The 111514-nt window shown below is 64.4% G+C and carries 104 protein-coding genes, 1 tRNA gene, 4 pseudogenes and 1 riboswitch (1 of these 110 running past the window's edge); of the genes and pseudogenes, 52 read left to right on the top strand and 57 right to left on the bottom strand.

What is annotated here, in order from left to right:
- From EC86_RS0108510 to EC86_RS0108500, 3 genes are all read right to left on the bottom strand, one after another.
- Window positions 1-831 carry the 5' portion of a hypothetical protein gene (locus tag EC86_RS0108510; protein WP_156955261.1) on the bottom strand. Its footprint begins 195 nt before the window's first position, so 831 of the gene's 1026 nt are visible here — the first part of the coding sequence; the start codon lies at window positions 829-831; its stop codon lies beyond the left edge, outside the window.
- A 194-nt stretch (window positions 832-1025) separates the two neighbouring features.
- On the bottom strand, window positions 1026-3143 hold the full coding sequence (locus EC86_RS0108505) for an oxidoreductase (protein ID WP_084181235.1): 2118 nt from the start codon (window positions 3141-3143) through the stop codon (window positions 1026-1028).
- 153 nt (window positions 3144-3296) lie between these two features.
- On the bottom strand, window positions 3297-4349 hold the full coding sequence (locus EC86_RS0108500; protein ID WP_029525237.1) for a quinone-dependent dihydroorotate dehydrogenase: 1053 nt from the start codon (window positions 4347-4349) through the stop codon (window positions 3297-3299).
- A gap of 123 nt (window positions 4350-4472) precedes the next feature.
- Here EC86_RS0108500 and rpiA point away from each other — a divergent pair, with 123 nt between their 5' ends.
- The 9 genes from rpiA to mdcH all read left to right on the top strand — a co-directional run bounded on the left by rpiA (window position 4473) and on the right by mdcH (window position 12091).
- Window positions 4473-5144, top strand: coding sequence for a ribose-5-phosphate isomerase RpiA (gene rpiA, locus EC86_RS0108495; RefSeq protein ID WP_029525236.1), 672 nt, complete (start codon window positions 4473-4475; stop codon window positions 5142-5144).
- Window positions 5145-5242: 98 nt separating this feature from the next.
- Entirely contained in the window at window positions 5243-5773 is a 531-nt protein-coding gene (locus EC86_RS0108490) for a DUF2062 domain-containing protein (protein WP_029525235.1), read from the top strand.
- 143 nt (window positions 5774-5916) lie between these two features.
- Complete coding sequence (gene mdcA / locus EC86_RS0108485) at window positions 5917-7575, top strand: malonate decarboxylase subunit alpha (protein ID WP_029525234.1); 1659 nt, start codon at window positions 5917-5919, stop codon at window positions 7573-7575.
- A complete protein-coding gene (locus EC86_RS0108480) occupies window positions 7575-8453 on the top strand; it encodes a triphosphoribosyl-dephospho-CoA synthase (RefSeq protein WP_029525233.1) in 879 nt (292 codons plus the stop codon). Before mdcA ends, EC86_RS0108480 begins: the two co-directional genes overlap by 1 nt.
- Before the next feature lie 8 nt (window positions 8454-8461).
- Window positions 8462-8785, top strand: coding sequence for a malonate decarboxylase subunit delta (locus tag EC86_RS0108475; RefSeq protein ID WP_029525232.1), 324 nt, complete (start codon window positions 8462-8464; stop codon window positions 8783-8785).
- Complete coding sequence (locus EC86_RS0108470; RefSeq protein WP_029525231.1) at window positions 8782-9660, top strand: biotin-independent malonate decarboxylase subunit beta; 879 nt, start codon at window positions 8782-8784, stop codon at window positions 9658-9660. Before EC86_RS0108475 ends, EC86_RS0108470 begins: the two co-directional genes overlap by 4 nt.
- Complete coding sequence (mdcE, locus tag EC86_RS0108465) at window positions 9653-10459, top strand: biotin-independent malonate decarboxylase subunit gamma (protein ID WP_029525230.1); 807 nt, start codon at window positions 9653-9655, stop codon at window positions 10457-10459. The genes EC86_RS0108470 and mdcE overlap by 8 nt, the downstream gene beginning before the upstream one ends.
- A 4-nt stretch (window positions 10460-10463) precedes the next feature.
- A complete protein-coding gene (locus EC86_RS0108460; protein WP_051675790.1) occupies window positions 10464-11159 on the top strand; it encodes a malonate decarboxylase holo-ACP synthase in 696 nt (231 codons plus the stop codon).
- Window positions 11156-12091 carry a malonate decarboxylase subunit epsilon gene (gene mdcH, locus EC86_RS0108455; RefSeq protein WP_029525228.1) on the top strand — a complete coding sequence of 312 codons (936 nt, stop codon included), beginning with the start codon at window positions 11156-11158 and terminating at the stop codon, window positions 12089-12091. Before EC86_RS0108460 ends, mdcH begins: the two co-directional genes overlap by 4 nt.
- 261 nt (window positions 12092-12352) lie before the next feature.
- Here the strand turns inward: mdcH and madM are convergent, their stop codons facing one another.
- From madM to EC86_RS0108425, 6 genes are all read right to left on the bottom strand, one after another.
- Window positions 12353-13126 carry a malonate transporter subunit MadM gene (madM, locus tag EC86_RS0108450; protein WP_029525227.1) on the bottom strand — a complete coding sequence of 258 codons (774 nt, stop codon included), beginning with the start codon at window positions 13124-13126 and terminating at the stop codon, window positions 12353-12355.
- Entirely contained in the window at window positions 13123-13536 is a 414-nt protein-coding gene (gene madL / locus EC86_RS0108445) for a malonate transporter subunit MadL (protein ID WP_029525226.1), read from the bottom strand. Before madL ends, madM begins: the two co-directional genes overlap by 4 nt.
- Window positions 13537-13717: 181 nt before the next feature.
- Window positions 13718-14632, bottom strand: coding sequence for a LysR family transcriptional regulator (locus EC86_RS0108440; RefSeq protein WP_029525225.1), 915 nt, complete (start codon window positions 14630-14632; stop codon window positions 13718-13720).
- A 121-nt stretch (window positions 14633-14753) separates the two neighbouring features.
- The gene (locus EC86_RS0108435; RefSeq protein WP_029525224.1) at window positions 14754-15437 is read right to left on the bottom strand and encodes a glutaredoxin family protein; all 684 of its coding nucleotides are present in this window, start codon (window positions 15435-15437) and stop codon (window positions 14754-14756) included.
- A 40-nt stretch (window positions 15438-15477) separates the two neighbouring features.
- On the bottom strand, window positions 15478-17529 hold the full coding sequence (locus EC86_RS0108430) for a M3 family metallopeptidase (protein WP_029525223.1): 2052 nt from the start codon (window positions 17527-17529) through the stop codon (window positions 15478-15480).
- Between the two features lie 107 nt (window positions 17530-17636).
- Complete coding sequence (locus tag EC86_RS0108425) at window positions 17637-18113, bottom strand: YhbY family RNA-binding protein (protein ID WP_029525222.1); 477 nt, start codon at window positions 18111-18113, stop codon at window positions 17637-17639.
- Window positions 18114-18153: 40 nt separating this feature from the next.
- On the opposite strand from EC86_RS0108425, the gene EC86_RS0108420 reads away from it, so the two are divergent.
- The 4 genes from EC86_RS0108420 to glmM all read left to right on the top strand — a co-directional run bounded on the left by EC86_RS0108420 (window position 18154) and on the right by glmM (window position 23403).
- A complete protein-coding gene (locus EC86_RS0108420; RefSeq protein WP_029525221.1) occupies window positions 18154-18888 on the top strand; it encodes an RlmE family RNA methyltransferase in 735 nt (244 codons plus the stop codon).
- A 135-nt stretch (window positions 18889-19023) separates the two neighbouring features.
- Window positions 19024-20949 carry an ATP-dependent zinc metalloprotease FtsH gene (gene ftsH / locus EC86_RS0108415; protein WP_029525220.1) on the top strand — a complete coding sequence of 642 codons (1926 nt, stop codon included), beginning with the start codon at window positions 19024-19026 and terminating at the stop codon, window positions 20947-20949.
- Between the two features lie 130 nt (window positions 20950-21079).
- On the top strand, window positions 21080-21925 hold the full coding sequence (gene folP, locus EC86_RS0108410) for a dihydropteroate synthase (protein WP_029525219.1): 846 nt from the start codon (window positions 21080-21082) through the stop codon (window positions 21923-21925).
- Between the two features lie 146 nt (window positions 21926-22071).
- Window positions 22072-23403, top strand: a complete 1332-nt coding sequence (glmM, locus tag EC86_RS0108405) for a phosphoglucosamine mutase (RefSeq protein ID WP_029525218.1) — start codon at window positions 22072-22074, stop codon at window positions 23401-23403.
- 97 nt (window positions 23404-23500) lie between these two features.
- Here glmM and EC86_RS0108400 read toward each other — a convergent pair whose 3' ends face one another.
- Genes EC86_RS0108400 through EC86_RS0108385 form a run of 4 tightly spaced genes read right to left on the bottom strand, consistent with a single transcriptional unit; the run spans window position 23501 to window position 27599 of the window.
- Window positions 23501-24418, bottom strand: a complete 918-nt coding sequence (locus EC86_RS0108400) for a dihydrodipicolinate synthase family protein (RefSeq protein ID WP_029525217.1) — start codon at window positions 24416-24418, stop codon at window positions 23501-23503.
- Window positions 24419-24420: 2 nt separating this feature from the next.
- Window positions 24421-25593: an L-rhamnonate dehydratase gene (locus EC86_RS0108395; protein WP_029525216.1), complete on the bottom strand. Its 1173-nt coding sequence runs from the start codon at window positions 25591-25593 to the stop codon at window positions 24421-24423.
- A gap of 15 nt (window positions 25594-25608) precedes the next feature.
- Window positions 25609-26628: a 4-hydroxythreonine-4-phosphate dehydrogenase PdxA gene (locus EC86_RS0108390; protein WP_029525215.1), complete on the bottom strand. Its 1020-nt coding sequence runs from the start codon at window positions 26626-26628 to the stop codon at window positions 25609-25611.
- 5 nt (window positions 26629-26633) lie between these two features.
- Complete coding sequence (locus tag EC86_RS0108385; protein ID WP_029525214.1) at window positions 26634-27599, bottom strand: Bug family tripartite tricarboxylate transporter substrate binding protein; 966 nt, start codon at window positions 27597-27599, stop codon at window positions 26634-26636.
- Window positions 27600-27780: 181 nt separating this feature from the next.
- On the opposite strand from EC86_RS0108385, the gene EC86_RS0108380 reads away from it, so the two are divergent.
- On the top strand, window positions 27781-28677 hold the full coding sequence (locus EC86_RS0108380; RefSeq protein ID WP_332258691.1) for a LysR family transcriptional regulator: 897 nt from the start codon (window positions 27781-27783) through the stop codon (window positions 28675-28677).
- Window positions 28678-28775: 98 nt separating this feature from the next.
- Here the strand turns inward: EC86_RS0108380 and EC86_RS27665 are convergent, their stop codons facing one another.
- Together EC86_RS27665 and EC86_RS0108370 are read right to left on the bottom strand one after the other, a co-directional pair.
- The gene (locus EC86_RS27665) at window positions 28776-28919 is read right to left on the bottom strand and encodes a DUF3149 domain-containing protein (protein WP_198026764.1); all 144 of its coding nucleotides are present in this window, start codon (window positions 28917-28919) and stop codon (window positions 28776-28778) included.
- A 105-nt stretch (window positions 28920-29024) separates the two neighbouring features.
- Window positions 29025-30722 (bottom strand): magnesium transporter CorA family protein, encoded by a 1698-nt coding sequence (locus tag EC86_RS0108370; protein ID WP_029525212.1) that lies wholly within the window; start codon window positions 30720-30722, stop codon window positions 29025-29027.
- Window positions 30723-30861: 139 nt separating this feature from the next.
- Here EC86_RS0108370 and EC86_RS26010 point away from each other — a divergent pair, with 139 nt between their 5' ends.
- Window positions 30862-31416 carry a septal ring lytic transglycosylase RlpA family protein gene (locus EC86_RS26010; protein ID WP_051675789.1) on the top strand — a complete coding sequence of 185 codons (555 nt, stop codon included), beginning with the start codon at window positions 30862-30864 and terminating at the stop codon, window positions 31414-31416.
- A 171-nt stretch (window positions 31417-31587) separates the two neighbouring features.
- Here the strand turns inward: EC86_RS26010 and EC86_RS0108360 are convergent, their stop codons facing one another.
- The 4 genes from EC86_RS0108360 to EC86_RS0108345 form a co-directional block, all read right to left on the bottom strand.
- Entirely contained in the window at window positions 31588-33006 is a 1419-nt protein-coding gene (locus EC86_RS0108360; RefSeq protein ID WP_029525210.1) for an efflux transporter outer membrane subunit, read from the bottom strand.
- A 144-nt stretch (window positions 33007-33150) separates the two neighbouring features.
- On the bottom strand, window positions 33151-36414 hold the full coding sequence (locus EC86_RS0108355; RefSeq protein WP_029525209.1) for an efflux RND transporter permease subunit: 3264 nt from the start codon (window positions 36412-36414) through the stop codon (window positions 33151-33153).
- Window positions 36415-37188: 774 nt separating this feature from the next.
- The gene (locus tag EC86_RS0108350; protein ID WP_029525208.1) at window positions 37189-40356 is read right to left on the bottom strand and encodes an efflux RND transporter permease subunit; all 3168 of its coding nucleotides are present in this window, start codon (window positions 40354-40356) and stop codon (window positions 37189-37191) included.
- Between the two features lie 89 nt (window positions 40357-40445).
- Complete coding sequence (locus EC86_RS0108345) at window positions 40446-41834, bottom strand: efflux RND transporter periplasmic adaptor subunit (protein WP_029525207.1); 1389 nt, start codon at window positions 41832-41834, stop codon at window positions 40446-40448.
- Window positions 41835-42121: 287 nt separating this feature from the next.
- Between EC86_RS0108345 and EC86_RS0108340 the strand changes: the two genes are divergently transcribed.
- From EC86_RS0108340 to EC86_RS26005, 4 genes and pseudogenes are all read left to right on the top strand, one after another.
- Window positions 42122-42709: a GNAT family N-acetyltransferase gene (locus EC86_RS0108340; protein WP_232229842.1), complete on the top strand. Its 588-nt coding sequence runs from the start codon at window positions 42122-42124 to the stop codon at window positions 42707-42709.
- 106 nt (window positions 42710-42815) lie between these two features.
- Window positions 42816-43308 (top strand): annotated as a pseudogene (locus EC86_RS27660) (SulP family inorganic anion transporter); the annotation flags it as partial.
- Window positions 43309-43352: 44 nt separating this feature from the next.
- Entirely contained in the window at window positions 43353-44207 is an 855-nt protein-coding gene (locus tag EC86_RS0108330; RefSeq protein ID WP_029525204.1) for a universal stress protein, read from the top strand.
- Between the two features lie 3 nt (window positions 44208-44210).
- A pseudogene (locus EC86_RS26005) lies at window positions 44211-44529 on the top strand (YnfA family protein).
- Window positions 44530-44632: 103 nt separating this feature from the next.
- Here EC86_RS26005 and arsB read toward each other — a convergent pair.
- Both arsB and EC86_RS0108315 read right to left on the bottom strand, forming a co-directional pair.
- Window positions 44633-45658, bottom strand: coding sequence for an ACR3 family arsenite efflux transporter (gene arsB, locus EC86_RS0108320; protein WP_029525203.1), 1026 nt, complete (start codon window positions 45656-45658; stop codon window positions 44633-44635).
- Window positions 45659-45744: 86 nt separating this feature from the next.
- Window positions 45745-46095, bottom strand: coding sequence for an ArsR/SmtB family transcription factor (locus EC86_RS0108315; protein WP_029525202.1), 351 nt, complete (start codon window positions 46093-46095; stop codon window positions 45745-45747).
- Between the two features lie 85 nt (window positions 46096-46180).
- Between EC86_RS0108315 and arsC the strand changes: the two genes are divergently transcribed.
- The 3 genes from arsC to EC86_RS0108300 all read left to right on the top strand — a co-directional run bounded on the left by arsC (window position 46181) and on the right by EC86_RS0108300 (window position 47742).
- Window positions 46181-46612: an arsenate reductase (glutaredoxin) gene (gene arsC / locus EC86_RS0108310; protein ID WP_029525201.1), complete on the top strand. Its 432-nt coding sequence runs from the start codon at window positions 46181-46183 to the stop codon at window positions 46610-46612.
- Window positions 46599-47330 carry an arsenical resistance protein ArsH gene (gene arsH / locus EC86_RS0108305; protein ID WP_029525200.1) on the top strand — a complete coding sequence of 244 codons (732 nt, stop codon included), beginning with the start codon at window positions 46599-46601 and terminating at the stop codon, window positions 47328-47330. Before arsC ends, arsH begins: the two co-directional genes overlap by 14 nt.
- Before the next feature lie 190 nt (window positions 47331-47520).
- A complete protein-coding gene (locus EC86_RS0108300; RefSeq protein ID WP_051675788.1) occupies window positions 47521-47742 on the top strand; it encodes a hypothetical protein in 222 nt (73 codons plus the stop codon).
- 15 nt (window positions 47743-47757) lie between these two features.
- On the opposite strand, the gene EC86_RS0108295 is transcribed toward EC86_RS0108300, so the two are convergent.
- Window positions 47758-48732 (bottom strand): NADPH:quinone oxidoreductase family protein, encoded by a 975-nt coding sequence (locus EC86_RS0108295; RefSeq protein WP_029525198.1) that lies wholly within the window; start codon window positions 48730-48732, stop codon window positions 47758-47760.
- Window positions 48733-48886: 154 nt separating this feature from the next.
- Between EC86_RS0108295 and surE the strand changes: the two genes are divergently transcribed.
- From surE to rlmD, 4 genes are all read left to right on the top strand, one after another.
- The gene (gene surE, locus EC86_RS0108290; protein ID WP_029525197.1) at window positions 48887-49672 is read left to right on the top strand and encodes a 5'/3'-nucleotidase SurE; all 786 of its coding nucleotides are present in this window, start codon (window positions 48887-48889) and stop codon (window positions 49670-49672) included.
- A gap of 13 nt (window positions 49673-49685) precedes the next feature.
- Window positions 49686-50540 carry a protein-L-isoaspartate(D-aspartate) O-methyltransferase gene (locus EC86_RS0108285; RefSeq protein ID WP_029525196.1) on the top strand — a complete coding sequence of 285 codons (855 nt, stop codon included), beginning with the start codon at window positions 49686-49688 and terminating at the stop codon, window positions 50538-50540.
- 59 nt (window positions 50541-50599) lie between these two features.
- Window positions 50600-51481: a peptidoglycan DD-metalloendopeptidase family protein gene (locus EC86_RS0108280; protein ID WP_084181526.1), complete on the top strand. Its 882-nt coding sequence runs from the start codon at window positions 50600-50602 to the stop codon at window positions 51479-51481.
- A gap of 103 nt (window positions 51482-51584) precedes the next feature.
- Window positions 51585-53048 carry a 23S rRNA (uracil(1939)-C(5))-methyltransferase RlmD gene (gene rlmD / locus EC86_RS0108275; RefSeq protein WP_029525194.1) on the top strand — a complete coding sequence of 488 codons (1464 nt, stop codon included), beginning with the start codon at window positions 51585-51587 and terminating at the stop codon, window positions 53046-53048.
- A 60-nt stretch (window positions 53049-53108) separates the two neighbouring features.
- Here the strand turns inward: rlmD and EC86_RS0108270 are convergent, their stop codons facing one another.
- Window positions 53109-53801 carry a Bax inhibitor-1/YccA family protein gene (locus EC86_RS0108270; protein ID WP_029525193.1) on the bottom strand — a complete coding sequence of 231 codons (693 nt, stop codon included), beginning with the start codon at window positions 53799-53801 and terminating at the stop codon, window positions 53109-53111.
- Between the two features lie 205 nt (window positions 53802-54006).
- Between EC86_RS0108270 and EC86_RS0108265 the strand changes: the two genes are divergently transcribed.
- Window positions 54007-54414, top strand: a complete 408-nt coding sequence (locus EC86_RS0108265; protein WP_029525192.1) for a GlcG/HbpS family heme-binding protein — start codon at window positions 54007-54009, stop codon at window positions 54412-54414.
- A 214-nt stretch (window positions 54415-54628) separates the two neighbouring features.
- Here EC86_RS0108265 and hemP read toward each other — a convergent pair whose 3' ends face one another.
- The 6 genes from hemP to EC86_RS28685 form a co-directional block, all read right to left on the bottom strand.
- The gene (gene hemP / locus EC86_RS0108260) at window positions 54629-54844 is read right to left on the bottom strand and encodes a hemin uptake protein HemP (protein ID WP_029525191.1); all 216 of its coding nucleotides are present in this window, start codon (window positions 54842-54844) and stop codon (window positions 54629-54631) included.
- A gap of 7 nt (window positions 54845-54851) precedes the next feature.
- On the bottom strand, window positions 54852-55262 hold the full coding sequence (locus EC86_RS0108255) for an ExbD/TolR family protein (protein WP_029525190.1): 411 nt from the start codon (window positions 55260-55262) through the stop codon (window positions 54852-54854).
- Between the two features lie 2 nt (window positions 55263-55264).
- Window positions 55265-55993 (bottom strand): MotA/TolQ/ExbB proton channel family protein, encoded by a 729-nt coding sequence (locus tag EC86_RS0108250; RefSeq protein ID WP_029525189.1) that lies wholly within the window; start codon window positions 55991-55993, stop codon window positions 55265-55267.
- Window positions 55994-56023: 30 nt separating this feature from the next.
- Entirely contained in the window at window positions 56024-56764 is a 741-nt protein-coding gene (locus EC86_RS0108245) for an energy transducer TonB (RefSeq protein ID WP_051675787.1), read from the bottom strand.
- 137 nt (window positions 56765-56901) lie between these two features.
- Entirely contained in the window at window positions 56902-57135 is a 234-nt protein-coding gene (locus EC86_RS0108240; protein WP_029525187.1) for a (2Fe-2S)-binding protein, read from the bottom strand.
- Between the two features lie 87 nt (window positions 57136-57222).
- Window positions 57223-57402: a hypothetical protein gene (locus EC86_RS28685; protein ID WP_156955260.1), complete on the bottom strand. Its 180-nt coding sequence runs from the start codon at window positions 57400-57402 to the stop codon at window positions 57223-57225.
- Window positions 57403-57428: 26 nt separating this feature from the next.
- On the opposite strand from EC86_RS28685, the gene EC86_RS0108235 reads away from it, so the two are divergent.
- Together EC86_RS0108235 and EC86_RS0108230 are read left to right on the top strand one after the other, a co-directional pair.
- Window positions 57429-57962, top strand: coding sequence for a helix-turn-helix domain-containing protein (locus EC86_RS0108235; RefSeq protein ID WP_029524030.1), 534 nt, complete (start codon window positions 57429-57431; stop codon window positions 57960-57962).
- Window positions 57889-58500 carry an IS630 family transposase gene (locus EC86_RS0108230; RefSeq protein ID WP_198026741.1) on the top strand — a complete coding sequence of 204 codons (612 nt, stop codon included), beginning with the start codon at window positions 57889-57891 and terminating at the stop codon, window positions 58498-58500. The genes EC86_RS0108235 and EC86_RS0108230 overlap by 74 nt, the downstream gene beginning before the upstream one ends.
- A 151-nt stretch (window positions 58501-58651) precedes the next feature.
- Here the strand turns inward: EC86_RS0108230 and EC86_RS0108225 are convergent, their stop codons facing one another.
- The 4 genes from EC86_RS0108225 to bfr form a co-directional block, all read right to left on the bottom strand.
- Entirely contained in the window at window positions 58652-59842 is a 1191-nt protein-coding gene (locus EC86_RS0108225) for an alpha-hydroxy acid oxidase (RefSeq protein ID WP_084181229.1), read from the bottom strand.
- Window positions 59839-60522: a Fe2+-dependent dioxygenase gene (locus EC86_RS0108220; RefSeq protein ID WP_029525185.1), complete on the bottom strand. Its 684-nt coding sequence runs from the start codon at window positions 60520-60522 to the stop codon at window positions 59839-59841. Before EC86_RS0108220 ends, EC86_RS0108225 begins: the two co-directional genes overlap by 4 nt.
- Window positions 60523-60561: 39 nt before the next feature.
- Window positions 60562-62697 (bottom strand): TonB-dependent receptor, encoded by a 2136-nt coding sequence (locus tag EC86_RS0108215; protein WP_036772944.1) that lies wholly within the window; start codon window positions 62695-62697, stop codon window positions 60562-60564.
- A 381-nt stretch (window positions 62698-63078) separates the two neighbouring features.
- Window positions 63079-63555 (bottom strand): bacterioferritin, encoded by a 477-nt coding sequence (gene bfr / locus EC86_RS0108210; RefSeq protein WP_029525183.1) that lies wholly within the window; start codon window positions 63553-63555, stop codon window positions 63079-63081.
- A gap of 132 nt (window positions 63556-63687) precedes the next feature.
- Here bfr and EC86_RS0108205 point away from each other — a divergent pair, with 132 nt between their 5' ends.
- Window positions 63688-63978 carry an HNH endonuclease gene (locus EC86_RS0108205; protein WP_051675786.1) on the top strand — a complete coding sequence of 97 codons (291 nt, stop codon included), beginning with the start codon at window positions 63688-63690 and terminating at the stop codon, window positions 63976-63978.
- 77 nt (window positions 63979-64055) lie between these two features.
- Window positions 64056-65399, top strand: coding sequence for a DUF3422 family protein (locus tag EC86_RS0108200; protein WP_029525181.1), 1344 nt, complete (start codon window positions 64056-64058; stop codon window positions 65397-65399).
- 15 nt (window positions 65400-65414) lie between these two features.
- On the opposite strand, the gene serB is transcribed toward EC86_RS0108200, so the two are convergent.
- The 5 genes from serB to mfd all read right to left on the bottom strand — a co-directional run bounded on the left by serB (window position 65415) and on the right by mfd (window position 70883).
- Window positions 65415-66125 carry a phosphoserine phosphatase SerB gene (gene serB, locus EC86_RS0108195; protein ID WP_029525180.1) on the bottom strand — a complete coding sequence of 237 codons (711 nt, stop codon included), beginning with the start codon at window positions 66123-66125 and terminating at the stop codon, window positions 65415-65417.
- Between the two features lie 174 nt (window positions 66126-66299).
- Window positions 66300-66602, bottom strand: coding sequence for a hypothetical protein (locus tag EC86_RS0108190; RefSeq protein ID WP_029525179.1), 303 nt, complete (start codon window positions 66600-66602; stop codon window positions 66300-66302).
- Window positions 66599-67048 carry a type II toxin-antitoxin system VapC family toxin gene (locus EC86_RS0108185; RefSeq protein ID WP_198026763.1) on the bottom strand — a complete coding sequence of 150 codons (450 nt, stop codon included), beginning with the start codon at window positions 67046-67048 and terminating at the stop codon, window positions 66599-66601. Before EC86_RS0108185 ends, EC86_RS0108190 begins: the two co-directional genes overlap by 4 nt.
- Complete coding sequence (locus tag EC86_RS0108180; protein ID WP_051675785.1) at window positions 67045-67344, bottom strand: antitoxin; 300 nt, start codon at window positions 67342-67344, stop codon at window positions 67045-67047. Before EC86_RS0108180 ends, EC86_RS0108185 begins: the two co-directional genes overlap by 4 nt.
- A gap of 53 nt (window positions 67345-67397) precedes the next feature.
- On the bottom strand, window positions 67398-70883 hold the full coding sequence (gene mfd, locus EC86_RS0108175) for a transcription-repair coupling factor (RefSeq protein ID WP_029525176.1): 3486 nt from the start codon (window positions 70881-70883) through the stop codon (window positions 67398-67400).
- Between the two features lie 33 nt (window positions 70884-70916).
- Between mfd and ispD the strand changes: the two genes are divergently transcribed.
- Entirely contained in the window at window positions 70917-71636 is a 720-nt protein-coding gene (gene ispD, locus EC86_RS0108170) for a 2-C-methyl-D-erythritol 4-phosphate cytidylyltransferase (RefSeq protein WP_036772939.1), read from the top strand.
- A 47-nt stretch (window positions 71637-71683) separates the two neighbouring features.
- Window positions 71684-72184 carry a 2-C-methyl-D-erythritol 2,4-cyclodiphosphate synthase gene (gene ispF, locus EC86_RS0108165; protein ID WP_029525174.1) on the top strand — a complete coding sequence of 167 codons (501 nt, stop codon included), beginning with the start codon at window positions 71684-71686 and terminating at the stop codon, window positions 72182-72184.
- Between the two features lie 57 nt (window positions 72185-72241).
- On the opposite strand, the gene EC86_RS0108160 is transcribed toward ispF, so the two are convergent.
- Together EC86_RS0108160 and ompR are read right to left on the bottom strand one after the other, a co-directional pair.
- On the bottom strand, window positions 72242-73618 hold the full coding sequence (locus EC86_RS0108160) for an ATP-binding protein (RefSeq protein WP_029525173.1): 1377 nt from the start codon (window positions 73616-73618) through the stop codon (window positions 72242-72244).
- 149 nt (window positions 73619-73767) lie between these two features.
- Window positions 73768-74505: an osmolarity response regulator transcription factor OmpR gene (gene ompR, locus EC86_RS0108155; RefSeq protein WP_029525172.1), complete on the bottom strand. Its 738-nt coding sequence runs from the start codon at window positions 74503-74505 to the stop codon at window positions 73768-73770.
- 377 nt (window positions 74506-74882) lie between these two features.
- Between ompR and EC86_RS0108150 the strand changes: the two genes are divergently transcribed.
- From EC86_RS0108150 to EC86_RS0108140, 3 genes are all read left to right on the top strand, one after another.
- Window positions 74883-75611 carry an SIMPL domain-containing protein gene (locus EC86_RS0108150; RefSeq protein WP_029525171.1) on the top strand — a complete coding sequence of 243 codons (729 nt, stop codon included), beginning with the start codon at window positions 74883-74885 and terminating at the stop codon, window positions 75609-75611.
- Window positions 75612-75700: 89 nt separating this feature from the next.
- Window positions 75701-76660, top strand: coding sequence for a diacylglycerol/lipid kinase family protein (locus EC86_RS0108145; RefSeq protein WP_029525170.1), 960 nt, complete (start codon window positions 75701-75703; stop codon window positions 76658-76660).
- Between the two features lie 34 nt (window positions 76661-76694).
- Window positions 76695-77519, top strand: a complete 825-nt coding sequence (locus tag EC86_RS0108140; protein WP_029525169.1) for a metallophosphoesterase family protein — start codon at window positions 76695-76697, stop codon at window positions 77517-77519.
- A gap of 10 nt (window positions 77520-77529) precedes the next feature.
- Here the strand turns inward: EC86_RS0108140 and EC86_RS0108135 are convergent, their stop codons facing one another.
- Both EC86_RS0108135 and EC86_RS0108130 read right to left on the bottom strand, forming a co-directional pair.
- Window positions 77530-77973 (bottom strand): multidrug/biocide efflux PACE transporter, encoded by a 444-nt coding sequence (locus EC86_RS0108135; RefSeq protein WP_029525168.1) that lies wholly within the window; start codon window positions 77971-77973, stop codon window positions 77530-77532.
- Window positions 77974-78145: 172 nt separating this feature from the next.
- Entirely contained in the window at window positions 78146-78736 is a 591-nt protein-coding gene (locus tag EC86_RS0108130; RefSeq protein ID WP_029525167.1) for an outer membrane beta-barrel protein, read from the bottom strand.
- Window positions 78737-78989: 253 nt separating this feature from the next.
- Here EC86_RS0108130 and EC86_RS0108125 point away from each other — a divergent pair, with 253 nt between their 5' ends.
- The 3 genes from EC86_RS0108125 to EC86_RS0108115 all read left to right on the top strand — a co-directional run bounded on the left by EC86_RS0108125 (window position 78990) and on the right by EC86_RS0108115 (window position 82056).
- On the top strand, window positions 78990-79835 hold the full coding sequence (locus EC86_RS0108125) for an N-formylglutamate amidohydrolase (RefSeq protein WP_029525166.1): 846 nt from the start codon (window positions 78990-78992) through the stop codon (window positions 79833-79835).
- Between the two features lie 73 nt (window positions 79836-79908).
- A complete protein-coding gene (locus EC86_RS0108120) occupies window positions 79909-80952 on the top strand; it encodes a histone deacetylase family protein (protein WP_029525165.1) in 1044 nt (347 codons plus the stop codon).
- Window positions 80953-82056 carry an NAD(P)/FAD-dependent oxidoreductase gene (locus EC86_RS0108115; protein ID WP_029525164.1) on the top strand — a complete coding sequence of 368 codons (1104 nt, stop codon included), beginning with the start codon at window positions 80953-80955 and terminating at the stop codon, window positions 82054-82056.
- 109 nt (window positions 82057-82165) lie between these two features.
- Here EC86_RS0108115 and EC86_RS0108110 read toward each other — a convergent pair whose 3' ends face one another.
- Complete coding sequence (locus tag EC86_RS0108110) at window positions 82166-82948, bottom strand: 3-hydroxybutyrate dehydrogenase (protein WP_029525163.1); 783 nt, start codon at window positions 82946-82948, stop codon at window positions 82166-82168.
- Window positions 82949-83072: 124 nt separating this feature from the next.
- Between EC86_RS0108110 and EC86_RS0108105 the strand changes: the two genes are divergently transcribed.
- The 3 genes from EC86_RS0108105 (at window position 83073) to EC86_RS0108095 (ending at window position 86450) form a co-directional block, all read left to right on the top strand.
- On the top strand, window positions 83073-83996 hold the full coding sequence (locus EC86_RS0108105) for an alpha/beta fold hydrolase (RefSeq protein ID WP_029525162.1): 924 nt from the start codon (window positions 83073-83075) through the stop codon (window positions 83994-83996).
- Window positions 83997-84024: 28 nt separating this feature from the next.
- Window positions 84025-86295, top strand: a complete 2271-nt coding sequence (locus EC86_RS0108100) for a RelA/SpoT family protein (RefSeq protein WP_029525161.1) — start codon at window positions 84025-84027, stop codon at window positions 86293-86295.
- Between the two features lie 78 nt (window positions 86296-86373).
- Window positions 86374-86450 (top strand) — tRNA-Val (locus EC86_RS0108095).
- A 169-nt stretch (window positions 86451-86619) separates the two neighbouring features.
- Here the strand turns inward: EC86_RS0108095 and EC86_RS0108090 are convergent.
- The 5 genes and pseudogenes from EC86_RS0108090 to EC86_RS0108070 form a co-directional block, all read right to left on the bottom strand.
- Window positions 86620-87231 (bottom strand): IS630 family transposase, encoded by a 612-nt coding sequence (locus EC86_RS0108090; RefSeq protein WP_198026741.1) that lies wholly within the window; start codon window positions 87229-87231, stop codon window positions 86620-86622.
- Entirely contained in the window at window positions 87158-87691 is a 534-nt protein-coding gene (locus tag EC86_RS0108085) for a helix-turn-helix domain-containing protein (RefSeq protein ID WP_029524030.1), read from the bottom strand. Before EC86_RS0108085 ends, EC86_RS0108090 begins: the two co-directional genes overlap by 74 nt.
- Before the next feature lie 340 nt (window positions 87692-88031).
- A pseudogene (locus EC86_RS0108080) lies at window positions 88032-88311 on the bottom strand (exopolyphosphatase); the annotation flags it as partial.
- Window positions 88312-88393: 82 nt separating this feature from the next.
- Window positions 88394-89542 carry an ABC transporter substrate-binding protein gene (locus EC86_RS0108075; protein ID WP_029525159.1) on the bottom strand — a complete coding sequence of 383 codons (1149 nt, stop codon included), beginning with the start codon at window positions 89540-89542 and terminating at the stop codon, window positions 88394-88396.
- A gap of 126 nt (window positions 89543-89668) precedes the next feature.
- Window positions 89669-90160 (bottom strand): fasciclin domain-containing protein, encoded by a 492-nt coding sequence (locus EC86_RS0108070; RefSeq protein ID WP_029525158.1) that lies wholly within the window; start codon window positions 90158-90160, stop codon window positions 89669-89671.
- Between the two features lie 212 nt (window positions 90161-90372).
- Here EC86_RS0108070 and pstS point away from each other — a divergent pair, with 212 nt between their 5' ends.
- From pstS to EC86_RS30535, 10 genes are all read left to right on the top strand, one after another.
- Window positions 90373-91416 carry a phosphate ABC transporter substrate-binding protein PstS gene (gene pstS, locus EC86_RS0108065; protein WP_029525157.1) on the top strand — a complete coding sequence of 348 codons (1044 nt, stop codon included), beginning with the start codon at window positions 90373-90375 and terminating at the stop codon, window positions 91414-91416.
- A 115-nt stretch (window positions 91417-91531) separates the two neighbouring features.
- The gene (gene pstC / locus EC86_RS0108060) at window positions 91532-92497 is read left to right on the top strand and encodes a phosphate ABC transporter permease subunit PstC (protein ID WP_232229841.1); all 966 of its coding nucleotides are present in this window, start codon (window positions 91532-91534) and stop codon (window positions 92495-92497) included.
- Window positions 92494-93366 (top strand): phosphate ABC transporter permease PstA, encoded by an 873-nt coding sequence (pstA, locus tag EC86_RS0108055; protein ID WP_029525155.1) that lies wholly within the window; start codon window positions 92494-92496, stop codon window positions 93364-93366. Before pstC ends, pstA begins: the two co-directional genes overlap by 4 nt.
- Before the next feature lie 17 nt (window positions 93367-93383).
- A complete protein-coding gene (gene pstB, locus EC86_RS0108050; protein WP_029525154.1) occupies window positions 93384-94163 on the top strand; it encodes a phosphate ABC transporter ATP-binding protein PstB in 780 nt (259 codons plus the stop codon).
- 23 nt (window positions 94164-94186) lie between these two features.
- Entirely contained in the window at window positions 94187-94891 is a 705-nt protein-coding gene (phoU, locus tag EC86_RS0108045; protein WP_029525153.1) for a phosphate signaling complex protein PhoU, read from the top strand.
- A 4-nt stretch (window positions 94892-94895) separates the two neighbouring features.
- On the top strand, window positions 94896-95621 hold the full coding sequence (phoB, locus tag EC86_RS0108040; RefSeq protein WP_029525152.1) for a phosphate regulon transcriptional regulator PhoB: 726 nt from the start codon (window positions 94896-94898) through the stop codon (window positions 95619-95621).
- A complete protein-coding gene (phoR, locus tag EC86_RS0108035) occupies window positions 95618-96964 on the top strand; it encodes a phosphate regulon sensor histidine kinase PhoR (protein WP_029525151.1) in 1347 nt (448 codons plus the stop codon). The genes phoB and phoR overlap by 4 nt, the downstream gene beginning before the upstream one ends.
- Window positions 96965-97031: 67 nt before the next feature.
- Entirely contained in the window at window positions 97032-97376 is a 345-nt protein-coding gene (locus EC86_RS26000) for a hypothetical protein (RefSeq protein ID WP_036771978.1), read from the top strand.
- Window positions 97377-97650: 274 nt separating this feature from the next.
- Window positions 97651-98139 carry a polyhydroxyalkanoate synthesis repressor PhaR gene (phaR, locus tag EC86_RS0108025; protein WP_156955395.1) on the top strand — a complete coding sequence of 163 codons (489 nt, stop codon included), beginning with the start codon at window positions 97651-97653 and terminating at the stop codon, window positions 98137-98139.
- 248 nt (window positions 98140-98387) lie between these two features.
- Window positions 98388-98618 carry a transposase gene (locus EC86_RS30535; protein ID WP_029525149.1) on the top strand — a complete coding sequence of 77 codons (231 nt, stop codon included), beginning with the start codon at window positions 98388-98390 and terminating at the stop codon, window positions 98616-98618.
- Between the two features lie 92 nt (window positions 98619-98710).
- Here EC86_RS30535 and atzF read toward each other — a convergent pair whose 3' ends face one another.
- From atzF to EC86_RS0107975, 9 genes and pseudogenes are all read right to left on the bottom strand, one after another.
- Window positions 98711-100531, bottom strand: coding sequence for an allophanate hydrolase (gene atzF, locus EC86_RS0108015; protein WP_029525148.1), 1821 nt, complete (start codon window positions 100529-100531; stop codon window positions 98711-98713).
- On the bottom strand, window positions 100528-104139 hold the full coding sequence (gene uca / locus EC86_RS0108010) for an urea carboxylase (RefSeq protein WP_029525147.1): 3612 nt from the start codon (window positions 104137-104139) through the stop codon (window positions 100528-100530). The genes atzF and uca overlap by 4 nt, the downstream gene beginning before the upstream one ends.
- Window positions 104140-104284: 145 nt before the next feature.
- A pseudogene (locus EC86_RS25995) lies at window positions 104285-104937 on the bottom strand (urea amidolyase associated protein UAAP2).
- Complete coding sequence (locus EC86_RS0108000; RefSeq protein ID WP_029525146.1) at window positions 104934-105668, bottom strand: urea amidolyase associated protein UAAP1; 735 nt, start codon at window positions 105666-105668, stop codon at window positions 104934-104936. Before EC86_RS0108000 ends, EC86_RS25995 begins: the two are co-directional and overlap by 4 nt.
- Entirely contained in the window at window positions 105665-106507 is an 843-nt protein-coding gene (locus EC86_RS0107995; protein WP_029525145.1) for an ABC transporter ATP-binding protein, read from the bottom strand. The genes EC86_RS0108000 and EC86_RS0107995 overlap by 4 nt, the downstream gene beginning before the upstream one ends.
- Before the next feature lie 7 nt (window positions 106508-106514).
- Entirely contained in the window at window positions 106515-107294 is a 780-nt protein-coding gene (locus tag EC86_RS0107990) for an ABC transporter permease (protein ID WP_029525144.1), read from the bottom strand.
- Window positions 107295-107305: 11 nt separating this feature from the next.
- The gene (locus EC86_RS0107985; protein ID WP_029525143.1) at window positions 107306-108313 is read right to left on the bottom strand and encodes an ABC transporter substrate-binding protein; all 1008 of its coding nucleotides are present in this window, start codon (window positions 108311-108313) and stop codon (window positions 107306-107308) included.
- Window positions 108314-108367: 54 nt separating this feature from the next.
- Window positions 108368-108486: riboswitch (guanidine-I (ykkC/yxkD leader) on the bottom strand.
- A gap of 293 nt (window positions 108487-108779) precedes the next feature.
- Window positions 108780-109763, bottom strand: a complete 984-nt coding sequence (locus EC86_RS0107980) for a tripartite tricarboxylate transporter substrate binding protein (RefSeq protein WP_029525142.1) — start codon at window positions 109761-109763, stop codon at window positions 108780-108782.
- A gap of 195 nt (window positions 109764-109958) precedes the next feature.
- Entirely contained in the window at window positions 109959-111509 is a 1551-nt protein-coding gene (locus EC86_RS0107975) for a class I adenylate-forming enzyme family protein (protein WP_029525141.1), read from the bottom strand.
- Window positions 111510-111514: the final 5 nt, after the last annotated feature.

Genomic DNA, 111514 nt, shown 5'->3' with positions numbered 1-111514 from the left:
GACCGCCGCCCGCACCAGGATGCCGAAGGCAATCGGCAGCAAGAGCGTGTACACCATTCCATAGACGGCCAGCACCAGCCGGCAGGCCCGCGCCAGCATCTCGGGCCGGATGGCTGCGGTGAAGGAAAACGACGCGCCGATGGCGATCAGCAGCACCAGGTAGCCGTCGAGCAGGCGCCGGAACTCGGCCAGCAGGAAGACATTGCAGCGCTCGCCCTGCATCAGGAGCGAAGCCGCCACGGCCGGCGGCAATCCGCTGCCAGCCACCGGGATCAAGGCCCGGCATTCCGCCGTGGCCTGCGCGCCGGTGCGAAACAGCAGACTGTCGATGCGCCCCAGCGCCAGCAGCGGGTAGAAAAAACGGTCGGTGTGCGCAATCAGCAAGACCACCAGCGCCGTCAGCAGCAGCGTGCCCTTGAGCGACGGGCGCGCCGCAGCCAGCGCGGCGCGCCGTTGGGCCAGCCATTCGCCCGCACGCCGCCCACCTCGGGCCAGCGGCCCGATTTCGCCCAGAAGCGCCAGCAACACCAGCACGCCGACGCCTCCGGCGCCCAGGGCCAGCACCATCTGCAGCAGGTGGGCCGTGACGGCGAAAAAGAAGCGCGCGCCCTCCAGCAGCATGTCTTCGTGCTTGAAGTCCACCACGCGGCCAAGCCCGAGCATCGTCAGGTGGGCATGAAAGGCGTAGTAGCCGGTGGCATAGCAGATGGCCGTCAGCGCGGCCAGCGCACCGCCGAGCCAGGCAATCGATTCCTTGAGCCGCGCAAGCAGTTCCATGGCCGCCACCCCGATGTGTTTCAAGCCGGTCCGGCAGGCTTGTCGCGTGCTCATCAGTGCCAGGGTCGATGGCGGGCTGCGGCGGGCACCGGCCGGATGCCTGCCAACTCTATACGCACAGCCGCTGGATGTCGGCATTCCAGGCGGCAGAAAGTTTCGCTGATCGGGTAACTGATGTTACGCAGTGAAGCGGGTGGAGCGCTTTCAAAGCCATTGACGAGGAGCAAGCCGGCCGGCCGGTCCGCCCGCTACAGCAATGCCGCCAGCCGCGTTCCCTGGTCGATTGCCCGCTTGGCGTCGAGTTCGCCGGCCTCGTCGGCGCCGCCAATCAGGTGCGTCTTCATGCCGGCGGCGCGCAGCGGCTCCAGCAGCTCGCGCAGCGGCTCCTGGCCGGCGCACAGGACGATATGGTCCACTTCGATCACGCTGGCGTTTTCGCGTTTGGAGCCCTGCGTGATGAACAGGCCTACGCCTGAGCCGTGATCGCCAATGCGCTCGTAGTTCACGCCCGAGACCATTTCGACGTTTTTCATCTTCAGCGCCGCCCGGTGAATCCAGCCGGTGGTCTTGCCCAGGCCGGCACCCATCTTGCCGGCCTTGCGTTGCAGCAGCGTGACCTGACGCGCCGGCGGTGTGATGTGCGGACGCACCACGCCACCGCGCACCGTGCCGGGGTCGGCCACGCCCCATTCGGCCAGCCAGGCCGGCAGGTCCAGCGCCGTCGAATGGCCCGGCGGCGTGACCAGAAACTCGGCGACGTCAAAGCCGATGCCGCCCGCGCCGATCAGCGCCACACGCTCGCCAACCGCCTGGCGGCCACGCAGCACGTCGATGTAGCTCAGCACCCGGGGATGCTCCTGGCCGGCAATGCGCGGGTTGCGCGGCGTGACGCCGGTGGCCAGGATGACCTCGTCAAAGCGCTCCAGCACCAGTTCGGCCGCTTCCACGCGGGTGTTCAGCCGCAGCGTGATGCCGGTTTGTTCAAGGCGGCGGCCGAAGTAGCGCAGGGTTTCAGCAAACTCTTCCTTGCCGGGAACGCGCCGGGCCAGGTTGAACTGGCCGCCGATCTCGCCCGCGGCATCGAACAGCGTCACGTAGTGGCCGCGCCCGGCCAGCGTCGTGGCGGCTGCCAGGCCGGCGGGGCCGGCGCCCACCACCGCCACGCGTTTTCTGGCCGGGGCCATGCGGATGAGCAGTTCGGTTTCATGCCCGGCGCGGGGGTTGACCAGGCAGCTCGCCAGTTTGGCCTTGAACGCATGGTCCAGGCAGGCCTGGTTGCAGGCGATGCAGGTGTTGATGTCCTGGCTGCGGCCCTGCGCGGCTTTGTTGACGAATTCCGGGTCGGCCAGGAAAGGCCGCGCCATGCTGAACATGTCGGCGCAGCCGTCCGCCAGCACCTGCTCGGCGACTTCGGGCATGTTCAGCCGGTTGCTGGTGATGACCGGAATCGTCAAACCAGCGGCGCGCAGTTCGGTGCGCAGCTTTTTGGTGACCCAGGTGAAGGCGCCGCGCGGCACCGAGGTGGCAATCGTCGGCACGCGCGCCTCATGCCAGCCGATGCCGCTGTTGATCAGGGTGGCGCCTGCCGCCTCGACGGCCTTGGCGAGCTGCACCACCTCCGTCCAGCTGCTGCCGTCCGGAATCAGGTCGATCAGCGACAGGCGGTAGATCAGGATGAAGTCCGGCCCGACGGCTTCGCGCGTGCGCCGCACGATCTCGACGGCAAGCCGCATCCGGTTGGCATAGCTGCCGCCCCAGTCGTCGGTGCGCTGGTTGGTGTGGGTGACCAGGAACTGGTTGATCAGGTAGCCTTCGCTGCCCATGATCTCGACGCCGTCGTAGCCGGCCTCGCGCGCCAGCTGGGCGCAGCGGACGAAGGCGCGGATTTGCCGCTCGATGCCGCCGGCGCTCAGCGCGTAAGGCGTGAACGGTGAAATCGGGCTCTGGATGCGCGACGGCGCGACGCACAGCGGGTGGTAGCCGTAGCGGCCGGTGTGCAAAATTTGCAGCGCAATCTTGCCGCCCTCCAGATGCACCGCATCGGTGACCTGCCTGTGGCGCCGCGCCGCGCCCGAGGTGACGAGCATGCCGGCAAACGGCTTGGTCCAGCCGGCGATGTTGGGCGCAAAGCCGCCGGTCACCATCAGCCCGACGCCGCCGCGCGCGCGTTCGGCAAAGTAGGCGGCCATGGCGGGAAAATGCTTGCGGCCGTCTTCCAGCCCGGTGTGCATGCTGCCCATCAGCACCCGGTTTTTCAGCGTGGTGAAGCCCAGGTCGAGCGGCGCCAGCAGGTGCGGGAAGGCAGGTGGGTTAGCAGAAGTGGGTAGGGCCAAGTGCAGTCTCCGGGTCAGGGGGGTGGACTGCATGGTAGCCGCTGGAAAAGTGGAAAAGGGCCTTGGGCAGCGCTGGCGGTGCTCCAGGTGACACGCCTCACCGCGCCTGCGGGAAAACCCTGACGGGATATTCAGGCAGCGTGTGAACTATGAAAATAATAGCTGCATACGCCCGTTGTTATTGCGCTAGAGGCATATTTTGATCGCATTGGCGGCTTCGGTGACGAGCGCCGGGCCTTTGTAGATCAGGCCGGTGTAGATCTGCACCACGTCGGCGCCGGCCTTGATCTTGGACACCGCGTCCAGCCCGCTCATCACGCCGCCCACGCCGATGATGGGAAAGCCCTTGCCCAGCGCGGCGCGCAACTGGCCGATGACGCGGTTGCTGGCTTCAAGCACTGGCGCGCCGCTCAGGCCGCCGGCTTCATCGGCGTGCCGCAGGCCCTTGACGGCGTCGCGGCTCAGCGTGGTGTTGGTGGCGACCACGCCGTCCATGGCGTGGCGTTTCAGCGTGGCGGCAATCACTTCGACCTGCGCGTCGTCCAGGTCGGGTGCAATCTTGACGAAGATCGGCACGCGCTTGCCATGTTGACGGGCCAAGACTTCGCGGCGCTCGGCGATGCGGCCGAGCAGCGCGTCCAGCGCCTCGTCGCTTTGCAGCGCGCGCAGGTTCTTGGTGTTGGGGCTGGAAATATTGACGGTCACGTAGTCGGCATGCGGGTACACGCCGTCGAGGCAGATCAGGTAGTCGTCCACCGCGTTTTCCATCGGCGTGGCGGCGTTCTTGCCAATGTTCAGGCCCAGCAGCAGCGTGCTTTTCGCGCCTGGCTTGCGAACGCTCGACTTCTGCACGTTGGCCAGAAAGGCGTCCAGCCCGTCGTTGTTGAAGCCCAGCCGATTGATCAGCGCGCGGGCTTCGGGCAGGCGGAACATGCGCGGCTTCGGGTTGCCCGGCTGGGCCTTGGGCGTCACCGTGCCAACCTCGACAAAGCCGAAACCCATGGCGGCCAGGCCGTCGATGCAGCGGGCGTTCTTGTCCAGTCCGGCGGCCATGCCCACCCGGTTGGGAAAGCTCAGGCCGGCAAGCTGGACCGGGTCGCTGACCCGCGTGCCGCAATACAGGGCTGACAGCGGCGTGCCCTGGGTGCGCGCCAGTGACGCCATGGTCAGGTCATGGGCGGTTTCGGGATCAAGCCCGAATAAAAAGGGACGGGCCAGGGCGTAGGGAAGCAGGGACATTGGATAATTCGGGCAGAGAGCGGTGGATGTGCGCGGGTCTGGCAAAGCGCCGTGGCCCGCAAGGCATGAGCCCTGATTGTCGCAAAACCCGTTTCACTCCAACCCATTGACGCAAGGCACCCCATGACCCAAGACGAACTCAAAACCCTGGTCGGCCAAGCCGCCCTGTATTACGTCGAGGACGGCAGCATCGTCGGCGTCGGCACCGGCTCGACCGTCAACAAGTTCATCGATGCGCTGGCCACCATGAAGGACCGGATTCAAGGGGCCGTGTCCAGCTCGAACGCCTCGACCGAGCGGCTGCAAGCGCTGGGCATCAAGGTGTTCGACGCCGCCGAGGTGGACGAACTGGCGGTGTACATCGACGGCGCCGACGAGATCGACCACGCCGGCAACATGGTCAAGGGCGGCGGCGCGGCGCTGACGCGCGAAAAGATCGTCGCGGCCCAGTCGCGCCGGTTCATCTGCATCGCCGACAAGTCCAAATATGTCGCCACGCTGGGCGGCTTTCCGCTGCCGGTCGAGGTCATTCCCATGGCCGCCCGGCGCATTGCGCGCCAGTTCGAAGCGATGGGCGGCGCGGCCACCGTGCGCCACAAGAACGGCCAGCCGCTGGTGACCGACAACGGCCAGCACATCCTGGACGTGACTGGTCTGAAGATCGCCGAGCCGCTGGCCTTCGAGTCGCTGGTCAGCCAGTGGCCCGGCGTGGTGACGGTCGGCGTGTTTGCCTTCCAGAAGGCGCATGTGTGCCTGCTGGGAACCGACGAGGGCGTTGAAACCCTGGTGTTCTGACCGCATTTGCCTTTTCAAGGCGCCATGCCCCTTGCCTCCATCCGCCAGGAGTCGCGATCAGTGCCCTGCAAGCCGCTTGTCCGCCCGGAAGCCATGACATGAGTCTGCTTGAACGATTGCGCGCCCGCATCCCGACCCGTGAGCAGATCAGCCGCAACCGCTGGCTGGCCTGGCTCGGCCCGTGGCTGGACCAGCCCAAGCTCTGGCACTGGTCCCGGCGCGGCGTGGCGATGGGCGTGGCCGTGGGCGTCTTTTTTGGTCTCTTGATTCCGGTTGCGCAGATTCCGCTCTCGGTGGGCGCGGCCATGCTGCTGCGCGCCAACGTTCCGGCTGCCGTGGCCAGCACGCTGGTCAGCAATCCGCTGACCTTCGCGCCAATTTACTACGGCGCCTACCGGCTGGGCGTCTGGGTCACGGGTGAGAAGGTGCCGCCAAGGGAGATCGAAGTCATCGGCACGCAGGAAATCGAAAACACCCTGAACCTGTGGCAGCGCATCGCCGCGCTGGGCAAGCCGCTGGTGGTCGGGCTGTGCATCACCGCCGTGCTGATGGGGCTGCTCAGCTATGGATTGATCTCGCTGGTATGGCGATGGCGGACGGTGTCGAAACGGCGCAGCAGAATGCGTTGAGGCCTGCCTGCCGCCGACCATGGTTTTTTCGACTTTCCCGGCCGCAACCTTTGCGCCCAGCGTAATGAATCCACGGCAAGGTTCATTGATCCGGCCAGCCCGCTCGAATATGGTTGCTTTCAAAGCGATTTTATGGAGCAAGCATGCAGACTCAACCCAGCAACCGGTCGTGGGATACCCGCCGGACCGAAAAGAAACGGCGCCTGGCGCGCGCCGCCGCCTTCACCGACGGGCGGGTGGTTCCAACCGCCGACATTGTTTCCTTCCTTGAATCGCTGATTGCGCCGGGCGACCGCGTGGTGCTGGAGGGCAACAACCAGAAGCAGGCCGATTTCCTGTCGCGTTCGCTGGCCCAGGTTGATCCGGCGCGCGTCAATGGCCTGCACATGATCATCCCCAGCGTCAGCCGCGCCGAGCACCTGGACCTGTTTGAAAGCGGCATTGCCCGCAAGCTCGATTTTTCCTACGCAGGCTCGCAGAGCCTGCGCATCTCGCAGCTGCTTGAAGACGGGCAGTTAGAGATCGGCGCCATCCACACCTACATCGAGCTGTATGCGCGCCTGTACATCGACCTGACGCCGAACGTCGTGCTGATCGCCGGCTTCACGGCCGACCGCGCCGGCAACCTCTACACCGGCGCCAGCACCGAGGACACACCCGCGCTGGTCGAGGCAGCGACCTTTCGCGACGGCATCGTGATCGCGCAGGTCAACGAGATCGTGGACGACGTGGGCGACCTGCCGCGCGTCGATATTCCGGGTTCGTGGATCGACTTCGTGGTCAAGGCCGACAAGCCGTTTTTCATCGAGCCGCTGTTCACCCGCGACCCGCGCCTGATCAAGCCGGTGCATATCCTGATGGCGATGATGGCGATTCGCGGCATCTACGAGCGCCACCAGGTGCAGTCGCTCAACCACGGCATCGGCTTCAACACCGCCGCGATCGAACTGATCTTGCCGACCTACGGCGAGTCGCTCGGGCTCAAGGGCAAGATCTGCCGCCACTGGGCGCTCAACCCGCACCCTTCGCTGATCCCGGCCATCGAGTCGGGCTGGGTCGAGAGCGTGCATTCCTTCGGCGGCGAACTGGGCATGGAAAAGTACGTCGCGGCGCGGCCCGATGTGTTCTTCACCGGCGCCGACGGCTCGATGCGCTCGAACCGCGCGCTGTGCCAGCTCGCCGGCCAGTACGCGGTGGACCTGTTCATCGGCTCGACGCTGCAGATCGACGGCGACGGCCATTCCTCGACCGTCACGCGGGGCCGGCTGTCGGGCTTTGGCGGCGCGCCCAACATGGGCCACCAACCCGGCGGCCGCCGCCACTGCACGCCCGCCTGGCTGGACATGCTGCAGACCGACAGCCCGCTGGAGAAGGGCCGCAAGCTGGTGGTGCAGATGGTCGAGACCTTCCAGGCCGGTGGCAAGCCGACCTTTGTCGAGGAACTCGACGCGGTGCAAGTCGCCAAGGATTCGGGCATGGCGCTGGCGCCGGTGATGATCTACGGCGACGACGTGACGCATGTCCTGACCGAGGAAGGCATTGCCTATCTCTACAAGGCGCAGTCGCTGGAGCAGCGCCGCGCGATGATTGCCGCCGTGGCGGGCGTCACGCCCATCGGCTTGCGGCACGACCCGGCCCAGACGCGCCGCATGCGCAGCGAAGGGCTTATTGCGCTGCCCGAAGACCTGGGCGTGAACCGCTCCGAAGCCACGCGCTCGCTGCTAGCGGCCAAGAGCATGGCCGATCTGGTGGACTGGTCGGGCGGGCTGTACGAGCCGCCGGCCCGGTTCAGGAGCTGGTGATGGCGGCGCTGGACCTTGCATTTTCCCCGGCGCAGGGCGGCTCGACCTGGCTGGCCGCGCAGGCGGTGGGCGCGCTGCTCGATGAAGTGCGGCTGACGCCCAAGCCGGGGCTGGTGGACCGCCGGGGCCGGGGCGCCCACACCGACCTGGACCTGGACCTGATGTGCCGCTCGGCCCGCGCGCTGACGCCGGCATTCGCTGAAATGGCCGAGGCCGCCTGCGCTGCCGGTGCGCCCACGCTGGCGCTGCGCGAATCGCTGGGCCGGCTTGGCCGCGAAGCCGAGGCGGCCATGATGAAGGCCACGCAGGGCATCAACACCCATAGAGGCGCGATCTGGGCGATGGGCCTGCTGGTGGCGGGCGCAGCGATGGATCTGGAGGCGGCCAGCCCGGCGCGAACGGCGCGGCTTGCCGCCACCATCGCCCAACTGCCGGATCGCCACGCACCGCGTGTAACCGGCAACAAGGGCGAACGCGCCTGCCGCGACTTTGGCGTGGCCGGCGCGCGCGGCCAGGCGCAGGCTGGCTTTCCGCAGGTCATCGAGCGCGGTCTGCCCGAGCTGCAGCGCAGCCGCTCACGCGGCGACAGCGAGACGGCATCCCGGCTCAATGCGCTGCTGGCCATTCTGAGTGGCCTGGACGACACCTGCGTGCTGTCCCGGGCCGGGCCGGCCGCGCTGCGGGCGCTGCAAGACGATGCCGCCGCCGTGCTGGCCGGAGGCGGCGTGGCCAGCCTGACGGGCCGGCGTCTGTTGCATCAGCTCGATGCACGAGCGCTGGCCTTGAATGCCTCGCCGGGCGGTGCGGCCGATCTGCTGGCCGCTACCTTGTTCCTCGATCGCCTGGACCTTCGGGTCCGCAGGCCTTCACTTTTTTGAAAGCTTCTATGGAAACCTTTGATTTTCAGTACCAGGCGGGGCAGCCCGCTGGCGGGCGAGTGATGGTCGGCGTGGTTGGCTCCGGCGACCTCGAAGTGCTGCTGGAGCCGGGCACGCCGGGGCAGACCCGCGTCCGCGTGACGACATCGGTCAATGGCTATGGCGCAGTCTGGCAGGCGCAGCTTGACCGGCTGTTCAAGGCCGATGCGCAGGGATGGCCTGCGGTAGCGCTTGAGATCAATGACTTTGGCGCGACGCCGGGCGTGGTCGGCATGCGCGTGGCGCAGGCTTTCCAGGCACTGGGCGACGCTGCGGCAGGAGAAGCATCATGAGCAATTCACCCTTGAGCCTGATGGGGCAAGGCAGCTTTGTCGAACTCGACGCCCGCGCCCGGGTGCGCGCGCTGCTCGATGCCGGAACGTTTCGCGAACTCATCGACCCGTTCGAGCGCGTGACCTCGCCGTGGCTGGCGCGGCAGGGCGTGGTCACGCAATCGGACGACGGCGTGGTAGTCGGCAAGGGTCGGATCGACGGCCAGCCGGCCGTCGTGCTGGCGATTGAAGGCGCGTTCCAGGGCGGCAGCCTGGGCGAGGTCGGCGGCGCAAAAATAGCCGGCGCGCTGGAACTGGCCGCCGGGGACAACCGCCAGGGCGTGCCGACGCGCGCCGTGATCCTGTTTGAAACCGGCGGCGTGCGCCTGCAGGAGGCCAACCTGGGCCTGGCCGCGATTGCCGAGATCCATTCGGCGATTGTCGATTTGCGGCAATACCAGCCGGTCATCGGCGTGGTGGCCGGCAGCGTGGGCTGCTTCGGCGGCATGTCGATTGCCGCCGGCCTGTGCAGCTACCTGGTGGTCACGCGCGAGGCGCGGCTGGGCCTGAACGGGCCGCAGGTCATCGAGCAGGAAGCCGGCATCGCCGAATACGATTCGCGCGACCGGCCGTTCATCTGGAGTTTCACCGGGGGCGAGCAGCGTTTTCGCACCGGGCTGGTCGATGCCTATGTTCAGGACGACACCACGGAAATCCGCAATACCGTCGTCGGTCTGCTGCGGCGTGGCCGGCCCAAGGTCGAGCGCAGCGACCAGTACGGCCTGTACCTCGAACGGCTGGCGTCTTACGACGCGAGTGTCCAGGCCACGCCCGACATCGTGCGGCAGGTCTATTACGTCAACCACGTCAACAGCGCAGGAGCCAAGCATGAATGAAAACCCTTTGAGCCGTGGCGCCACCTGGCTGGCCGCCCTGACCGGCAACACCACTGGCCTGCCCGGCTACCCGCCGTCGGTGCGCGTGGTGGACGCGCCGCTGGCGGGCCAGCCGGCGCGTTACATCGCGGTCGTGCCGGACGCCGAAAGCAGCTACCCGCGCGCCCGCACCGGCGAGACCGGACTGATCGAAGGCTGGGCGCTGGCGCAGGCCGTGCACGAGGCCATCGCGGCGGATCGAGACGGCGCCAAACGCGCCATCGTCGCGGTGATCGACGTCAGCAGCCAAGCCTATGGCCGGCGCGAGGAGGCCTTTGGCATCCACCAGGCGCTGGCCGGCGCGGCCGGGGCCTATGCGCAGGCGCGCCAGCACGGCCACCCGGTGATCGGCCTGATCGTCGGCAAGGCCATGTCCGGCGCCTTCCTGGCCCACGGCTACCAGGCCAACCGGCTGATTGCGCTGAAGGACGACGGCGTGATGGTGCATGCGATGGGCAAGGCCGCCGCCGCCCGCGTGACGCTGCGCAGCGTCGAGGACCTGGAGCGGCTGGCGGCCGACGTGCCGCCGATGGCCTACGACATTGCCAGTTACGCCACGTTGGGCTTGCTGTGGAAGCTGGTGGACGTGGACAGCGCCGAACAGCCGTCGGCCGCCGACGTGGAGCTGGTGCATGGCGCGCTCGTGGCCGCGCTGGACAATATCAAGACCGACCCCGCGCCTGACTTGCGCAGCCGCCTGGGCGGCGCCAACCGGCAGGCGTCAACGCTGGTGCGCGAGAAGCTGCGCGCGCAATGGTGAAGGGGTGACTTCGCCGGCCACGCTCGATCCTGGCTACAGGCCGCACGATTTGCTGTGGCTGGAAGATGCGTCAGCACTGATTTTTTCAGGAGCGCCGCCGCCGTGGGCCACGCCGGCCTGGCTTGCCGTGGCGCCGGTCGTGGTGCGCCGGGCCACGCTGGCCGATCCGGCCCAAGTGCCGGTGGGGCTGCGCGGCAGCACGCGCAGCAAGCGCTGCGCGGCACGGCTGTCGGCTCGCGACGTCGTGCGGGTGCTCAAACCGGAGGAAATTGCACGCAGCGCGGCAGGCCGTGCCCGGGTGCACGAATCGCCGCTGGCCTGCCTGCAGGCGCTGGCCCGGCTCGGCCCCGCGCTGGATGCCCTGCCGCTGGCGTGGGGCGTGACCGGCGGCGTCGGCTTTTCGCTGGCCAGCGGCCTTGACGTGCTGCGCCCCGACAGCGACCTGGACCTGATCCTGCGCGCGCCGCTGGCGACCGATGCCGATGCGCTGCGCGCGGCCGCCCAGCTGCTGCGCAATGTCGCGGCGCGCGTCGATGCGCAGGTCGAGACGCCGTTCGGCGCCTTTGCCTTGCAGGAATGGGTTCGCACCGGCGGGCCGGTCCTGCTCAAGACCAGCGGTGGCCCGATCCTGACCGATGACGCCTGGTCGGTTCCGGATGTGGCTTTTTTCGATGCCGCCTGCCGCGCCATGCCGGCATGAGCATCCTGTTCACCTTTCCGGGCCAGGGCGCGCAACGCGCCGGCATGCTGCATACGCTGCCGCGGAACGCGCTCGTTCGCGAGGTGATGGACGAAGCCAGCGACGTGCTGGGCCGTGACGCGCTGGCGCTGGACAGCGCCGAGGCGCTGCGCTCGTCGGTCGCGGTCCAGCTCGCCTTGCTGATCGCCGGCGTTGCCACGGCACGCCACCTGATCCACGAGGCCGGTCCGCCCGACGCTGTCGCCGGCCTGTCTGTGGGTGCTTATCCGGCGGCGGTGGTGGCGTCGGTGCTGTCCTATGCCGATGCGCTGCGGCAGGTCGAGCGGCGCGCCCGGCTGATGGAGGCGGCCTATCCCGGCGGCTACGGCATGACCGCGATCCTGGGCCTGGAGCGGGCCGCGCTGGAGCCGCTCATCGCCCGAATTCATTCCCCCAAATCGCCCGTGTACCTGGCCAACATCAATGCCCCGACGCAACTGGTGATTGCCGGCGAACACGCCGCCATGGCGCGCGTGGCCGAACTGGCCCAGACGCTGGGCGCCTACGCCGCCAAGCCGGTGGCGATCAGTGTCCCGTCGCATTGCCCGCTGCTCGATGCGCCGGCCGCCGAACTGGCGCTGGCCTTTGCCGGCGTGCCGGTGGCCGCGCCGCGCCTGCGCTACTTCAGCGCCAGCCTGGGCCGCGCGCTGGCGTCGCCCGCCCGCATCGCCGACGACCTGGCGCGCAACATGGCCTTGCCGGTGAAATGGCACGACACCACCGTGCTGGCCCACGAGCAGGGCGTTCGCCTGAGCGTGGAAATGCCGCCGGGCAGCGTGCTGACCAAGCTCGGCGCGCTGGCGTTTCCCGAGGCCCTGTCGGTGGCCGCCGCCGACACGCGCTCCGACACCCTGGCGGTCCTGATGGCGCGGGAGCGGCAGCGCGAACAATAGGCATCGGGGTGAATGGATGCGGAAGATGGATGTAGAAACGCCGCCGGCTCTGCAAAAGCACGGCGGCGTGAGCCATGGGGTTCAACGCCGTGAAGGGGGCTGCTCCAGCCTGGAGCACGTCCGGTTTTAACGAGCCCGCAACTTTTAAGCATCAAATAGGCCTCTTGCGCAGGTGTAGGCTGCGCAAGAGGCTATCAATTCAGTAGCGGAAAGCCGTCAGTCGCCTTGAACGCCGTGATGAACGATCAGGTTGAATTCGCATTACCCGATCAACGCCCGGGTGGCGAAGAACAGCACCGACGGCCCCATCAGGCAACCCAGTCCGGTATAAAAAGTCGAGGTCATGGCGCCGTAGGGCACCAGCTTGGGGTCCACCGCCGCCAGGCCGCCGCAGACGCCGCTGGTGGTGCCCATCATGCCGCCGAAAACCATGGCCGTGCGCGGATTGTCCAGGCCGATGTACTTGGCAAAGAAAGGCGTGCCGATCATGACCATCACCGACTTCACCAGGCCCGCCGCGATGCTCAGCGCGATCAGCTCGGAGCTGGCGCCGATGGCCGCGCCGGTGACCGGCCCGACGATGTAGGTCACCGCGCCGGCGCCGATGGTGGCAATGCTGACCGCGTCGGTATAGCCGAAAGCCATTGCCACGGCACCGCCGACGACAAAGGACAGCACCACGCCCAGGAACAGCGAGACAATGCCGCTGACGCCGCACTTGCGCATGTCCGTCAGGGTGGCGCCATAGGCGGTTGACACAATGGCGAAGTCGCGCAGCATGGCGCCGCCCAGCAGCCCGACGCCGCTCAGCAGCTTGAGGTCCACCACGCCGTTCTTGCCGCCGGTCACGACGCCGCCGATGTAGGCCATCAGCAGCCCCAGCATGATGGCCAGGGCCGAACCCTGCAGGTGGCCGCGTGTCAGCCGCGCCGACAGCACGTACGACACCCACATCGTGATGCCCACGACCGCGAAAGCCGTCAGCAGCCCGTTCTTGACGAGCACGTTGGTCAACGTGTCAAGCGTGCCGGTCATGCTGTTTCCCCTGGGCGGTGCTGGCCGGACGGCTGCTGCTCTGCCAACTGCGGTTTAGGCCTGCCGATGCGGTCGATGACCGGAATCAGCGCGAAGCAGACCACAGTCGCCAGGGCGCCGGCGATGAGGGCCATCGGGCCTCCCTTGATCGCGCCCAGCACGTTTTGCTGCGCCGCCATGGCCACCACGATCGGGATGTACATGGCCGTCCAGAAAGCCACGCCCTGCGACGACTGCTGCACGAAGCGGCCGCGGCCCTTGAGATGCTCGGAAACAAACAGCAGCAGAAGCATCGCGAAACCGACGCCCCCCACATTCGCCTTGACACCGATTGCCGCGCCCAGCAGGTCGCCGATCAGTACTCCGAGCAAGGTACAGATGGACAGCAGCGCTACCCCGTAGATGATCATGATGCTTGTCTCCTTTGTGCGGCCTGTGCGGCCGGATAGTCGAAACCGGGTCCCGCACGAGCCGGAAGGCTTGCCGCGTTGGCTTCTTGGCCGCAACTTTATCGGCGGCGTCAAGGCAGATCAATTAACGCGCTGGCGTCACGATTTCAGTGGATGAAACAGTCGAGGGTTAACCCTGAAGTCACGCTAGCGCCTGCCTGGACAGGCGGCAGACCGACGCCAGGGCCAGCAGGTTGGGGTCGCGCTCGCGGGTGCGCAGGAAGTTCAGGCCGATGTGCTGGCGCATCAGGAACCTGGGCTGCAGCGGGATCAGCTGCACTTTGTTGGGAATCACGTCGCGCACCCGGCCCGGCAGCAGCGTGCAGCCAATGCCGCCGCTGACCAGGTTCATCAGCGAGAAGATGTCGCCTACCTTCATGGCGATGTTGGGCGTGAAGCCGGCAACGCGAAAGGCTTCGATGAAGCCCGAGTAGGTGGCAAAGCCCTCGGTCAGGCTGACAAAGCGCTCGTCGGCGCAGGAGCTCAGGTCCACGGAGTTCAGGTTCGCGTAGCGGGAGCCGACGGGGGCTGCAAAGTAGATGTCGTCGTCGAACAGCGCAATGGATTCAATGTCGGCCTCGCCTTCTGGCACCGTCATCAGGGTCGCATCGACCACGCCCTGCCTGAGCTTTTGCAGCAGGTCGGCATTCGAGCCCAGAATCAGTTCGGTCTGCAATTCGGGCTTGCGCAGCTTGAGGCCCATGATGAGCGTGGGCACGGTCTTGATGGTGAGCGAATAGAGCGAGCCAATCCTGATGCTGTCGGCCGCATAGCCACCGGCCTGCCGGGTCGCGTTGATGCCGTTGGCCATCAGCTTGAGCACGTCGCGCGCCACTTCGGCCAGCACCTGTGCGGCATCGGTGGGCAACAGGTTGCGGCCTTCGTGGCGGAACAGGTTGCAGCGCACCCCTTCTTCGAGCGAATGCAGCGCGCGATGCACGCTGACCGTGCTGACATCGAGCAGCTCGGCCGCACGCGACAGGTTGCCGGTTTCCATATAGGCCAGCAAAACCTCCAGCTTGCGGAAGGTAATTTCTTCGCTGATACGGTGGTGCATGGCGGTCTTTCTGAGCCGTATTGTGCCAAATGTACAGCGCAAAACCATCGGACATGACGCCGCTGTTACCCGGCGCCATTGCGGAAATCGTCAGGCAGAAACTAGATTTCGCTGACCTTGTTCAGAATTTGATGCCGGCCGGGTTGCTGCTGTCGGCGGGTGTCTGTACCGGACGTGCGGCAGGGGTTTTCACTGCCGCTTTCGGCGCGTTGCCTTCGCCAGAAGGGGGCGCTGCCGGTAAAGTCGCAGCCGTTACCAATGGCACTGGCGCAGGCATTCGGTAGCCGGACAGCAAGGTTGACGACTTCGGATAGCCGGCGGCGTTCAGGAACTGGGTCCATTCCGCATCCGAAAAGCCCTTGAGCTGCTGGCTGCCAATGGTCAGGAAGGGCAGTGACGCTTCACCGCTCAGGCGCTGCAGCGCTTCGGTGTCGGCGGCCGTCCTGACGGTCTTTTCGCTGAACGGGACGCCCCGGCTGGTCAGTAGCGAGCGGCCCGCGCCGCAGGGTGCGCAGTTGTCGCCGGTGTACAAAACTACCGGGTATTTGAGCGCCACCTGGCGGAGTTCGAACGGCAGGCCGGCCGCGACGGCAGCGCCGCCTGGCGTGTCGGCACTGTCTTCGCTGACTTTGGCGCCGTTGACCGGGACGGACGGCAGCCGGTCGGAAAATGTCACCTTGCCATCGGGTCCGACGATGCGGTAAACCTGCTGGGCCTGCGCCTGCAATGCAGTCACGGCACCGGCTGCCAGCACCAGCGCCAGCAATGCCCTGGATGCAGAAAAACACAATGCTCTTGATTTCATGGGGTCGGTCCGGTTCTGCCAAGCATGTTCAGCATGCGGCTCAAGCCATGCCCTGATGGCGCAGCAAGGCGTCAAGTGAAGGTTCGCGGCCCCGAAAAGCCTTGAACGATTCCATGGCCGGACGGCTTCCGCCGGCTTCCAGGATGGCCGTGCGGTATTTCCTGCCGGCTTGCACGCTGACCGTCGATTTGTCGCTTCCGGCTTCGTCGTTGGCGGCTGCGGTTTCTTCAAAGGCCGCATAGGCGTCGGCCGACAGCACTTCAGCCCACTTGTAGCTGTAGTAGCCGGCCGCGTAGCCGCCGGAAAAAATATGGCTGAAGGTGTGCGCCGTGCGGCTGTAGGCCGGGGCGGAAATCACAGCCACTTCGCGGCGCACCTCGTTGAGCAGGCCCATCAGGTCTTCTTCGGGGTTGTGCGAGGTGTGCAGCAGCATGTCGAACAGCGAGAACTCGACCTGGCGCAGCGTCTGCATGCCGCTCTGGAAGTTCTTGGCAGCCAGCATCTTGTCGAACAACGCGCGCGGTAGCGGCTCGCCGGTCTCGACATGCGCCGTCATCTGCCTGAGCACTTCCCACTCCCAGCAGAAGTTTTCCATGAACTGGCTTGGCAGCTCGACCGCATCCCATTCGACGCCGCTGATGCCCGAGACATCGTGTTCGTTGACCTGCGTGAGCATGTGGTGCAGGCCGTGGCCGAATTCGTGAAACAGCGTGGTGACGTTGTCGTGTGTCAGCAGGGCCGGCTTGCCGCCCGCGCCTTCGGCGAAATTGCAGACCAGGTGCGCCACCGGCGTTTGCAGCTTGCCGGTGTCGGGGCGCAACCAGCGGGCGCGCACATCGTCCATCCAGGCGCCGCCGCGTTTGCCGGTGCGTGCCGGCTGGTCAAGGTAGAACTGGCCGACCAGCTGGCCGTCGCGCTCGATGCGGTAAAAAGCCACGCCGGGTTTCCAGACCGGCGCTGAATCCTCGCGAATCTGCACCTCGAACAGGGTTTCGACAATAGTGAACAGGCCCGCCAGCACCTTGGGCGCGGTGAAGTACTGCTTGACTTCCTGCTCGCTGAAGGCGTAGCGCGCTTCCTTGAGCTTTTCGCCGATGTAGGCATAGTCCCAGGGCTGGGGGTCGGTCTGGTTGAGTTTCTCTTCCGCGAACCTGCGCAGGTCGGCAATGTCCTTTTCTGCATAGGGCCGGGCGCGCCGGGCCAGGTCGCGCAGGAAGGTCACGACTTCTTCAGGTGACTTGGCCATCTTGGCCACCACCGAGACTTCGCCGAAATTCTGGTAGCCCAGTAGTCGGGATTCTTCCTGGCGCAAGGCCAGGATCTCGCGCATCACGGCGCTGTTGTCGAACTGGCTGAATTCGGCCGGCGCCTGGTCGCTGGCACGCGTGGTGTAGGCCTTGTAGAGCTTTTCGCGCAAGGCGCTGCTTTCGGCGAACTGCATCACTGGCAGGTAGCTGGGCATTTTCAGGCTGAGCCGGTAGCCGGCCTTGCCTTCGGCTTCGGCCTGCGCCTTGGCGGTTTCAAGCACGTCTTCTGGAATGCCAGCCACTTCGTCATCAGTGGCGTAGTAGGCAAAGACATCGGTGGCGTCGAGCGAGTTTTCGCTGAATTTCTGGCTGAGTTCGGCCTGTCGCTCCTGGATTTGCGCGAATCGCTCCTTGGCGGCACCCGACAGTTCGGCACCCGAGAGCACAAAGTTGCGGATGGCGTTCTTGTGCGCCTGGCGCTGCTCGTCGTTCAGGCTGGCCACGTCGATGGCCTTGTACTTGGCATACAGGCGTTCGTCGGCACCCAGGCGGGTCCAGAATTCGGTGACGCGGGGCAGGGCGGCGTTGTAGGCGGCACGCAGCTCGGGCGTGTCCGCCACGCTGTTGAGGTGGCTGACGGCGCCCCAGGCGCGGCCCAGGTTTTCGGTCGCCACGTCGAGCACGCCGGCAATGCCGCTCCAGGTCGCCGCAAAGTCGGCGGCCGTGACCTGCGCCAGCGCCGTTTCAGCCTTGGCGAGCAAGTCGTCCATCGCCGGGCCAACGTGCTCGGGCAGGATCTGGTCAAACAGGGGTAGGTCGGAGAAATCGAGGAGTGGATTGGTCATCAGGTCTAGCTGTGGGCGGGTGGGTTAAATCTAAAGGCTGCCGGCGTGTTTTTGGTCATGAAAACGCAAAACCGACCAGCGAGGTCGGTTGAGGTCTTGGAGCCAGTTCAGTCTTGCGAGCGTTTCTTGACGCTGACCTGCTGCCTGGGCTTGGCGCGCTTGACGCTGCCGCCCGGGGTGAGGCGCTGGTTACCGAGCACGCGCAGGGTCTTGACTTCCGGCCGCTGGCCGTAGCGCGAGCTGTTCTTGAGGACCTTGACATCGCGCGGGCCGGCCATGCGGTCTTCGCTGACTTTTTTCTCCTTTTCGGGAACCGGCCGCCAGAACACCAGCAGCTTGCCGATGTGCTGGATGGGCGCGGCGTCGAGTTCCTCGGCCAGTGAGCGGAACATGTCTTCGCGGCCTGCGCGGTCGTCGGACTGGACCCGTACCTTGATCAGGCCATGGGCGCTCAAGGCGGCGTCGATTTCCTTTTTCACGTTGTCGGTGAGGCCGTCGGAGCCGATCATCACGACGGCATTGAGATGGTGCGCTTCAGCGCGGTGGTCTTTGCGCTGGGCAGGGGTAAGTTGTATTTGAGCCATGCGCAATTATCGGTGGTGTCGGGAAGACGACAATAGGCCCATGAAAGTAAATGCCAAGTCAGATCACAAACTGCTGCCCAAATCGACCACCAAGGTCGCCGCCAAGGGTGATGCAAAAGGTAAAAAAGTCAACAAGGCGTGGCTGCACGACCATATCAACGACCCCTATGTGAAGCAGGCCCGCAAGGAGGGCTACCGCGCCCGCGCGGCCTTCAAGCTCAAGGAAATGGATGAAACACTGGGTCTGGTCAAGCCCGGCGACTGCGTGGTCGACCTGGGCAGCACGCCGGGCGCCTGGAGCCAGTATGTGCGGCGCAAGCTCTCGCCGACTGGCGCCGCCGCGGGGGCGCTCAATGGCCGCATCATCGCGCTGGACCTGTTGCCCATGGAGCCGATCGAAGGCGTGTCCTTCATCCAGGGCGACTTTCGGGAACCCGACGTGCTGGAAAAACTAGAGCAGGCCTTGCGCTCGGAGCAGGGCGCCGTCAAGGTGGACCTGGTGATTTCGGACATGGCGCCCAACCTGTCCGGCATCGAGTCGGTGGACGCGGCGCGAATTGCCCATCTCGTCGAACTGGCGGTGGAGTTTGCCCAGTCCCGCATGAAACCCGATGGCTCGCTGGTCGTCAAGCTGTTTCACGGCAGCGGCTATGACGATCTGGTCAAGCTTTTCCAGGCCAGCTTCAAGGTGGTCAAGCGCATGAAGCCCAAGGCTTCGCGTTCAAATTCCTCTGAAACCTTCTTGGTGGGCAAGAGCCTGAAAAATGTGACGTGAAGATGAAATATCCGCTTAAATCCGTGCCGTGCAAAGGGATGCAAAGCCTTAATCGTCGGTTCAGCCTCTTGAAACGCCTAAAATGAGGCGCATGTGCCATGCAATCGGTTTTGGATTCATATATCGGAGCAGTCCTTGAATAATCAGTGGTTTTCTAAAGTAGCAATCTGGCTGGTCATTGCCATGGTGCTTTTCACCGTGTTCAAGCAATTCGACACACGGGCCGGCACCGGCTCCAATTACTTGGGTTACTCCGAGTTTCTTGAAGAGGTTCGCGGCAAGCGCATCAAGGCGGCAACCATTGCCGAAGGTCAGGGCGGCACTGAAATCGTGGCCACCACGACCGATGACCGCAAAATCCGGACTACGGCCACTTACTTGGATCGCGGCCTGATTGGCGACCTGATCGCCAACGACGTGAAGTTCGATGTCAAGGCGCGTGAAGAAGGCTCCTTGCTCATGACGCTGCTGGTCAGTTGGGGGCCAATGCTGCTCTTGATTGGCGTGTGGGTGTATTTCATGCGGCAAATGCAGGGTGGCGGCAAGGGAGGTGCCTTCAGTTTTGGCAAATCCAAGGCGCGCATGCTCGATGAATCGACCAACACCGTGACGTTCGCCGACGTGGCAGGCTGCGACGAGGCGAAGGAAGAAGTCAAGGAAGTGGTCGATTTCCTGAAAGACCCGGCCAAGTTCCAGAAACTCGGCGGCCGTATTCCGCGCGGCCTGTTGCTGGTCGGCCCTCCAGGCACCGGTAAAACATTGCTCGCCAAGGGCATCGCCGGTGAAGCCAAGGTTCCTTTTTTCTCGATTTCCGGATCCGATTTCGTTGAAATGTTTGTCGGCGTGGGCGCTGCCCGTGTTCGCGACATGTTCGACAATGCCAAGAAAAATGCGCCCTGCATCATCTTCATCGACGAAATCGATGCCGTGGGCCGCCAGCGTGGCGCCGGTGTCGGCGGAGGCAATGACGAACGCGAGCAGACCCTCAACCAGATGCTGGTCGAGATGGACGGGTTTGAAACCAATGTCGGCGTGATTGTCGTGGCTGCCACCAACCGTCCTGACATTCTGGATGCCGCCTTGCTGCGACCCGGTCGTTTTGACCGCCAGGTGTATGTCACGCTGCCCGACATTCGCGGTCGCGAGCAGATTCTCAATGTCCACATGCGCAAGGTTCCGCTCGGCCAGGACGTGAACCCCAGCGTGATCGCACGCGGCACGCCCGGCATGTCGGGCGCCGACCTGGCCAATCTCTGCAACGAAGCCGCCTTGATGGCCGCGCGCCGCAGTGCCCGCACGGTGGAAATGCAGGACTTTGAAAAGGCCAAGGATAAGATCCTCATGGGTCCCGAGCGCAAGAGCATGGTCATGCCCGAGGAAGAGCGACGCAACACGGCTTACCACGAGTCCGGCCACGCGCTGCTGGGCAAGATGCTGCCCAAGTGCGATCCGGTCCACAAGGTCACCATCATTCCGCGCGGCCGCGCCCTGGGTGTCACGATGAGCCTGCCGGCGCAGGACCGCTACAGCTATGACCGCGAATACATGCTCAGCCAGATCAGCATGCTGTTCGGTGGCCGCATCGCCGAGGAAGTGTTCATGAACCAGATGACCACCGGCGCGAGCAACGACTTCGAGCGCGCCACGGCGCTGGCCCGCGACATGGTCACGCGCTACGGCATGACGGACGCGCTCGGCCCCATGGTCTATGCAGAGAACGAAGGCGAAGTGTTCCTGGGCCGGTCGGTGACCAAGACCAACAACATGAGCGAAGCGACGCTGCAAAAGGTCGATACCGAGGTGCGCCGCATCATTGACCAGCAATACGACCTGGCGCGCAAGCTGATCGAAGGCAACAAGGACAAGATGCACGCGATGGCCAAAGCCTTGCTGGAATGGGAAACCATTGATGTCGAACAGATGGACGACATCATGGCCGGCAAGGAGCCGCGTCCTCCGAAAGACTGGACGCCGCGCAATCCTTCCGTCGGCAGCGGCGGCAATGGCCCCAGTGGCGGCAGCCCTGCGGTCACGACAGACCCGGCGCCCAACGCCGCCTGATTGAATTGACTCGTTCAATTCGCCAGACATCCTAGAAACCGGGGCCAGTCCCCGGTTTTTCTTTGGGCCTGCCGTTTCCGGCGCGACTCTATTCCATCGTTCGACCCGTCGTCACCGACAAGGAGTTTTTGTGATCTGGCAAACCGCGCGCTTTCAACTGGACCTGTCGCAACCCCGCGTCATGGGCATTGTCAATGCCACGCCAGACTCATTTTCCGATGGCGGAAACTACTACGCCGCCACGGACAATTTGTCAGCCGTGTTTGCCCATTGTGAAAAGCAGGTCCGCGACGGCGCCGACCTGCTGGACATCGGCGGCGAATCCACGCGTCCTGGCGCCGTGCCGGTGCCGCTGGCGCAGGAACTGGCCCGCGTGCTGCCGGTAGTCCGCCATGCGGTCACGCTGGGCGTCCCGGTTTCGGTGGACACCTACAAGCCCGAGGTCATGCGCGCCGTGCTTGATCTGGGCGCCGACATCATCAATGACATCTGGGCGCTGCGCCAGCCTGGCGCACTTGAGGCCGTGGCGGCGCATGCGGCCTGCGGTGTCTGCCTGATGCACATGCATCGCGAACCGCAAACCATGCAGGCAACGCCCATGCAGGGCGATGTGCTTCCTCAGGTGCTCTCATTTCTGGAGCAGGCAGCCCAAAACCTGCAAGCCCTGGGAGTCGAAAAATCCCGTATCGTGCTGGATCCGGGCATTGGTTTTGGCAAAACCGTCGAACAAAATTTTGCCCTGCTGGCACGCCAGCGTGAATTCCTGGCGGCCGGCTATCCGCTGCTCGCAGGCTGGTCGCGCAAGTCATCGCTGGCGTCGGTCTGCGATGACCCGGCAACGGCCTCGCCGGAGGGGCGCATGGTGCACAGCGTGGCGGCCGCCTTGCTCGCCGTCGAACGCGGCGCGCGTATCGTGCGCGTCCATGACGTGCGCGAAACCGTCCAGGCGCTGAAAGTCTGGAAAGCCGCCAGTTGACACGCCAAGGCATCGGGCGCCTGATTGTTGCAGTGCACAATAAATGGCAACCGAACCGTCCAGGCCCAAAAGGCGGCCATAAAATCAGTCCAAAGCCGTGGCTATCCCTGACTGAACACTGCAAAACAACTTCAAGAATCAACTTCATGACAAGAAAATACTTTGGCACCGATGGCATCCGCGGCACGGTTGGGCAGGCTCCCATCACACCTGATTTCGTACTTCGTCTGGCCCACGCGGTGGGACGCGTGCTGCGCAGGACCGAGGCGCGCCCAACCGTCCTGATCGGCAAGGACACCCGGATTTCGGGCTACATGCTGGAAAGCGCGCTGGAGTCCGGCTTCAATTCAGCCGGCGTTGACGTGGTGTTGCTCGGGCCGCTGCCCACGCCCGGCGTCGCCTACCTCACGCGGGCGCAGCGCGCCAGCCTGGGCGTGGTGATCAGCGCCAGCCACAATCCCTTTGCAGACAACGGCATCAAGTTTTTCAGCGCCCAGGGCACCAAGCTCAACGATGAATGGGAGTCGGCGGTGGAAGCCGCGCTCGACGAGCCGCCGGTCTGGGCGGATTCGGCGTCACTGGGCAAAACCCGCCGGCTTGACGATGCCGCCGGGCGTTACATCGAATTCTGCAAAAGCACCTTTGCCAGCGACCTGACGCTCAAGGGCCTGAAGATCGTGGTCGATGGCGCGCATGGCGCGGCCTATCAGATTGCGCCCATGGTGTTTCATGAGCTTGGGGCCGAGGTGATCGCAATCGGCTGCGCGCCCGATGGCCTCAACATCAACGCCGGTTTCGGCGCGACCCATCCGGCCGCACTGGTGGCCGCCGTGCGCGCCAACAAGGCGCATTACGGCATTGCGCTGGACGGAGATGCCGACCGCCTGCAGATGGTGGACGCGGAGGGCCGGCTGTTCAATGGCGACGAGGTGTTGTACCTGATGGTCAACGAGCGCTTGTCCCGGGGCGAGAACGTCCCTGGAACCGTCGGCACGCTGATGACCAACATGGCGGTGGAAGTGGCGCTGAAAGCCAAGGGCGTCGAGTTCGTGCGCGCCAGGGTGGGCGACCGTTATGTGCTTGAAGAACTGGACAGGCGTGGCTGGCTGCTGGGAGGCGAGGGCTCCGGCCACTTGCTGGCGCTGGACAAGCACACCACCGGCGACGGCCTGGTTAGCGCGCTGCAGGTGCTGCAGGCCTGCGTGCGCAGCCAGCAGACGCTGTCGGAACTGCTGTCGGATGTGGTGCTGTTTCCGCAAATCCTGATCAATGTCCGGCTCAAGCCTGGCCAGAACTGGAAAGACAGCACGGAACTGGCGGCGCAAACCGAAGCGGTGCGGATCGAACTGGGCGACACTGGCCGCATCCTGATCCGGGCCAGCGGCACCGAACCGCTGCTGCGCGTGATGGTCGAGGCGCGCGATGCCGAACAGGCCAGAGCCTGCGCCGAGCGGGTGGCCGACACGATACGGTCCTGAGCCAGCGTGCCCGGGCTATTTCTTGAATGAAATAAGCCTTTTGCGCGGCATTGCTGGGCATGTATAGCTATTAAATGCATAGCGATTCGCTATCCGTTCATTCTCCCCAGTGCAGGACCATCGGGTCGAGCCTGCGCGCGGTCTCCAGCAGGCCCTTGCGCACCTCGGGGTGCATGACCGGGAATGGATGGCGGGGCGCTTCGCAGTCAATCACGCCGCCTGCTTTCATCAGCGCCTTGGCGGTCAGGATGCCGCCCTGGCGGTTTTCGTAGTTGATGAGCGGAAGCCAGCGCGTGTACTGGGCAACGGCTTCCTCGCGGTTGCCGGCGGTGTACGCATCCATGATCAGGCGGATGCCGTCGGGGTAGCCGCCGCCCGTCATCGCGCCGGTCGCGCCGGCGTCCAGGTCGGGCAGCAGCGTGATGGCTTCCTCGCCGTCCCACGGGCCTTCAATCGCATCTCCGCCCAGGCGGATAAGCTCGCGCAGTTTGGACGCGGCGCCGGCGGTCTCGATCTTGAAGTACGACACCTGCTCGATTTCACGGGCCATGCGCGCCAGGAAAGTCACCGACAGCGGCGTGCCGCTCATCGGAGCATCCTGGATCATGATGGGAATGTCGATGGCGTCGGACAGCGCGGCGTAGAACTCGTAAATCTTTTCCTCGCTCGCCCGCAAGGTGGCGCCATGGTAGGGCGGCATGACCATCACCATGGCCGCGCCCATGTCCTGCGCGCTCCGGCTGCGCTCGGCGCAGACCTGGGTGCCGAAATGCGTGGTCGTCACGATCACCGGCACCCGGCCGGCCACATGCTTGAGGATGGCGGCGGTCAGCACCTTGCGCTCGTCGTCCGACAGCAGGAATTGTTCCGAGAAGTTCGCCAGGATGCACAGCCCGGTCGAGCCTGCGTCAATCATGAAATCCACGCAGCGCAGCTGGCTGGGCAGGTCAAGTTCACCTGACTCGGTGAAGGTGGTGGGCACCACCGGGAATACGCCCTTGTAGCGTGCGTGCATGCTCACTCGATGATGTTGAACTGGTCCAGAAACTCGGTCTTCATCGTCAAGCCCAGGCCGGGCTTGTCGTCGTCAAGCTGCACGAAGCCGTTCTCGGCGACCGGCTCGCCGTCGAAGATGTAATAGAACAGTTCGTTGCCCACTTCGACATCGAACATCGGGAAATACTCGCTCATTGGCGAAGCCAGCGTGCTCATGGTCAGGTGGTAGTTGTGCATCTGGCCGGCATGCGGAATGACCGGCACGCTGTAGGCCTCGCACAGCGCATTGATCTTGTGCGCCGCCGTGATGCCGCCGACGCGGTTGGTGTCGTACTGCACCACCGACACGGCTTTTTTGTCCAGCAACTGCTTGAAGCCGTAGAGGCTGAACTCATGTTCGCCGCCCGATATCGGGATGCTGGACAACTGGTTGAGTTCGGCGTAGCCGTCGATGTCGTCGGCAATCACCGGTTCCTCCAGCCAGCGCGGCTCGAACTTTTCCAGCTTGGGCAGCATGCGCCTGGCGTATTCCAGGTTCCAGCCCATGTAGCACTCGAGCATCAAATCGTTGTCGTAGCCGATGACCTCGCGGATCGCCTCGACCGACTTGAGGTTTTCCGCCACGCCCTTTTGCAGGTGCGCCGGGCCGTAGCCAAAGCGCATCTTGAAGGCGGTGAAGCCCTCGTCCTTGTACTTTTGCGCCTCGGCCTGCATTTCATCGAGGTTGGTGCGGTAGAGCTTGGAATAATAGACCGGGATTTTTTCCTTGGTGCGGCCGCCCAGCAGTTTGAACACCGGCTTGCCCACCGACTTGCCCAGGATGTCCCAGATCGCCAGGTCAATCGCCGAAATCGCCGCCATGGTCACGCCCTTGCGGCCCCAGGCGTGGGTGGCGCGGTACATGCGCTGCCACAGGTATTCGTAGTCCCAAGGGTCCTGGCCCAGCACCAGCGGCGTGAGGTACTGGTCAATGATCGCCTTGGCAATTGCTGGCGCCAGCGCCACGTTGCCCAGGCCGATGATGCCGTCGTCGGTCTCGATCTCGACCACGGTCCACGAATGGAAACGGAAGGTGCTCATGGACTCGGTGTTGGAATACACCAGGTCCATGGCGTTGGAGCAGAAGTTGCCCTGGGGCGGAACGGTCTTGCCCTTCCATTCAAAGACCCGCGCGCGAACTGATTTGATTTTCATGATGATGACTTTTCTTCAGGAATGAAGCCGTGCCGCACCCATGCGGCAGGCGATGTGAAAGGCGTTGAGCGTGGCGTTCACATCGGCTAGGCCTTTGCCCGCGATGTCATACGCCGTGCCGTGCGCCGGCGTGGTGATGGGCAGCGGCAGGCCGCCCTGCACGGTCACGCCCTTGCTGAAACCCATCAGCTTGATGGCGATTTGGCCCTGGTCGTGGTACATGGTGACGATGGCCTGGTACTGGCCGTCACGTGCCTTTAAAAAGATCGTGTCGGCCGGAAACGGGCCATCGACCGGAAATCCGCTGGCGCGCAATTCGGCAACGGACGGCGCGATGATGTCGATTTCCTCGCGACCGCAGCTGCCGCCGTCGCCGCCGTGCGGGTTGAACGCGGCAATCGCCACTTTGGGATTTGCCGTGCCGCTGGCCTGCAGCGACCGGTAGATCAGCCGCGCGGCGTCCATGATGCGTTCCTTGCTCAGCATGCTTGCTGCATTCTTGAGCGGAATGTGCGACGACACGCGCGCCGTCCACAGGTCGCCCAGCGTGTTGAACTCGCAAAAATAGCCGGTCACGCCCAGGTACTGGGCAAAGTGGTGCAGTTCGTCTTCATGCTTGAGGCCGCCCAGCTTCATGGCGAACTTGTTGAGCGGCGCAAAGCAGATGGCATCGACTTCGCCGCGCTTGGCGCCGTCCATGCACAGGTTCAGCACCTGCAGCACCGACGCGCCGCATGCCGCCTGCGCCTGGCTGCGCTGCACCTGTTCGGGCCGGATCGTCTCGATGGCCAGGAAGGCAGGCAGGCTTTGGTCGGCGCGGCCGCGCACCTGGGTCAATGTCGAAACGGCCTGCGTGGCGACGGTTTGACCGGCAACGGCTTGGCCGTCCTGCCACAGCCACGGATCGCCGACCAGCACAATGTTGGCGCTGTCCGTGATGCCGGGCTGGCCCAGCAGCCGGGCGATCAACTCGGGGCCAATGCCGGCCGCGTCGCCCAGGGTCAGGGCCACCACGGGTTTGCTTTGGGTTGTCATGGTTTTTAGTCCAGCTTGATGTTTTTACGCGCGATCAGCTCGCCGTAGCGTTTGTTTTCAGACGCGTGAAACTCCGCGAACTGCGCCCGCGTCATGGGCGTCAGGTCGGCGCCGATGGCGACCAGCCGGGCTTGCGTCTCAGGCATGGCCAGCACCCTGGTGACTTCGGTGAAAACGCGATCCTGCACCGCCTTGGGCGTGGACGACGGCATATAGATGCCGTACCAGGCATTCATTTCCACGCCTTTAAGGCCGGCTTCCGCCATGGTTGGTACGTTAGGCAGTTGCGGATTGCGCTTGGCGCTGGCTACGGCCAGAGGCTTGATACGTCCATTTTTGATCTGCCCGATGACAGCGGGCATGGTGTCAAAGCTCAGCTGCACCTGGCCGCCAACCAGGTCAATCAGTGCCGGGCCGCTCCCCCGGTAGGGAATGTGCGTGATGAAAATGCCCGCTGCGTCCTTGAACAGTTCAGCCGCGATGTGCTGCGTGCTGCCGGAACCACTGGAAGCGTAATTGAGCTGGCCGGGCTTTTCCTTGGCCAGCTTGACCAGCGACGGGACCGAATCGACCGGCAGCGCGTTGTTGACCACCAGCACATTGGGCACCGCGCCGACGAACACCACCGGCACCAGGTCCTTGTCGCTGTCGTAGCCGAGCTTGAGCAGGTGCGGCGCAATCGCGTGCGCGGTCGAGACGCCCATGACCATCGTGTGGCCGTCGGTGGACTTGGCCGTGACATCGGCGGCCAGCGTGTTGGACGCGCCGGGGCGGTTTTCGACCACCACCGGCTGCTTGAGCAGCGGCCCCAGCCGGTCGGCGACGGCGCGCGCCATGGCGTCGGTGCCGCCGCCGGGGGCTGAACCGACCAGGATCTTGACCGGCCGGGCCGGCCAGTCCTGCTGGGCGGCGGCATGGGTTTGGCAGGCGAGGGCGCAGGCCGCCACCAGCAATGCAGGAAAAAGTTTCATGGGTTTGTCTCCGGATCGTGGGCTGTCGATGAATGAGGTGATGGTAGGGATGCGGACACTTGTCGTAAATTCAAAATAATTGATTATTTGATAAGCTGCAGTAATCAATCGACCAGGCGCATCGCGCCAGCCCGTCATGCCACACCCATCGCCAATTCCCCAGCTTCTCAACCGCCTGCGCATGCGACAGGTTGCGCTGATCCTGGCCGTGGGCGAACACGGCACCTTGCGCAAGGCGTCCGGCGAACTGGGCATGACGCAGCCGGCCGCGACCAAGATGATTCAGGAGCTGGAATCGGCGCTGGGGCAAAAATTGTTCGAGCGGGTCGGGCGCGGCCAGAAGCTGACGCCGGCAGGAAGCAGCGTGCTGGGCCATTTCCGCGGCCTGCGCGGCTCCATCGAGTCGATGACGCGGGAGCTGGCCGAGTTGCAGCTGGGCAGTTCGGGCCGGCTGTCGGTGGGCAGCATCATGGCGCCGTCGCCGACCTTGCTGACGCAAGCCATCATCGCGCTGAAAAAAGCCTACCCGCTGCTGTCGATTGATGTGACGCTGGACACCAGCGACCGCCTGTTCGAACTGTTGCAAGAAGGGGTGCTGGACGTGGCGATTGGGCGGATTCGCGGCGAGCAGTGGGCTGGCAATGAATTCACGCCGCTTGAAAACGAGGCGCTGGCCGTCGTCGTGGGCATCCATCACCCGCTGGCCAGCAAGAAGTCAGTGCCGTTCGCCAGCCTGCTGGGCTACCCGTGGATATTGCAGCCTACCGGCAGCCCGATGCGCGAGGTGCTGGAGCAGGAGTTCAGGATGCAGCAGGCGCCTTTGCCCCGGGGACTGATCGAAACCGCGTCCATCCTGACGACGACCAATTTGATTGCCGAAACCGACATGATCGGCGTCGTGCCGCTGTCGATTGCCGACACCTACGCGCGGCACGGGCTGCTCAGGGTGCTGCCATGCCCCATCCAGCACAAGATGGAGTCGTTTGGCTCCATCACCCGCAGGGACAGGCCGCTGAGCGATGCCACGCGGTTTTTTCTGGCGGCACTGCATCGGCGGGAACAGGCACCCGCTGGTTAAGTAAGATGCTCTATATTTGATAGCATTAAACGCCCGCTGATATTGCGCAAAGTGCCAGTTTTGGCTTCAAGTGGCAGCGCCAGGCGCGCAGTGGCGGCTTACTTCTGGGGTGCCGTCGGGTCGTGCTTCATCTTGCCCATGAACAGGCGCAGAAAGAACACGCCCATGCCCATCATGAACACAATGCCGCTGATGCTCATCAAGCCATAGTCGGTGGAAAAAAGGTCAGTCAGCAGTTTCATGGTGGTCGCTCCCTTTGTTTGAATCGACTATCCCCCATTCGCTCTAAGGATATTCTGATCCAGGTCAACAGTGGGGCGTTGCAGACGGTTTTCAGGGCTGAATAGTCAATCCGACCCCGGCCGCCACACGCGCGCCAGCGCACCGAGCTTGCTGCGCAGGCTCAGGCGGTCGTTGGACAGCGCATCGATGAAGTCCGAAAGACGCTGCGACTTGACCAGGGTGTAGAGCGTCAGCCAGCTGGTCAGTACAAACACGATGCCAAACCACATTGCCTTGCGCCACAGCGGCGCGTCGGCCTCGGCCAGCAGGTTCATGCCGAGAAAGCCGGTGGTGATGGTGCCGATCAGGCCAAACAGCGTGACCACGGTCAGGCGCACCACGGTGCTGGCCTGGCGGCGCAGGCTGTCGGCGTCGAGGTAGGTGTTCATGTCGGCAATGCGCTCCTTGACCTCGTTGTAGAGCGGGTCCAGCCCCAGGTGCGTGGTGCACAGGTGCGACAGCGCGCGCACCTGTGCCTGCTCGGAAATCTCGTGGAACCAGTAGCGGTGGGTAAAGCGCAGGAAACGCTCGAAGCTCGACCGGATCAGGCGCTTGAACGTCTTGACGCTCGTGACACTGTAAATGTCAAGGTGCTTGAGCGCCTCGACCAGCTGGTCCGAGAACATCAGTAGGGCGGCTTTCTGGAAATGCGCGATCAGGAACAGCAGGAAGTGCTGGTGCCGGAACTGCGCCAGCACGCCGCGCTCGCTGTCGCAAAAAAACGCCGAGCGCGCATCACCCACCACGACCAGCGCATGGCCGTTGCACAGGTAGCGCGTGTTCGGGGCCGCGCCGGCGCCGGACCAGAAGCGGTCGTAGCAAAAGCGCTGCTCGAAATCGGCGACATGCTGCTCGGCGTAGGGCAGGTCAACGTCCGACGTGCCGGCGCCAGTCACCAGCGCCAGCCGGATGAAGTCGTTGCGCGTGAGCCGGCGCGGATCTTCCAGCGCCAGCCAGGCCATCACCGGCATCCGGTAGTACTCGATCTGGCGATAGCGCAGCAGGCCGGGCGCGTCGGAATGGTCGCTGACCAGCGGCTGCATGACGAAGTCCCAATGCGCCGCGATGCGCGGCGCGCGGTGCTGGGCGACATGCGCGATGAAGGCGCCGCGCTGCTGCGCGTCCGAGCGCGCCAGCACGCTGCCGTCGGCCGCCAGCCACTCGACGCTGGTCATGCAGTGCAGGGCGGCGCCCTGGTCGTCCCAGCCCGCCGGAAAGGCGCGGCCAAATCGGTAGAGCAGTTCCTGCGCCTGCGCCAGGCTCAGGTGGTCGGTAAAGACTTCAAGGTTGAGCAGCACCACGTCTACGTCGAAAAAGAAATACAGGTCGCAATGCGCCACCGTGAGCGTGACGGGCGCGTCGCCGGGGTGCGCCACCAGCCGCACCGCTGCGATGTCGCGACGGCGGAAGGTGCGCATCGGCGAATCGCCTTCGTTGCCCGGGCTGCCGGCCGCTTGCTTGCGCGAGCGGCCTTCGCCATAGAGAAAGCGCTGCACATAGGGCAGAAAGCTGACGAATTCGTTGTAGTGTCGTTCCTGGAAACCCTCGACGTCGTGGCCGGTGTATTCCTCGACCTCTTCGCGCCAGGGCGATGCATCGCCGAGTTCGCGCAGCACTTGCCAGGGGGCTTGGTGCGGGCGCTTCGCGTCCGTGTTGGGCATCAGCCGCACGGGCCAGAGCAGCGCCTGGCGGAAATGCCGGACGGCCGGTTTCGCTGGGCTGGCAGCGTCTGGGGCGCAATGGGTGGAGGGTGAAATCGGCATTGCCGCAGTTTAAAGGTGCGGCTGGCGGCTTGTCTTGCCAGGCTGCCTGGCGCATGCTGCCATTGTTTTACGGCGAACATCACGCTCCGGTGGCCTGCCAGTCAACACGGGCGCCATGACCTTCAGGAAGGATTAAAAAATGTCTTTGAAATCCTGTTTGCAGCGCCTTGCCGGCTGGTGGCCGTTGTGCGCCGTCGTCGTTTGCGCTGCCGGACTCGGACCCGATGCACGCGCCGCAGGCAAGGCCGCAGCGCACTCTGCACCGTCGCCGCCACACGCCAAGTCCTCCCCGAAAGTTAAAGCGAAGCCTGACCTGTCGGGCCACCAACGCGTAGGAACAGCCTCGGTGTATGCGAAAAAGTTCACCGGCAAAAAAATGGCCGATGGCACCAGGATGAACCCGCATGGCGACAACGCTGCGAGCAAGACCCTGCCGCTGGGCACTACCGCCAGGGTGACCAACCTGGAAACCGGCCAGAGCGCGAAGGTGACCATCCAGGATCGTGGACCGCATGTGAAGGGCCGGATCGTGGACCTGTCGCCTTCCACGGCGCGCAAGATTGGAATTGCAAAGGGCGACGGCGTGGCCCAAGTCAAGGTTGAACCCATCGCGGTGCCGGTGCCTGACGGCAGCGTGAAGCCCGGCGTCGCGGCAAAGAACGGCAACGCGCGCAAGCCGGCTTTCCGCCGTTAGAACGCACTGGTTTTAGCCAGCGAACGAATTTTTAGCATCAAATAGGCATATTGCGCATGACCGGTATGTGCTGGCAGCTATAAATTCAGTAGCAATAAATCTTGGATACCCTTCGCTTTCCTGCCGTGTCATTCAGCCATTGAGCACACTTCCTTCAAAGAGGCAAGACCGTCACCGCCCCGCCTGCCAGCCGCCGCCCAGCGACTGGATCAGGGCCACGGCGGTGGTCTGGCGGTCGGCTAGGGCCTGCACCAGCGCGCGGCGCGCGCTCAGCGCGGTGGCCTGCGCGGTGATGACCTCGGTGTAGCTGACCTGGCCGCTGCGGTAGCGGTTCAGCACCTGCTGCTCGACCTGGTCGGCGGCTTCGGATGCCTGGCGGCGCAAATCCTGTTGGGTCAGGAGGACACGGGTGGCGGACAGCTGGTCTTCAACACCCTGAAAGGCGGTTAGAACGGTTTGCCGGTAACGCGCCACTGCCTGCGCATGCGCGGCTTCGCTGCCTTGCACCCGCGCGGTGGTGGCGCCGGCGTTGAACAGCGCCTGCGCCGCCGACAGGCCGAGCGACCAGACGCTGCTGGACGCGCTGAACAGGTCGGCCACGCGGCTGGCGCCCAGCCCATACGAGGCGCCCAGCGACACGCTGGGGTAATAGGCGCTGCGGGCGATGCCGATCTGTTCGTTGGCCACGGCCACGGCGCGCTCGGCGGACGCAATGTCGGGGCGGCGCTGCAGCAGGGTGGACGGAATGCCGACCGGAATTTCAGGCACCGACGGCTTCCAGGCTTTCGGGGCGACGGAAAAATCAGCCGGCGCTTCGCCCACCAGTACCGCAAGCGCATGCTCCAGCTGGGCGCGCTGGCGCAGCAGCCCGACGTCGTCGGCCTGGGCGTTGGCCAGCTGGGTCTGCGCCTGCAGCACATCGGTCCTGGCCGCGATGCCGGCGGTGTAGCGGTTTTGCGTGATTTCCAGACTGCGCTGAAAACCGGCGAGGGTGCCTTCAAGCAGCGTTTTTTGCGCATCGACCTGGCGCAGCGTCAGGTAATTGACGGCCAGCTCGCCTTGCGCCGACAGCCGGGCCGACGCCAGGTCGGCTTCGCTGGCCTGCGCGCTGGCCGACGCACTGTCCACCACGCGGCCCAGGCGGCCCCAGACATCGGGCTCCCAGCTGCCGCCGATGCTGACGTCATAGCTGTTGCCGGTGCGCCCGCCGCTGCCGGATGCGCTGCTGCTTGAACTGCTGTGCGAGCGGTTGGCACCGCCATTGAGCGAGACCACGGGAAACAGCGAGGCGCGCTGCTCCCGCACCACGGCGCGCGCTTGCGCGTAAGCGGCCACGGCGGCGGCGACGTTTTGGTTGGATACATCGACCCGGGCGGCCAACTGGTCCAGCACCGGGTCGCCAAACAGCGACCACCAGGGGCCGCGCTCCAGCGCATCGGCCGGCGCGGCGTGAACCCAGCCGGCGGCCTCCTTGAAGCTGCTGATGTCGGGCGTGGCGGGGCGCTGGTAGGCGGGGCCGACGGCGCAGCCGCCGAGCGCCACGGCCAAGACCGCAACGAGGAGTTTGCAGGAATGAAGTGTTGGGCGCATGGGTAACTTTATGAATTCGTCATTCCCGCGAAGGCGGGAATCCAGACGCCGCGAAACGCCAGCCATGGCGAACGACCATGGATTCCCGCCTTCGCGGGAATGACAGCGGTTTTAGCGTGGGTAAAAAAATCAGCACGGCTTGGCTCATTGCGGTTGCAGCGGCCGGAGGGAGGGCGGCGCGTCGGACAGGTCGTGCGGATGGCGGCTCAGATGCCGCTCGGATGCGCTGCGGCGGCGCAGCCTGTCGAGCAGCACATACACCACCGGCGTGGTGAGCAGCGTCAGCAACTGGCTGGCGATCAGCCCGCCGATGATGGTGATGCCCAGCGGCCGGCGCAATTCCGCTCCTTCGCCAAAGCCGATGGCCAGCGGCAGTGCGCCCAGGATGGCGGCCATCGTCGTCATCAAAATCGGCCGGAAGCGCAGCAGGCAGGCCTCGCGCACCGCTTCGACGGCGCTCAGGCCGCGCGCGCGTTCGGCGTCCAGCGCGAAGTCGATGATCAGGATGGCGTTTTTCTTGACAATGCCGATCAGCAAAAAGATGCCGATCAGCGCGATGATCGACAAGTCCATCTTGAACAGCAGCAGCGCCAGCAGCGCGCCCACGCCGGCCGACGGCAGCGTCGAGATCACCGTCAGCGGGTGGATCAGGCTTTCGTACAGGATGCCCAGCACGATGTAGATCACCACCAGCGCCGCCAGAATCAAGAGCGGCTGCTCGCCCTGCGACTGCTGCGCGCTGAGCGCCGTGCCCGAAAAACTGCCGCGCACATTGTTGGGCAGGCTGATCGCGGCTTCCGCATCCCGGACGGCGGCCTGCGCATCGCTGAGCGTGCTGCCGGTGGCCAGGTTGTAGGAAATGGTGGTCGAGAGTTCGCCGTCCTCGTGGCTGATCGATGCCGCTGCCGAATTTTCGCTGAAGCTGGCAATCGCCGACAGCGGCACCATGGTCGTGACGGCGCTGCTCAGCGCCTGGCCGGCAGACGGGTCGCGCAGCGCCGGATTCACGACGGACGCGGAGGCATTGGTGCTGGTGGCCGTGCCAGTGGCAGGGGTCGTGCTGGTGGATGCCGCGTTTCTGGCGGGCACGTAAATGTTCTTGAGCGCTTCGGGGCTGCCGATATAGCGCGGCGCCACCTGCATGATGACCTTGTACTGGTTCAGTTCTCCGTAGATCGTTGCGACCTGGCGCTGGCCGAAGGCGTTGTACAGCGCGTTGTCCACATCGCGCGAGCTCACGCCCAGCCGCGCGGCGCTTTCCTTGTCCACTGTGACCATGGTCTCGACGCCGTTTTCCTCCTGGTCCGTGTCCACGTCAAGCAGCGCGCTGGCGCCCTTCATCTGGTCGGCCAGCCGCGTCGCCCAGCGTTTGAGGTCGGCGGCGTTGTCGCTTTTCAGCGTGTACTGGTAGGTCGAACTGCTCTGGCGCCCGCCTCCGCGCAGGTCCTGTACGGGGTTGAGGAACAGGCTGACGCCGGTGACCTGCGCCAGTTGCGGGCGCAGCCGCGCAATCACCGCCTGGCCCGAGTCGCTGCGCTGGGCCACCGGCTTGAGGTTGATGAACATGAAGCCGCCGCCGGCGCGCGAGCCGCCGGTGAAACCGACCACGGTATCGACGGCCGGATCGGCGCGGATGGTGTCCACCAGCTGCTTGAGCTTGGTCTGCATCGCCTGGAATGAAATGCTGCGGTCGGCGCGCAAAAAGCCGTTGATCTGCCCGGTGTCCTGCTGCGGAAAAAAGCCTTTCGGCGCGGCGATGTACAGATAAACATTCAACCCGATCACCGCCAGCAAGATCAGCATGACGAGCAGTTTGCTGGCCAGCGCCCAGTCCAGTGCGATTTCATAGGCCCGTAGCAAGCGCTTGAAGGCGTTTTCAAAGCCCCGCGCGATGCGGCCCGGCGGCTTGTCGGCGGAAGCGGGTTTGAGCAGCCAGGCGCACATCATCGGCGTGGTGGTGAGCGAGATCACCAGCGAGATCATCACCGCCGCCGACAGCGTGACGGCGAATTCGCGGAACAGCCGGCCGGTCTGCCCGCCCATGAACAGCAGCGGAATGAACACCGCCACCAGCGACAGGCTGATCGACAGGACAGTGAAGCCGACCTCGCGCGCGCCCAGCAGCGCGGCCTTGAAGCGGTCCATGCCCGCCTCGATGTGGCGGCTGGTGTTTTCCAGCACGACGATGGCGTCATCGACGACGAAGCCGGTCGCCACGGTCAACGCCATCAGGCTCAGGTTGTTCAGGCTAAAGCCCAGCAGGTACATCACGCCGAAGGTGCCCAGCAGCGACACCATCGTGGCCACGGCCGGAATGAAAGTCGCCCGCACGCTGCGCAAGAATGCGCTGACCACCAGCACCACCAGTGCAATCGAGATCAGCAGCGTGACCTCGATTTCGCGCAGCGAGGCGCGAATCGAATTGGTGCTGTCCGACGCCACCTGCAGTTCCACATCCGGCGGCAGTTGTGCCTGCAGTTCGGGCAGCAGCGCGCGCACGCCATCGACGGTGGCAATCACATTGGCGTCGGGCTGGCGCGTGACCAGCACGATGACCGCCGGCTGGCCGTTGAACAGGCCCAGGGTGTTGGTGTTTTCCACGCCGTTGCTGACTTCGGCCACGTCGCTCAGCCGGATCGCCGCGCCGTTGCGCCAGGCGACGATCAGCCCCCGGTAATCGGACGCGCGCAGACCGCCAGATGCGGTGCTGCCGCTGGCATAGATTTGCAGCCGCTGGCCGTTGCCTTCGATGGCGCCGCGCGGCCGGTTGGCGTTGGCGGCTTGCAGCGCGGCGCGAACGTCTTCCATGCTGACGCCGTAGCGGTTGAGCGCGAAGGGCAGCAGCTCGACGCGCACGGCGGGCAGCGAGCCGCCGCCGAGCTCCACATCGCCGACGCCGGGCACCTGGGCAATCTTTTGCTGCACCAGGTTGGAGACTTCGTCGTAGATTTGCCCGGGCGAGCGGGTCCTGGACGTCAGCGCCAGAATGATGACCGGCGACGAGGCCGGGTTGGCCTTGCGGTAGGTCGGGTTGCTGCGCAGCGTGGCGGGCAGGTCGGCGCGCGAGGCGTTGATGGCGGCCTGCACCTCGCGCGCGGCCGAGTCGATCTTGCGGTTCAGCTCGAACTGCAGGCTGATGCGGGTCGAGCCGGTGCCGCTGTTCGATGTCATTTCGTTGACGCCCGCGATCACGCTCAGCCTGCGTTCGAGTGGCGTGGCGACGCTGCTGGCCATGGTGCCGGGGCTGGCGCCGGGCAGCGAGGCGCTGACCGAGATGGTTGGAAAATCGACCTGGGGCAGGGGGGCGACGGGCAGCACGAAGAAGGCACCTATGCCTGCCAAGGCCAGGCCTATGGTCAGCAGGATGGTGGCGATGGGGCGGTTGATGAAGGGGCCGGACAGGTTCATGGTCTGGCTCCTGCTATTCGTTTAGCTGCGATTTTGTTCTGCGTTAACTTGGCTGAGGGTTGCTGGCCGGGGGTTGCCCGGCGGCAAGTAACTTTCTTTTGCTTCGCCAAAAGAAAGTCACCAAAGAAAAGGCGACCCGGCTGTCCGGGTCCCTTCGCTGCGCTACGGGCAACCTGTGATGAGCGGCAAAAGCGGGGGTCCGCGCAAACTCGCCTTCGGCTCAAACAGCGCGCGGCCCTGATCCCGCTTTTGCCGCTCATCACAGGCCCGGCCAGAACGGGACTTGCGGGAGCGGGAGCGGGAACGGATGCGGATGCTGGAACCCGTGTTTGTGCATAAAAAGTGCCTTTGCCGCACGCACTAGCTGCGCAACCAGCTATTGAATTAATAGCATTAAGGATTGAAGTCAGGGCGCAGTGGCTGTTTGGCTGTTTGGCTGTTCGGATTTTCATCCCCGCCTGTCCCGTTCTGTCTGGGCCTGCGATGCACTGGAAAAACGGGATCAGGGCGGCGCGCTGTTTGAGCGCAACGCAGTGAAGCGAGTTTGCGCCGACCCCCGTTTTTTTGGGGCAGCGCAGGTTGCCCGAAGCGAAGCGAAGGGACCCAGACAGCCGGGTCGCCTTTCTTTTGCTTACTTTTCTTTGGCGAAGCAAAGAAAAGTGAGTTGCCGCCGGGCAACCCCCGGCCAGCAGGCCAACGCAGCGAAAACCGCTATCAATTAAATAGCTGGATACGCAAGCGGGACAAGCGAAAACCCCATAAAAAGCATAAAAATCAGGCAACAGCAGCATCCACCCGCTCCTTGCGCCCAACACGCCGCCCCAGCCGGTCAAACGCCAGGTAAATGACGGGCGTCGTGAACAGCGTCAACACCTGGCTGACAATCAGCCCGCCAAAAATCGCCAAGCCCAGCGGCCGCCGCAACTCAGCGCCCTCGCCAAACCCCAGCATCAACGGCACGGCAGCAAACAGCGCCGCCAGCGTCGTCATCAGGATCGGCCGAAAGCGCAGCAGCGCCGCCTGGTGAATCGCCTCCTGCGGTGACTTGCCCTGATTGCGCTCGGCGTCAATCGCGAAGTCGATCATCATGATGGCATTCTTCTTCACGATGCCGATCAACAAAATGATGCCGATGATGCCGATCACGCCCAGGTCAGACCCGCTGATCATCAGCGCCAGCAAGGCGCCGACGCCCGCCGACGGCAGCGTCGAGAGGATCGTCATCGGGTGCACATAGCTTTCATACAGCACGCCCAGCACGATGTACACGCAGACCACCGCCGCCAGAATCAGCCACAGCTGGTTGGACAGCGACGCCTGGTAAGCCCCGGCCGCGCCCAGAAAACTCAAGGTCACGCTGGTCGGCAGGGCGATGTCCTTGGCCGCCTGCCGGATGTCATCGACCGCCTTGCCCAGCGACACGCCGGGCGCGGTGTCAAACCCCAGCGTCGTGGCCGGATACTGCGCGACATGGGTGATCTGCAGCGGCGCGGGCTGCTCGGTGATGGTGGCAATCGACGCCAGAGGCGTGGTCGTGCCGGCGCCGGTTTTCAGCGGCATGTTGCCCAGCGAAGCCGGCGTGGCGAGCATATCGGGCTGCGCTTCAAGGATCACGCGGTACTGGTTGGTCTCGGTGAAGATCGTCGAGACGATGCGCTGGCCAAACGCGCTGTACAGCGCATCGTCAATCGTCGAGCTTGAAATGCCCAGCCGCGACGCGGTGTCGCGGTCCACGTTGATGAAGGCCGCCGTGCCCTGCGCGCCGGCGTCCGACACGACATTGCGCAGGCTGCTTGAGCGCGCCATGCGCGCGGCCAGCTTGTTGGCCCACTCGACCACGACGGCGTTGCTCGCGCCCTCCATCGACACGCGGAACTGCGTCGGGCCGGTTTCGGCATCAATCGTCAAATCCTGAGTCGGCTGCAGGTACAGGGTCACGCCGGCGACCCGGCTGGCGCGCTCCTTGAGCCGGTCCATGGTGTCCTGCTGGCTGCCGGTGCGCTCTTTTTTCAGGTTGATCAGCATGCGGCCGGTGTGCAGCATGGTGTTGTTGGCCGCATCGACGCCGATGAAGGAACTCAGCGCGTCCACGTCCGGGTCCTGCAAAATCTCGCGCGCCGCCGCCTGCTGCAGTTCGGCCATGCGGGCATACGACACCGACTGCGCGGTTTCGACCCGCGCCTGCAGCTGGCCGGTGTCCTGCGTCGGGAACAGGCCTTTGGGAATCAAGACATACAGCAGCATGGTTAACAACAGCGTGGCCAGCGCGACCACCAGCGTGGCGCCCTGGTGCCGGAGCACCCAGGTCAGCGACTGGTCATAACGCACGATGACACTATCGAAGAACCGCTGCAAGCGCGCGCCCACCGAATTGTCCAGGCGGTTCTCAACCTTTTTAGCTTCAGTTTTTAACCAGCGCGCCGACATCATCGGCACCAAAGTCAGAGAAACGACGGCAGAAATCAAAATGGTGATGGCCAGCGTGATGGCGAATTCGCGGAACAGCCGGCCCACCACGTCGCCCATGAAGAGCAGCGGAATCAGCACGGCAATCAGCGACACCGTCAGCGAGATGATGGTGAAGCCGATCTGCTTGGCGCCTTTCAGCGCAGCGAGCATCGGCTTTTCGCCTTCCTCGATGTAGCGCGAGATGTTCTCGATCATCACGATGGCGTCATCGACCACGAAGCCGGTGGCAATCGTCAGCGCCATCAGGCTCAGGTTGTTCAGGCTGTAGCCGAGCAGGTACATCGCGCCGCAGGTGCCGATGAGCGAGATCGGCACCGACAGGCTGGCAATCACGGTGGCGCGCAGGTTGTGCAGGAAGGCAAAGATCACCAGCACGACCATCAGCACGGCCAGCAGCAATTCGATCTCGACATGCAGCACGGAAGCCCGGATACCGGTGGTGCGGTCGCTCAGCACATCGACGCGCATCTGCGTCGGCAGGCCGGCCTGCAGCTCGGGCAGGCGCGCCTTGATGGCGTCCACGGTGGCAATCACGTTCGCGCCGGGCTGGCGCTGGACATTCAAAATGATCGCGGGAACCAGCCGCCGGCCGGGCGTGCCGAGGCAGTTCTCGTCATTTCTTGATGCGTCCGGCGCGCAGGCGATGCTGGCCCATGCGCCAAGCTGGGTGTTCTCGGCGCTTTCCACGACCCGGGCCACGCTTGACACGCGCACCGCCGCGCCGTTGCGGTAGGCAATGATCAGGTTCTGGTAGTCGCTGGCGGCCAGCAACTGGTCGTTGGAATTGATCGAATACGAGCGCGTCGGGCCGTCGATGCTGCCCTTGGCGCCGTTGGCGTTGGCGGCACTGATGGCCGTGCGCAGCGCATCGAGCCCCAGGCCATAGGACGCCAGCGCCCGCGTGTCGGCCTGGATGCGCACGGCGGGCCGCTGCCCGCCGCTGAGCGCCACCAGCCCGACGCCGCCCACCTGGCTGATCTTCAGCGCCAGCCGGGTGTTGACGATGTTCTGCACTTCGGTCAGCGGCAGCGTGTCCGAGGTGATCGCCAGCGTCAGCACGGGCGCGTCGGCGGGGTTGACCTTGGCATACACCGGCGGCGCGGGCAGGTCGGCGGGCAGCAGCGAACCGCCGGCGTTGATCGCCGCCTGCACCTGCTGCTCGGCCACGTCCAGCGCCAGGCCCAGGCCGAACTGCAGCGTGACGATGGACACGCCAGCCGTGCTGGTCGAACTCATGCGGCTCAAGCCCGCCATCTGGCCGAACTGGCGCTCCAGCGGTGCGGTGACGGTCTGCGCCATCACCTCGGGGCTGGCGCCGGGGTAGAGCGTCTGCACCTGGATGGTCGGGTAATCGACCTGCGGCAGCGCCGACAGCGGCAGCAACCGGAAACCGACCAGCCCGGCCAGCACGATGGCCAGCATCAACAGCGCGGTGGCCACCGGACGCATGATGAAGGGGCGCGACGGGCTCAGCGTCGAGGCTGGCGCGTTGTCGCCGAAGTTGCCGGATTGCTCCAGGTCGCCGGGCGGAAAGCCCGGCGCACTGGCTGGCTCGCGCGGGTTCATGCGCCCTCGGCTTGCGAAGCGCGGCGTTGGCGTTGCGGGCTGGCGGCGCCTGAGGCAGGGATTGACGCCGGCGCCACGCCGTCGCCTGCGGCTGACGCACCCGGCCTGGCGCCATCAGCCGGCGCAACGGGGCGCTGGCGCTTGCCACCGGCCACGCCGCCGTTCATGCCCCTGGGGCTGTCGCCCGGCAGCACCACAGGCGCGCCGTCCTTGAGCCGGTCGGCGCCTTCGGTGATGACCTGCTCGCCCGCCTTCAGGCCCGAGGCAATCTGGACCTTGTCCGCCGTCGCCTGGCCGCGCTGGACCGGCCGCAGGCTGACGGTGCGCTCGGCCGCATTCACCACATACACATAGTCGCCGGCATTGCCGTGGCGCAGCGCTGCCACCGGCACCGTGACGGCGTTTTCAATCGTCCGCAGTTCCAGCTGCACATTGACGAACTGGCTCGGAAACAGCGCCAGTTCGCGGTTGGCAAAGCGCGCCTTGGCCTTGACCGTGCCGGTCTGCACATCGACCTGGTTGTCCAGCGAGGCGAACACGCCGGTGTCCAGCGCACTGGCGCGGGTGCGGTCGAGCGCCGTGGCCTGCATCGCCTTGCCGCTGACCGCCGACTGCTGCAACTCGCCCGCGCGGTCCTGCGGAACCGCAAACACCACGTCGATCGGGCTGACCTGCGTGATGAGCGCGATGCCGTTGGCGTCGCTGCTGCTGACCACATTGCCGACATCGACGGTGCGCAGGCCGACGCGGCCGCTGATCGGCGCCACCACGCGGGCATGGCCCAGGTTCAGGCGGGCCACGCCTTCGTTGGCCTTGTTAATCATCACCGTGCCTTCGAGCTGCTTGACCAGCGCGGCCTGCGTATCGACCTCCTGGCGGGCAATCGAGTCCTGCGTCAAGAGGGTCTTGAAGCGTTCGAGCGTGACGCGGGCGCTGGCCAGCTGCGCCTCGCCCTGCTGGCGCTGGCCGCTGGCCTGCATCAGCGCGAGTTCGAACTGGCGCGGGTCGATGGTTGCCATCAGGTCGCCTGCGCGCACCATCTGGCCTTCCTTGAACAGCACCTTTTCCATCACGCCCGACACCTGCGGCCGGACCCGGACAGTGGCCTGCGGCGTGACGGTGCCCAGCGCTTCGAGGATGACCGGAATGCGGCCGCTTTCGGCGGTCGCCACGCCAACGGTCGTGGCCACTGCGCCGCGCCGCCCGCCCGCCGCACCTGCGCCGGCCGCTGGCGCATCGGGATGCGTCAGGTGCCAGGCCAGCCAGCCGGTGCCGGCCAGCGCCAGCACCGCCAGCACGCTGCCGAGCAGGCGCGAGCGGCGGCTCATGCGTTGGGCGGGAGGGGTGTTGCTGCGGATGGGTGGGGTCTCGGCACGGGTATCCATCAGCGGTCCTTTGGCATGCCGCGACAGGACGCTGACGGCGGCATTTTCATTTCTAAGGGGAGGGGGAAGGCGCCATGTCCGGCCCTGGCGAATGACCGGGGCGCATCGGCGGGCCTTGTTCTGAATAATTATCCCTGCAAGCGCCTCAGCGCAGATGTCGCCCCTGAAATAGGCCGGTAAACATCCGGTAAAGCAAAAGCCGAAACAAAGCCGTCAAGACGCTAGACCGGGTCACTGTTGGCCGGTCCTTAAAATCCATGCACCCAGCCATCGCCAGAGAGCCACCCGTGACCCAGTCCACTGAATCGATTTCACCGCGCCTGCAAGTCTGCCGGGCCGATTACCGCAACCCGGTCCACGCCGACGCGCTGGTTCGCCTGCTCGACGCCTATGCGCAGGACCCGGCCGGCGGCGGCGAAGCGCTGGGCGCGTTTGCCAAGGCCAACCTGGTGAAGGAACTGGCCGCGCGGCCGCAGGCCTTCAGCGTGCTGGCCTTCTCTGGCGAGGAGGCGGTCGGCCTGGTGAACTGCATCGAAGGCTTTTCGACCTTTGCCTGCCGCCCGCTGGTCAATATCCACGACGTGGCGGTGCTGCCCGGCCACCGGGGCCAGCGCATTGCCGAACAGATGCTGGCGCTGGTCGAAGAAATTTCCCGCGAGCGCGGCGCCTGCAAGCTGACGCTGGAGGTGCTTGCCGGCAATGCCAGCGCCGTTCGGCTGTATGAGCGCGTCGGCTTTGCCGGCTACCAGCTCGATCCGGCGATGGGCAAGGCGCAGTTTTTCCAGAAGTTGCTAGGGTCGCGTCAGGCGCAAAGTGTCGGGAGATCGCGTCGCCAGCGGCGTGCAGCGCAAGGCGCAGACCGCAGCCAGGGCTGAAGCCCTGGCAAGGGCTGCAACGCGGCGATGCGCGGCGATGGGCCAGCGAGAACCGGCAGTTTGCGCCTGACGCGACACTCGGGTAAGCGGCGCCTTTCCTGCCTCCATCCGCCAGGACTGGTTCGCCCACGCACGGGGCGACTTGCTCGCCGGCATCGTGGTCGCTCTGGCCCTGATTCCCGAGGCGGTTGCCTTTTCCATCATTGCCGGCGTTGACCTGAAGGTCGGCCTGCACGCGTCCTTCAGCTTTGCCGTGATCATTACCTTCACCGACAGCGGCTACCAGCGCCATGGCGTTGGGGCTGGACATCCGCACCGTCGGCGACATGGTCGCGCTGCCCGACAGCCTGCTGATTTTCCTGCTGCCCGACTTGCCGCTGACCCTGGAAACGCTCAAAATCACCTTTCCCTATGCCGCCACGCTGGCCGTGGCGGGCCTGTTGGAGTCGATGATGACCGCTTCGATCGTGGACGAGCTGACCGACACGCCAAGCAACAAGAACCGCGAATGCATGGGGCAGGGCTTGGCCAACATCGCTACCGGTTTCGTCGGCGGCATGGCGGGCTACGCCATGATGGACCAGTCGGTGATCAATGTTGACGCCGTTGAACAAGTCCTGCATTGAAAACCAAAGGAAACACCATGAACAAGGTTTATGCCTGCATTGACGGCTTGGCCAGCACCGGTTGCGTGATCGACTGGGCCGCCTGGTCGGCGCTCCGCCTGGAGGCGCCGCTGGAGTTGCTGCATGTGCTGGAGCGCGCCGACCGCCCCTTGGTCGGCGACTTCAGCGGCGCCATGGGGCTGGGCGCGCAGGAGGCGCTGCTCGACGAACTGGGCGCGCTCGATGCCCAGCGCGCCAAGCTGGCGCAGGAAGCCGGACGGCGGCTGATGGACGATGCCCGCACGCGCGCCGCCGCCGCCGGCGTGGAGCGGCTCGACGTGCGGCTGCGCCATGGCGAACTGCTCGACAACGTGCTGGAGATGGAACCGGACGCGCGCCTGTTCGTGCTGGGCGAACACTACCGTGCCAGCGGCGCCGGGAGGATTCACCTCGACCACCATGTCGAGCGCGTGATCCGCTCGGTGAAGCGCCCGGTGCTGGTGGCCACAAGCGCGCCATTCGCGCAGCCCACGCTGTTCGTCATCGCCTATGACGGCAGCCCGGCGTCGCGCACGACCGTCGAGACCGTGGCGCGCAGCCCGATGCTCAAGGGCCTGCCGGTGATCGTGGCGATGGCGGGCGACGACACCGCGCAGGCACAAAAGCAGCTTGAAGAAGCCTGGCAGTCGCTGGTGGCGGCAGGTTTCGAGGCTTCGATGGCGCTGCTGCCCGGCGAGCCGGAAGACGTGTTGCCGGCCTTCGTCAAGGCGCGGGGCGCTTCGCTGCTGGTGATGGGCGCCTATGGGCATTCGCGCATCCGCCAGCTGATCGTCGGCAGCACGACGACCACGCTGCTGCGGCTCAGCGAGGTGCCGGTGCTGATCCTGCGCTGAACGGTGAAAACCTTTTTCCTGTTCCTGGCGACCGCGCTGGCCGAGATCGTCGGCTGCTATCTGCCCTACCTGTGGCTGGTCAAGCGGGCGTCGATCTGGCTGCTGGTTCCGGCGGCTTGCAGCCTGGCGCTGTTCGCCTGGCTGCTGACGCTTGCACGAGGCCGCCGCCGGCCGGGTGTATGCCGCTTACGGCGGCGTCTACATCAGCGTGGCGCTGGCCTGGCTGTTGGCGGTGGACGGGGTGCGGCCGACGGCATGGGACGTGGCCGGCGTCGCCCTGAGCCTGACCGGCATGGGGCTGATCATGTACCAGCCGAAATAGGCGCCTTCGGCCAGTAGCAAATTCTTTTCCGCTATGAAAGGTATAGCTGCCCGCGCTTATGGGTATTGCGCAAAAGGCCTATTTCTTCATAAATTGGTGCTTGTCAGGCCGGCTGCGGCGCAAACCAGTGCTGCGTGCGGTTGATGATGGCCACCAGCGACAGCATCACCGGCACCTCGACCAGCACGCCGACCACCGTGGCCAGCGCCGCACCGGACTGCAGGCCGAACAGCGAAATCGCCACCGCCACCGCCAGCTCGAAAAAGTTCGACGTGCCGATCAGGCAGGCCGGGCCGGCCACGTTGTGCGGCAGCCGCAAGGCCTTGGCCGCCACATAGCTGATGACGAAAATGCCGTAGCTCTGCAGGATCAGCGGCACGGCAATCATCGCGATCACCAGCGGCTTGTCCACGATGGTTTGCGCCTGAAAGCCGAACAGCAGCACCACCGTGGCAATCAGGCCGATGACCGACCAGGGCTTGAGTTGGGCCACCAAGTCGCCCACCGCATGCGACGAGCGGCGCGCAAGCACATGCCGCGTCGCCATCCCCGCCGCCAGCGGCAGTACGACATACAGCACGGTCGACAGCACCAGCGTTTCCCACGGCACGGTGATGTTGGTCACGCCGAGCAAAAAGGCGGCAATCGGCGTAAAGGCCACGACCATGATCAGGTCGTTGACCGACACCTGCACCAGCGTGTAGTTGGCGTCGCCCTTGACCAGCTGGCTCCAGACAAAGACCATCGCGGTGCAGGGCGCCACGCCCAGCAAGATCATGCCGGCGATGTATTCGCTGGCCGACTGCGGATCGACCCAGGGCGCAAAAATGTACTGGAAAAACAGCACGCCCAGCGCGGCCATGGTGAAGGGCTTGATGAGCCAGTTGACCACCAGCGTCAGGTACAGGCCGCGCGGCTTCTTGCCCACGTCCTTCACCGCCGTCCAGTCGATCTGGATCATCATCGGGTAGATCATCACCCAGATGAACACGGCGACCACCAGGTTGACGTGGGCAATTTCCAGAGCGGCAATCAGCTGGAAAGCACCGGGCGCCAGCAGGCCCAGGCCAACGCCGGCCACGATGCCCAGCGCGACCCAGACGGTCAGGAAGCGTTCAAACAAACCCATGGTGTTCTTCCCGATCAATTGCTATGGAATAAATAGCTGCTTGCGCACGCCAGCCGTGCGCAGGAGGCCAAAAAAGCTTGAAAACATCAGCAGGCGACGCTGGCGGCGGGGCCGCAGGCCTGGCCTTCGCAGCAATGCTCGGTCAGGTAGGCGAGCAGGGCGTTCATGTGGGCAATCTCGGCGCGGTAGATCAGGTTGCGGCCGCGCGGCTCGCTGCTGACCAGGCCGGAGTGAAGCAGCTCCTTCAGGTGAAAGGACAGCGCGCTCGGGGCCACGGCCAGTTGCTCGGCCATGACGCCCGGCGTCAGCCCGGCGGGGCCGGCCACCACCAGTGCCCGGAACACCCGCAGGCGCTGGGCCTGCGCCAGCGCGGCCAGCGCCTTGACGGCGGACAGCTCGTCCAGTAGAGCAAGTTCAGTCTGTGTAATTGTTTCCATCTTTCAAATATAATTGAAACATCGAAGAATTGCAATTAGCCGGACACCGCAAGCGTCTTTTCATTTCAACAGGAGCATCGAACGAATGGCTGACATCACGATTTACCACAACCCGAAATGCGGCACGTCGCGCAATGTGCTGGCGCTGATCCGCAACACCGGCGCCGAGCCCGAGGTCATCGAGTACCTGTTAACGCCGCCAACGCGGGAAAAGCTGCTCGAATTGATCGCGCAGATGGCCGTTCCGGTCCGCGACGTCATGCGGCGCAAGGAAGCGCTGTATGAAGAACTGGCGCTGGACAACCCCGCGCTGGCCGACGGCGCGCTGGTCGAGGCGATGCTGGCGCACCCTATCCTGATCAACCGGCCCATCGTCGTCACGCCGCTGGGAACGCGGCTGTGCCGGCCATCGGAAGCGGTGCTCGACATATTGCCGCTGCCGCAGCGCGCGGCGTTTGCCAAGGAAGACGGCGAGCCGGTCGTCAACGCACAGGGAGCGCGTGTTGCCGGCCGTTGAACCCCTTGCCGTGGACCTGCCCAACATCGACCGGGCGCTTTTTGCCTTGCCCACGCTCACGCAGTTGCAAACGCCCGTTGCCAGCGCGCATGCGCCGCGCATCCTGCTGCTCTACGGCTCGGTGCGCGAGCGCTCGTACAGCCGGCTGGTCAGCGAGGAGGGCGCCCGGCTGCTGCAGTCCATGGGCTGCGAAACCCGCACCTTCGACCCGCGCGGCCTGCCGCTGCCGGACGACGCGCCCGACACGCACCCCAAGGTGCTGGAGTTGCGGCAACTGGCGCAATGGTCCGAGGGCATGGTCTGGACCTCGCCCGAACGCCACGGCGCCATGACCGGCATCATGAAGTCGCAGATCGACTGGATTCCGCTGGCCGACGGCGCGGTGCGGCCGACGCAGGGCAAGACGCTGGCCTTGATGCAGGTGTCGGGCGGCTCGCAGTCCTTCAATGCCGTCAACCAGCTGCGCGTGCTCGGCCGCTGGATGCGCATGCTGACGATTCCCAACCAGTCGTCGGTCGCCAAGGCTTTCCTGGAGTTCGACGAAGCCGGCCGCATGAAACCCTCGGCCTATTACGACCGGGTGGTCGATGTGATGGAGGAGCTTGTCAAGTTCACGCTGCTGACCCGCGACGTGTCGCCGTACCTGACGGACCGCTACAGCGAACGCCGCGAAAGCGCCGAGGCGCTGTCAAAACGGGTGAACCAGCGTTCGCTCTAGCCGCTGCGCCAAAATAGGCATCAAACAGGCTGTTTGCGCTTGTCTGGCGGGCGCTTGCAGCTCTTGATTCAATAGCAGCCGGCATCTGGCTCCGGGCAGCCGCCGCTGTCACGCAACTGCCACCGAACCGACACAGCCGCGTCACGCGCCGCATCCACAATGGCGGCATGACCGCTTGAAGGAGCACGCAATGGCCATCGATCAGAACCCCGCCGGCGAGCCCGGACCCGCCGCAGGCCGCACCGCCTGCGCCCCTTTTCACGACCTGGACCGGCAGCGGCTGCGCATTCTTCGCTGCACCGCCCATGCCATGGCCAGCAGCCCCGGCGGCCTGCGCTTCAAGGCGGGCACCCGGCCGTGGCTCGAAGGAATCCCGAGCGCCTCGCCCCGCGATGCCAGGCCGGCCCGCTGAGGCCGGCGCCGGGCTTCAGTTCACCATCACCAGCTTGCCTTTCACCGCGCGCGAACCCATGCGCGCATAGGCGGCCTTGAGGTCGGCCATGGGCATCGTGCCATCGATCACCGGCTTGATCTTGCCCTGCGCATACCACCGGGCCAGTTCGGCCATCGCGGCGGCGTTGGCTTTCGGCTCGTTCTTGGCAAAGCCGCCCCAGAACACGCCGACGATCGACGCGCCCTTGAGCAGCGTCAGGTTCAGCGGCAGTGCCGGAATGCTGCCAGCCGCAAAACCCACCACCAGGTAGCGGCCGCGCCAGGCAATCGAGCGGAACGCCGGCTCGGCCAGGTCGCCGCCCACCGGGTCGTAAATCACGTCCGGGCCTTTGCCGCCGGTCAGCGCCTTGACGGCTTCGCGCAGGTCCTGGGTGCTGTAGTTGATGGTTTCATCAGCGCCGATGGATTTGCACAGTTCGCATTTTTCATCGCTTGATGCGGCGGCAATCACGCGCGCGCCCAGCGCCTTGGCGATCTGGATGGCCGACGTGCCGACGCCGCCGGCCGCGCCCAGCACCAGCACGGTCTCGCCGGCTTTGAGCTGCGCCCGGTCGGCCAGCGCATGGTGCGAGGTGGCATAGATCATGATGAAGGCGGCGGCATCGACAAACGGAAAACCTTTCGGCAGCGGCATGCACAGCGCGGCCGGCGCGATCGTGTGCGTAGCAAAGCCGCCGGTGCCCGACAGGCAGGCGACATGCTGGCCGACCAACAGGTGCGCCACGCCGTCGCCCACGGCGCGCACCACGCCGGCATATTCGGAGCCGGGCACGAAGGGCAGGGGCGGCTTCATCTGGTACTTGTTCTGCACGATCAGGAGGTCGGGGAAATTCAGGCTGGCCGCCTTGATCTCGATCAGCACCTCGCCGGCACCGGGTTCGGGTGTGGGCAGTTCGGTCCAGGTCAGCGCGTCAACGCCGGTGGGGTTTTCACAAAGCCAGGCATGCATGGGCAGGTCTCCTAAAGTGAATGAAAGCCGGTTGTACCAGACGGCAGGGTGCCGGCTGCGGGCGATTCAAAGCGCTCATCATAGGCAAGCCGGCCTTTGGGGCATCCCTGAAAACCCGCGCGGCCTGTCCCGACCGGGACCGTAGAATCAAGGCATGAAAATCCTGATCTGCAATGACGACGGTTACCAGGCCAGCGGCATCGTGGCGCTTTACGAAGCCCTTAAAACCATTGCCGATGTCGAGGTGGTCGCCCCCGAACACAACAACAGCGCCAAATCCAACGCCCTGAGCCTGCACACGCCGCTGTATGTGCAGACGGCGGCCAACGGCTTTCGCTACATCAACGGCACGCCCGCCGACTGCGTACATATCGCGCTGACCGGCCTGCTGGGCTACCGGCCGGACCTGGTGGTGTCGGGCATCAACAACGGCGCCAACATGGGCGACGACACGATTTATTCCGGCACCGTCGGCGCGGCCATGGAAGGCTATCTGTTCGGCATCCCGGCCATTGCCTTCTCGCAGACCGAAAAGGGCTGGGCGCATATCGACGTGGCGGCGCAGCAGGCGCGCAACCTGGTCCAGCAGCTGATCCCGTCGCTCGAAACGCTGGCCGAAGGCGCGCAGCCGACCGTGCCGCCCTGGCTGCTCAATGTGAACATTCCCAACCTGCCCGCCGGGCTGGTCGAGGGTTTCAAGGTGTGCCGGCTGGGGCGCCGCCATGCGGCCGAGCGTGTCATCATGCAGACCAGCCCGCGCGGCGAGACCATGTACTGGATCGGCGGCGCCGGCCAGGCCAAGGAAGCCGGCGAAGGCACCGACTTCCATGCCACCACGCACGGCTATGTGTCCATCACGCCACTGCAGGTGGACCTGACGGACCATGAACGACTGCCTTACTGGGCACAGACGGCGGCCAAGCTGAGCCACAAGCACTGAAAAGGGTATTTGCATGAAGACACCGCTGAAGCCGCCCCAAGATTTCGCCGGCAAACTGTCTTCTGCCGGCGCCCGGCCTGCATTTCCGGTGCAGCTCAATCCCGACAAGGGCAACCCATTCGCTGCAAAAACCGTAGCAGCCGCTGCCCGTGCCACCAGCGCTGCAGGCCAGAGTGACCTGAAAAGAGCCTTTCAGCCGGGTGCCTCTGGCGGATTGGGGCTCGACTCGGCGGTGCGCGCCCGCATGGTGCGCCGCCTGGCCGAGCAGGGCGTGCTGGACGCGCAGGTGCTGGCCGCCATGGGCGCGGTGCATCGGCACCATTTTGTCGATACCGCGCTGGCCAACATGGCCTACGAAGACACCAGCCTGCCGATCGGATTGGGCCAGACCATTTCCAAGCCCAACGTCGTGGCGCGCATGCTCGAATTGCTGCAGCAGGGCCTGCATGACGCCAGCGGCCGGCTGGGCCGGGTGCTCGAAATCGGCACCGGCTGCGGCTACCAGGCGGCCGTGCTCAGCCGCCTGGCCACCGAGGTCTACAGCATGGAGCGCCTGCGCGGCCTGCACGACAAGGCCAGGGAGAACCTGCGCACCCTGCGCCTGGCCAATGTGCACCTGCTGTTCGGCGACGGCATGAACGGCTTTGCCAAGGGCGCGCCGTATGCGGGCATCATTGCCGCCGCCGGCGGCGAGGCGATTCCGCCGGCCTGGACCGAGCAGCTGGCCGTGGGCGGGCGGCTGGTCGCGCCGCTGCAGGATGCCAGCGGCGCCCAGGCGCTGGTGGTGATCGACAGGACGCCGCAGGGAATTCGCCAGACTTTACTGGAGGCGGTGCACTTTGTCCCTTTAAAATCAGGAGTCGGATGAGCTGGGCCGACACGTCAGGCCCGGTGTCAATCAGGCAATGGTTAAAGATGAAGGAATCAATGAGCAACAGCACCTGGTCGTACCGCACGGAATCTTTTCCTGCCTCTGGACCCCACAAGCGCACCGGCTGGACTTCGCGCCTGGCGCTTCCCTGCGCGGTCGCCGCAGCCCTGCTGCTGGTGGCCGGCTGCGGATCCCGCACGCTGAACAGCGCACCGGTCGAGGACCGAGGAGCCGGCATGACGCGTCCGCTAGACGCCGCCAAACCCCTGCCCGGCGCCGAGAACGCCGGAAAACCGGGCTACTACATGGTCAAGCCGGGCGACACCATGATCCGCATCGGCCTGGAAAACGGCCAGAACTGGCGCGACATCGCCCGCTGGAACAGCCTTGAAAACCCGAACCTGATCGAAGTCGGGCAGGTGCTGCGGGTCGTTCCGCCTGCCAGCGACAGCACCCAGGTGGTCACGCGACCCGTGACGTCCGGCGCCATGGCCGCTGCACAGGCACAGATAGCCAATGCCGCAAAATCTGCCAACGGCTCGTCGATGCCCGCCTCTTCTGGCAGCGACGAAGATGTCGGCTGGATCTGGCCAGCGGAGGGAACGCTGGTGGCCGGGTTTGACGAAGCCAAGAACAAGGGGCTGGACATCTCAGGCAAGTCCGGCGATCCGGTGGTGGCGTCGGCCGACGGCCGCGTGGTGTATTCGGGCGCCGGCCTGCGCGGCTACGGCAACCTGATCATCCTCAAGCACAACAACACCTTCCTGACGGCCTACGCGCACAACAAGCTGCTGCTGGTGAAGGAAGACCAGACCGTCAAAAGAGGCCAGAAGATTGCCGAAATGGGCAACAGCGACGCCGACAAGGTCAAGCTGCATTTTGAAATCCGCCGCCAGGGCAAGCCGGTCGATCCGGCCAAATACCTGCCGGCGCGCTAAACCGCCAACGCTGAATCAGCAAGGAGTCCTGCTCTGGCCGGACTCCTTTTTTTCGGAGCGGCTGGTCACGAAGGCCAGACGCTGTAGCCTGAGACAATCGGGCATGACCGAAGAAATCCACAAACCAACGCTGACTGCGCCGCCCGACTATCCGATTGACCTGCTGACCGTCGAATCGCTCGACATCGAGGCCCAGGGCATCGCCCACCGCGCCGACGGCAAGGTCGTGTTCATCGAAGGCGCGCTGCCTTTCGAGCAGGTGACGGCCAATGTCTACCGCAAGAAAAGCAGCTTTGAAAAAGCCACGCTGCTAATGGTGCATCACGAATCGGCCCAGCGCGTGCGCCCCGCCTGTCCGCACTTTGGCATGCACACCGGCGCCTGCGGGGGATGCAAGATGCAGCATCTGCACATCGGCGCGCAGGTCGCCGTCAAGCAGCGGGTGCTCGAAGACAACCTGCGCTTCATCGGCAAGGTCAAGGCCGACAATCTGCTCCGGCCGATTGAAGGCCCGGCCTGGCATTACCGTTACCGCGCCCGCCTGTCGGTGCGCTACGTGCGCAAGAAAGGCACGGCGCTGGTCGGTTTTCATGAACGCAAAAGCGCCTACGTGGCCGACATGCGCGAATGCCATGTGCTGCCGCAGCACGTCAGCGACCTGCTGCTGCCGCTGCGCGGGCTGATCAGCAGCATGGACGCGCGCGAAACCATTCCGCAGATCGAACTGGCCTGCGGCGACGACGTGACGGCGATGGTGCTGCGCCACATGGAGCCGCTCAGCAACGCCGACCTGGCGCGGCTGCGCGCGTTTGCCGACGCGCATCCCGGCGTGCAGTGGTGGGTGCAGTCCGGTGGTCTGGACACGGTGAAACTGCTCGACGAGCCGGCCCTGGAACTGAACTACGGCCTGCCCGAGTTCGGCATCACCATGCCCTTCAAACCGACCGATTTCACCCAGGTCAACCCGCATATCAACCAGGTGCTGGTGTCGCGCGCGCTGCGACTGCTTGACGTGCGGCCGGGCGAGCGGGTGATTGACTGGTTTTGCGGCCTGGGCAATTTCACGCTGCCTCTGGCGACCAAGGCGCGCGAGGTGCTGGGTATCGAGGGCAGCGAGGTGCTGGTCGCCCGTTCACGTGAAAATTTTGAGCGAAACAGGCCTGCCTCGCCCGTCCGGCCTGCGCTGGCAGCTACCAAGTTTGTAGCAAGAAACCTGTTCGAGATGACCCCGGCGATGCTGGTCCGGGACGGCGCGGCGGAAAAGTGGCTGGTCGATCCGCCGCGCGAAGGCGCGTTCGAACTGTTCAAGTCGCTGGCCGCGCTGCACCAGCAGTTAGTCACCGGCGTGCCGTGCGACGACGGCATGCACCAGCAAAGCCTGATGCTGGATGGCTGGACGCCGCCCCGGCGCATCGTGTACGTCAGCTGCAACCCGGGCACGCTGGCGCGCGATGCGGGCGTGCTGGTGGAGGCAGGCTACCGCTGCACGGCGGCGGGCGTGGTCAACATGTTCCCGCACACGGCGCATGTCGAGTCGATGGCGGTGTTCGAGCGCGTTCAGCCTTAAGTCGCCACAGGCATGAAAAAAGGGCCGTGAAGGCCCTTTTTTGTATGCGAGGCGAAAAGCTCAGTCGCGTTCGCCGCCCATGATGCCCAGCAGGGCCAGCAGCGCCTGGAACACGTTGAAGATGTCCAGGTAGAGCCGCAAGGTGGCGCTGATGTAGTTGGTTTCGCCGCCGTCCAGGATCTGCTTCAGGTCATACAGCATGTAGGCGCTGAAAATGCCGATCACCGCGACCGAAATCGCCATCATGCCGGCGGTCGAGCCGACGAAGATGTTGACGATGGAGCCCACCATCACCACCAGGGCGCCGACAAACAGCCATTTGCCCATGCCGGAGATGTCGCGCTTGATCATGCTGGCCACAGTGGCCATCACGAAGAACACGCCAGCCGTGCCGCCCATGGCCGTCATGATCAGCTGCGATCCGTTGCTGAAACCCAGGATCATGCCGATCATGCGCGAAAGCATCAGGCCCATGAAGAAGGTAAAGCCCAGCAGCACCGGCACCCCGGCGGCTGAATCCTTGGTCTTTTCAATGGCGTACATGAAGCCGAAGGCGCCGCCCAGGAACACCACCAGGCCCAGCCCGCCGGTCAGTGCCTGCGTGATGCCCGTGGCCACGCCCAGCCAGGCGCCGGCCACCGTGGGCAGCAGGCTCAGCGCCAGCAGCCAGTAGGTGTTGCGCATCACCTTGTTGCGCTGCTCGGCGGACTGCGCGACTCCGCCGTAGCCAAAGGTCCGTACGTTGTCAGTCATGATTTCAACTCCTTTAAAACCCGCGTGTGCGGGCGATGGGTTCATTTTATGGGCCATGCCAAATTTTTCAAAAAACCTGCCTGGTTCAGCTCCTACTATTTGTAAGGGCTCTTTTGACCTGGTTCGAGCCAATGGCGCCGCCGGGGTTCCCCGAATGTGCGTATGCTCGACACCTTTTACAAAAACACGGAAAGCACCCAGCGCCATGAAATCCAAACCCCTGCTTGAACATGCCGACATCAAGGCCATCGCCGCCGCCGCCGAGGCCGAAGCGCTGAAAAACAACTGGGCCGTGACCATCGCCATCGTCGATGACGGCGGCCATCTGCTGCACCTGCAGCGCCTCGATGGCGCCGCGCCGCTGTCGGCGCACATCGCACCGGCCAAGGCCAACACCGCCGCCATGGGCCGGCGCGAGAGCAAGGTCTATGAAGACATGGTCAATGGCGACCGTCCCGCTTTCCTGTCCGCGCCTTATGTGGCCGGCCTGCTCGAAGGCGGCGTGCCCATCGTCAAGGACGGCCAGTGCCTGGGCGCGGTCGGCGTCAGCGGCGTGAAGTCCACCGAGGACGCGCAGATTGCCCGCGCCGGCATTGCCGCCATCGGCTTGTAAGACTCGAAACACTTTAGGTCAAGCCACGGCCTGACGCAAAAAAGCCGACGCAATGGTTCGTCGGCTTTTTTTTCGTCTGTGATGGCGGTGCAGTGTTTTCGCGGTAAAAAAAGCCTAGCTATTCGACCTGTTCAAGGTCCGTGGCTGGCAAAAACGACCTTGGGGCGGGTAGCCCGGATCGTCCCACGATGAAACTGTGAAATGAAGGGCTGGCCTACTTGGTCAGGATCAGCTTGCCCAGCCGCGTGGCCTGCAGGCGGTAGGTCGAGCCGTTGTGGCTGATGTCCACCGTCTTTTGGCCGCGCAGCAGGTCGGCGCTGTCCACGCAGCCGGGTGCGTCCATCGCCGGGCTGGCGGGGCGCGTATTGGCATCGGCAGGTGAAGGTGGCTGCTGGCCCGCGCTGGCGACAGGAAAGGGTGTTCTGGACATGGCTTTCTCAGTTCTTCGGTTCGGTGATGAAGCCGATCTTGCGCAGGCCGGCCTGCTGCGCCGCAGCCATGGCCTGCGCCACGCGTTCGTAGCGCACGGCCTTGTCGCCGCGAATATGCAGGTCGGGCTGCGGGTTTTGCGCCGCAGCCGCCCTCAAGCGGGGTGCCAGGTCTTCATCGGCGATCTTTGCCTCGTTCAGGAAATAGCTGCCCTCGGCATCGACGCTGAGCCGCACGGTTTCCGGTTTGATGAGTTGCTGCTCGTTGGTGGCGCGCGGCAGGTCGATGTTGACCGAGTGCTTCATCACCGGCACGGTGATGATGAAGATGATCAGCAGCACCAGCATCACATCGACCAGCGGCGTCATGTTGATCTCGTTCATCACCTCGTCGGTGTCGTCCTGGGTTCCGAAAGCCATGTTCAGCTCCCTTTGCACATCGCGACGACGTTCGCCGACGCCGGCCCGGTGACGCGCGCCCCGGTCACGAAATAGGCATGCAGGTCATGCGCAAAGCGGTTGAGCTTGCCGCTGACCGACTTGTTGCCGCGCACCAGCGCGTTGTAGCCGAGCACCGCCGGAATCGCGACCGCCAGGCCCATGGCCGTCATGATCAGCGATTCGCCGACCGGGCCAGCCACCTGGTCGATGCTGGCCTGGCCATTCATCCCAATCGCCAGCAGCGCATGGTAGATGCCCCAGACCGTGCCGAACAGGCCGACAAACGGCGCGGTCGAGCCCACCGAGGCCAGCACGGCCAGGCCGGACTGCATCTTGGCGCTGATGTCGTCGATCGAATTGCGCAGGCTGCGCGTCACCCATTCGCTCAGGTCCAGTGCGTCATGCAGTTGCGGCTTGGCATTGCCATCCTTGTGCAGCACGTGGGCCGTGGCCTCGCGGCCCTCGACGGCCAGCAGGCGGAACGGATTGGCGGGGTCGGTGCCGAACTTGGCCAGTCCATCGGCAAAGTCGGCGCTGTGCCAGAAGCTTTCGGTCGCCTTGGCCTGGCTTGACAGCCGGCGCAGGTCCAGCGCCTTGATGATGATGACCATCCACGAGGCCAGCGACATCACCAGCAGCAGCACCGCGACGCTTTTGATGACGATATCGCCTTGTGACCAGACATGGGCAAGGCCGAATTGGTTTTCCATTTGCGAACGACTCCAGGGGAAAGGTGAAAATTATTCAAGCACAAAATTGATCGGGACGTTGAACCACATGTCCTCGGCCACGCCACCACGCTTGCCGGGGACGTAGCGCCATTTGAGGACGGTGGTCAGCGCCGCCTGGTCCAGGCGCTCAAAGCCGCTGGACTGGCGAAGCTCGGCCTTTTGCGGCATGCCATCGGCGCCGATCAGCACCCGCACCACGACCTTGCCCTGCTCGCCCAGGCGTTTGCTGAGCGCGGGATAGGCCGGCTTGGAGTTTTGCAGGTAGTCGGCGTTGCTCGAAGGCAACTGGAGCGAAGGCGCCCCTGGCGGCCCACTCGGTGCAGCCGGTCCTGCGGGCGCCTCGGCCACCGGTGCCGGCGTGACCGCAGGCGCCGGGTTGAGGCTGCCCGCCGGTGCGTTGGGCGAGGGTGTCGGGTCGGCAATGGCGAGCGGCTGCGGCTGCGGCCGGACGACCGGCTTGGGAATGGTTTTTTTCTGCACGGTGGGCGCCGGCGTCACGGGCCGCACTGGCGGCGCGGGCGGGGCCGGTGGCGCGGGTGGCGTGGGTTCGGGCTGGGGCAGTTCGATCAATTCGGCCAGCACCTCGACCGGCACGATCAATTCGGCCGTGCGCAGTACCAGGCCGCTTTGCAGCGCCCAGATCAGGCCGACATGCAACGCGACCACGGCCAGGGCAATCGCGGCGTTGCGGCTCAGGCGCGCTGGCGGCCTGGGCGGATCGTAGGGAAGACCTGGAAAGGTGGCGTTCATGAAAGGAAGGGTATTCAAAAAAGGAGCAGCGCAACAACGGAACACCCGGATGCAACAGGTCTTTGACCGGTTTCAGCGGCGAAAGATCCACCACGCAGAGCCGATCACCAGAATCAGGCTGACGGGAAGGGTGGCGATCAAGCTGCCTGAATGTTCCATGACGGGCCTTGCGCAAGGTCTGCGGCCAGCGCAATGTTGGCGCTCGGGCAGGTGGCGCTGCACTGGGCCACCACGTCGCGGGCGCTGCCTTCGCAGCGGCCGCACTGGGTGGCCACGCCAAGCTCGAACTGGATCTCGTCAAAACCCATGCCGGCACGGGCATGGCGGGCAATTTCGCGGTCGGAGATTCGGCGGCAGACACAGATGATCATGATGGATAAATAAATTGGGCTGGCTGGTGAATGGGGCGTGATTGAAGTATAAATGCGAATGAATCTTATTTGCAGTGGAGTCGATTTTTAGCAGTCATTTTTTTGTAACCGGCTGAGGGCATTGTCTGCCGGGCCGGTTGGCGCATCAGAGTGAAATAACGAAACTACCAACGCTGCCGATTTGATCGCTGCTTTTTTGCCAGAAAAGAAAGTTATACCAATCCCGACAGACAAAGAACCAAAGCCAGCGATCGGAGTCTGAGACATATTGGCTCTCGCAGGAGGTTACGAAAATGTTATCTCAGCACATCATTGATCAGCTGCAGCCCTATGATTTCGACCGACTGGCCCACAAGGAAAAGGATGGGCGCCGGCGACTGCGCCTGATCGCGCTGGCGCACCTAAAGGACGGCAAGAGCTATACCGAAGTGGCGGCTGCATTGCGCGTGACCCGCCACGCGGTCATGCGCTGGGTGCAATGGTTCCTCGCTGGCGGCGTGGCCCGTCTGGCCGGCATGCCGCATGACTGGAGCACGCAGCGCCTTGCCAAAGCACAGGAGGAAGCGTTTCGCCAGGCGGTCGAGCAACTGCAGGGCGAACGCGGCGGCGGTCGGGTGCGGGGCGAAGACATCCGCCAGTTGCTGGCCGGGCAGTTTGGCGTGGCCTACAGCCTGAACGGTGTGTATGACCTGATGAAGCGCCTGGGGCTGGTATGGATTTCGGCCCGCGCCGTCAGTCCCTACGCCGATCTGGTTGCACAAGCCGAATTCAAAAAAAAACTTCGTCCAGGAAGTCGCCGCAACGCTGCCGCCAGGCGTTGCGCCTGAACAGGTGGACATCTGGTTCCAGGATGAAATGCGCATCGGCCAGCGCGGCACGCAAACGCGCCTGTGGGCGCGCAAGGGAACGCGGCCCCGGGTGGTGCGCCAGCAGCAGTCCGAATCGGCGTACATCTTTGGCGCCGTCTGTCCACGGCAGGACAGTGCCATCGGTCTGGTCATGCCGCACGCCAATACCGAGGCGATGAGCCATCATCTGCAGGTCCTGAGCGAAGCGGTGCCTGCGGGACGCCATGCCGTGCTGGTGCTGGACCGCGCGGGATGGCACACCACGCCCAAACTGCCGCAGTTCCCGAACGTTTCATTGTTGCCGCTGCCAGCGGGGTCGCCCGAGCTCAACCCGGCCGAGCAGGTGTGGGCGCAACTACGCGACCGGCACTTGGCCAACCGCTGCTACGACGGCTACGAGCAGATTGTTGACGCCTGCTGCGACGCCTGGAATGCCTTCACGCAAATCCCTGGCGCCATCCGCTCTTTGTGCTCCCGCAGCTGGGCAGTGCTGCCCTCGGCTTCGGTTATTTCATGACACGGGATTGGTATTACCCCCCGCCGGGAAGGCGCTCATCCCTCAAACCACAGAAGAAGCCGCCCAACGCCAAAGAACAAAAAAACAAAAAAGCAGCGATCAAACCGCAAGCGTTAGCAGGTGCAAAAGGCAAAACACAGCGCCAGACTGATCAGTCCGGCCTGAACAGCAGGTGCGGGCCGGCCTGCGCCAGCGTGCGGCAGCCGCACAGCGCCATGGCGATTTCCAGTTCGTCGCGCAGCAGGCGCAGCACATGCGCCACGCCCAGCGCGCCGGCGTTGGCCAGGCCGTAGAGGTAAGGGCGTCCGACCAGCACGGCGCTGGCGCCCAGCGCCATGGCTTTCAAAATGTCGGTGCCGCGGCGGATGCCGCCATCGACCAGCACCGGCAGTTCGCCGGCCACGGCCTGCACGATGCGCGGCAGCACGCTGGCCGTGGCCGGCAGCGTGTCCAGCGTGCGCCCGCCATGGTTGGAAACAATCACGCCACCCACGCCCAGCGCGGCAGCCTGCCGCGCATCGTCCGGATGCAGCACGCCCTTGAGCACGACGGGCAGGCGCGTGATCGACTGCAGCCAGGCCACGTCTTCCCAGGTCGGAGCGGTGGCCAGCAAGTCGTCGAACAGCGCGCTCTGGCCCGGCTGCAGCGTGCGCTGCGCCGGCGCGGCCATGCCCGCCAGGTTGACCGCCGAGATGTGCGCGGGCAAATGAAAGTTAGTGCGCCTTTCGCGGTCGCGCGCGCCGCTGGTCGGCGCATCGACCGTCAGCACCAGCGCTTCATAGCCGGCCCGTTCGGCGCGCTGCACCAGTTCGCGGGTAAAGCCCCGGTCGGGCTGGATATAAAGCTGGAACCACAGCGGGCCACGGATCGGATCGGCCGCGATGGCGTCGGCGACCGTTTCCAGCGGGAAACTGGCCTGCGTGCTCAGCACCATGCCGGCGCCCAGCGCGGCCGCCGCGTAGGCGCTGGCCACTTCGCCGCCCGCATGCGCCATGCGCTGGTAGGCCACGGGCGCGAGCAGCACCGGGTGCGCCAGCGTGCGGCCCAGCAGTTTGACGCGCGTGTGGCCGCCGGCCAGCGGCTGCAGCACGCGCGGATTGAGCAGGCGCTCGTTCCACGCGCTGCAGTTGGCGCGCAGGGTGAACTCATCCCCCGCGCCGCCGCTGAAGTAGGCCCAAGCGTTGTCGTCCAGCCGCGTGCGGGCGTGCGCCTCGTGGTCGGCCAGCGTGACGACGCCGGCGGGAATCTGCTCGACGGACAGCGGCGCGGTGTTCACTGGAGAACCTTCGCCCTGAAGGGCTGCGGTGCGAGTTTGCTTGGGGCGGCCTGGCGCTGCGCTCATGTATCGGCCCACATGCGCAGCAGGTTGTGGTAGGTGCCGGTGAGTTGCACCACGGCTGGCACGTCGCCCCTGCGGCGCAGTTGCAGCAGCGCCATGTCCATGTCGAACAGCAACTGGCGCTGCTCGGTGCTGCGCACCATGCTTTCGATCCAGAAAAAGCTCGCCAGCCGCGCCCCACGGGTCACGGGCGCGACCTGGTGCAGCGTGCTGCCGGGGTAGAGCACCATGTCGCCCGCCGCCAGCTTGATGCCGCGCTCGCGCTGCGCTTCCTGGATCAGCAGTTCGCCGCCGTCATAGTCGCTTGGTTCGGCCAGGAACAGCGTGCAGGAAATGTCGCTGCGGACCCATTGCGACGTGGCCCTGGAATGCACAACGGCGCCGTCGATGTGCGTGCCGTAGAAATTGGAGTTGCCGCTGTAGCGGTTGAACAGCGGGTTGAAGATTTTTTTTGGCAGTGCGGCCGAAAAGAACAGCGGCTCGCGCTGCAAGGCAGCCAGCACCAGGGCCTGCAGCTGCCCTGCATTCTCGCTGTCCTGGGCGAGTTGCTCGTTCTGTTTCTGGGCCAGGGCTTGATCGCCCGCGCTGCTGCGCCCGTCGATCCACGGCGCGTCGCTGCCAAGCAGACGGCGCGCGCTGTGGAGTTCGTCGGGTGTCAGGATGTTTTTCAGATGCAAAAGCATGGTGTTGACGCAGTGCGGGTGCGGGTAGGGTGGCCAGGCTCAGAACAGGGTTTTCAGCGTCAGCTGAACCGACCGGGCAGCGCCGGGGGTGTAGAAGCCACGGTACAGCGAGTCGGCATAGAGCTTGTCGGTCAGGTTGGTGATGTTCAGCTTCAGGGACGTGGTGTCATTGACGCTGTACTCGGCCATGGCGTCCACGGTAGTGAAGCTGTCGGCCTGGACATGGCGCGCGCCTTCGGGGTTTTGCTTGCCACGGTAGGTAAAGCCGCCGCCGACACGCAGTTGTGGCATGACGCGGTAAGTGGTCCAGAGGGTGGCGCTGTGCTTGGGCGTGAGGGCCGAACGGTCGCCCTTGACCTGCGCGCCGGTGCCTGCCGCATTGCGCGCCACGTTGCTCTCGTCGATCTTCGCGCTTGGAATCCAGGTGTGGTTATAGAAAATTTCCCACAGCGGTGTGATGCGGCCGGCGAGGTTCAATTCCAAGCCCGTGGCGTGGCGCCTGCCCGACAGCTGGTTCTGCTGGCTGGCGGTGTCCGGGTCGGTGTTGCGCTCGTTGTATTTCTCGGAGTGGAACAGGGCAACGCCCAGGGATGCGCGTTTTTCAAACAGCTCGAACTTGCTGCCGAACTCGATGTTGCGGCTTTTTTCCGGGCCGGTGTTGGCATCCTTGGCGCTCGGGCTGCCGGGGCTGAACTGGTAGGTGTCGCCCGAGGTGTTGAAGGAGGTGCCGAAGGAAGCGTAGTAGGAACTGTTGTCGTCAGGCTGGAACAGGGCGCCCAGGCGTGGGCTCCAGAGGCCGTCGGAGCGCTCGAAGTTCGCACCTGCATTGGTCTGGTAGGACGCCTTGAAATTGTCATGGCGCAAGCCGCCAATCAGCTTGACGGTCGGCGTGATGGCCACCGTGTCCTGCACATACAGGCCCAGGTTGCGGGCATCGAAGGTGCTGAACGGCGCAGCGCCCCGGGTGTCGGCGCGCGAATCGCCGTTGTTGGGCGTTCCCACGGTCGTCGTCAGTGGGCTGGCGGCGCCGGCAAAGTTGTTGGCCCGCTTGGCGTCTTCCTGGTAGTAGTCCACCCCGGCGATCAGGTCGTGTTTTTTGCCCAGCGCGCTGAAGCTGCCGGTGTAGTCGCTCTGCAATTGCGTGGTGTCGCTGATGCCGATGCGCCCCTTGGGCGAGCGGCTGATGAGGGTGCTCGGGCTCAGGTTGTTGATGGTGGTGGTCGCGCCGTTGGTCTGGCCGAAACGGATCACGCTGGCCCACAGGTCGCGCTCATAGCGGCCATGGCGCAGGCGCGTGGTGACCTGGCTGTCCTGGTCAAAGCGGTGGGTGTGGCTCAGGGTGCCGTAGGTCGCCGAGGTGTTCAGGTAGTCGCTGTCGAAACCATAGTAGTTCCTGGCGGGCAGCGTGGGCTTGATGATGCCGTCCTGGATGAACCAGGGATGGTTGTAGTTGGGCGTGCCCTTGACGTCCAGATGGTAGAGGCCCACCGAGAATTCGTTGCGCGTGCCGATGCCCCAGCGGTAGGTCGGGGCAATGCCGCGCTTGCTCGATGTGGCGCCGTAGTTGTCGGATTCATGCACCATGGCATTGATGCGCAAGGCGGACTCTTCGCCCGTCTTGACGTTGAAGTCGCCCGTCAGCCGGTGTTCCTTGCCGGTGCCCAGGGTGTAGTTGACCTCGTGCTGGGTCATCAGGAAAGGCTGCTTGTTGACCTGGTTGACGATGCCGCCGGTCGAACCCTTGCCGAACAGCATCGATGCAGAACCCTTGAGCACCTCGACCCGGTCGTTGTTGAAGGTGTCGCGTTCATACAGGGCGCCATCGCGCATGCCGTCGGTGTAGATGTCGCCGGCCATGCCCAGCGAGAAGCCGCGCAGGCGCACATCTTCCTCGCCGGTTTCGCCGGCCTGGAAGGTCACGCCCGCCGTGGTGCGCAGCACTTCGCGGAAATCGTCCAGGTTGCGGTCGTCGATCAGGCGTTCGGTCATCACCGTGACCGATTGCGGAATGTCGCGCAGGGCTTGCGTGCCCTTGCCGATGCCGGTTTCGGTGGCCCGCAGCGTGGCCTTGGAATTGGTGCCTTCGGCTTTTTCCTTGACGATCACCGTGCCCAGGGTTTTTTCAGCGGCCGCTGGCACGGTCTGCGCCCAGCCGCTGACCGAGGCGGCCAGCATCAGCGCGCCCAGGGGAATCAGCGCCTTGTCCGATGAGGCGGGTTTTGCTGTGACCGCCAGGTTCACGGAGGAAGCAGACTCAGTGCTGCGACGGGAGTTTTTGTCGCGCGCAGGGCGCGCGGAAGGGTGTGCCAAGGGAAGGGCTCCAAGCAGGGCCCGTTTTTGAATGACGGACCCGGGTTACAGAAAATGGCTTGGCTGTGCTCGGAGCCGTCCTTCGGGGGACGGGAGTTGGCTGGCTCGTGAAATTGAGCCTCGATTTTATAGTGAATGAGAATGATTCGTAATTATTTGTGTCTGCAAAACACACCATTTCCACGGTTTGATGCCTGAAAACAACAAAGGGGCCAAAAGGCCCCTTTGTTGTTTCATGCCGCCGCTTTAGCTCAGCTCGCCCATCTGGCTTTGCAGGTAGTTCTGGATGCCGACCTTGCCGGCCAGCTCGATCTGGGTTTCCAGGAAGTCGATGTGCTCTTCGGTGTCGTTCAGGATGTCCTGCAGCAGATCGCGCGACACGTAGTCGCGAACGCTTTCGCAGTGCGCCATGCCGTCCTTGACCGTGACCTGCGCGGCCGATTCCAGTTTCAGGTCGCAATTGAGCACTTCGAGCACGTCCTCGCCAATCATCAGCTTGCCCAGGTCCTGCAGGTTGGGCAGGGCGTCCAGCATGAACAGCCGGTCCATCAGCCGGTCAGCATGCTTCATCTCGCCGATGGATTCCTCGTATTCCTTCTTCGCCAGCTTATCCATGCCCCAGTGCTTGTACATGCGGTAGTGCAGGAAATACTGGTTGATGGCGGTCAGTTCGTTCTTGAGCTGGGCCTGCAGGTAAGAGATGACTTGTGCGTCGCCTTTCATGGCAATCCTTTGATGTTGGGAAAGGGGCTATTGTCGGCATGCCGGCCGCGTCAGGCAACCCAAAGGCCAATCGCGTGAGCGGTGCCAGCATGTCGGGTCTGGAAAGCGCGTGTTTTGCAGGAAAATCCCCGCATGAGCAGTTTGAGACACCTTCGCATCAAGATGTACAGAACCGTGGCGCGCCAGCTGCATGGCGTCGTGCCGTGCTGGGTCTGCGGCCAGCATGTCACGCCCGAGGCCGCAACGCTGGAGCACATCCAGGCGCTGTGCGACGGCGGCAACAGCCATGCCGAGAACCTGGCCATCAGCCATGAAGTCTGCAACGGCCAGCGCCATGCAAGCGGCCTTGTTCCTGCTTCAGGCATCTCGCCGGGGCAGGTGCAGCGGCACCAGGCGCCTGCGGCAACGCACAAGTCCGACTGAGCCGGATTTATTGTAAAAAATCGGTTTTCCGCCCGCTGGGCGGGCGATTACTGCTATTAAAAAAGAAATATTTTTCCATGGCTTTGAACCCACCGACCGCTGCTTCGCTGATTCCTGCCGGCTACCTGCCGCCCGACGACCCGCAGCGCACCCTGCTGCACAACGAGGTCCATGCCCGACCGCCGGCCCGGGTGCGGCTGCCGGCGCTGATTGTGCAGGTGGCGGTGCTCAATGCCGGTGTCAGCCGCGAACAGGAATGCGAGCACCTGCGGCGCCTGACGGGTCAGGCGCTGCTGCCGCTGGAGCGCCTGCACGGCAACTTTTTGCGCCTGCCGTGCGGCAACCACACCGTGAAATGGGAGCGGCATACCGAATTTACCCGCTATTCCATCGTCCAGGCGCTGCCGGAGCGTGCGCTGCTGGGCGCGCAGGAGCCTGAACTGCTGTCCAGTCTGGCGGTCGCGCCCGAATGGCTGCGTGGCATTCCGGGACGAACGGTGTCTGCCATCCAGCTGGTGATGGTGGAGGGGGCGCTGCAAGAGGAAGTTGCGCTGATGGGACAGGCACAGGCCTGGTTCGGTGGCCGACCGGTGATTGCCTCGCAACTGGGCCACGGACATTCCTGGGCGGTGACGGATTTCCAGATCGGCGCCGACGGCTTCGAGCGCATGCTGGTGATTGCCGCGCCGGGCACCAGCGAAAGCCGCGCCGGCCGCATTTCGCAGCGCCTGCTGGAAGTCGAAATCTACCGCCTGATGGCCCTGCGCGGCCTGCCGGTGGTCAAACAACTGGCGCCCATGCTGTCGGAGGCCGAAGGCGCGCTGGCCGACATCACGGCGCGACTTGAAGGCAAGTCGGCGTCCGACCAGGAACTGCTCGACACGCTGGTGTCGCTGGCGGCGCGGGTCGAGCGCGCCACGGCCGAGCACATCTACCGGTTCTCGGCCACCCGCGCCTACAGCACACTGGTCGGCCAGCGCCTGACAGAGTTGCGCGAAAAACCGATTCCCGGCACCCAGACCCTGAGCGAATTCATGCAGCGCCGGCTGTCGCCCGCCATTGCCACGGTCGCTGCCACGGCGCAGCGACTGACCTCGCTGTCGGAGCGGGTGACGCGCACCAGCGCCTTGCTGCGCACCCGGGTGGACATTGCCACCGAAACCCAGAACCAGACTCTGCTGGAAAAGCTCACGCGCGGCCAGGAGTTGCAGCTGCGCCTGCAGTCCACGGTCGAAGGCCTGTCGATTGCCGCCATCTCGTATTACGTGATCAGTCTGCTGCTCTACGCTGGCAAGGCCGGCAAGGCTGCCGGCGCGCCTATCAACCCCGAGATCGTGGTGGGCGCGGCGATTCCGCTGGTGCTGTGGCTGGTCTGGCGCAACATCCGGCGGATTCATGCCACGCTGCATGGCAGGGATTGACGGGCAGGGCGGCCACTACTCCATCAGTTCAAGCAAGCGGTCCAGCCCGCCCGCGTTGATCGCCACCATGGCCTGCTCACGCACCTTGGGCTTGGCGTGGTAGGCCACCGACAGGCCGGCCGCGCCCATCATCGGCAAATCGTTGGCACCGTCGCCCATGGCAATTGCCTGCAACGGGTTGATGCCCAGTTCGCCGCAGGTGGCCAGCAGCATGCGGCGCTTCTCCTCGCCGTCGCAGATGTCGCCCCAGGGCTGATCAACCAGCCGGCCGGTCAGCAGGCCGTTTTCAATCTCCAGCACGTTGGCGCGCAGGTAGTCGATGTCCAGCAGGTCCCGCACGCGGTCGGCGAAGAAGGTGAATCCGCCGCTGACCAGCAACACCTTCAGGCCCGCGTCCTTGCAGGCCCGCACCAGTTCAGCCGCGCCGGGGTTGAGCTTGAGTCGCTCGCGATAGACCTCGTCCATGCTGGCCACGCTCACGCCCTTGAGCAGTGCCACACGCCGGCGCAGGCTGTCCTTGAAGTCGGTGATTTCGCCGCGCATGGCGGCTTCGGTGATGGCTGCGACTTCGGCTTTGCGGCCCACGGCATCGGCGATTTCATCGACGCATTCGATGTTGATCAGCGTCGAATCCATGTCGAAGGCAATCAGTTTGAAGTCGCCGAGTTTGAGATCGGGCGTGGCGATGTTGACGACCAGGCCGGGGGAGTGTTCGATGGGGTTCATGATTCTGGTTACTATTTTTTTGATAGCTGCTTGCGCACGGCTGGCGTGCGCAAAAGGCTTATTTTTGATAAATTTTGAAGGTGGGTGGGGGGGGGGTGTCGCAGGACATTATTTGTCTAGCTAAAGCGATTTTTGGAGCCGCCAACTTCTCTAACCAGCGATTAGAGATTTGATTTATCCCTGTAATGTGTCAGATCGTTGGGCTTGTGCCTTGGTGAATTCGCTCTCAAACACTTCAGCGTTGAACGGTGCATCGCCCTCAGATTCCAGGGCTGTCAGCGTCTTGGCTGCTTCTTCCAACGCCTGGCTTTCGCTGGTCTGTGTCGTTGAATCGTCGGGCAATTCACTGATCGCTTCTTTCACCAAAATCGTTACCCATTCCTCCAGCGTCAATCCTTTCGCCTGGGCCGCAAAGGCTAACTCGGCGATTAATTCATCGGACAAGTCCAGCGTGAGGGGCGTCAGGTTTGAATTCATGTGCTTTCCTCCACCAGCCAGTTCTCCACCCGCAAGCCCGGCACGCGGCGGAATTCCGCTTCGTTGCCGGTCACCAGCGTGCAATCCAGCGCCAGGGCGTGGGCGGCAATCAGGGTGTCGTTGGGACCAATAGGCGTGCCGAGACGTTCCAGGTGGGTACGAATATGGGCGTAATGGCTGCTGACCAACAGATCCAGGGGCATGATTTCAATGACCTGCAGCAAGTCTGCATACGCTTGCTTCAGCAATTTGGACGGTTTTCGCAGCAAGCCGAAGCTGACTTCGCAATCGACCACCAGGCTTGTGCAAACCTTGAGGTCGGGAAGGGTTGCCATCAGGTGCTGCAGCCGTTGGTTTGACGGCCCTTTGGGATTGCGCATCAAGTCTGAAATGATGTTGGTGTCCAGCATCAAAAGCGATGCGTTCAATGGCAGCGGCAATGTCATAAATCAATGTCGTCCAGCGGCAGCAAGCCCTCGTCAACGTCAGGAAACCCTTCGTCAATCGGCTCCATGGTGGCCAGAACCGCCAACAAGGCGGCGGCACTGCCTTTGGGGTGCTTGGGTTCAATGGCCTCGATGATGAGTCTGTTGCCTTCACGACGGATCAACGCGTCCTTGCCAGGCAATTCAAATTCCTTGGGAATGCGCACCGCCTGATTCGCGCCATTGCGAAACAGGCGCACGGGCCGGGGCGCGGCCTCGGCGCTGTCGTCAGCGACTTTTTCTGAAAGAATAGGCATGGTGTTTCTCCAAAACGGGTTCGAGCGTTTTGTAGTTTAGCCTATGCCATGGCCTATGCCAACACCTCTGACGCCACCGGTTGCCCCAGGCTCCGCAGCACATCGCGCACCATCTGCGTCCGGTCTTTCGCCTCGGGCAGTGGGCGCTCGATGCGCAGCTTGTCGTTGCCGGCGAGCTTGATGTGCTTGTTCTTCTGGATCAGGTGGATGATGGCCATCGAGTCAATCGGCGGGTCCTTCCTGAAGGTGATGGTGATTGCGCCGGGTGCGGCATCGACCTTGACGACGCCGTAGGGCTTGGCGATGACCCGCAGGCGATGCACGTCGATCAGCGTTTGCGCCTGCGCGGGCAGCTTGCCGAAGCGGTCCACGATTTCCTCCAGCAACGCGTCGATCTGCTCGGTTTTCTTCGCCGTGGCGAGCTTTTTGTAGAAGCTCAGGCGCAGATGCACGTCGCCGCAGTAGTCGCTGGGCAGCAGCGCGGGGGCGTGCAGGTTGATCTCGGTCGTGACGCTGAGCGGCGACAGCAAATCCGGCTCGCGGCCGGCCTTTAGGGACGCCACGGCTTCGCTGAGCATTTCGTTGTAGAGCTGAAAGCCGATCTCCAGCATGTTGCCGCTCTGGTTTTCACCCAGCACTTCACCGGTGCCGCGAATTTCCAGGTCGTGCATGGCCAGGTAAAAACCGGAGCCGAGTTCTTCCATCTGCTGGATCGCATCTAACCGCTGGCTGGCCTGCTTGGTCAGGCCTTCGAGGTCGGGCACCATCAGATACGCGTAAGCCTGGTGGTGGCTGCGGCCGACGCGGCCGCGCAGCTGGTGCAGCTGCGCCAGGCCGAACTTGTCGGCGCGGCTCATCAAGATCGTGTTGGCGGTGGGCACGTCAATGCCGGTTTCAATGATGGTCGAGCACAGCAGCAGGTTGTAGCGCTGGGCAACGAAATCCTTCATCACGCGCTCCAGTTCGCGCTCGGGCATTTGCCCGTGGGCCACGGCGATGCGCGCTTCGGGCAGCAACTCTTCGAGCTTCTGGCGGCGGTTTTCGATGGTTTCGACTTCGTTGTGCAAAAAGTAAACCTGGCCCCCGCGCTTGAGTTCGCGCAGCACGGCCTCGCGGATCACGCCGTTGCCTTCGGTGCGCACAAAGGTCTTGATGGCCAGCCGCCTCTGCGGCGCGGTCGCAATCACGCTCAGATCCCGCAAGCCTTCAAGCGCCATGCCCAGCGTGCGCGGAATCGGCGTGGCGGTCAGCGTCAGCACATCGACTTCGGCGCGCATGGCTTTCATGGCTTCCTTGTGGCGCACGCCAAAGCGGTGCTCCTCGTCAATGATCAAGAGGCCCAGCCGCGCGAACTTCACATTCTGGCTCAGCAGCTTGTGGGTGCCGACGACGATATCGACCGTGCCGTCGGCCAGGCCCTTGATGGCGGCGGTGATTTCCTTGGCCGAGCGAAAGCGGCTCATCTCGGCGACCTTGACCGGCCATTTGGCAAAGCGGTCCACCAGTGTCTGGTAATGCTGCTCGGCCAGCAGCGTGGTCGGCGCCAGCAAGGCTACCTGCTTGCCGCCGGTGATCGCGATGAAGGCGGCACGCAGGGCGACCTCGGTCTTGCCGAAGCCCACGTCGCCGCAAACCAGCCGGTCCATGGGGCGCGGACTGATCATGTCCTGGATGACGGCATGGATCGCCGCGCTCTGGTCGGGTGTTTCGTCAAAGCCGAAATCGTTGGCGAACACCTCGTAGTCACCCGGCGAGTAGCGAAAGGCATGGCCTTCGCGCAGCGCGCGGCGCGCATAGATGTTGAGCAGCTCGGCCGCCGAATCGCGGATTTGCTCGGCGGCCTTGCGCCTGGCTTTTTCCCACTGGCCGCTGCCCAGGCGGTGCAGCGGCGCTTCGTCGGCACTGACGCCGGTGTAGCGGCTGATCTGGTGCAACTGGCTGACCGGCACGTAAAGCGTGGCCTTGTCGGCGTATTCGAGGTGCAAAAACTCCTGCAATGCCGGCGAGCCGTCAGGCGTTTTTTCGCCCAGGTCGAGGTTGATCAGCCCCCGGTAGCGGCCGATGCCGTGGGCGCTGTGAACCACTGGGTCGCCGACGTTCAGCTCCGACAAGTCCTTGATCAGCGCCTCGACATCGCTGACCGCTTCTTGCCGCTTGTTGCGCCGGCGGATGGTGATGCCGGCGGCGAACAGCTCGGTTTCGGTGACGAAGTCGATGCCTTCTTCTAGCCAGCTGAAGCCGCTGTTCAGCGCGGCGGTGGCGATGCCGATTTTTTCATGACTGGTCTGGAAGTCTTCGAGCGAGTCAAAAACCGGCGGGCTGACGTTGCTGGCGCGCAAAAAGTCGAGCAGGCTTTCGCGCCGGCCGTCGCTTTCGGCCAGCAGCAGCACGCGGTGGGGGGTAGCTTTGGCATGGCGCTTGAAGCCGGCCAGCGGGTCTTCGGCGCCGCGCACCACGGCCATTTCGCCGAGCTTCTGGAACTGGGCGTTGTCGGCCACGTCTTCAACCGTGCCGCGCAGCGCCAGCTGGGCGTAATCGTTGGCGCGCGAATAGAACTGCTCGGTGCTCAAAAACAGCGACTCGGGCGGCAGCGCCGGCCGGTCGGGCGCGTCCTTCACCAGACGGTAGCGGTCTTTCGTGTCCTGCCAGAAGCGCTGAAAGGCCGGCTCCAGGTCGCCATGCAGCACCACCGTTGCCTGCTTTCCGAGGTAGTCGAACACGGTGGCGGTTTCTTCGAAGAACAGTGGCAGGTAGTACTCGATGCCGGCGGTGGCGACGCCGTTGCCCATGTCCTTGTAGATGCGGCTCTTGGTCGGATCGCCCTCCAGCAACTCGCGCCAGCGGTTGCGGAATTTGGCGCGCGCGTCGTTGTCCATCGGAAACTCGCGGCCCGGCAGCAGGCGCACTTCTGGCACCGGATACAAAGAGCGCTGGCTGTCGGGGTCGAAAGTGCGGATGGAGTCGATCTCGTCGTCGAACAGGTCCACCCGGTAGGGCACCAGCGAACCCATCGGGAACAAGTCGATCAGCCCGCCGCGCACGGCGTATTCGCCGGGGCTGACGACCTGCGTCACATGGCTGTAGCCGGCCAGCGTGAGCTGCGCCTTGAGCTTGGTTTCATCGAGCTTTTGCTTCACCTTGAACTCGAAGGTGTAGCCGGCCAGAAAACTGGGTGGCGCCAGCCGGTACAGCGCGGTGGTGGCCGGCACGATGACCACGTCGGCGCCGGTTTCCTTGTCGCGCTGCTGGATGCGCCACAGCGTCGCCAGCCGCTCGCTGATCAGATCCTGGTGCGGCGAAAACGCGTCGTAGGGCAGGGTTTCCCAGTCGGGAAACAGGGCGCAGCGCAAATCGGGCGCAAAAAACGCCATTTCGTCCATCAGGCGCTGGGCGGTGGCGGCGTCCGAGGTAACGATGGCGGTGAGTTTGCCGGCGGCTTTTTCGCGTTGGCCGAGGCTCGCCAGGAGCAGGGCGTCGGCGGAAGGGGTGGGCTGGGGCAGGGTGTAGCGTTTGCCGGTCACGAGTGAAGGAAGGTGCATCGGCCTGATTTTAGAATTTATGATGGGGCGATGATGACCGACCCCGCCGATACCCGCCCCAGCGCGCGTTTTTTTGCACTCATTCCCTGCGCTGGCCAGGGCAGCCGGGCCGGCGTGGCGACCGGGCAGGCCAAGCAATACCAGGAAATCGCCGGCCTGCCGATGGTGCTGCACACGCTGGCGGCGTTTCTGGAAATCGAGCGCCTGGCCCGAACGCTGGTGGTGGTCGCACCGGGCGACGGGTTTTTTGATTCCATACCCAAAAGGCCATTCGACGTGGTGGCTTGCGGCGGCGAGAGCCGGGCCGACAGCGTTCGCCAGGGGCTCGGCGCGCTGCTTCAGGCCGGGGCTGAAATTGGCGACTGGGTGCTGGTCCACGACGCCGCCCGCTGTCTGGTGACGCCTGGCCAGATCAATCAGCTCATTGATGCCTGCCAGCACGATGCCGTGGGCGGGCTGCTGGCGCACAAGCTGCCGGATACGCTGAAGTGCGAGCTGAATGGGCGCGTGGCCGCGACGCTGGACCGCAGTGACAAGTGGCTGGCGCAAACGCCGCAGATGTTTCGCCTCGGCATGTTGAGGCAGGCGCTGGCGCTGGCCGGCGCGGCGGTCACCGACGAGTCCAGCGCCATAGAAATGCTGGGCCTGGCACCCCGGCTGGTGGCGGGCAGCGCGCAGAACTTCAAGGTGACCTACCCGGAAGACTTTGCGCTGGCCGAAGCGATTTTGCTGAACCGCAGCCGCACGGCCTGAAGGCGGCAGCGCGCCCCAGACTTCCCTGACCCACGAAAGCCCGATTCATGAATTCGAACCCCACCGCCCCGCCGCCCCCGTTCCGTATCGGCGAAGGCTGGGACACGCACGCGCTGGTTCCCGGCCGCAAGCTCATCCTGGGCGGCGTCGAAGTCCCGCACACGCTGGGCCTGCTGGGCCATTCGGATGCCGATGTGCTGCTGCACGCCATCATCGATGCGCTGCTGGGCGCTGCAGGGCTGGGCGACATCGGCAGCCATTTTCCGGACACCGATGCGCGCTTCAAGGGCGCCGACTCCATCGTTCTGCTGCGCGAGACCGGCCGGCTGCTGGCCGAACGCGGCCTGCGCATCGGCAACATCGACAGCACCGTCGTGGCCCAGGCGCCCCGGCTCGCCCCGCACATTCCGGCCATGCGCTTGCAGATCGCGCAGGGGCTGGGTCTGCAGGAGGACCGGGTGAACGTGAAGGCCAAGACCGCCGAGAAGCTCGGCCCGGTCGGCCAGGGCCTGAGCCTGGAAGCTCGCGCCGTGGCGCTACTTTATTGATAGCTGATAACGCCCGCGAATAGTGCGCAAAAGCCCTATTTGGTTCAATAAATACGCTCAACCCCGGCGCAGCTTGATGTGGGCGGCCAGGCCGCCGGAGCCGGTGTTGGACAGGCTGAACAGCCCGCCCATGCGCAGCACGGTCTTTTCGGCAATCGCCAGCCCCAGGCCGGCGCCAGTCGCCTCGGTGCGCGCGACATCGCCCCTGAAAAACGGATTGGTGAGCCTGGACAACACCTCGGTTGCCACGCCGTTGCCATGGTCGCGGATCTTCAGGAGTACCCAGGCGTCGCTGACCCGGGCCGAGATGTCCACCTGCGCCGTGCCGGTGTCGCTGCTCTTGCCATAGCGCCTGGAATTTTCCAGCAGGTTGGCAATCACCCGCGACAGATCGACCCGGTCTGCCAGCACCTTGGTGTTGTCCGGAATGCTGACGGTGACGTCCATGTCCGGGTAGTCGGCCACCGCATACATCGATTGCGCAATCACGTCGTTGAGCACGATGGGCTCCAGGTGGGCCGGTTCAGGCCGGGCGTAATCGAGGAATTTGTCGATGATGGCGTCGAGCTGGGCAATGTCGGCCACCATGTGCTGGCGCGCGTCCGGGTCAGCCACGCTCATTTCGGTTTCCAGGCGAAGCCGGGCCAGCGGGGTGCGCAGGTCATGCGAAATGCCCGCCAGCATCACCACCCGGTCCTGCTCGATCTTGGAGAGTTGGGCTGCCATGCGGTTAAAGCCGATATTGACCTCGCGCACTTCGCTGGTGGCCACCTGCTCGTCAAGCCGGCTGGCATCGAAGTCGCCGTCGCGCATCCGGCTGGCGGCGAAAGACAGTTGCTTGAGCGGCTGGTTGATCAGGCGCGCAATCACCGCCGCGCCGGCCAGCGACAGGGCCGCCGCCGTGACCAGCCAGATCGCCCAGGTGCTGGTGCGCGACGGCCCCAGCTGGGAAGGATCGGTCAACAGCCAGTAAGACGCGCCATTGATGGAAAAGCCGATCCACAGGCCTTCCTTGTGGTTGACGGCGCCGGCCACCACCGTGCCTGCGCCAAGCCGCCGGGTGAGTTCGTTCGCAATTCGTTCGCCGAATTCATCGCTGACGTAGGGCTCGAAAGCATCTTTCGGGTCGCGCGTCATGATGCGGACATGCTCTTCCTCGGCCAGCGCCTTGATCAGCATGTCGCGCCCGATGGGATCGGCATAGCGCAGCGCCACCCGGGCGGTGTTGACCAGGGTGGCGAGTTGCTGGGCGCTTTGAATCGCGCGGGGTTCGGTTTCAAGCGTGCGAAACGTCTGCAACCAGGCAATGATCGAGCCGAACAGCAGCAGCGCCAGAAAGAAAAAAGTCCGCCAGAACAGGTTGATTCGCCGGCGCGGGCGCGCTTCCAGCGGCGCGGGCGCGCTTTCAAGCGGGGTCGGGCGGGAAGTTTGCATGGCAAGGGGCGGGCGTCCCGGGATTCGGTATGAGCGGTGAATCAGGCACGGCGCGCTGGCTGGGAAATCGGCCATTATCACTTGGCCGGCACGGCGCTTTTTGATCTGCCGCAGGCCAGGGGCAGAATTCAGAAAAAGGCGGCAACTGCTCAGTTGTTGCCATCCGGCACGAACACGTAGCCGATTCCCCAGACGGTCTGGATGTAGCGCGGGACTGCCGCATCGGTTTCAATCAGCTTGCGCAGGCGCGACACCTGCACGTCCAGGCTGCGGTCAAAGGGTTCGAACTCGCGGCCACGTGCCAGCTGCGCCAGTTTTTCACGCGAAAGCGGCTGGCGCGGATGGCGCACCAAGGTCTTGAGCATGGCGAATTCGCCGGTGGTCAGCGGCAGTTCCTCGCCGTTTTTCTGCAGCGTGCGCAGGCTCATGTCGAAAGAGAACGGGCCGAAAGTGATGACTTCCTGGTCGCTCGACGGCGCGCCCGGCACCTCGGCGGTGGGCCGGCGACGCAGCACCGCATGAATGCGGGCAAGAAGCTCGCGCGGATTGAAGGGCTTGGCCAGGTAGTCGTCGGCGCCGACTTCGAGGCCGACGATGCGGTCCACATCCTCGCCCTTGGCCGTCAGCATGATGATGGGCGTGCGGTCGTTGGCCGCGCGCAGGCGCCGGCAGATCGACAGGCCGTCCTCTCCCGGCATCATCAGATCGAGCACGATCAGGTCCACCGCGTCGCGCAGCATGATGCGGTTCAATGCCTTGCTGTCTTCGGCCAGGATCACGTCAAAACCCTCCTGGGCCAGGTAGCGGCGCAGCAAGTCGCGGATGCGTGCGTCGTCGTCGAGGATCAGGATTTTGTCGGCACGGGCGTTGGATTGGGCTTGTAGCATGGTGGTCTTTTAATTTGTAACACGGCCATTTTGAGGGCGGAAAAAAGTGAATGTCTCTTTTTTTTATCAAAAAAACTATTTATTACTTTTATTTCTATTTATTCCATTTGCGCTGGCAATGCGCCGGATGGTTTGTTCTTTGCAGCCAATATCGCTCCTGCAAAGGCGGGACTAAGGGCTTTCGGCGTTGAAAGAACGCGCTTCGGGAGGCGTTGCAGGCTTCAAAGCCCTACCGGGTTTGAGTGGGTTTATGCTAGGTCGCTGCACGCATGATGCCGCGCGAAGCCGCAGCTTGCTGTTTGGGTTGCGACCTGGGCCGCAGACCGGTTTTCAGCGGCTTGCATGCGATTTTTGTCTTCGTCAAAGGTAAATCCAATATGCTGACTGCTACTAAATCAATAGCTGCATGTGCCCTTGCACTATGCGCAACTGGCGTTTTTTCTCAAAATGTGCCGAATGAGGCGCTGAAAAACGTGGCCCAGCTTTCCGCCAGCGGTTCGGTCGAGGTGCAGCAGGACCTGTTGTCGATTTCGCTGACCACCAGCCGCGACGGGCCAGATGCCGCCGCCGTGCAAACGCAGCTCAGGCAGGCGCTTGACGCCGCGCTGACGCAGGCCCGGCAGGCTGCATCTCCTGGCCAGATGGACGTGCGCACCGGCAATTTCAGCCTGTACCCGCGCTACGGCAAGGACGGCAAGATCAACGGCTGGCAGGGATCGACCGAGCTGGTGCTCGAAGGCAAGGATTTTCCGCGCATCACCGGCACGGCCGGCAAGATACAGACTTTGAGCCTGGGCAGCGTCAGCTTTGCCTTGAGCCGCGAACAGCGCGCCCGGGTCGAGGGCGAAGCCCAGGCGCAGGCAATCGAGCAGTTCAAGGCCAAGGCGGGCGAGGTTTCCCGTGCTTTCGGCTTTGGCGGCTACGCCTTGCGCGAGGTCTCGATCAACACCAACGACCAGGGCCCCATGCCGCGCCCGCGCGCGATGGCCATGAGTGCCAAGTCCGAGATGGCCGATGCGCCCGTGCCGGTCGAGGCCGGCAAGAGCACGGTGCTGGTCAATATTTCGGGGTCCGTGCAGATGCTTCCCTTGCCTGCCCGCCCTTGAGCCTGGCTTGACAAGGAAAGCCCCGGGACCCGCCTGAAAAGCGGGTTTGGCTGACAGCGTGGGCAATATCGCCGGTTTATTCTTCCGGCATGACCGACACCCAGGAAATCGCCCGCCACGGGCCGCTGTTCATCGTATTCAACGGCGGTTCTGGCCATCGCGACGCCGAAGAGGAAAAGCAGACCATCAGCCGCGTGCTGCAGCAAGGCGGCCGCGAATTCGAATTCCTGCAATGCGAAGGAGGCGATTCCATGGACTCGCTGGCCAAGCGCGCGGTGGACCGGGCCAGGGCACGCCACGGCGTGGTGGTCGCTGCAGGCGGCGACGGCACGATCAACGCCGTCGCCAATGCCGTGCTTGGCAGCGGCTGCCCTTTTGGCGTGATTCCCCAGGGCACCTTCAATTATTTCGGCCGGGACAATGCGATTTCGCAGGACAGCGCCCGGGCCGCCCGGGTCCTGTTGCGCGGCCGCGTCTCGCCAGTCCAGGCCGGCAAGGTCAATGGCCGGCTGTTTCTGGTCAATGCCAGCGTGGGTCTTTACCCCCAGATACTGGAGGACCGCGAAGCCTGGAAGCAGCAGTTCGGGCGCAGCCGCTTCGTCGCTTTTGTCTCGGGCATGGCGACGCTGCTGAAGGCCCGGGGCCAGCTGGACCTGCGCATTGAATCGGCCGGCCAGGCCGCGTCGTGGCGCACGCCCACGCTGTTTGTCGGCAACAACCGCCTGCAGCTGGTCCAGGCCGGCATCGATGTGCAGCAAGCCGATGCCGTGGGGCAAGGACAACTGGCTGCGGTGGCGGTTCGCCCGATGGGCACGCTGGCCTTGTTTGGCCTGCTGTTGCGCGGCGTTCTCGGGCGGCTCGGGGAAGCCGAGAACGTCCGCAGCTTTTCCTTTCGCCGCCTGACAGTCACGCCGCGCCGGATGAAACGCATCAAGGTGGCCACCGACGGCGAAATCGTCTGGATGCAGACGCCGCTGGTGTTCGAGGTGGCGCCCGAGCCCTTGCTGCTGGTGGTGCCGTTGCCGGACGACCAGGCGGAGATTGAATGAACCATCATGACCATGATTCAAGGGCGGCCGGCGCATGAGCAGCCTGCTGCAAATTTCCGACCCGCACTTTGGCACCGTCCAGCCGGCCGTGATGCAGGCGCTGGCGCAACTGGCCAGGGAGCAGCGGCCCGACGTGCTGGTGCTGTCCGGAGACATCACGCAACGCGCCCGCGCGTCGCAGTTTGCCCAGGCGCGTGCCTTTTGCGACAGCCTGGCGATTGCGCAACTGCTGGCCATACCGGGCAACCACGATGTTCCGCTGTTCAACCTTTACCAGCGGCTGTTCACGCCGTATGCGCGCTACCGAAAGGCCTTTGGCCCGGTGCTGGAGCCGGTGGTGTCCACGCCCGTGCTGCATGTCATCGGCGTGAAGACGACGCGCCGCTGGCGGCACAAGAACGGCGAGGTGTCTGGCGCGCAGGTCGAGCGGGTGGTGGCCGAACTGCAGCGTTCCGACCCGGGGCAGTTGCGCATCGTCGTGGTCCACCAGCCGGTCCATGTCATGCACGTCGAGGACCAGCACGACCGCCTGCGCGGCTGGGAACCGGCCGTGCATGCCTGGTCAAGGGCGGGCGCCGACATTGTCATGGGCGGGCATATCCACCTGCCTTCGCTGTGCGACCTGTCGGCGCGGCTTGACGGGCTGGAGCGCCGGCTCTGGTGTGTGCAGGCGGGCACCGCGCTTTCCAGCCGGGTGCGTGCGGGTATACCGAATTCGGTCAACCTGTTGCGCAGCCATGGGCCTGGCGAGTTGCCGTCGTGCCGGTTGGAGCGCTGGGATTTCCAGGCTGCCAGCGGCCGTTTTGAATGCGTCGAGTCCAGCGAACTGCCGCTTGGGCTGCACGGCATGGGTTCCTGAGCTGCCCGGCTCAAGCCCGGGCGCGCCGGATTTTTCGGGCGATAAAGCGTGCCCGCAACACGTCGTAGGTCCAGTTGAAAAAATACGTGTACGGCAGGAAGAACAGCGCAATGCCGATGTCCAGCACGAAAGCCTGCCACAGGCCGATGCCGAGCCACCAGGCGGCCAGCGGCACGATCGCCAGCAGCAATCCGATTTCAAACAGCACCGCATGAATGGCGCGCACCACCACTGTCCGGTCAAAGCCCATGCGGCGCTGGGTGCGGTCGAACAGCAGGTTGAACAGCATGTTCCAGCTCATGGCAATGAGCGAGATCATCAGCGTCAGCCAGCCAATATGCGCCAGCGGATAGCCCAGCAGCCACGCGCCAAGCGGCGCGCAAATGGCGATGGCCAGCACTTCGAACAGCAGGGCCTGAAAAAAACGTTCGCTGACTGACTTGTCGGGATGCATGGGGGCGGTGTCGTGTTCTGGAGTCAAGGGAAAAACCTTGCATTTTCGCTGATCCGTGTACTGCACCTGAATTGCAGTGCAAGCAGCAAAAATCCAGCGGCAAAAGAAAAGGCCCGCAAACCAGCTAAGGTTTGCAGGCCTGGTTGCCGGTACTGGCCGGCGGGCAAGGCGCTTAGAAGCGGTAGCGCAAGCCGACCGTGGTGGCGTTGACGCGGTCTCGGCCATCGCCGGCAAACTTCAGCCTGTGCTCGTCATACTGAAGTACGGCGGATAGTTGCGGATTGAAAGAATATTCCGCGCCGATACCGTACGAGACGCCAAAACCGTTTTCCTTGCCCGACGTGACACCTGAGCCCGGAAAGGCTGATACATCGGTCCGGCCATAGGTGGTGCCAAGCTTGCCAATCAGGTTGAATGACTGGGTGATCGGTGCCCGGCCGACCAGGCTCAGGTTGAAGCCCTCGGCCTTTGTGTTGCCGCCCGCCCGGGCGATCTTGCCGAAATTGGTGTAGCCCAGTTCAAGCCCGAAGTTTGGCGTGAAGAACGTGCCGGTGTAGATGTTGTAGACCGTGTCGGTGTCATCCGATGCGAAAAGCCTGGATCCATTGCCCAGCGAGTAATTGGATGAACCCAGGTTCAGGCCGACATAGCTGGCTCCAGGAGAATACAAGGAGTAATTGCTCTGGGCCTGTGCGCCCGTGGCAGCCGTCAGTGCAGCGACCGACAGGACGGCGACTGAAAAGCTGCGGTTGAATAATTTCATGATGCTCCTTTGGTGGGTAAATGATGGCAAGCGCTGGTGTATGACCTGAACTTCGGGCTGTTGTTCCCGAATAATTCTATGGAAGCAGACTGTTGCAACTGTGGGGTCAACAGGCAAAGTCTTGTAGGACAAAAGGCTGGTTTCTAAGGCCATGCCAAACCACCTGGCTGGCCCCTGCCTGTTTGCGCCCTACGCCGCATCCGCCTTTGAAAGGTCTTGCCCACGGCGTGAAGGCTGCTGATAAAGTCGCAACATGCAGTTCATCACCCACCTTCCCGGCAGCAGCGCGCTGGTCCTTGACTCGCCCCACAGCGGCGTGTCGTATCCCCCGGACTTCCTGTACACCTGCGAAATGTCAATTCTGCGCAAGGCTGAAGACACGCATGTTGAAAAGCTCTACGACTTCGCACCCGGCCTGGGCGCGCACTGGATCGAGGCGCTGTTTCCGCGCAGCTACCTCGATGCCAACCGCAACATCACGGAACTCGATGTTTCGCTGCTGGACGAACCCTGGCCGCATCCGGTCGCGACCGATCCGGCCGTGCTTTCCAAGGTGCGGCTCGGCAAGGGGCTGATCTGGCGCACGACGGATGACGGTTTTCCCATCTATGAGCGCAGCTTGTCGGTGAACGAAGTGATGCATCGCATCGAGCAATGCTGGACGCCCTACCACGCGGCGGTGGCCGAGGCGATTGATGCTGCGCATGCCGCGCACGGCTACAGCATTCATGTCAACTGCCATTCGATGCCGGCGGTGGCCTCCAGCCACGCGACCAACTTCCCGGGCGAAAAGCATGCCGATTTCGTGGTGGGCGACCGCGACGGCAGCACCGCCAGCACCGCCTTGTCCCGGCTGGTGTGCGCGCATCTGGAGGCGCTGGGCTACCGCGTCGCCTACAACCATCCGTACAAAGGCGTCGAACTGGTGCGGCGCTACAGCGACCCGGCCGCGCAACGGCACAGCATCCAGCTGGAAATCAACCGCAAGCTCTACATGAACGAGGAAACACTCGAATTGACCGCCGGTTTTGACACGCTGAAGACGCACCTGCGCTCGCTGGTCGAACTGCTGCTCAAGACGGACCCCCGGCTGCTCTGACCGTGCCATGGTGCCCCGAGGCCTGGCTTTTTCCATGTGGAACTTGATTTCCCGCGTTTTCGGATGACAACCGATGATCACTTTTTTCAATGACAGCCATCAGGCGCATGCCCCGGAGTTCGAGTTTTTCCGTGGCGAACGCGTGGACTGCTTTGAAACCCCGGCCCGCGCCGAATATGTCAAGGCCCGGCTGACGGCGCGTGGCCATCGCCTGCAGAGCGCCCAGGTTGACAGCCGCGCCGTACTCGGTACGGTGCATGCGCCGCGCTACCTTGATTTCCTGGAGCATGCCTGGCGTGACTGGCTGGCGCTGGCGCCTGGCAATGCTGCCAGCCAGCCTTTTCCTTCCATCTGGCCGGTCCGCAGCCTGCGCAGCGACATCGAGCCGCTCAATTTCATCGCCCGGCTGGGCCTGTATTCCATGGACAACGGCTCGCCGCTCTCAAGCGGCACCTGGCAGGCCGCGAAAGCCGGCGCCGATGCGGCGGCCAGCGCTGCCGCCCTGGTGGCGGCGGGCAAAGGCGAACGCGCGGCCTTTTGCTGCAGCCGCCCGCCAGGCCATCACGCGGGCGCCGACTTCATGGGCGGCTACTGTTTCCTGAACAACGCGGCGGTGGCGGCGCAGTCGCTGCTCGATGCCGGGGCAGCGCGCGTGGCGATCCTGGATGTGGACTACCACCACGGCAACGGCACGCAAAGTATCTTTTACGAACGGGCTGATGTGCTGTGCGTCAGCCTGCATGGCGACCCGCTGACCGAATACCCGTTTTTCCTCGGCCATGCCGACGAGACCGGGCAGGGCGAGGGCGAAGGCTTCAACCTGAACCTGCCGCTGCCCGCCGGCTCCGCTTCGGCGCGATGGTTCGAGGCGCTGGAACGCGCATGCCAGCGCATTGGCCGTTACCGCGCCGATGCACTGGTGGTCGCGCTGGGGCTGGACACGTTCGAGGACGATCCGATCTCGACGTTTGCCCTGAAGGCTGGCGATTTCAGCCGGCTGGGCCGGCGTCTGGGTGCAATGGGCTTGCCCACGGTCTTTGTGCTGGAGGGCGGTTATGCGGCGGCCGCGCTGGGCATGAATGCGGTCAATGTGATTGAAGCTTTTGAGGAGGCTTGAATGGAAAAAATCGAATGCGTGGTGATTGGCGCGGGCGTGGTGGGGCTGGCCGTGGCGCGCGCCCTGGCCTTGCAAGGCCGGGAGGTGATGGTGCTCGAAGCGGCCGACGCCATTGGCACCGGTACGAGTTCGCGCAACAGCGAGGTCATTCATGCGGGCATCTACTACCCGCAGGGCTCGCTCAAGGCCACACTTTGCGTGCAGGGTCGGGCCATGCTGTATGACTACTGCGCGGCGCGCGGCGTGGGCCACAGCCGCTGCGGCAAGCTGCTGGTGGCCACTACCGACGAGCAGGTGGCGCAGCTGCAGGGCATCATCAAGAAAGCCGCCGCCAACGGCGTGCATGACCTGGCGCTGATCTCGCGCGAGCAAGCGCAGGCCATGGAACCGGCGCTGCAATGCGTGGCCGCCGTGCATTCGCCGAGCACCGGCATCGTTGACAGCCATGCGCTGATGCTGGCCTATCAGGGCGACCTGGAGAATGCGGGCGGAATTGTAGTGCTTAATTCGCCTCTGTCGCACGCCCACTGTGCGCCAGGAGCTATCAATTTAATAGCGGTTGACGGCACTGAACTGCAGGCCCGGTGGGTGGTGAATTCGGCCGGGCTGCAGGCGCAGGCGCTGGCGCGGCGCTTTGCCGGGCTACCGCTGCAGTCGGTTCCGCCAAGCTATTTCGCGAAGGGAAATTATTTCACCCTGGCCGGCCGCTCGCCGTTCTCACGGCTCATCTACCCGGTGCCGGAAGCTGCGGGGCTGGGCGTTCACCTGACCATCGACCTGGGCGGGCAGGCCAAGTTCGGACCCGATGTGCAGTGGGTCGAGTCGGCCGATGACCTGGTCGTGGACCCGGCGCGCGGGGACGCCTTTTATGCCGAGGTGCGCAAATACTGGCCGGGCCTGAAAGACGGTGCCTTGCTGCCGGGCTATGCCGGCATGCGCCCCAAGATCCAGTCGCCCGACGAGCCGGCAAAGGATTTTTTGATCCAGGGACCTGCTGCGCATGGCGTGGCCGGGCTGGTCAACCTGTTCGGCATCGAGTCGCCGGGGCTCACCAGCTCGCTGGCGATTGGCGATCTGGTAAGCCGGATGCTTGCCGAGTCATAGCAAGCATCAATGCCATTGCTACAAAATAAATAGCTGCCTAGGCAAGGCCCGCGTGCGGAAACGGCCTTTTGTGTGATGAAAATCCGTTCGCTGGCCGCACGAGCTTCATTTATTGCGCAGTCCAGCCGCCGTCCATGTTCCAGGCCACGCCCCGGATGTTGGCACCGGCCGGCGAGCAGAAAAACACCGCCAGCGCGCCCAGTTCCTCAGGCGTGGTGAACTGCATCGAAGGCTCTTTTTCGCCCAGCAGTTGCTGCTTGGCCGCTTCGTTGCTGATGCCGGCGGCCTCGGCCCGGGCATCGACCTGTTTCTGCACCAGCGGCGTGAGCACCCAGCCCGGGCAGATGGCATTGCAGGTCACGCCGGACGTGGCGTTTTCAAGCGCCGTCACCTTGGTCAGTCCGACAATGCCGTGCTTGGCCGCCACATACGCCGATTTTTCGGCCGAACCGACCAGGCCATGCACCGATGCCAGGTTGATGATGCGGCCCCAGCCCTTGCCGCCATCGGCCGCCTGCATGGCCGGCAGTGCCAGGCGCGTGGCATGAAAGGCGCTGCTCAGGTTGATGGCGATGATGGCGTCCCACTTTTCAGCCGGAAAATTTTCAATGCGGGCGACATGCTGGATGCCGGCGTTGTTGACCAGGATATCGACCTGGCCAAATTCGGCAGCGGCAAACTTCATCATCGCCTCGATCTCGCCGGGCTTGCTCATGTCGGCGCCATGGTAGACGACCTTCACGCCCAGCGCGGCAATCTCGGCCTTCGGGCCGTCCACATCGCCAAAGCCGTTGAGCACGATGTTGGCGCCTTGTTCGGCCAGGGCCTTGGCAATGCCCAGACCGATACCGCTGGTCGAGCCGGTGACAAGAGCCGTTTTACCTTTGAGCATGAAATTCCTCCGGATGATTTACGATGGTTGACTTGAAACGGGGCAGCGTCTCGCGCGCCAGCCGGCGCAAAACCTGCACGGACAATTATCAAGCTTTCTCCAGCCTTTTCCGGGGAGCCACACCATGAACCAACCCAGCCTGAACCACGTGATCTGCCTTGACGCCGCCGAAGGCCACCGCATGGCTTATTGGCAATGGGGCCACCCCGACAGCCCGCATGTGGTGCTGTGCGTGCATGGACTGACCCGCCAGGGACGCGACTTCGACGTGCTGGCGCAGGCCTTGTGCACGCAGGCAGGGCCCTTGTCGGCCGGCAGCATCCGCGTCGTCTGTCCCGATGTGGCGGGCCGTGGCGAAAGCGAGTGGCTCCAGGACCCGATGGGCTACCAGGTGCCTGCCTATGCGGCAGACATGCTCGCGTTGCTGGTGCAGCTTCATGCGCAGGCGCCGATTACCACGCTGGACTGGGTGGGCACCAGCATGGGCGGGCTGATCGGCATGGTGGTGTGCGGCCAGCCGGGCTTGCCGCTGCCAGTGCCGGTGCGCAAACTGGTGCTGAACGACGTCGGCCCCGCGCTGCAGTGGCCGGCGATTCAACGCATTGGCGCCTATTTGGGGCAGGCCGGCCATTTCGATACGCTTCAAGAGGCGGCTGACGCGATGTGGACGATTTCCAGCAGTTTTGGCCCGCACACGCCGGAACAATGGCTGGCCCTGTCGCAGCCCATGGTCAGGCCGGTACTGCCCGATGCCGCGAGTCCGCTGCGGCTGCACTACGACCCGGCCATTGCCATTCCGTTCAGGTTGGCTGACGAAGAAGGCGCGCAGCAGGGCGAGGCGATGCTCTGGCAGCTTTACGATGGCATCCAGGCTGAAACGCTGGTGGTGCGCGGCGCGCAGTCCGATCTGCTGAGCCCGCAAACCGCCCAGGCCATGACGCAGCGCGGCCCGCGCGCCAGGCTGGTCGAGTTCGACGGGGTCGGACATGCGCCAACGCTGATTGCGCCAGACCAGGTTGCTGCGATGACAGATTTCCTGCTCCGGTGAGCAATGACAACAAGGTGACAGGGATTTCATGAAAAACAAAGCGGCGGGAACGCACATCCTTTCAGCTTCCACGGACGCACCCACCCCCATCGTCATGGCCACCGCCGACAGCCTGGCCGATCAGCCGCACGCGCTGGTGCGCGCGCGCGCTTTTGCCGAGCCGCTGATCGCCTGCGAGGTGATGGACACCGGCGAAAACGTGCTGGCGCACGCTGACGCGGTGGTGGCGATCCTCCAGTCCATCGGCGGCTCCGAGGCCATGCAGGCGGCCACTTACCTGGTGCATGCCTGCCAGCACCTGAACAAGCCGCAGGATGTGATTGCCAAGGCTTTTGGCGCCAGCTATGCCGCGCTGGCGGTGGAAACCACCAAGCTGATCTATGTGCAGCGGCAGACGCGCGCGGTTGATGGCAAATCCCATTTGCATGACGACCCCGCCGCCCAGACCGAGAACGTGCGCAGGATGCTGCTGGCGTTTTCCCGCGACCTGCGGGTGGTCATGTTGCGCCTGACTTCTCGCCTGCAGACCCTGCGCCATTACGCGGCCAGCCGGCAGGCTGCCCCAAAGGCCTTGGCGCATGAGTCGCTGCATGTGTTCGCACCGCTGGCCAACCGCCTGGGCATCTGGCAGATCAAGTGGGAGATGGAGGACCTGTCCTTTCGCTACCTGGAGCCCGAAACCTACCGGCAGATTGCCCGGCTGCTCGATGAAAAGCGCACCGAGCGCGAAGTCTTCATGGAAGCGCTGCGCGCACAGCTCGAACGCGACCTGAACCGCAACGGCATTGCCGCGCTGGTGCAGGGCCGGCCCAAGCACATCTACAGCATCGTCAAGAAAATGCGCGGTAAATCGCTCGATTTTGACCAGGTGTTTGACATCCGGGCGATGCGCGTGATCGCCGCCGATGTGAAGGGCTGCTATGCCGCCCTGGGTTTTGTGCATTCATGTTTTGAACCGATAGACGGTGAGTTCGATGACTACATTGCCAAGCCCAAGGCCAATGGATACCAGTCGCTGCATACGGTGGTCCGCGAGAAAAGCGGGCGCGCCGTGGAAATCCAGATTCGCACGCAGGCCATGCACGACCATGCCGAGCATGGCGTGGCAGCGCACTGGGCCTACAAAGAGGCGGGCACCAAAGGCTACGCCGGCGTTTCGGCCAGCAGCGAGTACGACGCCAAGATCGCCGTCCTCCGGCAGTTGCTGGCCTGGGAGCGGGAACTGTCGGCGCCGGCCGCGCAGCGCGCCCGCGATGCCAACCAGGGCTTGTTCGAAGACCGCATCTATGTGCTGACGCCCGACGCCGCTATCGTGGAACTGCCCCAGGGCGCCACGACGGTTGATTTTGCCTACAGTGTCCACACGAGCCTGGGCCACCGCTGCCGTGGCGCGCGCATCGACGGCGTCATGGTTCCGCTCAACACGCCGCTGCAAAACGGCCAGACGGTTGAAGTCATCACCACCAAGGAGGGTGGGCCATCTCGGGACTGGTTGAATCCGGAACTCGGTTTCCTGTCAAGCAACCGTGCCAAATCGAAGGTACGCGCCTGGTTCAATGGGCTGGCCATGGAGCAGACTGTGGCAAAAGGCCGGGAAGCGGTTGAAAAGCTCCTGCAGCGCGAGGGCAAGACGGCCATGAGGCTGCAGGATCTGGCGCTCCAGCTGGGTTTCAAGACGGCCGACGACCTGTTCGAGGTGGTGGGCAAGGACGAGTTTTCACTGCGCACCATTGAAACCATGCTCAGGCCTGCAGAACCCGTCCTCTCGCCAGACGAGTTTGTGCTGGCCAAAAAGTCGCGGCTGACCGACAAGTCTGGCACCGTCGGCAAAGGGAGCCAGGGCAGTGTGCTGGTCGTGGGAATGGATTCGTTACTGACCCAGCTGGCCAAATGCTGCAAGCCTGCGCCTCCGGATGTCATCCTCGGATTTGTCACCAAGGGAAAGGGCGTGAGCATCCACCGAAGCGACTGCAGCAATTTTCGCAACATGGCCAGCGGCAGCCCTGAACGTGTGATCGAAGTCGAGTGGGCTTCGGCCAAGGCGCCGGACGGAGCGGTCTACCCGGTCGATGTCGCGGTGGAAGCGGCCGACCGGCAAGGCCTGCTGCGCGATATTTCAGAAGTGTTCGCCAAGGAAAAAATGAACGTGATCGGCGTGCAGACCCAGTCGGTCAAGGACAACCGTGGAGGAACCGCCTGGATGACTTTCACGGTCGAGGTGCCTCAGTCAGGCCGGCTGCACCAGGTGCTCGGTGTGGTTGGCAATGTAGCGGGCGTGCGCTCAGCGCGAAGGCGGTGAACTCATTGCAGTTATTTTCATGGCGGTTTGAAAACCAGTGTTTTGCACTGCTAGAATACGAGCTTCGAACAGTACTTTAGGCGCGTAGCTCAGCTGGTTAGAGCACCACCTTGACATGGTGGGGGTCGTTGGTTCGAGTCCAATCGCGCCTACCACTTGCTTACTTCCTTTTCCAGAGGAAGAATCTACAAAGCAGTGGTAATCAAGAAAGTCTCCGGTCCATTCCGGGGCCATTCAAAAAAACAAAATATTAAATTTTCAGCCCAAGCGGCTTCAAATTTTCCCCGTCGGCGATCCGCGCCGTCAACTCATACCAATCCCGTGTCATGAAATAACCGAAGCCGAGGGCAGCACTGCCCAGCTGCGGGAGCACAAAGAGCGGATGGCGCCAGGGATTTGCGTGAAGGCATTCCAGGCGTCGCAGCAGGCGTCAACAATCTGCTCGTAGCCGTCGTAGCAGCGGTTGGCCAAGTGCCGGTCGCGTAGTTGCGCCCACACCTGCTCGGCCGGGTTGAGCTCGGGCGACCCCGCTGGCAGCGGCAACAATGAAACGTTCGGGAACTGCGGCAGTTTGGGCGTGGTGTGCCATCCCGCGCGGTCCAGCACCAGCACGGCATGGCGTCCCGCAGGCACCGCTTCGCTCAGGACCTGCAGATGATGGCTCATCGCCTCGGTATTGGCGTGCGGCATGACCAGACCGATGGCACTGTCCTGCCGTGGACAGACGGCGCCAAAGATGTACGCCGATTCGGACTGCTGCTGGCGCACCACCCGGGGCCGCGTTCCCTTGCGCGCCCACAGGCGCGTTTGCGTGCCGCGCTGGCCGATGCGCATTTCATCCTGGAACCAGATGTCCACCTGTTCAGGCGCAACGCCTGGCGGCAGCGTTGCGGCGACTTCCTGGACGAAGTTTTTTTTTGAATTCGGCTTGTGCAACCAGATCGGCGTAGGGACTGACGGCGCGGGCCGAAATCCATACCAGCCCCAGGCGCTTCATCAGGTCATACACACCGTTCAGGCTGTAGGCCACGCCAAACTGCCCGGCCAGCAACTGGCGGATGTCTTCGCCCCGCACCCGACCGCCGCCGCGTTCGCCCTGCAGTTGCTCGACCGCCTGGCGAAACGCTTCCTCCTGTGCTTTGGCAAGGCGCTGCGTGCTCCAGTCATGCGGCATGCCGGCCAGACGGGCCACGCCGCCAGCGAGGAACCATTGCACCCAGCGCATGACCGCGTGGCGGGTCACGCGCAATGCAGCCGCCACTTCGGTATAGCTCTTGCCGTCCTTTAGGTGCGCCAGCGCGATCAGGCGCAGTCGCCGGCGCCCATCCTTTTCCTTGTGGGCCAGTCGGTCGAAATCATAGGGCTGCAGCTGATCAATGATGTGCTGAGATAACATTTTCGTAACCTCCTGCGAGAGCCAATATGTCTCAGACTCCGATCGCTGGCTTTGGTTCTTTGTCTGTCGGGATTGGTATCACTTCGCATACTTCTCGAAAAGAATTTTCGCGAAGTTGCGGCCCATCCGCGGGCTGAAGCAAGCCGGCGCGATTCCCGCCTCAGTCAGATGGCCGCGAACGTATACCGGGTGTCGCGGCAGCGTGTGCAGTTAACTAACCGCGTCTCTTGCGCTATCGGTACCAACATGAGTGCGGTATCGCCAGCGAGCATCTGCTTCACCATCTGTTTGATGCCAATCACGCTGACCCGGTGTCATGGCTCTGTACAGGATCGCCTTGGCCGCACTTGATGAAGTCCTCGCGGTTGACGGCTTCGCGCAAGGTCCGGGTAGCCACTGCGCGCATCTGCTCCCTGCCGAATTCGGCCAGGCATTCGCAGCCGCGCTGCCTGCCTGGTGCCCAGCAACAGTTTGCGGTCCGAGTCCAGGCCGTTGCAATGGCGCATGGTTCCCTTGAGGTATTCGATGCGGTGGATGCTGCCGTGGTCAAAACGGCCGATTTCCAGGCGAAAGCTGTTGGACCCCAAGTCCACAGCGGCAAGCAGTGTTCCGTTTTGCATGTTCAGGCTTTTTGTTCGAAAGCCAGCATAGCATTCGGGCGCGGCCACTTTCAGCCGGGCCACGGGCGCGGGGATCAGGTCGTCAGCCAATCAGCCGGCCGTCCAGCGTCATCATGCTTTGCGTCACATAGCCGCCGCTTCGGCGCTGGTTGTTGAAGGCGACGCGAAAACCACCAATGTTCAGGCTGGCGCGCTGCTGAAAGCCGGCCAGCACGCTCTGGCGCGTCAGTCCACCGTCCACCGCATTGAGCACCTCGAACGTGTAGCGGGCAGCAATGAAGCCAGCCAGGCTCAGCGGCGTGGGGGCCTCGTCGAACAGCCGCGCCAGCGTTTCGCGGTACTGCCGCACCACCGACAAGGCCGAATTGACCATCGGCACCGGCTGGGTGGCAATCACCGGCGTGTTGCGCGCCGCGCCCATCTGCAGCAGGGTTTGCAGGTTCACATCGGCCAGCGCGACGATGTAGCGCTGGCGCGCCTGCTTTTCCAGCCCCTGGGTGAACTGCGCCAGTTCCGGCGTGCCGCCCACGAACAGCAGCACCGCGGGCGTGCCCGACGTGAGTTTCTGGCCGAGCAGGCGCACATCGCCGCTGCCCTGGAAAGACTGCAACTGAAGTTGCATGCTGGCGGCGATGCGTTCGACTTCGAGGTGGTAGGCCGCATGCTCCCGTGCGCTGGCATACACGGCGCCCAGCACTTTCACGCCCATGACCGTCAGGGTGTTGAGCGCATGGGCGATCTGTTCCTGGCGCGCGGCGAAAATCGGAAACGTCTTGTCGTCCAGTTCAAGGCTGGCGTTTTGCAGCCACGGCGCGGCATGGGCGATGTTCAGCCCGCCCTGGCGCGACAGCGTGGCGATCTGGCTGGCGAGCGGATCGCCGACGCTGCCGGACAGCACCAGGCAGGCCGGGTTTGCCAGGGCTTCATTCAGGGCCGTGCGCACGCTGGCCGCAGTGCCGTCGGTTTCCAGCGCCAGATGCATGACCTGCCGGCCGCGAATGCCGCCGCGTGCATTGATGTCTTGCCAGGCCGCGCGCGAGCCGATCAAAAAGTCCTTGGACACATCCTGCTGGGCGCCGGAAAAATCCACCAGCTGCGCCACCACCAGGCTGTTCGCCGCGGACGCCGCCTTGCCGGGCTGTGCCCAGCCGGGCGCGGTGGCGCCCGCCGTCAGCCAGCCGGCGCGCTGCAGCCATTGGCGGCGCTTGATAAGGGAAGGGGGCAGGGGCATGGTGGTTTTCCAGTGGACAGGGACAGGCAATAAATTGCTATCAATTAAATAGCTGGAAGCGCTCGGCCATCAAGCGCAAAAGCCATAAATCACCATGAATTCGCATGATGGAAGGCGCGGCTGCGTTCAGCGGCTGACCGGGGGCAGCAGGACGCTGTCCACGACATGCACGACGCCATTGGTCGCCAGGATATCGGGGGTCTGCACCAGCGCGTCTTCCACCGTCACGAAGTTGCCGGCTTTGGACAGCGCCACGTTGGCGCCATTGAGCGTTTTGCTGTTGCCATTTTTCACGTCGGCCGCCATCAGCTTGACGGGAAGGACGTGGTAGCCCAGCACCGCCTTGAGCTGGGCCGGGTCGCTGGCCAGCGTTTCCAGCGTCTTGGCCGGCACCTTGGCAAAGGCTTCGTTGGTGGGGGCGAATACAGTGAAAGGGCCGCCTGACTTGAGCGTGTCGGTCAGCCCGGCCTTGGCCACCAGGCTGTTCAGCGTGGACAACTGGGCTTGTGCTGCCAGGGTGTCGGCGACAGAAACCGGACGCGGGCCGGTGGCGCAGCCGGCAACCACGGCAGCAGTGACAGCGGTGGCAAGAACAACAACAAAATGACGCTTGAGCATAAGAATTCTCCGGGGTGGCTGGAAACGGCGGGTAGATAAGACAGCCGCAAGCGTAGAGGGGCCATATGACCGATTGGTGACGGAAATTTGACAGTTTCATGACACTGTCCGGCGTTGGCGTCGGGTTCCAGGCGCTGCCGGGCTGTCACAACTTTGTCACACAAGGCTTCTACAGTGGCGACATCTTTCTTACCAACTGCAAAGGTGTTCTGATGAAATCGACTCTCAAAGCTTCTGTGACCCTGACCATGGGCGCTGCCCTGATGTCGTTTGCCGCATTCTCGGCCGCGCAGAATGTGACCGGCGCAGGCGCCACCTTCCCCGCGCCCCTGTATTCGAAGTGGGCTGCCGACTACAACAAGGCTACCAACATCAAGATCAACTACCAGTCGGTTGGCTCGGGTGCCGGCCTTCGCCAGATCGAGGCCAAGACCGTGGACTTCGGCGCGTCCGACATGCCGCTCAAAGATGACGAACTGGCCAAGAAGGGCCTGATGCAGTTCCCCACCGTGATTGGCGGCGTGGTTCCCGTGGTCAACATCAAGGGCATTGCGCCCGGCCAGCTGAAATTGACCGGGCAGGTGCTGGGTGACATCTACCTGGGCAAGATCACCAACTGGAACGACCCGGCCCTCAAGGCCCTGAACCCCGGCGTGCCTTTGCCTGACGCCGCCATCGCGCCGGTGCGCCGCGCCGACGGTTCGGGCACCAGCTTCATCTTCACCAACTACCTGAGCAAGGTCAACGCCGAGTGGAAAACCAAGGTCGGCGAAGGCACGGCAGTCAACTGGCCGGTCGGTGCCGGCGGCAAGGGCAACGAAGGCGTCGCCGCTTTCGTCGGCCGGCTGCCCAATTCGATTGGCTACCTGGAATATGCCTACATCAAGCAGAACAAGCTGACGTTTGCGCAGATGAAAAATGCCGACGGCAATTTTGTCTCGCCCGATGACACCTCGTTCAAGGCCGCCGCTGCGGGCGCCCAGTGGGCCAAGAGCTTCTACCAGATCCTGACCGAGCAGCCCGGCAAGGACGCCTGGCCCCTGACCGGCGCCACCTTCATCCTGATGCACAAGGCGCAGGACAAGCCGGCCCAGGCCGCTTCGTCGCTCAAGTTCTTCGAATGGGCCTATAAAAACGGCGACCAGACCGCCGCCGCACTCGACTATGTGCCCATGCCTGACAGCGTGAAGGGCGTCATTGAAAAATCCTGGGCCGAGGTGAAGGACACGTCGGGCAAGGCCATCGCCTACAAATAAGCGGCCTTAAAACGCGCTTCGCAGCTTCACCATCACAGGGGTTTATTTCGTGTCCTCTACACTTCCGGCAAGCCGGGCCGCTTTGGAGTTTCCGGCAACAGCGACCGGACGTGCCATGACCAATCCTCCCCCCGTCAGACCTTTGAAGCGAAGCCCGCTGCCCGACCAGATTTTTGGCTGGGCGGCGCTGGGCGCCGCATTGATCACGCTGGCCCTGCTGTTTGCCATTTTGGTGTCGCTGGTGATTGGCGCCTGGCCGGCCATCAGCAAGTACGGCCTGGGTTTCCTGACCAGCAGCGTCTGGGACCCGGTGCAGAACGAGTACGGCGGGCTGGTGATGATCTACGGCACGCTGGCCACGTCCTTCATTGCGCTGCTCATCGCCGTGCCGGTGAGCTTCGGCATTGCGCTGTTCCTGACCGAGCTGTCGCCAGCCTGGCTCAAGCGTCCGCTGGGAACGGCCATTGAATTGCTGGCGGCCGTGCCATCGATTGTTTACGGCATGTGGGGCCTGCTGGTGTTCGGCCCCATCCTGGCCACCTATGTGCAGCAGCCGCTGCAAAACGCCTTCAGCGACGTGCCTTACCTGGGGGCGCTGTTTTCAGGCCCGCCGGTCGGCATCGGCATCCTGTCGGCCGGGATCATCCTGGCGATCATGATCATCCCGTTCATTGCCTCGGTGATGCGCGATGTGTTCGAGGTCACGCCGGTGCTGCTCAAGGAGTCGGCCTATGGCCTGGGCGCCACGACCTGGGAAGTGGTGTCCAAGGTGGTGCTTCCCTACACCAAGGCCGGCGTCATGGGCGGCATCATGCTGGGGCTGGGCCGGGCGCTGGGCGAAACCATGGCGGTGACGTTTGTCATCGGCAACTTCAACCAGCTTGACTCCCTGAGCCTGTTCCAGGCGGCCAACAGCATCACGTCGGCACTGGCCAACGAGTTTGCTGAAGCCGGCGAGGGCCTGCACCAGGCGTCGCTGATCTACCTGGGGCTGGTGCTGTTCTTCATCACCTTCGTGGTGCTGTCGCTGTCCAAGCTGCTGCTGTCGCAGTTGCAGAAGAATGAAGGAGCCAAGACATGAGCGCCGTCATGCAAAAACCGGCGCAGGCCGCGCGCCTGGCGCGGTTTGCCCAGCGCAAGCGGGTCAATCAGGTGGCCCTGGTGCTGTCTCTGGGGGCCATGGGCTTTGGCCTGTTCTGGCTATTCTGGATATTGTGGGAAACCGTCAGGCTGGGCATCGGCGGCATCACCCTGGCCGCTTTTACCGAAATGACGCCGGCGCCCAACGAGGATGGCGGCATTGCCAATGCGATTTACGGCTCGTTCCTGATGGTGCTGCTCTCGACCTTTGTCGGCACGCCGATTGGCATCATGGCCGGCATCTACCTGGCCGAGTACAACACCAAGGGCGCTCTGGCGTCGGTCACGCGCTTTGTCAACGACATCCTGCTGTCGGCGCCGTCCATCGTCATCGGCCTGTTTGTCTACACGGTCGTGGTGTCGCGCTTTCATTCCTTTTCGGGCTGGGCCGGCGTCATGGCGCTGGCCCTGATCGTGATACCGGTGGTGATCCGCACCACCGAGAACATGCTGCAGCTGATTCCACCGGGGCTGCGCGAGGCTGCCTACGCGCTGGGCGCGCCCAAATGGAAGGTCATCACCCAGGTTACCCTGCGCGCGGCCCGGGCCGGCGTGGTCACCGGCATTCTGCTGGCCGTGGCGCGCATTGCCGGTGAAACCGCGCCGCTGCTGTTTACCGCGCTGAGCAACCAGTTCTGGACCTCGAACCTGAACGAGCCGATGGCCAGCCTGCCGGTGACGATCTTCAAGTTCGCGATGAGCCCATATGAAAACTGGCAGAAACTGGCCTGGGCCGGCGTCTTCATCATCACGATGGCGGTGCTGGGGCTGAACATCCTGGCGCGCGTGCTGACGCGCAAAAAAGACTGAACAAGACAAGGCACACGATGGAAACCCTGAGCGCAATTCGCGAAAAATCGAAAATTTCGGTCAAGAACCTGAATTTTTACTATGGCAAGTTTCATGCCCTGAAAAACATCAACCTGGAAATTCCCGAGCACAAGGTCACCGCCTTCATCGGCCCCTCCGGCTGCGGAAAATCGACGCTGCTGCGCGTCCTGAACCGGATGTACGCGCTTTACCCCGAGCAGCGCGCGCAGGGCGAAGTGATGCTCGACGGCTCCAATCTGCTCACGTCGAAGGAGGACGTGGCGCTGCTGCGGGCCAAGGTCGGCATGGTGTTCCAGAAGCCGACGCCGTTCCCGATGTCGATCTACGACAACATCGCCTTTGGCGTGAAGCTGTTTGAAAGTCTCAACTCCGCCGACATGGACGAGCGGGTCGAATGGGCCTTGCGCAAGGCGGCGCTGTGGGCCGAGGTGAAGGACAAGCTCAACCAGAGCGGCTCCAGCCTGTCGGGCGGCCAGCAGCAGCGGCTGTGCATTGCCCGGGGCATCGCCATCAAGCCCGAAGTGCTGCTGCTCGACGAGCCGTGCTCGGCGCTGGATCCGATTTCCACCGCGAAGATCGAGGAACTGATTTCCGAGCTGAAAAACGACTACACCGTGGTCATCGTGACGCACAACATGCAGCAGGCCGCCCGCTGCAGCGACTACACGGCTTACATGTACCTGGGCGACCTGGTCGAGTTCGGCGCCACCGAAGAGATATTCTTCAAGCCAAAGCGCCAGGAAACCGAAGACTACATCACCGGCCGTTTCGGCTGAGCAAGACGCAAGGAACACATAGCATGCCTGATAAACATTTATCCACCCAGTTCGACAGCGAACTCAATGGCGTCTCGTCCCGCGTGATGGAACTCGGCGGACTGGTCGAGTCGCAGCTGCGGCTGGCGATTCATGCGCTGTCGCAGTACAGCGCCGAATGCGCCAACCAGGTCATCGAGACCGAGCTTCGCGTCAATGGCATGGAGCTCGACATCGACCGCGAACTGTCGTCCATCATTGCCCGGCGCCAGCCGACGGCGCGCGACCTGCGCCTGCTGATCGCGATTTCAAAGACCACCGCCAACCTGGAGCGCGCCGGCGACGAAGCCGCCAAGATCGCGCGCATGGTCAAGTCGATCATGCACAACGGCGCATCGCGCACGCTACCTTCGTCGGATTTGCGCGTTGCCGCCGACCTGGCCTCGGGGCTGCTGCGCAAGGCGCTTGATGCCTTTGCCCGGCTGGACACGGCGGCAGCGGTGTCCATCCTCAAGGAAGACGATCTGATCGATGCCGAATTCGATGGTTTCGTGCGCAAGCTCATCACCTACATGATGGAAGACCCGCGCACCATCTCGTCCAGCCTGGACCTGCTGTTCATCGCCAAGGCCATCGAGCGCGTGGGCGACCATGCCAAGAACATTGCCGAGTTCATCATCTACATCGTCAAGGGTGCCGACGTGCGGCACAGCCCGATGGAGCAGGTCGAGTCAGCCGTCAAGTCGTGAACCCATGAAGCACCTGCCCCGCGTATTGATCGTCGAGGACGAGCCGGCCATTGCCGAACTGATCCAGGTCAACCTCAAGCATGGCGGCTTCACGCCGGTGCTGGCCTACGACAGCGTGGCGGCCCAGCGCGAACTCGATGCCGAACTGCCCGATGTGATCCTGCTCGACTGGATGCTGCCCGGCCAGAGCGGCCTGAGCCTGGCACGCCACTGGCGCAAGCAGGAGCGCACCAAGGGCATTCCCATCCTGATGCTGACGGCGCGTGGCGACGAGCCCGACAAGGTCGCCGGGCTCGACGCCGGCGCCGACGACTACATCACCAAGCCTTTTTCGACGCAGGAACTGCTGGCCCGCATCCGCGCCGTGCTGCGCCGCCGCGCGCCCGAGTCGCCGGGCGACCGCGTGACCGTGGGCGCGCTGGTGCTGGACGCCGCCACGCACCGCATTGCCTGGCAAAGCCAGGAACTCAAGCTGGGGCCGACCGAGTTCAAGCTGCTGCACTACCTGATGAAGCATCCGGAGCGTGTCCACAGCCGGGCCAGCCTGCTCGATAAGGTCTGGGGCGACCATGTGTTCATCGAGGAACGCACGGTCGATGTGCATGTCAAGCGCCTGCGCGAAGCCCTGGGGCCGGCCGGCGCGATGGTGGAAACCGTCCGGGGCGCGGGCTACCGGCTGACCGGCATGATGGCAAAAACCCCTGCCGCCGCGGCATCGCCGGAGTCATGATCGGCCGCTGGATCGTTTGTGCCGCCTTCTCGCTGTCGGGCGGCGCCATCGGTTGGTGGCTTGCTTCCCACGAAGGCATGGCCTGGGGATTGCTGACCGGCGCCACTGCCTGGCAGCTCGCGGACAGCTTTTATGCGCGGCGGCTTTTGAATTGGCTGCGCTCGGAGCAAAGCAATGAAACGCCGGTGCTGATGGCCGGTCCGCAGCCGCGGTTGCCGGGCGTCTGGGGCGAGGCAGCCGACCGCGTGCGTCGCCTGCTGAAAAACCGCCACGAGCAGTACCGCGAAAGCCAGGCCAGGCTGGATGAATTCCTGGAGGCCTTGCAGGCTTCGCCCAATGGCGTGGTGCTGCTGGACGACGAGGGGCGCATCGAATGGTGCAACCAGACCGCCGCCCAGCATTTCGGTTTCGATGCCCGGCGCGACCTGCAGCAGCACATCGCCAACCTGGTGCGCGACCCGGCCTTCAATGCCTACATGGCTGCGGCCAGTTTCTCGCAGGAAGTCGTGATACCGGGCAACTTCAACACGCCAGCCCGGCCCGTGAAGCTGTCGGTGCATGTTCACCGATACGGCAAGGAAAAAAAACTGCTGCTGTCGCGCGACATCACCGCGCTGGAGCAAGCCGAGGCCATGCGGCGCGATTTTGTCGCCAATGTGTCGCACGAAATCCGCACGCCGCTGACAGTGGTGGCCGGCTTCATCGAGACACTGCAGAACCTGCCCCTCAAAAAGCCTGACCGCGACCGATACCTGGCGCTGATGGCGCAGCAGTCGCAGCGCATGCAGACGCTGGTGGAAGATTTGCTGACATTGTCACGGTTGGAAGGCAGCCCGCTGCCCGGCGCCCACGAGTGGACGCCCACGGCGTCGCTGTTCGCCCAGTGCGAGCAGGAGGCCCGGGCATTGTCCAGCGTGATCTCGCCTCGGGGCCATCAACTGGTGTTCGATGCCGGCCCTGCATGTGAGATCGCTGGCATCCAGAGGGAGATCTGCAGCGCCCTGTCTAATCTGGTGACCAATGCAGTGCGCTACACGCCGCAGGCTGGCCTGATTCGCGTAAGTTGGGCACGGCTTGAAGATGGACGGGGAGAGCTCTGCGTCAGGGATTCGGGCCCAGGCATTGCGGCCGAACACTTGCCCCGGCTGACGGAGCGGTTTTACCGAGTGGACCGCAGCCGCTCACGCGAGACCGGCGGCACCGGCCTGGGGCTGGCCATCGTCAAGCATGTGGCCCAGCGGCATGGCGCTGAACTGAGGATCAAGAGCCAGGTGGGGCAGGGTTCGTGCTTTTCAGTCACTTTTCCTGCGGCAAGGGTACGTGCTGTTTCACAAGCTGCATAAGCATGCAGATTGACAACGGGATGGTATTTGGTGAACTTTCAAGTACAGGAAAAAACTAATCCTTGCCTTGTTGAGAACGCCCGACTTGATTTTTAGCCCTGTATTGCTCAGTGGGCCGGCCTGGATAGTGGATATCGGCACGACCATCAAGCCGTTGTACGGCAAGCAAGAATGCGTGCAGGCCAGCTACAACCCCCATAAACCCGGACGCCGCAGCCACGCGCTGCACATGTACTGGACCGGCAACCTGCGCTTGGCGCTCGATGTGGCATGGGATGGGTTTTGGGGTCCATTCTCGAGGCCATTCAGGGAGAAAACAGAGGCATTGGGGGGCATTCGTGGTACTCTCGCCCCCAATGTAGCCTGCCACGGGGGACGTTTCGAGTCCAATCGCGCCTGCCAATTTTTCTGAATTGGTTTTCTTTTTCAATGTTCAGCCCCCTGCAGGGGAAAACATTGGTGAAAGATAAACTTAAAAAATTGCGTAGATCAAGACATTCCTAGAATGTATCGAACCCCGCCCCAATAAGGCAGGTAGTCGTTATTTCCTGGAGTCATCATTGCATAGCAACAAGCCCGTTAGTCCGCAAACCGTTTCGCCTTCAATCGAAGGCGTTCCGTCCGCGAGTGCCAGTTCCGGCAGCGCAAGCAAAAAAACAGTTGTCGATAGCGTCGAACCCGTACGCATTATCAAAAAGTACCCGAACCGGCGCCTCTATGACACCGAAACGTCTGCCTACATCACCCTTGCCGAAGTACGCCGCCTGGTCATGAGCAGTACGCACTTTGTCGTGCGGGATGCCAAAACCAATGAAGACCTCACGCGCAGCATTTTGCTTCAGATCATTCTTGAAGAAGAGGCTGGCGGCGCACCCATGTTTACCGAAGCTGTGCTGTCCAACATCATCCGCTTCTACGGCGATGCGATGCAGAGCTTTATGGGGGCGTACCTTGAAAAGAATGTGCAGAGTTTCATGGACCTGCAGTTGAAGATGGCAGAGCAGTCCAAGGGCCTGAGCCCGGAAATGTGGGCGCAGTTCATGAATGCAAAGTCGCCCATGATGCAAGGCATGATGGGCGCTTACGTCGAGCAATCAAAGAATGTTTTTACGCAAATGCAGGAGCAAATGCAAAAGCAGAGCGAGCAGATGCTCGCGGCATTGGGATTGAAGTGACCTTGCCCCAGGATTGCGCCCACCATTAACCGAGCTCATGCGTTGGCTTGCCTGGCAGGCCATTCGCTTTTGAATTGCATCGGGCTGACTGAGAAGATGGCCACCTTTGGGGTAGCCGTGATAACCAAAAAGGGGTTTGTGGAACTCGGGTTACTTAAAAACACGGGTTCAATCCGAGGTAAATTGCTGGGGACGTGGGCTGGGCCCGGTTCAGGAAAGGGGTTAACCCGCAGTACGCCTTTTGTACGATGCCGGGATTCAGCCGCGCCAGCTACGCCGAGTTCGTCCGCAACGTGAAAGTGCAAACGCTTGCGGCCTGTCACGAGAGGGCCTTTGAAGCATTTGGCGGCGTGCCCAAGGGCGTGCTGTACGGCCTGCTGCAGGCCGGCATCAGGACGGATTCATCCTCACACGCGGTGAGGACTATATTGACCAGAAAATCCAGCAGCGCGGCGAACAGCCGCAGCGCTGCTGGGTGATTGCTGCATTACAGCGCCCGTGCTGCTAATCCTGGTTTCGGGACGACACCGGTGTCGTCAACCGCCTGACATCCGTATTCTCACGGGTTGTTTCACAAGAGCGTTTGCTGGTCAGGCGACTTGAGGAACGCGCGCCAGCCGCCCAATGCACTGATGTCTTTTGCACCCCGAACGCCTTCGGGCTCGCAGATGAATCCGGCCACCGACGAGCCGTCTGCCAGAAGCGTACGGCCAATCCCCAACGGCGCGGGAATGCCATCGACAAAGCTGCCGAACTCGCTGGCAGGCAGTTCCCACACTTCCACTTCGATCGCACAGCCGCCTTCGGCCACGCGCACCAGGCCGGGCCGGCGGCCATCGGGCAAGGCATACAGGCGGTAGCTGGGGGCGGTGGTGGTGCCTTGGACCAGGCGCGCGCTACGGGCGGTCAGCTGGGTGTTGAGCGGCTGGCCTTGCAGGTGCGCGCCGCAGACGGCCACGCGAATTTGCCCTGACGCCACGGCGCAGGTGGCATTCCAGGGCACGGCCGCGTGGCCTGTGGCGCCGAGCGTGGCTGCCCGGCCCCGCAAGGCGCGCTGCCAGCGCTGGGCCAGGTGCAGGAGCGGCTGGTCCTGATGCGCCTGGGCGACGAATGTCACGCCGCAGGGCAGGCCGTCGGGGCGAAAGCCTGCGGGCACGGCGATGGCGGCATAGTCCAGCAAATTCACGAAGTTGGTGTAGTAGCCAAAGTCGCTGTTGCGGGCGATGGGCTCGGCCAGCACGGTCGCAATCGGGTGGATGGTCGGCGCGGTGGGCAGCAGCATGCAGTCGATGCCTGACCACACCACGGCGCAGCGCTGCGCCAGCGCCTTGAGCCGGTACTGGGCGGCAAAGGCGTCGGCGGCCAGGGGCTTGGCGCCGCCCAGCGTGATCTCGCGCGTCACCGGGAACACGGACTCGGGCCGTGCGTCGATGAAGGCGCGGATGGCCTGGTAGCGCTCGGCGACCCAGGGGCCTTCGTACAGCAGGCGGGCGGTCTCCAGGAAAGGCGCGAAGTCGATCTCGACCAGCTCTGCCCCCAGCGCCTGGGCCTGCGCGCAGGCATCGGCATAGCACCGGGCATAGCCGCTGTCGCCCAGGAACTGCAGCTGGTCGGCGCGCGGGACGCCCAGGCGCGGCCGGGCCGCCAGGCCAAAGTCAAAACCATGCGGCTGCGCCGGGCGTGAATACGCATCCTGCGCATCCATGCCGTGCGCCACCGCAAACACCTGCTGCGCGTCGTCGGCTGTCAGGGCGAAGATCGACACCACGTCCAGCGAGCGGCAGGCCGGCACGACGCCGGTGGTGGACAGCAGCCCCAGGCTGGGCTTGAGGCCGACCAGATGGTTGAAACCGGCCGGCACCCGGCCCGAACCGGCCGTGTCCGTCCCCAGCGAAAAGCTCACATGGCCGAGCGCCACCGACACCGCCGACCCCGCGCTGGAGCCGCCGGATACATAGTCCGGGTTGAAGGCGTTGCGGCAGGCGCCATACGGCGAGCGTGTGCCGTTCAGGCCGGTGGCGAACTGGTCCAGGTTGGTCTTGCCGATGGCGATGGCGCCGGCGTCGAGCAGCCGCTGCACCACGCTGGCGCTGCGCTCTGGGGTGTAGGCGTAATCAGGACAACCGGCGGTGGTGGGCACGCCGGCCAGGTCGATGTTGTCCTTGATGGCAAAGGGAATGCCCCAAAGCGCCAAGCCTTCCGGGCCCCGCGCCATCAGCGCCTGCGCCTGGGCGCGCAGCGCGGCGGCGTCAACGACATGTATCCAGGCCCTGTTCGGATCATCGCCGATGGCGGCCAGCACCTGCTCGATCATGTCCAGGGGGGTGAATGCGCCATCTCGGTAGGCGGGTTGCAGGCAGCCCATGCTGAGCGAAATGCTTGGCTTTTTCATGCGGTTTCTCCTTGAATCACGACAACATCCTGGCCTGCGGCCACGGCGCCGCCTTCGCGGCAGGCCATGCGCATGACCTGCCCCGGGCAGGGGGCGTACACGGTGAATTCCATCTTCATGGACTCGATGACCAGCAGGGCATCACCCTCGTCCACCGTGTCGCCCTCGGCCACCAGCAGCTTCCACACGCTTCCGGGCACGGCGCTGGCCACCCGGCGGGCACCTGGGGGGAGGTCGTTGGCGTACACGGCAGCCTCCGGCACCTCGGCCTCGCCCACGTAGTCGGCCTGGCCGGCCACGCGCCAGCGCTCGCGCTCTTCCTCGAAGGCCTGGCCTTGCAGGGCGCGAAAGGCGCCAATGCTGTCGGCATGCTCGTTCAGGAAGGCGCGGTAGTCGCGCAGGCTGAACGTGCCTTCTTCGACCCGCAGCGGGTAGCGCCCGGCTGGGAAATCATGGCGGATCTGCAGCAGTTCGTCCTCGCCCACCGGGTAGAAGCGGATCTGGTCGAAAAAGCGCAGCAGCCACGGCTTGCCGGGCTCGAAGGCTGCAGCGCCGCTGGAAGCATCGCGCCAGCGGTTCCACATCTGCAGCGTGCGGCCGACGAACTGGTAGCCACCCGGGCCTTCCATGCCATAGACGCACATGTAGGCGCCGCCAATGCCGACAGCGTTCTCGGGCGTCCAGGTGCGCGCCGGGTTGTACTTGGTGGTCACCAGGCGGTGGCGCGGGTCCAGCGGTGTGGCCACCGGCGCGCCCAGGTACACGTCGCCCAGGCCCAGCACCAGGTAGCTGGCGTCGAACACGGTGCGCCGCACTTCCTCCATGTCTGGCAGGCCGTTGATGCGGCGGATGAACTCGATGTTGCTCGGGCACCAGGGCGCGTCCGGCCGCACCGACTGCATGTATTTTTCTATCGCCAGCCGGGTTGCGCTGTCGTCCCACGACAGCGGCAAATACACGGTGCGCGACGGCACGACCAGGTCATCGGTATCGCCCAGCGCATCGTCTGCTACAAAAATCGCAGCTATCAACGCAGGCACAGCAAGCGCCAGCGGCTCAAAATGCACCTGAAGCGAGCGGATGCCGGGCGTCAGGTCCACAATGCCAGGCAGCTGTTGCGCCTGCAGCGACTGCATCAGCCCGTGTACGCGCAGGCGCAGCGCAATGTCGAGTACGGCGTCGCCCAGCTCCACCAGCAGGTAGCGGTCGCCCGCCTGACGCAGCACCAGGGCCGGTCGCTCGCCCTGTCCTTCACGCTGCGCCAGGATCGGCGAGCCCACGGCCTCGGTGCGCTGCGGGATGGCCGGCGGCATCCATACCAGATCGGAAATGCGGCTTTCCTGCGCCGCGTGCATGGCCAGGGCTTCAACGGCCGTCACGCAGCGAAAGCGCACGGTGTCGCCGGGGCGCAGCTGGCCCATTTTCCAGCGCTCGCTGGCCAGCACCACGGCGGGGCAGACAAAGCCGCCCAGGCTGGGGCCGTCGGGGCCGAGGATGACGGGCATGTCGCCGGTGAAGTCGATGGCGCCGATCGCATAGGCGTTGTCGTGGATGTTGGAAGGGTGCAGGCCGGCCTCGCCACCGTCGCGCCGCGCCCACTCGGGCTTGGGGCCGATCAGGCGCACGCCGGTGCGGCTGGAGTTGTAGTGCACCTGCCAGTCGGTGCCGAAGAACATGCGCACGTCGGCATCGGTGAAGAAATCGGGCGCGCCGTGCGGGCCGTAGAGCACGGCGATGTCCCAGTGGCTTTGGTAAACCGGAATCACCTCCGGCGGCAAGGCGGCCAGCGGCTCGGCTGCGGCATCGGCACCGATGTGCAGCATGTCGCCGACCCGCAGCGTGCGCCCGGCATGGCCGCCGAACTGGCCCAGCGTGAAGGTCGAGCGGCTGCCCAGGTACAGCGGCACGTCGAGCCCGCCGCGCAGCGCCAGGTAGGTGCGGGCGCCAGCGCCCTGCACCGCGCCCAGCTTCAGCACGCTGCCCGCTTTCACCGTGTGCGACTGCCAGAGCGCCAGCGCCACGCCGTCCACGCTGACCGCCATGGCCGCGCCGCACACGGCGATCACGGTGTCGTGGTGCAAGCGCAGGCTGGGGCCGCTGAGCGTGCATTCGAGCGCGGCGGCATGCTCCGCGTTGCCCACCAGGCGGTTCGCCAGGCGCATGGCCAGATCGTCCATCGGCCCCGACGGCGGCACGCCCACCGCCCAGTAACCGACGCGGCCGGGGTGGTCCTGCACGGTGGTCTGCACGCCCGGCTCCAGCACCTCCAGCGCCTGCTGCTGGTAGTGCAGGTCGGCCAGGCTGCGCGTGACCATGCGGCCCTGCACGAACACCGGGTCAGCCACCACGGTGCGCAGGTAGCGCAGATTGGTTTCAATGCCGCCCAGGCGGGTGGCCGCCAGCGCGGTTTGCAGCTTGGCCACGGCGTCGGCGCGGTCGCTGCCGGTGACGATCAGCTTGGCGATCATCGGGTCGTAATGCGGCGGCACTTCGCTGCCGTTGGCCACCCAGGTTTCGATGCGGGCATCTGAAGGAAACACCACTTCGGTCAGCCCGCCCGCGCACGGCTGGAAGTTGCGTGCCGGGTCTTCGGCGTACAAGCGCACTTGAATGGAGGCGCCCGTTGGCGCGGGCACATCCAGCGCAAAGTCGTCGCCGCGCGCCAGGCGCACCATCCAGGCCACCAGGTCGATGCCGGTCACCTGCTCGGTCACGCCGTGCTCGACCTGCAGGCGGGTGTTGACTTCCAGGAAATAAAACGCGCCGCTGTCGGCGTCCAGCACATATTCAACCGTACCGGCGGAGCGGTAGCTGACGGCCTCGGCCAGGCGAACGGCGGTTTGCTGCAGCGCGGCGCGGGTGGCCTCATCCAGCCCGGGCGCGGGGGTTTCCTCGATCACCTTCTGGTTGCGGCGCTGGGCCGAGCAGTCGCGCTCGCCGAGCGACACCACCTGGCCCCGGCCATCGCCAAACAGCTGCACCTCGATATGGCGGGCGCGTTCGACGAACTTTTCCAGGAACAGGCCGGCGTCCTTGAAGTTGGCTTGCGCCAGGCGCTGCACGGCCTCGAACGCGGGGGCCATCTCTGCGTCGCTTCGGATCAGCCGCATGCCGATGCCGCCACCGCCGGCCGTGCTCTTGAGCATGACCGGGTAGCCGATGCGCGCGGCCTCGGCTTTAGCCTGCGCCAAGTCGGCCAGCAAGCCGCTGCCCGGCAGCAGCGGCACGCCCTGCGCCTCGGCCAGCGCGCGCGCCGTGTGCTTCAGGCCAAAGGCGCGCATCTGGGCGGCCGTGGGACCGATGAAGGCGATGCCCGCGTCTTCACAGGCCTGGGCGAAGTCCGGGTTTTCGGACAGGAAGCCGTAGCCGGGGTGGATGGCGCCGGCGCCGGTGGCGCGGGCCGCGTCCAGGATGCGCTGCGGGTCCAGGTAGCTTTGCGCGGCAGGCGCCGGGCCGATGCAGACGCTGGCGTCAGCCATGGCCACGTGCAGGGAATCGGCGTCGGCCTCGGAATACACCGCCACCGAGCGCAGGCCCAGGGCCTTGAGGCTGCGGATGATGCGGCAGGCAATGGCGCCGCGGTTGGCGATCAAGACGGTATCGAACATGGGCAATCCCTTGGGGCGGGCCGTCCCGCCGGGTGATGCGGCGCCACGGGTCGTCCCGCGGGCTGGTGATGAAAAATTCAAGCCAATTCGGCCTTTTGCGCACATCCAGTATGTGCAAGCAGCTATTATTTAAATAGCAAGCCAGTCAATCCCATACCAGCAGGCGAATCGGCGTCGGGTTGTAGCCGTTGCAGGGGTTGTTGAGCTGCGGGCAGTTGGAGATCAGCACCACCACGTCCATCTCGGCCTTGAGCTCGACGTACTTGCCCGCGCCCGAGATGCCGTCGGCAAAGCTCAGCCGGCCTTCCGGCGTGACCGCACGTTCATGAAGAAGTTGATGTTGGGCGCGATGTCGCGCTTGCCCATGCCCAGCGCGCCAGCTTCGCGGCAATGGCACAGCGCATGCATGAAGCTGTCGCGGCAGCTGTGCATCGGCCGCTTGTCCAGCGCGTAGCGCACCGTGTTGCTCTCGCTCGAACACGCCCCGCCCAGGGTGTCGTGGCGGCCGCAGGTGTCGGCGGTGATGGTCAGCATCACCCGGCCCGCGCTGGAGTACAGCCGCGAGCCCAGGCCCAGGTAGAGCTGGCCGTTGCGGGCGATGGTGTCGGCGGCGCTGTAGCGCTCTGCGGAATCGACCGCGCTGTAGAACAGCGTGTCCACCGCCTGGTTGCCTTCCAGGTCCAGGATGCGCAGGGTCTGCCCGGCGCGCACCGTGGCCATCCACGGCTCGCCGGCCAGGCAGGTCTGGTCCAGCACGGCATGTGCGGGATTCAGGGGGCTTTCGAGTAGCTTGCTCATGCTGCGGCTCCACAGTAGCGTTCGGTGTTGATGAAGGCCCGGCCGTTTTGCGGGCACTGGATCCGGCAGGCGTCGTCCGCCGCCACGGGATCGGCGCGCCAGGCGACGAGCTGCACATCGGCGGGCGCGTAGTCGGCGCGAGCATCCAGCGGATGCGGCGCCGAGCTCAGCACCACCAGCGTGTCCATCTCGAAGCGCAGATCGACGAAGCTGCCTGCCGCGCTGTGGTCGCCCACATGGCTGAGCGCGCCATCGGCATCGGGCACCACCTTGCTGAAGAAGTTGACGCCGGGCACCAGGTCGCGCGCGCCCAGGCCCCACTTGGCCAGCTCGATCAGCAGGTTGTCGCGGCCGTTGCGGTGCATGGCGTTGCGGTGCTGCTGGTAGCGCTTTTCGCCGTAGCGGGCCAGCACCATGGCCGCGTCGCTGACGCCGCACCAGGTGTCGTGCCAGCCCAGGCTGTCGGCGGTGAGGGAGCACAGCACGCGGCCCATGTCGGACTGGCAGACGTGGCCGGCCGTCAAAAAAGCGGTGTGCTGCGACTTCAGGGTGTCGGGCATGCTGTAGCGCTCCAGCGGCTGCTCGGCGTTGTAGAACAGTGCCGACACGTTGGCGCCGCCTTGCAGGTCGGTCAGGCGCAAGGCCGTGCCGCGCCGCAGGCGGCCGGACCAGTGGTTGCCGCCGGGGAGGTGTTCCTCCCACAGCAGGCGGTCGGCGGGGATGGTGTTCATACGGGATTGCTTTCTTCGGCCACTTGGCTGAGCCGTTGGAGTTGTTCAAGGTCGGTCTTCATGCCCGAGGTTTCGCGGATGCGGTCGAGCAGCTGGCGCTTGAGGCGCATGAATTCCGGCGCCAGCTTCATGTCCTGCTCGCGCCGGGCGGGCAGCGGCACGTCATAGACCGAATCGATGCGGCCCGGGCGCGGCGCCATCAGCACCACGCGGTGGCCGAGGTAAATGGCTTCCTCCACGTCATGCGTGACGAAGACGATGGTGGTGCGCTCCAGCCGGTGCACATGCAGGATCAGGTCGTGCATCACCTCGCGGGTCTGGGCGTCCAGCGCGCCGAAGGGCTCGTCCATCAGCAATATCTGCGGCTTGCCCATCAGCGCGCGGGCAATGGCCACGCGCTGCTGCATGCCGCCTGAGAGCTGGTTCGGGTAGGCGCCGGCCGAGGCCGTCAGGCCCATGAGCTGCAAGAGCGCATCGGCCCGGCCCGAGGCGGCCTCGACGTCGGCGCTGCTGCGGTTTTTCGTCTGGGCGCCGAGCTGGCGGCAAAAGCGGATGTTTTCCGACACCCGCAGCCAGGGGTAGAGGCTGTAGTGCTGGAACACCATGGCCCGGTCCTGGCCCGGCCCGGTGATGGCTTTGGCATCGACCAGCACCTCGCCGCGGCTGTGGGTTTCCAGCCCGGCCAGCGTGCGCAGCAAGGTGGACTTGCCGCAGCCCGATGCGCCGACCAGGGTGATGAACTCGTAGTCGGCAATGCCCAGGCTCACGTCCTGCAGCGCCGTGGTCTGCCTGGGCGCCTCGCCGAAGAATTTCCAGACGTTTTTGCATTCAATTTTCATGGGATGCCTACCTTGTGTGAAGCCAGGGGAAAGCCTTGCGGTGAAGCAGGCGGAACAGCTGGTCAATCGCCAGGCCGATGAAGCCGATCAGCAAGATGCCGGCAAAGATCTTGTCGGTCTGCAAAAAGCGCTGCGCCTTCAGGATGGCAAAACCCAGGCCGGAATTGGCCGCCACCAGCTCGGCCACCACCAGGTAGGTCCAGGCCCAGCCCATGGTCACGCGCAAGGTGTCGAGCAGGGCGGGCTTGGCCGACGGCAAGATCACCTTTTCCAGCACCTCGCGGCGCGTGGCGCCCATGGTCTGCGCCGCCTCGATCTGCGCCATCGGCACGCGGCGCACGTCCTCGGCCACCATCAGCACCATCTGGAAGAAGGTGCCGATGAAGATGATCGCCACCTTGGCGCCCTCGTCGATGCCGACCCACAGCATCACCAGCGGAATGAAGGCCACGGCCGGCATGTAGCGGATGAAGTCGGTCAGCGGCTCCAGCAGCGCCTGCACCGCGCGCCAGCTGCCGATCAAGAGGCCCAGCGGTATCGCCAGCAGCGCCGACAAGGCCCAGCCCGCCACCACACGCATGGTGCTGATGAAGGCATCGCCCAGCAGCTCGTCTTCCAGCGCCCAGGTCATGATGCGCGTGAGCACCTTGCCCGGGCCGGGCAGGAACACCGGGTTCACCCCGGCAAAGCTGCTGACCAGCGCCCAGCCCAGCAGCGGCACCAAGAGGCCGACCAGCGCCAGCAGGGCATAACTGCGGCGCGAGATCGCCAGACGTATGGACCACATCAGGCGTTTCCTTACTTCAGCGCGTCTTGCAGCAGCGAGCCGTCGATGCCCTTGGCGGCATCGGGTTTGCCTTCGATCAGCTTGTACTGGGTCAGGAAGGCGGCGATGACGGGTGCGGTGCTGGCGAGCGACTGCGCCTGCCTGGCATCAAAGGCCCGTGTGTTGGCGGCGGCATCGAAGAATTTGGTGCCGGGCAGGAACACGGTGTATTCCTCGGGCGTCATGCTGACCACCTTGGACATGATCTTGGCCGCTTCGGCAGGCTGCTCGCGGATGAATTTTTCGGTCTCGAACCAGGCCTTGATCATGCCGACCAGTTCCTTGCGCTTGGTCTGGATCGCCTTGTCCTGCGCCACCAGCAGGTCGGGCACCAGGCCGGGCATGTCCTTGGAGGTGAACAGGGCCTTGCCTTTGCCGCTCTTTTCAATCTGGTTCACCCAGGGGTTCCACAGCACGGCGGCATCGACCTTGCCGCTGATGAAGGCGGCAGCGGCATCGCCGGCCGACAGGTTGACGATCTTCACATCATCGAGCTTCATGCCGTTCTTGGCCAGCGCCGTGGCCAGCACGAAGTGCGAAATGCTGAACTGCTCCAGCGCCACTTTCTTGCCCTTGAGCTGGGCGAAGGAGGTGATCTTCGGGCCGACCATCAGCGCGTCGTTGCCGGCTGAGTTGTCGTTGACCAGAATCGCCTTGAGCGGCAGGCCCTTGGCCAGGGGGCCGAGCGTGTCGGACCAGGTCTGGGAATTGGCATCGAGCTGCCCCGAGGACAGCGCGCCAATCGAGTCGGTGTAGTTGGCAAACCAGACCAGCTTGACGTCGGCGCCGTTCTTCTTGAAAAAGCCTTTTTGCTCGGCCACGTACCAGGCCACCCAGCCCGGCCAGTCGGACACGCCGACCTTGACTTCGGCGGCGGCGGGCATCGGCACACTGGCCGCGCCTGCGCCGGCCAGCACCAGGCAGGCGCTTGCAACGCTACGCTTGAAAGAACGGGAGATCGAGAAGAGAGAAGTGGACATGGCGAGACTCCAATAGTGGGACAAACGCGGGAGACCACCTCGATCACGAAGTGAACCTCCCGGGCTTTTGTCCCGCCGTGGAGCCCGCAGTGGTGTTAGGCACTGCTGGCCGGCTGCTCTCGGACCAGACATTCCTTTAGAAAAAAGAAACCGGAACCCTAGCGTCCATTTTGTTGAAGCAAACCGAAGTGATTGCCCGCCAGACATTCAAAGCACGGACTGTGCCAGCGATGACGTCTGGCGATGTGTCATTGATGTCAGGTGGATGCAGCGCGCCAGTTTGCAAAAGTAAAAAGCTGCCCTGACACAGGGGGAATCTGTCCGAAACAAAGACAGGGTCAGCCTACTGCAGAGGGTTGCAGGCGCGCATTACAGCGCTTTGAGAATTCGAAGCTTCTTTTGGTGCGTATGGGTTTTTCGCACAAAGATGGTGCAGGCGCCGTGCGGTGAAGGTCGCCTGCGGGCTTCACTCCGCCGTGACGCCGGCGTTTTTGATGACCGTGGCCCACTTCGCGGTTTCGGACGCGATGAAGGCATCGCAGGCTTGCGGCGAGGTGCCTTCGGCAAAAGTGCCCATGGCCTCCAGCTTGGCCCGGGTTTCGTCGCTGCGGATGATGCGGTTGACCTCGTCCGACATGCGCTGCACCACGTCGCGCGGCGTTGCGGCGGGGGCAATCATGCTGGCCCAGGTGCTGCCGGTGAAGCCCTTGAGCCCCTGCTCGATGAAGGTGGGCACATCCGGCGCTGCCGGCAGGCGTTTGTCGCTGGCCACCCCGATCAGGCGCACGCGGCCCAGTTTGCCGGGCTGGATCAGGTTGGTGGGGGCGTCAAAGAACAGCTGGATATGGCCGCCCAGCAAATCGGTCAGCGCAGGCGCCGCGCCCCTGTAGGGAATGTGAACCATGTAGGTGTTGGTGACCGCCTTGAGCAGCTCACTGGTCAGGTGCGCGGCCGACCCATTGCCCGACGAGCCAAAACTGACCTTGCCGGGATTGGCCTTGGCATACGCCACAAGTTCGGTGGCGTTCTTGAACGGCGCGTTGTTCGGCACGGCCGCCAGCAGCGGCGACACGCCCAGCAGGGACACCCCGACCAAGTCCTTGGCCGGGTTGTACGGCAGTTTGGGATACAGCGTGGTGTTGGCCGCATAGGCGGCAATCACGACGCCGAAGGTGTGCCCGTCCGGGGCGGCCTTGGCCACGGCGTTGACGCCGATGATGCTGTTGGCGCCCGGCATGTTCTCGACGATCACGGGCTGGCCGAGCCGGCTTTGCAGGCCCACCTGCAGCAGGCGCGCCATCTGGTCGGTGAAGCCCCCGGCCGTGTACGGCACGATGATGCGGATCGGGCGGTTCGGCCAGGCCGGCTGGGCCATGGACGGCAGGGCGGCGCAGGCCAGGCCGGCGCTGGCGGCCTGGATGAGGGTGCGGCGTGAAAGCGAATTGGACATGGTGGTCTCCTGCCTTATGGTTGACTTGATTGATAAAACCGCTGGGGGTTGCCGCGCCTTGCAATGCGGCAGCCCGTTCGGGCATGACCGTGAACAGGCCCGCTTCCAGCCCTTGGCCGGCCATGCCGAAGATCGGCGCCCCGGCATCCTTGCCGATCGCCGCAATCACCTGTTTTCATGGCTTCCTTTGCATGCTCAGGATGAAATGTTCAGGTGCAGCGCGCGCAGTTCGCGCTTGAGCACTTTGCCAATCGCGCTGCGCGGCAGCTCGTCGATGAAATGCAATGCCGCCAGGCGCTGTGTCTTTCCGGCGCTGGCGTTGTACCAGGCCATGATTTGCGCGGCCTCGCCCGGGGCGCCAGGCCTGCGCCGCACAAAGGCGACCGGCGTTTCGCCCCACTGTTCGGACGGCACGCCGGTCACCGCCACGTCCTCGACAGCCGGGTGCTGGCGCAGCGCGGCCTCCAGGTCGGACGGGTAGATGTTGAAGCCGCCGCTGATGATCAGGTCCTTGCGGCGGTCCAGCAGCGTGAGGAATCCCTCGGCGTCAAAGCGCCCCACGTCACCGGTGCGGATGAAGCGCTTGCCCTGGGCGTCAAACCATTCGGCCTCGCGCGTCAGGCCGGGCTGGCGGTGGTAGCCCGTCATCATGCCCGGCGAGTGCCCGACCACCTCGCCGGTGGCGCCCGGGGGCAGCTCGCGGCCTTCCTCGTCGATCAGCCGGATGTCGCTGGTGGCGGCGGGCTGGCCCACGGTGTGCAGCTTGTCGGGGTGCTCGTGCGCGACCAGGATGCAGGTGCCGCCGCCTTCGGTCATGCCGTAGAACTCGACCAGGCCACCCGGCCAGCGCGCCAGCACATCGGCCTTGAGCGCGGCGCTGAACGGTGCGCTGGTGCAGAACTTGAATCGGAACGCCGACAGGTCGTGCGCGCCGAACTGCGGCAGCGCCATGATGCGCTGGTACTGCACCGGCACCAGCATGGTGTGCGTCGCACGGTGCTGCTCGGCCAGCTGAAGGTAGCGCGCCGCATCGAACTTCGGCATCAGCTGAACGCAGCCGCCAAAGCCGAGCGTGGGGAAAAACACCACCAGCGTGGTGTTGGAATACAGCGGCGTGGCCAGCAGCGTCCGGCCTTCGGGGCTGTAGCCATAGGCGCTGCCCCGCTGCACATGGGCCCAGCGCATGCCGTGCGACTGCACGATGCCCTTGGGCGTGCCCGTGGTGCCCGATGAATAGATGATGTTGAACGGGGACTCTGGCGACAGCTCGACCGCCTGCGGCCGCACACCTTCGGCGCCGAGCCAGTCTTCAAAGCGCATGCCCTCCGAAGCGTCGCCAAGCCAGACGCAGCGGGTCGCCGCCATGCCTGGCGGCACCAGGTCCTGCGCGGCGCTGTCGAGGAACAGCCACTGCGCCCCGGCGTCATGCAGCATGGATGCGAGGCTTTCCCGGTTGGCCGACGGGGCCAGCGGCGCCACCACCACGCCGGCCCGCAGTGCGCCGAGGAACAGCGCGGCGTAATGCACCGAGGAATGGGCGCAGATCGCGATGCTGTCGCCGGGCAGCACCCCGTCGCGCTGAAGGGCTGCGGCGATGCGGTCCATGAGGGCGTCCAGCTGGGCATAGCTCAGTTCACGCTGGTCGTCGCACAGGGCCGGCCGCTGTGGCTGGCGCTGCGCATGCTCGCGGATCAGCGCGGCGACGGTGCGAAAAGACGCTTCGGGTGATGTCGTGTTGGGGTTCATGTGCG

The organism is Polaromonas glacialis, from assembly GCF_000709345.1.
In the GTDB taxonomy this organism is placed as follows: domain Bacteria; phylum Pseudomonadota; class Gammaproteobacteria; order Burkholderiales; family Burkholderiaceae_C; genus Polaromonas; species Polaromonas glacialis.
Note: the sequence above shows the minus strand (reverse complement) of the source record. Positions and strands in the feature narration are given on the sequence as shown.

Coding starts and splice junctions, on each gene's coding strand:
- EC86_RS0108505 (WP_084181235.1), bottom strand. CDS start 3,143: ATGCAGTCCACCCCCCTGACCCGGAGACTGCACTTGGCCCTACCCACT.
- EC86_RS0108500 (WP_029525237.1), bottom strand. CDS start 4,349: ATGTCCCTGCTTCCCTACGCCCTGGCCCGTCCCTTTTTATTCGGGCTT.
- rpiA (WP_029525236.1), top strand. CDS start 4,473: ATGACCCAAGACGAACTCAAAACCCTGGTCGGCCAAGCCGCCCTGTAT.
- EC86_RS0108490 (WP_029525235.1), top strand. CDS start 5,243: ATGAGTCTGCTTGAACGATTGCGCGCCCGCATCCCGACCCGTGAGCAG.
- mdcA (WP_029525234.1), top strand. CDS start 5,917: ATGCAGACTCAACCCAGCAACCGGTCGTGGGATACCCGCCGGACCGAA.
- EC86_RS0108480 (WP_029525233.1), top strand. CDS start 7,575: ATGGCGGCGCTGGACCTTGCATTTTCCCCGGCGCAGGGCGGCTCGACC.
- EC86_RS0108475 (WP_029525232.1), top strand. CDS start 8,462: ATGGAAACCTTTGATTTTCAGTACCAGGCGGGGCAGCCCGCTGGCGGG.
- EC86_RS0108470 (WP_029525231.1), top strand. CDS start 8,782: ATGAGCAATTCACCCTTGAGCCTGATGGGGCAAGGCAGCTTTGTCGAA.
- mdcE (WP_029525230.1), top strand. CDS start 9,653: ATGAATGAAAACCCTTTGAGCCGTGGCGCCACCTGGCTGGCCGCCCTG.
- mdcH (WP_029525228.1), top strand. CDS start 11,156: ATGAGCATCCTGTTCACCTTTCCGGGCCAGGGCGCGCAACGCGCCGGC.
- madM (WP_029525227.1), bottom strand. CDS start 13,126: ATGACCGGCACGCTTGACACGTTGACCAACGTGCTCGTCAAGAACGGG.
- madL (WP_029525226.1), bottom strand. CDS start 13,536: ATGATCATCTACGGGGTAGCGCTGCTGTCCATCTGTACCTTGCTCGGA.
- EC86_RS0108440 (WP_029525225.1), bottom strand. CDS start 14,632: ATGCACCACCGTATCAGCGAAGAAATTACCTTCCGCAAGCTGGAGGTT.
- EC86_RS0108435 (WP_029525224.1), bottom strand. CDS start 15,437: ATGAAATCAAGAGCATTGTGTTTTTCTGCATCCAGGGCATTGCTGGCG.
- EC86_RS0108430 (WP_029525223.1), bottom strand. CDS start 17,529: ATGACCAATCCACTCCTCGATTTCTCCGACCTACCCCTGTTTGACCAG.
- EC86_RS0108425 (WP_029525222.1), bottom strand. CDS start 18,113: ATGGCTCAAATACAACTTACCCCTGCCCAGCGCAAAGACCACCGCGCT.
- EC86_RS0108420 (WP_029525221.1), top strand. CDS start 18,154: ATGAAAGTAAATGCCAAGTCAGATCACAAACTGCTGCCCAAATCGACC.
- glmM (WP_029525218.1), top strand. CDS start 22,072: ATGACAAGAAAATACTTTGGCACCGATGGCATCCGCGGCACGGTTGGG.
- EC86_RS0108400 (WP_029525217.1), bottom strand. CDS start 24,418: ATGCACGCACGCTACAAGGGCGTATTCCCGGTGGTGCCCACCACCTTC.
- EC86_RS0108395 (WP_029525216.1), bottom strand. CDS start 25,593: ATGAAAATCAAATCAGTTCGCGCGCGGGTCTTTGAATGGAAGGGCAAG.
- EC86_RS0108390 (WP_029525215.1), bottom strand. CDS start 26,628: ATGACAACCCAAAGCAAACCCGTGGTGGCCCTGACCCTGGGCGACGCG.
- EC86_RS0108385 (WP_029525214.1), bottom strand. CDS start 27,599: ATGAAACTTTTTCCTGCATTGCTGGTGGCGGCCTGCGCCCTCGCCTGC.
- EC86_RS0108380 (WP_332258691.1), top strand. CDS start 27,781: ATGCGACAGGTTGCGCTGATCCTGGCCGTGGGCGAACACGGCACCTTG.
- EC86_RS27665 (WP_198026764.1), bottom strand. CDS start 28,919: ATGAAACTGCTGACTGACCTTTTTTCCACCGACTATGGCTTGATGAGC.
- EC86_RS0108370 (WP_029525212.1), bottom strand. CDS start 30,722: ATGCCGATTTCACCCTCCACCCATTGCGCCCCAGACGCTGCCAGCCCA.
- EC86_RS26010 (WP_051675789.1), top strand. CDS start 30,862: ATGTCTTTGAAATCCTGTTTGCAGCGCCTTGCCGGCTGGTGGCCGTTG.
- EC86_RS0108360 (WP_029525210.1), bottom strand. CDS start 33,006: ATGCGCCCAACACTTCATTCCTGCAAACTCCTCGTTGCGGTCTTGGCC.
- EC86_RS0108355 (WP_029525209.1), bottom strand. CDS start 36,414: ATGAACCTGTCCGGCCCCTTCATCAACCGCCCCATCGCCACCATCCTG.
- EC86_RS0108345 (WP_029525207.1), bottom strand. CDS start 41,834: ATGGATACCCGTGCCGAGACCCCACCCATCCGCAGCAACACCCCTCCC.
- EC86_RS0108330 (WP_029525204.1), top strand. CDS start 43,353: ATGAACAAGGTTTATGCCTGCATTGACGGCTTGGCCAGCACCGGTTGC.
- arsB (WP_029525203.1), bottom strand. CDS start 45,658: ATGGGTTTGTTTGAACGCTTCCTGACCGTCTGGGTCGCGCTGGGCATC.
- EC86_RS0108315 (WP_029525202.1), bottom strand. CDS start 46,095: ATGGAAACAATTACACAGACTGAACTTGCTCTACTGGACGAGCTGTCC.
- arsC (WP_029525201.1), top strand. CDS start 46,181: ATGGCTGACATCACGATTTACCACAACCCGAAATGCGGCACGTCGCGC.
- EC86_RS0108300 (WP_051675788.1), top strand. CDS start 47,521: ATGGCCATCGATCAGAACCCCGCCGGCGAGCCCGGACCCGCCGCAGGC.
- EC86_RS0108295 (WP_029525198.1), bottom strand. CDS start 48,732: ATGCATGCCTGGCTTTGTGAAAACCCCACCGGCGTTGACGCGCTGACC.
- surE (WP_029525197.1), top strand. CDS start 48,887: ATGAAAATCCTGATCTGCAATGACGACGGTTACCAGGCCAGCGGCATC.
- EC86_RS0108285 (WP_029525196.1), top strand. CDS start 49,686: ATGAAGACACCGCTGAAGCCGCCCCAAGATTTCGCCGGCAAACTGTCT.
- EC86_RS0108280 (WP_084181526.1), top strand. CDS start 50,600: ATGAGCAACAGCACCTGGTCGTACCGCACGGAATCTTTTCCTGCCTCT.
- rlmD (WP_029525194.1), top strand. CDS start 51,585: ATGACCGAAGAAATCCACAAACCAACGCTGACTGCGCCGCCCGACTAT.
- EC86_RS0108270 (WP_029525193.1), bottom strand. CDS start 53,801: ATGACTGACAACGTACGGACCTTTGGCTACGGCGGAGTCGCGCAGTCC.
- EC86_RS0108265 (WP_029525192.1), top strand. CDS start 54,007: ATGAAATCCAAACCCCTGCTTGAACATGCCGACATCAAGGCCATCGCC.
- hemP (WP_029525191.1), bottom strand. CDS start 54,844: ATGTCCAGAACACCCTTTCCTGTCGCCAGCGCGGGCCAGCAGCCACCT.
- EC86_RS0108255 (WP_029525190.1), bottom strand. CDS start 55,262: ATGGCTTTCGGAACCCAGGACGACACCGACGAGGTGATGAACGAGATC.
- EC86_RS0108250 (WP_029525189.1), bottom strand. CDS start 55,993: ATGGAAAACCAATTCGGCCTTGCCCATGTCTGGTCACAAGGCGATATC.
- EC86_RS0108245 (WP_051675787.1), bottom strand. CDS start 56,764: ATGAACGCCACCTTTCCAGGTCTTCCCTACGATCCGCCCAGGCCGCCA.
- EC86_RS0108240 (WP_029525187.1), bottom strand. CDS start 57,135: ATGATCATCTGTGTCTGCCGCCGAATCTCCGACCGCGAAATTGCCCGC.
- EC86_RS28685 (WP_156955260.1), bottom strand. CDS start 57,402: ATGTCTCAGACTCCGATCGCTGGCTTTGGTTCTTTGTCTGTCGGGATT.
- EC86_RS0108235 (WP_029524030.1), top strand. CDS start 57,429: ATGTTATCTCAGCACATCATTGATCAGCTGCAGCCCTATGATTTCGAC.
- EC86_RS0108225 (WP_084181229.1), bottom strand. CDS start 59,842: ATGAGCGCAGCGCCAGGCCGCCCCAAGCAAACTCGCACCGCAGCCCTT.
- EC86_RS0108220 (WP_029525185.1), bottom strand. CDS start 60,522: ATGCTTTTGCATCTGAAAAACATCCTGACACCCGACGAACTCCACAGC.
- EC86_RS0108215 (WP_036772944.1), bottom strand. CDS start 62,697: ATGCTGGCCGCCTCGGTCAGCGGCTGGGCGCAGACCGTGCCAGCGGCC.
- bfr (WP_029525183.1), bottom strand. CDS start 63,555: ATGAAAGGCGACGCACAAGTCATCTCTTACCTGCAGGCCCAGCTCAAG.
- EC86_RS0108205 (WP_051675786.1), top strand. CDS start 63,688: ATGAGCAGTTTGAGACACCTTCGCATCAAGATGTACAGAACCGTGGCG.
- EC86_RS0108200 (WP_029525181.1), top strand. CDS start 64,056: ATGGCTTTGAACCCACCGACCGCTGCTTCGCTGATTCCTGCCGGCTAC.
- serB (WP_029525180.1), bottom strand. CDS start 66,125: ATGAACCCCATCGAACACTCCCCCGGCCTGGTCGTCAACATCGCCACG.
- EC86_RS0108190 (WP_029525179.1), bottom strand. CDS start 66,602: ATGAATTCAAACCTGACGCCCCTCACGCTGGACTTGTCCGATGAATTA.
- EC86_RS0108185 (WP_198026763.1), bottom strand. CDS start 67,048: ATGACATTGCCGCTGCCATTGAACGCATCGCTTTTGATGCTGGACACC.
- EC86_RS0108180 (WP_051675785.1), bottom strand. CDS start 67,344: ATGCCTATTCTTTCAGAAAAAGTCGCTGACGACAGCGCCGAGGCCGCG.
- mfd (WP_029525176.1), bottom strand. CDS start 70,883: ATGCACCTTCCTTCACTCGTGACCGGCAAACGCTACACCCTGCCCCAG.
- ispD (WP_036772939.1), top strand. CDS start 70,917: ATGACCGACCCCGCCGATACCCGCCCCAGCGCGCGTTTTTTTGCACTC.
- ispF (WP_029525174.1), top strand. CDS start 71,684: ATGAATTCGAACCCCACCGCCCCGCCGCCCCCGTTCCGTATCGGCGAA.
- EC86_RS0108160 (WP_029525173.1), bottom strand. CDS start 73,618: ATGCAAACTTCCCGCCCGACCCCGCTTGAAAGCGCGCCCGCGCCGCTG.
- ompR (WP_029525172.1), bottom strand. CDS start 74,505: ATGCTACAAGCCCAATCCAACGCCCGTGCCGACAAAATCCTGATCCTC.
- EC86_RS0108150 (WP_029525171.1), top strand. CDS start 74,883: ATGCTGACTGCTACTAAATCAATAGCTGCATGTGCCCTTGCACTATGC.
- EC86_RS0108145 (WP_029525170.1), top strand. CDS start 75,701: ATGACCGACACCCAGGAAATCGCCCGCCACGGGCCGCTGTTCATCGTA.
- EC86_RS0108140 (WP_029525169.1), top strand. CDS start 76,695: ATGAGCAGCCTGCTGCAAATTTCCGACCCGCACTTTGGCACCGTCCAG.
- EC86_RS0108135 (WP_029525168.1), bottom strand. CDS start 77,973: ATGCATCCCGACAAGTCAGTCAGCGAACGTTTTTTTCAGGCCCTGCTG.
- EC86_RS0108130 (WP_029525167.1), bottom strand. CDS start 78,736: ATGAAATTATTCAACCGCAGCTTTTCAGTCGCCGTCCTGTCGGTCGCT.
- EC86_RS0108125 (WP_029525166.1), top strand. CDS start 78,990: ATGCAGTTCATCACCCACCTTCCCGGCAGCAGCGCGCTGGTCCTTGAC.
- EC86_RS0108120 (WP_029525165.1), top strand. CDS start 79,909: ATGATCACTTTTTTCAATGACAGCCATCAGGCGCATGCCCCGGAGTTC.
- EC86_RS0108115 (WP_029525164.1), top strand. CDS start 80,953: ATGGAAAAAATCGAATGCGTGGTGATTGGCGCGGGCGTGGTGGGGCTG.
- EC86_RS0108110 (WP_029525163.1), bottom strand. CDS start 82,948: ATGCTCAAAGGTAAAACGGCTCTTGTCACCGGCTCGACCAGCGGTATC.
- EC86_RS0108105 (WP_029525162.1), top strand. CDS start 83,073: ATGAACCAACCCAGCCTGAACCACGTGATCTGCCTTGACGCCGCCGAA.
- EC86_RS0108100 (WP_029525161.1), top strand. CDS start 84,025: ATGAAAAACAAAGCGGCGGGAACGCACATCCTTTCAGCTTCCACGGAC.
- EC86_RS0108085 (WP_029524030.1), bottom strand. CDS start 87,691: ATGTTATCTCAGCACATCATTGATCAGCTGCAGCCCTATGATTTCGAC.
- EC86_RS0108075 (WP_029525159.1), bottom strand. CDS start 89,542: ATGCCCCTGCCCCCTTCCCTTATCAAGCGCCGCCAATGGCTGCAGCGC.
- EC86_RS0108070 (WP_029525158.1), bottom strand. CDS start 90,160: ATGCTCAAGCGTCATTTTGTTGTTGTTCTTGCCACCGCTGTCACTGCT.
- pstS (WP_029525157.1), top strand. CDS start 90,373: ATGAAATCGACTCTCAAAGCTTCTGTGACCCTGACCATGGGCGCTGCC.
- pstC (WP_232229841.1), top strand. CDS start 91,532: ATGACCAATCCTCCCCCCGTCAGACCTTTGAAGCGAAGCCCGCTGCCC.
- pstA (WP_029525155.1), top strand. CDS start 92,494: ATGAGCGCCGTCATGCAAAAACCGGCGCAGGCCGCGCGCCTGGCGCGG.
- pstB (WP_029525154.1), top strand. CDS start 93,384: ATGGAAACCCTGAGCGCAATTCGCGAAAAATCGAAAATTTCGGTCAAG.
- phoU (WP_029525153.1), top strand. CDS start 94,187: ATGCCTGATAAACATTTATCCACCCAGTTCGACAGCGAACTCAATGGC.
- phoB (WP_029525152.1), top strand. CDS start 94,896: ATGAAGCACCTGCCCCGCGTATTGATCGTCGAGGACGAGCCGGCCATT.
- phoR (WP_029525151.1), top strand. CDS start 95,618: ATGATCGGCCGCTGGATCGTTTGTGCCGCCTTCTCGCTGTCGGGCGGC.
- EC86_RS30535 (WP_029525149.1), top strand. CDS start 98,388: ATGCCGGGATTCAGCCGCGCCAGCTACGCCGAGTTCGTCCGCAACGTG.
- atzF (WP_029525148.1), bottom strand. CDS start 100,531: ATGAAAAAGCCAAGCATTTCGCTCAGCATGGGCTGCCTGCAACCCGCC.
- uca (WP_029525147.1), bottom strand. CDS start 104,139: ATGTTCGATACCGTCTTGATCGCCAACCGCGGCGCCATTGCCTGCCGC.
- EC86_RS0108000 (WP_029525146.1), bottom strand. CDS start 105,668: ATGAACACCATCCCCGCCGACCGCCTGCTGTGGGAGGAACACCTCCCC.
- EC86_RS0107995 (WP_029525145.1), bottom strand. CDS start 106,507: ATGAAAATTGAATGCAAAAACGTCTGGAAATTCTTCGGCGAGGCGCCC.
- EC86_RS0107990 (WP_029525144.1), bottom strand. CDS start 107,294: ATGTGGTCCATACGTCTGGCGATCTCGCGCCGCAGTTATGCCCTGCTG.
- EC86_RS0107985 (WP_029525143.1), bottom strand. CDS start 108,313: ATGTCCACTTCTCTCTTCTCGATCTCCCGTTCTTTCAAGCGTAGCGTT.
- EC86_RS0107980 (WP_029525142.1), bottom strand. CDS start 109,763: ATGTCCAATTCGCTTTCACGCCGCACCCTCATCCAGGCCGCCAGCGCC.
- EC86_RS0107975 (WP_029525141.1), bottom strand. CDS start 111,509: ATGAACCCCAACACGACATCACCCGAAGCGTCTTTTCGCACCGTCGCC.